This is a genomic window from Blautia sp. BCRC 81119, assembly GCF_003184505.1.
GTDB lineage: Bacteria > Bacillota > Clostridia > Lachnospirales > Lachnospiraceae > Blautia_A > Blautia_A fusiformis.
In genome coordinates this window covers 57672-173014 of record NZ_QJHD01000006.1, presented here as the reverse complement: position 1 = coordinate 173014, position 115343 = coordinate 57672, and the positions used below count along the sequence as shown (strand labels likewise).

Below are 115343 nucleotides of genomic sequence, written 5' to 3'. Positions count from 1 at the left end.
ATTCCGATAAAAGCCCACTCCAGCCACAAGAACTGCCAATGCCAGACACACCGTAGCCGCATAAGAAAAAACAGAAGTTTTCTCTTCTCCCTGTTCCTCCGGATTTTTACTATCTATGATCTTTCTGAAATTTCTGACAGCCCTGTCCTCCACTTTCTCGGATGCTTTTCCGCCCTCTTTCTGGCTGCGTTCAATCATATACGTCTGCATCTGAGAATTTTTCTCATAATAAATATAATACCCGCTCAGTTTTGCCATCATGCCGCCATCATAACGGAAAAAGGCATCCTCCCGTTCTCCAGGATCCATCAGCATCAGGATCTTTTCCCCTCCGAAATGTCTGAGATGTACTTTCACAAAAAGCTCCGTGATCTCCATTGCTATCTGAGGCTGTGCAAAAAACCATCCCACGATCTCCTGCTCCGGAAAATACTGATCCTTATCCTCCTGCAGTTTCTGCCAGAGTTTTTCCGAAAAGTCAATATGTTCTGCCGCAGCCTCCATGCCGTCTGCTGCAATGGCACCTTTTATAAAAATACAGGTCATATCTGCAGTCCATTGAATTTCACCTGTAAGTACCGCCACACTTCCCTGGCCTTCCGGCTTTTCATCTTCTGCCAGGCTGCAGAGAAATGTGTATACATAATCTTCTATATAAATCCTGTAATCTCCGTTCGCCAGCCCGATCTGCCTTACATTTCTAGGCATGGAAAACGATTCCTGTGCGGCTTCCTGTTCTGTTGTGTCCTCCTTATAAATGACTTCTATCATCTCATATCACTCCTTCTGTCCAAGCATAGCACAGTAAAAATGCGGATTTTAGCAGAATGTAAGAGTCTGTCCACAGAATTTAGCGACAGATTCCGCACCATGCATATTTTTCCTTTTTTCAGGATATGATAGAGTGAAAAAAGAATCGAGGTTTCTCATGGCTTTTTACATTGATGCCGGAAAAAACGGTTCATCCGGCGAGATTGCTTATCTTCTGAAAAAATGCATTCTTCACTGTCCTAAAAAATGGACTGAGATCGTGTTTTTATGCATTGGCAGTGATCGTGTTACCGGAGATTGTTTAGGCCCATATATCGGACACCTTCTTCATCCTCATGAAACCGGACATATTTTTGTCTACGGCACTCTTTCCTGCCCGGTCCATGCCCTGAACCTGGAAAAAACTTCATCGCTTATCACAAGGCTTCATCCACACGCCCTCGTGATCGCCATAGACGCTTCTCTTGGACAAAAAAAACACCTGGGCTATGTGACCATTGGAAATGGTGCACTTTACCCAGGTGCTGGTGTTCAGAAAGATCTTCCACCTGTAGGGGACATCCATATCACCGGCATTGTAAATACTGCCGGAATCATGGAGCAGCTTACCCTGCAGACTACCCGGCTCTCCACCGTGGTAGCACTTGCAGATGTGATCGCCTGCGGGATCCTTAAGATACTTCCTGCAGAAACAGACTTATCCCCTGTTGATCTTGATTATGCGAACTCCTTGATCTGCTTATAGATACCCTCTGCATCGAGACCGTATTTATGAAGAAGCTCTAATGCCGGACCGGACTCACCGAATACATCATGGATTCCGATACGTTTAACCGGTACCGGTGCCTTCTCAGCCAGGCACTCGCATACAGCTCCGCCAAGACCGCCGATGATGGAATGCTCCTCAACAGTTACAACCTTGCCGGTTTCTTTGGCAGCTGCAACAACAAGGTCCTCATCCAGAGGCTTGATGGTATGGATATTGATCACTTTTGCATCGATTCCGTCTGCTGCAAGCTTCTCAGCTGCTTCAAGAGCCGGTGCAACGCAAAGTCCGTTTGCGATGATGGTAAGATCTTTTCCCTCGCGGAGAACGATGCCCTTACCAAGCTCAAATTTATAATCCGGTCTGTCATTGATAACCGGAACAGCAAGACGTCCGAATCTCATGTATACCGGTCCCTGATGCTCGTAAGCAGCAGCAACCATAGCTTTTGCTTCGATATCATCAGAAGGACTTGCAACGACCATGCCCGGAATCACTCTCATCAGGGCAAAATCCTCCAGGCACTGATGTGTGGCGCCATCTTCACCTACAGAAATACCGCCGTGAGTTGCTCCGATCTTTACATTCAGCTTCGGATATCCGATGGAGTTACGAACCTGCTCATAAGCACGTCCCGCTGCAAACATTGCAAAAGTACTTGCAAAGGGAACCTTACCTGTGGAAGCGATTCCTGCTGCAATACCCATCATGTTGCACTCTGCGATACCGCAGTCAATGTGACGCTCCGGGAATTCTTTTTTAAACATACCTGTCTGTGTAGCTGCAGCAAGGTCAGCGTCAAGAACGATAAGATCCTCGTGTTTTTTTCCTAATTCTATGAGGGCACTGCCGTAGCTTGCTCTCGTTGCGATTTTCTTTACTTCTGACATAATGCTTCACCTACCTTCTCCAGATCTTCCATTGCCTGTGCATACTGCTCAGCATTCGGAGCTTTTCCGTGCCAGCCTACTGCGTTCTCCATGTAGGAAACGCCTTTACCTTTTACTGTTTTCATGATGATAGCTGTCGGCATACCCTTTGTAGCTCTTGCCTCATCAAAAGCAGCCTTCAGCTGATCCATATCGTTGCCGTCCGCAACATTGATCACATGGAAATTGAAAGCTTCAAATTTCTTGTCGATCGGATACGGGGAGCATACATCTGCAATGTCACCATCGATCTGAAGTCCATTGTTATCTACGATCACAACCAGGTTGTCCAGTTTACGGAAGCCTGCGAACATAGCTGCCTCCCACACCTGGCCTTCCTCGATCTCACCATCACCCAGCAGTGTATATACTCGATAGTCATCATTACTGAGTTTGGCAGAAAGAGCCATACCTGCTGCTGCAGAGATTCCCTGACCAAGAGAACCACTGGACATATCAACGCCCGGAATATGCTTCATATCCGGATGTCCCTGAAGATAGGAGCCCAGATGACGAAGTGTTTTCAGATCCTCTTTTGGAAAATATCCTCTCTCTGCAAGTACAGAATAGAGTCCCGGTGCTGTATGTCCTTTGGAAAGGACAAAACGGTCACGGTCTGCCTTCTTAGGATCCTTCGGATCGATGTTCATCTCTTCAAAATATAAATAGGTGAACACGTCTGCTGCAGAAAGGGATCCGCCCGGATGGCCGGCCTTTGCTGCATGGACTGCTGTTACGATATCCTTGCGGACTTCGTTGGCAACTTTCTGAAGTTCTAACTTATCCATGTTATAAATGTCTCCTTTTTAGTGCCCTGCTGTTCACAGGGAATTTGTATATAAAAGAGGTTTCGATCACTCACCGAATACTGCCTTGTAATCAGCCTGAAATTTAGCGATACCTGCATCTGTCAGCGGATGATGTGTCATCTGCTCAATTACCTTGAACGGTACCGTAGCGATATCTGCGCCTGCAAGTGCACATGCAGTTACATGCATTGGATGACGAACGCTTGCTGCGATGATCTCTGTCGGGATATCTGCAACTGCAAACATCTCAGCGATCTGCTGGATCAGCTCAACGCCATCTGTGGAGATGTCATCCAGTCTTCCAAGGAACGGAGATACATATGTAGCACCTGCTCTTGCTGCAAGAAGTGCCTGGTTAGCAGAAAAGATCAGAGTAACGTTTGTCTTGATCCCATCAGAGGAAAGAACCTTAACTGCCTTCAGTCCCTCTGTTGTCATAGGAATCTTAACAACCATGTTCGGATGGATCGCTGCGATCTCACGTCCCTCACGGATCATTCCCTCAGCATCTGTTGTGGTAGCTTTAACCTCACCGCTGATCGGTCCGTCAACGATCGTTGTGATCTCTTTGATCACCTCGTTGAAGTCTCTTCCTTCTTTGGCGATCAGAGACGGGTTTGTTGTAACTCCACAGATAACTCCCATGTCATTTGCTTCTCTGATATCCTCTACTTTAGCTGTGTCGATAAAAAATTTCATTGTTTTTTCCTCCTGTTTACGTTCGTTCTTTTTCTTGATGATTCCATTATAACAAACTCATTGCGGGGGTCAAGGCACCTGCTTTTTATTAATAAATCTTTTATTAATAAAATAACATTTTATTAATAGTGCCTGTCAATTTTTTCACCCAAAACAGCTTCTTTCCATTTTCCTCAATTCGAATATCGCCGTAATTATCGTAGCTAACAAGGTTTCTATTCAAATGTGTCATGGAAACTCTCTCTATATATTATTATTAATAATTTTTGCGCCATTATTTATTTTTCTGTTCATCAGACTGGTTTCTGTCCAGTCTTACATACCCCGTCGTGCGGCGCGTGATCAGCTTCGGGGTATATTCGATATTATACAGGCTGGCAGGTCTTTCATCCAGGTAAAATTTATCATTCATGTCGATCTTACGGATGATGATGTCACAGGCATCTCTTCCCTTCAGCGCAACAAAATGATCAATGGTTGTCAGGGAGATCCTGCGGATGCCGGAATAAAAAATATTGTCGCACCCTATGACAGAAACATCCTTCGGAACGTGTATCCTCATTTCATGCAGCGCATCAATGGCGCCTATGGCCATCATGTCATTCTGTCCTGCGATAGCCGTAAATTTCTGTCCTTCCTGGAGAAGCTCCATAGTCAGCTCGTAGCCCATGGCATACTCGGAATCCATCCGCGGGATTTTTCTGTCATTGGACTCATCTGCCGCCTTGATGAGCACATGATCCTTTTTTCCCTCTTTTTCAAACTCGCGAACAAAGCCCTCCACACGCTTGGAGCGCTGCCACTGCCGTCTGGTAAGTGGCGGCGTGATAAATGCCACATCCGTGTGCCCCAGATCAAGAAGATGTCTGGCCATCAGCCTTCCTACCACTGTGTTGTCCTGATTGATAGCATCTACCGTGGTTGTTTTTTCCTTGTTGCTGATGATGACCAGCGGTGTTTCTTTTGCGATCTTTTCTACCTGATGCTGGAAATCCGGATGAGGATTGCAGGTATAGATGATCCCTGCCGGCCGCATGGTCTGCATCATACGGAGATATTTTTCTTCCAACCCCGCATCGCGCTGGGTGTTGCAGATAAATACCCCATATCCCTGCTCATTGGCCACAGTCTCGATCCCTTGAAGCAGCAGTACATAATAGGGACTGGTGAGTGTGGGGCAGAAAACAACGATCAGCTTTTCTTTTCTGTCAGCTTTGTGTTTCCGACGTCCGGGAAGCTCATAGCCAAGCTCTCTGGCCGCCTGCTCCACCCGCTCCACAGTTTCTCTCGAAAAAGAAACATTATATTTCCGGTTCAGCACCATGGATACCGTTGCCTGGGAAACTCCTGCGCGTGCTGCCACATCCGATGAGGTTGCTTTCTTTTTTGCCACCAGTCTCACCTCCTTTATAATCTGGGGAAATTTCCTGGCTGCTTATCACTTTTTGCAATCCCTCAGGGAATTTTTCACCTGATCCGGTTATAGTTCCACTCTTCCTTCCAGTGCCCGGAGAAGTGTCACCTCATCAATATACTCCAGATCACCGCCCACCGGAACTCCGCTGGCGATACGGCTTACTTTGATCCCGGTCGGTTTGATCAGCTTACTGATGTACATAGCTGTCGTTTCGCCTTCAAGACTGGAATTGGTTGCCACAATAACTTCCTTTACATCCCCCTGAAGGCGCTTCATCAGTTCCTTCAGTTTGATATCATCCGGCCCGATCCCAAGCATCGGGGAGATTGCACCATGAAGTACATGATATACACCGTCAAATTTACCTGTTTTCTCATATGCTGCCAGATCCCTGGTATTCTCAACCACCATGATCGTGCTGTGATCCCTTTTGGGATTGGCGCAGATCGGACAAAGCTCCTGATCTGTCAGCGTGTAACAGCACTTACAGTACTGAACATTCTGCCTTGCATCGGTAATGGAGGCGGTCAGCTGCTCCACCTGGTCCTTCGGCATATTCATGATATGAAATGCAAGACGCTGGGCAGATTTGGCTCCGATCCCCGGAAGATGGGAAAGCTGCTCAATAAGTTTATTGATATGGCTGCTGTAATATTCCATCAGAAAGGAAGACCTCCGCCAAGACCGCCAAGGCCGCCTGTGAGTTTGGACATCACTGCTGCTGACTCGGACTCAACCTGACGGAGCGCCTCATTTGTTGCTGCCGCGATCATGTCCTCAAGCATCTCGATATCATCCGGATCTACCGCTTCCTCGGAAAGTGTGACCTTTGTTATTTCACGTTTACCGGAAACTGTAACGGAAACAGCTCCGCCGCCTACTGTTGCTGTAAACTCTTTTTCCTCAAGAGCTTTCTGGTTTTCTTCCATCTGACGCTGCATTTTCTGCGCCTGTTTCATAAGATTATTCATGTTTCCCGGCATACCCATGCCAGGAAATCCACCTCTTTTTGCCATAATACTTTCCTCCTGTTTTTTGTTTACGGATTTATGACTCCTCATCCGGGTCTTCTTCCACTACGATATCCATGTGGATATTCTCCCGAAGTGCATCGTCTACTGTGATCTGCGCGAGATTGGTGTGCTGATGTTTGTTGGCTACCAGCATATGTATCTCCACGCTCTTGCCTGTCCGGGCAACAATAATGTCCTGAAGCTCTTTCTTCGCCTCCGGATTGTCTACATAATTCATCCCCAGAAAATCCTGGAATTCCACATAAAGGATGGGATCTCCTGTTTCTCCGTTATACTTGGGGACTGCACGCTGCAGGGACTGCTTGAAAAGTCCGGTAGTCTGACCCACGATGGCACGCCAGCCTGCCACGATCTTCTGAAGATCCTCAGGAGCTGCCTTCTGTGGTTTCTGCTGCTGTACCGTTGCTGTACCGGTCACTGCCGCCCCCGGTTCCCCGGCTCCACCGGCCTCGCTCTCCCGAACGATCACCTGCTGCACAGGCCGTTCCTCCATCTGTTTTTCCAGGACACGAAGCCTGTCAAGAACAGAGTCCAGATTTGTCTCCATGGCCGGTCTGCACAGCTTGATCAGTGCGATTTCCACCAATACACGCTTCTGGCTTGCAAAACGGATCTGATTGGACAGATCGGAAAAAATACGAATGTAACGCATCAGCGTCTCCACATCTGTCATCCCGCTCTCTTCCTTCAGAAGCTTCAGATTCTCAGAAGAAACATCAATGGCTTCCTCCGGATTTTCGGAAGTCTTCACAAGCAGAAGATTTCGCATATACCAGGTAAAATCTGATACAAACTGTCCCAGCTCCCGGCCGCCTGTGATCAGGTCCTCCAGCACATGGATGGAACCTGTCACATCGCCGGAAAGAACCTTTCGGAGAAGTCTGCTGAATACCTCTGTATCCACAGCTCCCAGAACATCCAGGACTTTATCATAAGTAAGCACCTGTCCCAGATAAAAGGAAATACACTGATCCAGAAGACTCAGGGCATCTCGCATGGACCCGTCGCCTTTTTTTGCCACATAGCGTACAGCCTTCTCCTCTGCTTCCACCCCTTCTGCTGTCAGAAGCTCGGAAAGTCTGGCAGCAATGGTATCAATGGATATCCGGTGAAAGTCATAGCGCTGACATCTGGACAGTATTGTGATCGGTATCTTGTGGGCCTCTGTAGTCGCCAAGATAAAAATAACATAAGAAGGCGGCTCCTCCAATGTTTTCAGAAGAGCATTAAATGCACCTGTTGAGAGCATATGCACCTCATCGATGATATAAACCTTGTATTTGCCCTCTGTTGGACGATAAGCCACTTCCTCACGGATCTCACGGATGTTATCAACACCGTTGTTGGAGGCTGCATCGATCTCGATCACATTCATGGCAGTTCCCGCCTGAATGGCCTTGCACATGGCACATTCATTGCAGGGGCTGCCATTTACAGGATGTTCACAGTTTACTGCCTTCGCCAGGATCTTTGCAACCGTAGTTTTTCCGGTACCACGCGTTCCGCAGAACAGGTATGCGTGTCCGATACGGTTCGCCTTGATCTGGTTGGTCAGTGTTGTCACAATATGGTCCTGTCCTTTTACATCGTCAAAATTGTCGGGACGAAATTTACGGTAAAGAGCAGTATAACTCATAAAACTCTCCTTCTCTTCGCCACAGTCGCCGCGGAAAGACTCCCGCGGCGGCCAGATGACTCATAATTCATTAATCGCCAAAACTGATTCCGATCTGTTTGGCTGCTTTTACAAGCTGATCCTTTGGAGATACCATCTTCAGCTTGCCTGCGCATTCAGCAAGAGGAACCCTCTTGATCTTGCCGTTGATGACACCGATCATAACACCGTATTCCTCATCCATGATCGCCTGCGCTGCACCGGCACCGATCCTTGTGGAAAGAACGCGGTCATATGCACATGGCTCTCCGCCTCGCTGCATATGTCCCGGAACTGTGATACGTACCTCACTTCCGGTCACCTGCTGGATCTGGTCTGCGATCTCATAGGATACAGACGGATATTTCTTCGCTCTTTCCGCAAGCTTTTCTTTGTATTTTTTCTTCGGAAGCTCTGCATCTTCTTTTGAGATAGCTCCCTCAGCTACTGCAAGAATGGTAAAACGCTTGCCTGCCTTGTTACGCTTCTGGATGGCTTCTACAACCTTATTGATATCGTATGGGATCTCCGGGATCAGGATCACATCTGCTCCGCCTGCAACACCGGCATTCAGTGTAAGGCTTCCGACCTTATGTCCCATGATCTCAACAATAAATACACGTCCATGAGATGCAGCTGTTGTATGGATGCAGTCAATGGCATTTGTTGCGATCTCCAGAGCGCTCTGGAAGCCAAAGGTCATATCTGTACCCCAGATATCATTATCAATGGTCTTCGGAAGATGGATGATATTCAGGCCTTCCTCGCGGAGAAGATTGGCGGTTTTCTGCGTTCCGTTTCCGCCGAGGATCACAAGACAGTCAAGACAGAGCTTATAGTAAGTCTGTTTCATGGCCTCAACCTTGTCCAGTCCCTTCTCATCCGGAACCCGCATCAGTTTGAATGGCTGTCTGGATGTTCCGAGAATAGTTCCGCCCTGAGTCAGGATTCCGGAAAAGTCCCTGGCTGTAAGCATACGGTATTTCCCGTAGATCAGTCCCTTATATCCGTCATCAAATCCATAAACCTCAAGGTTCTCAACGCTGTTGCTCAGACCCTTTACAACGCCTCTCATGGTTGCGTTCAGTGCCTGACAGTCACCACCGCTTGTCAGCAGACCGATTCTTTTAATCATAGCGTCCTCCATTCTGTGCCCTCTTATGTGCACATTTTATTTGTTGCTGTCTGCATATAAGACAGATATTCCACCTGACGTATTTCTGCAGAACAACTACTGTATCCTCTCTTTTCACAGAGTTTTACACAATATAATATTATAAAGCATTTTCAGGCAGTGTACAATAGCCAAAAAAGCACGAAAACAGCGAGTGTATTGATTGACTTTACCTGTATCTCATCGTAAAATAAAATTATCAGTAACTTTCGTATGTTTACAGAAAATTTTCATCTAGAAAGGAGAGTCCTATGAAAAAAGTCCTCAAAAAACTATCCTGCGCTTTATTAGCCGCAGCCATGGTATGCGCCATGACTCCTCTCGCCGCCAGTGCAGCGATCAATTATTCCAAAACCCGGATCGTTTATATGCCCACATCCGGAAAGGACCTGGGATACGATGAGATCTCGATCAGCAATATTCCTGCTAAACAGAACATTCTCAAATCCAATGTTAAAGTGGTCAGCGGCGGTTCTGTGATCGCACTGGACTCCTTCGGTTCCAGTGGCTTCAAAAGTACCACGGAGGCTTTCCGCAAGGGTGCAAAACCGTACACTCACTCCGATCATTTCTACAATATCGGTTTTGCCGTTAAAAAGCCCGGAACCGGAAAGATTTCCTTCAAGGTCGGAAACAAAACCTATACTTCCACCATCAAGGTGCTTCGTTATGTCAACCCGTTGAAATCCGTCTCCATCACAGGTGTAAAAGGCAATCTTGCCGGAAAATTCAAAAGCTCCGGCCATAACGCCTTTCGTTACGCCAACAAGACACAGAAGAATGCTGTCATGAAATGCACCGCTGCAAATGGCTGGAAGATCACAGGCGTTTCTTTCAACAACAACCGGACCCATACACAGTATAGTACCAATTACAACGCTCCTAACAGCGGGGCTTCTTCTTCCACGCTCCGTATCGGAAACCTTTCCGCGAAGCAGTCCGCCTATATCAGCTTCACCCTTCGCAACACCAAAAACGGAGCGGTACAGTACTGTACACTTAATATGAACTGATTTATTTCGGTCTGTACCTTGACAAATCTGGTTTCAGAGTCTATAATTAAATTCCGCGCAGCCGGGGAGATAGCGGTGCCCTGTACCTGCAATCCGCTACAGCAGGGGTGATGCCAATCTGAGGCTTGTATCTTGCAGAGCAGCCCTTTATAAGTGGCGTTGACGTCTGGGTCTTACGCAACAGGAATCTGTGAACCGTGTCAGGGCAGGAATGCAGCAGCACTAAGCAGAAGCTCTTGTGTGCCGTGAGGGTGCCTGGGCTGAGTTAACTGTAAAGGTAACGTCTGTGAGACCATTCCGAGGTGCGGCGCGCGTAAAAAAGGTTATAATATATGATCTCTATATAAACAGCATTCCCGCCGGGTCCGTCATTTATGACTGATCCGGCGGGATTTTTTGTACTATTATTTTATTTACAATATCCGGCAACTACCTGATTGATCAGCTTGCCGTCTGCCTTTCCCTTCAGATCTCCCATAACTGCCTTCATGATCTGGCCTTTATTTCCTGTTGCCAGAACATCTGCAAATTTCTCCTCGATATAAGCCTTGATCTCTGCTTCATCCATCTGCTTCGGAGCATATTTCGCAATGATATCATATCTTGCCTGATACTCCTCTTTCAGATCTGTACGTTCTGCAGGGCAGGTGTCGATCTGCTCTTTTGCTGTTTTCAGCTCTTTCAGGATAACTTTGTCTACAAGCTCTCCTTTGATGTCATCACGGCATCCCTCATCAATGGCAGCTTTTTTTACTGCTGCGATCAGTGCGGAAACTGCTTCCTTTGTTACCTTATCTTTGGCCTTCATTGCTGCTACCATGTCTTTTCTTAAAGCTTCAAGTTCCATTTTTTGTTCCTCCATTTTCTGTCGTTCCTGTATCAACAACTTTCGCTTGGTCTGAATGGATTTTCTGTCTGTAATAGTGAAATCCATTTATGATTTTATTTTGATATTTTCACAGGATTCTGTCAAGAGTAAATCTCCCGGGACTTTTCGTTCTGTTCCGCTCTCTCTGACTGTGTCTGCCCGGCAAGGCGCTCTGCTTCCTGCTTCTTCAGGATTTTTGCCTGCTTCTTTTTCTCCCGCAGTTCCCTGAAAAATGTGGAAAGCATTTCGGAGCATTCCTCTTCCAATACCCCTTCTGTGATCTTTACCTGATGATTAAAGCCTTCGATCTGAAGAAGATTCATCACAGATCCGGCACAGCCTGCTTTCGGGTTCATACAGCCGATCACCACCTCATCGATCCTGGACTGTACCAGTGCACCGGAACACATCTGACAAGGCTCCAGCGTTACATACATGGTGCATCCCTCCAGACGCCAGTCTCCCAGCTTTTTACTAGCCTTTCGGATAGCATTAAGCTCTGCATGAGATAAGGTATTTTTATCTGTATTGCGACGATTGTAGCCTCTGGCTATGATCTTTCCCTCATGCACGATCACGCAGCCGATCGGCACTTCCTCCAATGCACGGGCCTTTTTTGCCTGGCGGATCGCCTCTTTCATAAAACGTTCCTGATCTGTCACGTTTTTACTCCTCCTGTAACTTCACATTCCGGAAAAAGCTCCGGGATTCTATCTGTTCATACTAAGACTGCTCTCAGCCTTCTGTCCGTTCGATTATAACTTTTCAAATATTCCATGTCAATCTGCTGCAAAACAGATATTCGCACACAGCCAAAAACGCCACAGAAATTTCCACACTAATTTCTGCAGCGTTTTTTTTATTGTATAACAGAAAAACGCAGACAACGGAAGCTCTCGCGAACTCCATTGTCTGCGTCAATGAATGCATTATATCTGCTTTTTTCCGGAAAGTCAAGCAGCCAGATTATTTGTGAAGTGACTCACCATTGGTAGCGATCACATCTTTATACCAATAGAAGGATTTTTTCTTATAACGGTTCAGTGTACCTGTTCCATCGTCGTTGCGGTCCACGTAGATGTAGCCGTAGCGTTTTTTCAGCTCTGCTGTAGATGCACTGACAAGGTCAATGCAGCCCCAGGAGGTGTAGCCCATAAATTATATGTTTTTTTTCTTCCATGAGCAAGTCCCCATCTCTGCTTACTGCTTTTCGCAACTCCGCAGGAAACTTACTTGATTCAGTCAAAAAGGCTTGCAGCTTTTCTCGGGGGAGAGTATGCTTGTAGTATCATAAATAAGAGAAACAAGGGGATTTTCCTATGAAAATATGTGGATTTAACAAAACAACCCTGCTGGATTATCCGGGAAGGGTAGCCTGTACCATATTCTTAGGCGGCTGCAACTTCCGCTGCCCATTCTGCCAGAATGGAACTCTTGTCGTGGAGCCTGACACCCAGCCTGAATATTCCCAGGAGGAAATCCTGGCTTTTCTAAAAAAAAGAAAGGGGATTCTCGATGGCGTCTGTATTTCCGGCGGTGAACCCACACTTGCACCGGAGCTGCCGGAATTTCTCAGCAGGATCAGGGAGCTGGGCTATGATGTGAAGCTCGATACCAACGGTTCCCGCCCCTCCGTGGTAAAAAATCTCGCAGCAGCTGACCTGATCAACAAGGTTGCCATGGATATCAAGGCCTGTCCTTCCAACTATCCTGTGCTTACCGGTGTACATGCTGATCTGGATGGGATCCGGGAAACTGCCGGATGGCTGCTGGACGGACACCTTGATTATGAATTTCGTACAACAGTTGTGAGGGAACTTCATTCCGAAAAAGATTTTCAGGAGATCAGCCGGTGGTTAAGCGGTGCAAAAGCTTATTATCTCCAGGCTTACCGGGATTCCGACGGAGTTCTGATACCGGGATTCTCTGCCTGCTCCGAGGAAGAAATGAAAAACTACCGGGATATCCTGTCTCAGACGATCCCGGTAGTAGAAATTCGTGGTATGGAGCTGTGATCTGCGGATTTGCAAAACTGTTTGCTTATCTGCATGGATGCCGAAATTTTTCTGATCAGATGTTAATAAAACAGTACCAGTATCCTCCCTTTCCGCCTGGGATATGAATATCCGGACATTCCTTAAAGTAGGGAAAGCCAAACATATTGGCCATAAACCGTTCCTGCTGGCTGTATCCACCGGGTACTCCCAGTATGTACTGTCCCCGGGGATTTCTGCACAGCAGAAGATGGCCGAAATTCTGATATCCGTACATGACAAAACGGTTGCTGCAGAAGCAGCCGTTTTTTCTGCATAAGGCACTGCAGTCCGATGGTCTGATCTTGCGGCAGTCTGTGAAATAGCCGTCGTTAAAGGGATCATCACAGGGTATTCCCGGAAGTGGACGAGATGGCTCCGGTCGCGATGGTTTCGGCGGATGCGGTGACGGCTGGCCTGGCCGTGGTAGTTCCGGCGGATGCGGTGACGGCTGGCCTGGTCGTGGTGGTTCCGGCGGATGCGGTGGCTCCGGCGGATGCGGACTGGGAGCCTGATATGAATTTCCGGTTTCCGATGTCTTTAATACATCCTCCTGAATCTCCTCCACCGTCATGATCCTGTCTGACTCCTTCTGATTTTCCTGCACTTCTGGCAAGGTTCCATCTTTTTGATTTTCTTCTTCCTTTTCTTCCCGCTCTCTGCCTGTTTTCTCCGCCGCCTTCTGATATTCCGTTCCTGTTTTCTCCGTTTCCTTCCGAAATTCCGTTTCTTTTTTCTTCCACTCGCGGAAATTCTCCGGCCGGATCGGCTGATCATCCCATTCCGTTCCCCAGAATCCGCCGGCATCGGAGATCAGAAGCAATCCTCCAAGCTCCTGAAGACTTTTTCCCATGCCTCCAATATCCCCTGTATCCGTCTCCAGTGCGCACTCGATCCGTTCCCGCCCGGTAACACAGTTTCCGATCAAAATACCATCCATCAGCCCTTCCTGCCGCACAAACCCATACACTCTGCACCGACTTCCAGGCTCCAGTCCAACGCAGCGCAGATGAACCTCCACACGGCATTTCCTATCTCTGGCCTCCACCCTCACATAACCGCTGCTGCTATCTTTTTTTCCTTTCCGATACTCGTACACATACGCAACAAAACGCTGATATCCAGCCAACGCACGTCCCTCCGGTATTTCGGTTTCGTTAATATATATGAAGATCGAGAGAAATCATTCCATCAACTGAAAAAAGCTCCAGGATGTACAAACATAAAAAAGAACCCCTCAACCAAGGGATTCTCAAGCTGTTAGTCGAAGCGACAGGATTTGAACCTGCGACCTCTGCGTCCCGAACGCAGCGCTCTACCAAACTGAGCCACGCTTCGTTATTCTGTTTCAGTTGTTTGTGTGTTGCTCAACTGCAAGAGCTATTATATTAGAGTTTCTGTACTTTGTCAATAGAAAAAATTAAAATTTTTCAAAAAAATCGAATTTTTTCTTTTTTCCTGCTTCGGGCATGCATTTTCGCAGACCCGAAGCAGTTTTGGGAAAGGTTCTTTATAACATATCAAATATATTCAGGTGAAATATATGCTTATTTCACTGTAACTGTTACCTTTTTTGTGATTCCGTTGCTGCTTACATAGATAACAGCTTTTCCTTTTTTCACACCTTTAACAACACCTTTGCTGCTTACAGTAGCAACTTTTGTATTGCTGCTTCTGTAGGTGATCTTTGCCTTTGAAGTAGCAACTGCCTTGATGGCTGTTGTTTTCTTTGCTTTTACACTTACAGCTGTTTTGGATGTGATCTTCAGGCTACCTTTTTTTACTGTGATCCTGCAGGTTGCTTTGTAGCTTCCGCATTTTACTGTAATTGTAGCTGTTCCTGCTTTTTTTGCTGTTACTTTTCCGCCTGCGCTTACCACTGCAACGGATTTATTACTGCTTGTATAAGTAACTTTTCCGCTAACGCCTGTTTTTTCCACTTTGATCTGGCTTGTTCCACCCACAAATACAGTTTTCGCTGAAGCCGAAGCTTTTACAGCCGGCTTCTTGACTGTGATCTTGCAGGTTGCTTTATAATTTCCGCATTTCGCTGTGATCACAGCTGTACCTGCCGCCTTTGCAGTTACCTTTCCATTTGCGGCTACAGCTGCAACAGATGGTTTACTGCTTGTATAGGTTACTTTTCCGGTAACACCTGCGGTCGTTGCTTTCAGCGTCACTGTAGCTGGAGATCCTTTTACATAAAGCGTCTTCGCTGATGCATTCAGTTTTACAGATGGCGTTTTTACAGTAAGCTTGTACTGTGCAGTTTTTCCTGCTGCAGATGTTGCTGTGATCACGGCTGTTCCTGCTGCTTTCGCAGTTACTTTTCCGTTCTCGTCCACAGATGCAACCGTTTCATTATCGGAAGCGTATGTTACATCCTTGCAATTCTCGCCTGTTGCTTCAAGCTGTCTGGAGCTTCCGATATAAAGAACTCCTGAATTTTCTTTAAAAGCAATCGTTCCATACACCAGCTGAACAGAAACATCTGCATGACCATCACTGGAAACTCTTACTGTATAGGTTTCATTTTCCGGTCTCGCTACAGTGGAATCCAGAGCAACCACTCCATCTGTAGTTACTGCATCCTGTACAAGATATGTTGTCTCTGAAGCATGTCCGACACCTGTTGTATAGAAAACAGATACCTTCGGATTTTTGTATTTATCAAGATTTGCAAGCTTAACATGGGTGCTGTCCGTAAATTCCGGAGAAACAGCCATCTCTTCTGTTGCCTGCGGTTTAACATAAATACCATCTGCAAATTCATATACATACGCGCCGTCTGCCATAATGTACGTGATCTTGTTTACGGTTTTTCCCTCAAGACCTGTATCTTTTGCAAAGGCAACCTTATACACCTTCAGCCACATCTCGTTCATATGACGCATGCCATATTTTCCGCCGTCTGTTGTTTCCAGGATCATTCCCTGAATCCCGGAGTTAACTGCAAAATCGGAATCACTCTTTGTATTGCGGAGATATTTTGTGCTGGTTTCTTTTACATCAATCTCATAATCTCCCCAGCGAGAAGATGTTTTGAGTGTTGCCTCCGCATCTGTCACAGTTGCTTTTACATTAAATTTTGTAGCACTGTATGTTCCATCTGTATTCAGTGTTTTATACTGCCCAGGCTCTACCGTCGGAGTACGTCCCAGGGTGATCCCTGCTGCTTCTGTATATACTCCGCTTTCCGGAAGTTCTCCCGCTTCTGAAAGGATCTGCGCCTCTACATACGTTTTTGCATCTGTAGCTACATTAACCTTTTTTACTCCTGCGATCTCATAGCCATTTTCTGTCAGATTCTGAACATCTGCATTTCCGAAAACAGTACTTTTTCTGGTTGTGGCAGATGTAACGGAATCATACTTGCGGCTCGTTGCATCTCCCGCATAAAATTCCTCGTATGACAGAGATGCCGTACCGTAAAGTGTTCCTGTCAGTGCCTGATGTCCATTTGCCACCTTATAATAAATATCTGTTCCCGGAATCTGTGTATATCCATCCAACGCTCCCTTTACCCAGTAATAGGAAACATTGGAAACCGTGATCGGCTGGCCTGTCAGTGTGATATTTTTTGTCATATCCACATAATTGTCGCTTGAGATCATAACCGTATAGATCTCATCCCCGGCCCTGGCTACACTGCTGTCAAAGGTTACCACCCCGTTCTCTGCCACTGCATGATCTACAACATATGTTGTTTTTTTACCATGACCACTTCCTGTTGTATAGTATACGGAAACCTTAGGGTTTTCATATTTGTCAAGGTCATCAACTTTAACCTGGGTTGTATTTTCTTTTACAAAAGCCGCCTGTACTTTCATTCCTGCTTCAGGCTGTTTTTTCACAAGAGGAGCTTTGTCTCCGAACTCATATACATAGGAACCGTCCGGAGTAATATAAGTCACCTTTGATATTTTTTCCCCGATAAGCCCGGATCCTGCTGAAAACGCAAGTTCGTAAGGCTGTACCCAGATTTCATAGGTATGACGAAGTCCTACCTTCTTACCACTGGCAGTTTCAAGGATTACTCCCAGTGTATTTCCACCTACGGCAAAATCACCCTGCCTGGAATTGCGGAGATATTTTGTGCTGGCTTCTTTTACCACCAGCATGTAATCGCCCCAGATCGATGGTGCCTGGATCTGGGCAGATGCATCTGTGACTGTTGCTTTTACATCGAATTTTGTTGCACTGTATGTTCCGTCTGTATTCAGTGTTTTATACTGTCCTGTTTCCTGTGACGGCGCTTCATTCAATGTAATATCTGCTGCCTCTGTATAGACACCCTCTCTCGGAAGCTTGGAAGCAGCTTTCAGCGCCTGTGCATCTACATAGGTTTCCGCGTCCACTGCAACACTTACATTCTTCACACCTTGGATCTGATATCCGGAAGAGGTCCCCTCTGTGCTGTCCTCATTAACAAAAATCTGATTTTTACTCGTTGTTGCCGAAGTGATAGCGTCATAGCTCTCCTGAGTGGTATCCCCGGCATAAAATTCCGAATAACTTAAAGTTGTCGTTCCGTACAGTTTTCCGTTCAGAGCGGTCTGTCCATCTGCCACTTTTACATAAACGCCTGTTGTTCCTATCTGTGTATATCCCTCTGCCGGCTGCATGGACCAGAGATATTTCACTCCTGCAACAGTGATCTCAGAAGCATCCTGAAGAACCTCGCCTGCTTCTGCCATAAATGCTTCTCCATCACCGAATACCTCTTCTGTATCATCCTGGATCTGCGACTCCTCTTCCTGTTGAATCTCTTCTGCTGAAATTTCTGCTGCTTCTTCCTGAATAGCTTCTGCATCACTTTCTTCCGGCTCTTCCGACTGGATATCAGCTTCACCAACTTCCGGCTGGTCCTGGGAAACAGACTCCCGATCCTCGCTCTCTCCTTCTTCCTGTGCTGTATCTCCTTGTGTTTCTTCTGACACGTCACTAAAAACTTCCGCCTCAGACGCCATTGCCGTTACCGGCACTCCTGACGCGATCACCGCTGAGCTCAGAACGAGTGCAGCTGACTTCTTAAAAAGCTTCCACTTATGCATACCTGTCCTCCTCTTTGTCTTTTATATTACACGACTTTATACCAGATCATGACCTTACAGCTGCTCTGGTTAATTGAAATTTCTTCTGCAGAATATTCAACATATGTCAGTTTCTGCAGAAGTGCTCTGTCAAGCACGCTTTAGTTTGTCTAAACTAACATATCGTCATTTTATCAATGCTTAAATTATTTGTCTATACATATCTGGCAAAAAAGCCTCGCGGTTATTGTTGTTTTTTTCTCAACTAAAAATTGTTTTCAAAATATTTATATTATTATCTAATATTTCAAACAAAAAAAGTATATATTCCAAGACATCATTTCAGGAAATGCAACAGCCATTGCCATTTCCTCCGGCATTCTCAGATCATATACTTTTTTATATTTCTATATTTTTGCTTTCTTTTATGCCCAGCGGCTCTTCTGTTCTTCGCAGATGCTGTTCCACTGGCAGTTTCCACAGATTTCCTTACGTTTATCCGTCGCAAGGATTTTTTCCTGGACTTTTTTTGTAAATTCGCTGAAGTGCAATGTCTGTCCGGCCTTCAGTCCACATTTTTCCAGCACGGCATTGTCATACTCTGCCACTTTATCTCCGGCTTCGCAATGTCCGCCCAGATTATTCGGACAGGCAGAGCAGATCTCATCCGTATCCACATGAAGCCTTATTTTCTTTCCCTCCAGAAAAATCTTCAGCATCTCGGCCATATGTGCAGTAAAACCGTTACTGTAGCCTTCCCCCTTAAAATACGCCAGGCACATACCATGATGAGGGCGCAGAGGAATGACTATTTCCTCTGTGCCCTCATCAGAAGCATATGCCGTAGCACTGCTTTTATCTTGCATATTTACGTACCTTTCCTGATAAAACATAAGCCAGTGCAATCTTGATAAGATCCGGAATGATAAACGGGAACACACACCAACCAAGAACTGCCATAAGGCCTACCGGACCTGTGCTTCTTGTGTAGGCAAACATAAACCATGCGGTTCCAAAGGCATAGCATACGATCAGTCCAACGATCATGGAAATGATCTGAACAACCGGCTTTCTGCCAAAAACGTGCTCAATTGCCCACATAACAAGTGCGGAAAAGATAAATCCAATGATATATCCACCTGCATTTCCGAGAAGAGCTCCAATGCCTCCGGAAAATCCTGCAAAAACCGGAACTCCTACTGCTCCAAGAAGAACGTAAACCAGAACTGCCAGAGTTCCTCTTTTTCCTCCAAGCACACCAACTGCCATAAATACTCCAAATGTCTGCAGAGTAAACGGTACCTGTGCCGGAATGGAAATCCATGAGCAAACTGCCATCACTACTGCAAAAACTGCAATGTAAACAAGATCATACGTCTTGCTTCTGCCTGCTGCCACTGTTGTCATAATAATCTGTATCCTTTCTTTCCTTTTCTGCTTTTCCTGTCGGAAGATCATTCCTGTCCTTTATAAATGATATCCGCTCTTTCGCTGTTAACAATTTAACACAGCAGGATTTGAATGTCAACTTAATTTTATTTTTTAAGTTTACATTTTACAATGCCGTTTACTACTATGTAAACCTGCCATTTACAAATGATATTGTCAATTTTCACTTTCAAATTCCCATCTCTGATGCTATACTGAAACCAATGAGTTTTCAGCAAAAAGGGGGATTTTTCCACATGGATATACACGATATTCATAACATCAGCACCAACTGCACACGGACTGAATTTGTAGGGACCGCAGTCCTTGACACAATCGGACTCGTGATCTCCGGAGTTGATGATTCTCTGCTTAAAAAGATGAACGTAGGTACCCAATACCACTGTCTGGGGCTTTTCAGTTCCCGAACAGGCGCTGCCGGCCAGATCACAGCTATTGACGATGCAGTAAAAGCCACAAATACAGAAGTCCTTTCCATTGAACTTCCAAGAGACACCAAGGGCTGGGGCGGTCATGGAAACTATATCGTCCTTGGCGGAAATGATGTATCCGACGTGCGTCACGCCATTTCTCTGGCTCTGGAACTGACTAACAAATATGCAGGTGAGGTCTACATCAGCGAATCCGGCCACCTGGAGTTTGCTTTTTCCGCAAGTGCAGGTCCTGCTATCCATAAAGCCTTCGGCACACCTCTGGGTGAAGCATTTGGTTTCATGGCAGGTTCTCCGGCTGCTATCGGTCTTGTGATGGCAGATAATGCCGTGAAATCCGCAGCAGTATCCATTACACAATATATGACTCCGAATATCGGTACCAGTCATTCCAATGAAGTGATCATCGCCATCTCCGGTGATGCCAGTGCTGTAAAAGCTGCTGTACTGGAAGGCCGTCAGACAGGCCTTGAGCTTCTCATCGGTATGGGAACCTATCCGGAGATCCCGGGTACGCCGTATCTGTAAAATTTCCGGATTGCAGGAAATTTGTGAATTTCCACACACTACACTTCACGAAACACATATCTGCGTCATGCATACAAAAACAGCGCTGCAAGGATCAGCATACGATCCTGCAGCGCTGTATTTCTCTTAAATATTCTCCTCTGGATTTTCCCGGATCAGCCCACCTGATATACATCTGCAGACTGAAGTCCGAAGCTTAATGCCTCAGAATGGCTTCCACAATAGATATCCACATGTCCGTAAGGAGTTCCCAGATCCTCTACCGTATAAACAGTGCCGTTGATCAGAAGCTTGGTCCCAAACGGAACACCTGCCATAGCAACGGTACGTCCTGCTGTCGGAACTGTTCCGCTGGCTGTAAGATTGCCGGCTGTACCGCAGCACTGTGCACAGTTGCAGTATGCGGTCAGTGTAAAGTTTCCAAGATATGTTCCCTGACTGGAAGAACCGGAATCGGACGTATCCGCAGAGGCATCTTCCGTCTCCTCGGAAGCTGTCTCATCATTGGAAACCTCCTCAGAAACCTCCTCCTGGGAGCTGTCCTCGGAAACATCTTCGGAACTTCCGGACTGTACATCATCCGCTTCCTCTTCCTCCTCTACAACAATGTCTGTACTTGTAGAGCTACTGGAAGACTCGGTTGTATCCTCCTCCGGATCATAGCCATAATCATCGTCAGAATCAGCCTCTTCACTGTCCTCGTTATCCTGATCGGCTTCTTCCTGGGCTGCCGCTTCTGCTGCCTGTCTCTCAGCCTCTGCTGCCGCTTCAGCCTTAGCTTTCTCTTCTGCAGCCTTCTCCGCCTCTGCCTGCTGTACCAGAGCGGTAATACTGCTGTCTGCATTACTGATATCTGCCATCAGCTGCTGAGCCTCTTCCTGGCTGGCGCTGATCTGGTTTACATAAGAGTTAATATCATCGCTTGTGCTGGAAGCCATGGACTGCACTTCCTGTTGTTTGGCTGCACGCTCCGTCATCAGATCATCGATCTCTGCGGACTCCGTCTCAACCTTTTTCTCATTCTCCTGGATATTCTTCTGAAGACTCACATATTTATCCAGCATGTCTCTGTCGTATGTAGAAATCTGTATCGCATTCTCCGCGCGATTGAGGAATTCTGCAAGGCTTTCGGAAGAAAGCAGTGTCTCTAGTGCGGAAGTTCCGGCATTTTCATACATATATGCGATTCGAAGCTTCATGGATTCATACTGATCTGCAGAAGCTTTCTTTGCTTTTTTCAGTTCTTTTTTTACTTTATTTAATTCATCTTCCTTCTCAGCAGCCTGGATACTAAGCTCAGAAATGCTGTTGGTAAGATCCTCATACTGTGCGTTTAAATCAGCCAGATAGCTCTCCAGCTCCTGCTTCTTGCTCTCCAGTGTGCCGATGCTGCTCTGTACCTGCGCAAGACCCTCCTCAGCGGCCTGTTTCTCCGCCTGTGCCTCTGCGATCGCAGCGTCTGTACCTGATGCATATACGGTGCTTCCCATGGAAAGGGTCAGCATACCTGTAAGCAGTAATGTGAAAACTTTTCTATTCTTCATATAAACACCTTTCGTCCTTTCATGGATTCTAGTATAACACATTTTTCATAAAAAGCAATAATTTTATTTTATTTCTGTAACAAATACGTAATAATTTAAATTTTTATGAACTGAAAAGCGTTTTTTGTTTTCCGGAGCATAAAAAAACTGCCCTCTCACAGATTTATCTGTAAAACGGCAGTTTTTATTCTATGCTGTTTCAATCCAAAGATCATCAGCTACGAGAATACTTCTCTGATGTAATCCCCCCTGAAGCTGCTTCTCTTACTCCGCAGCCTCCATAAGAACCTCATTCTCAGCTTCCTCAGCCATTACTTCCTGATACTTGTCCAGGATGATCGTCTGGATCTGCTCTCTTGTTGCTGAATTGATCGGATGTGCGATGTCACGATATTCACCGTCGCTTGCCTTACGGCTTGGCATTGCGATGAACAGTCCCTTCTCGCCTTCGATCACCTTGATGTCATGTACCACAAACTCATCATCTATTGTGACAGACACAACGGCCTTCATTTTCCCTTCTTTTGCTACCTTCCTCACACGTACATCTGTAATATTCATTGCTACTTGCCCCTTTCATTTCGCTAACCGTATCTGCGGAAAACTGATCTTCCGCATTTATAATACGTAGCGTTCGTTTTTCTCTACGACGATCTTCACTTCTCCTTCTTCGCCGCAGTAATATGAATTCGCCCGGATGGTATCCCGGCTCTCAACAATGCAATTCTCAATATGCGTATTATCTCCAAGATATACGTCATTAAGGATCACAGAGTTTTTGATCACACAGTTATTTCCTACAAATACATCACGGAACAGAACAGAATTCTCCACGGTTCCGTTGATGATACATCCGCTGGACACCAGACTGTTCTTCACAGTTGCACCCGGATTGTACTTAGCAGGAGGTACATCTGCGATCTTGGTTTTGATCGCCGGCTCCTGTTTGAAGAAATAGTTCCGGATCTCCGGTTTCAGGAAATCCATATTTGTCTGATAATAAGCCTCTGCAGTAGAGATATTATTCCAGTAGTTATCGATCTTATATCCGTAAATCCTCTTCAGATTTTTGTAACGGATAAGAATATCATTTACAAAATCATGCCTTCCTTCCTGGGCAGCACGCTCGATCAGTTCGATCAGCTGCCTTCTTCGGATGACATAGATACCAGTAGATACCGTATTATAGGAGGAAACGATCGGTTTCTCCTCAAATTCCTCGATCCGACAGTCCTCATTCATGCGAAGAACACCAAATCTCTCAACCTGGCTCTGATCCTTGCATGTAGTACATACAACGGTAACATCTGCCCGCTTTGCGATATGATACTCCAGGACTTTATTGTAATCCAGCTTGTAGATTCCATCGCCGGAAGCGATCACCGCATAGGGTTCATGACTGTTCTTTAAAAAGCTCAGGTTCTGATAGATCGCATCTGCAGTACCCTGATACCATAAGCTGTTATCTCTGGTAATGGTTGGAGTAAAGACATAAAGTCCTCCCTGTTTTCTTCCGAAATCCCACCATTTGGATGAACTTAAATGCTCATTAAGGGAACGGGCATTATACTGTGTCAGCACAGCAACCTTCTGGATATGTGAATTTGCCATGTTGCTGAGGGCAAAGTCGATCGCGCGGTAACTTCCTGCAATAGGCATTGCCGCGATTGCTCTTTTGTTTGATAATTCTCTCATGCGGTTATTATTACCGCCTGCCAAAATAATACCTATCGCTCTCATTCTTTCCCACCGTCCTTTGCTGCAATTACCTGGCCGGCTGCCAGTTCTCCGTCAGGGTAGTCTTCTTTTGTTGTAACACCGGCGATAGCGGTATTCTTACCGATTTTGACACCGTCCGGAATCACGCTGTTTTCGCCGATAGCCACAAGTCCAAAGGAATATACAGCCGGTTTCAGAACATTTGGTACCTCCTCGCCGCATCCGATCACAACATTATTTCCGATGACAACATCTTCTGCCACGATGGCTTTATCCATAACAACGTTCTCACCAACTGCTGTATTCTTCATGATAATAGAATCACGGATCACACTGCCCTTGCCGATGATAACATTCGGACCGATCACTGAATTATGTACTTCACCATAGATTTCTGTTCCCTCACCGATGATACACTTGTCCACAACTGCATCTGCGGAAATATACTGTGGCGGGATCACATCTCCCTTGGTGTAGATCCTCCAGAATTCCTCATAAAGATTAAACTCCGGAATGATATCGATCAGCTCCATATTTGCTTCCCAGTAAGAACCAAGAGTTCCTACATCTTTCCAGTAGCCGTTGTACTCATAAGCAAAAAGGCGCTGCCCCTTCTCTTTACAGTACGGAAGGATATGTTTACCGAAGTCACAGCCATTCTGATCCTTCAGGGCGATCAGTGCTTCCTTCAGAACCGGCCATGAGAAAATATAGATACCCATGGATGCAAGATTGCTGCTTGGATGCTCCGGCTTCTCCTCAAACTCAGTAATACGGCTGCTCTCATCAGTAACCATAATACCAAAACGGCTGGCTTCCTCAATGGGAACCGGCATACACGCGATCGTAATATCTGCCTTGTTCGCCTTGTGGAAATCCAGCATCACTTCGTAATCCATCTTATAGATATGGTCACCGGAAAGGATCAGTACATAATCCGGGTTATACTGCTCCATATAAGCCAGATTCTGATAGATCGCATTGGCAGTTCCTGTGTACCATTCACTGCTTGTGCTCTTCTCATACGGAGGAAGGACTGTGACACCGCCTTCATTGCGGTCAAGATCCCACGGAATACCGATACCGATATGTGTATTCAGGCGGAGAGGCTGGTACTGTGTCAGCACACCCACCGTGTCAATTCCCGAGTTAATACAATTGCTCAGTGGAAAATCGATGATACGATATTTACCACCAAAAGCGACTGCCGGCTTTGCAACCTTTTCTGTCAAAACTCCTAACCTGCTGCCTTGCCCACCGGCCAAGAGCATGGCAATCATCTCTTTCTTAATCATGCGATCACCTCTTGTATGTTATGATTATTCCATTATAGCATACTTTACTGTATTAGTGAACATTTTTTACAATTATTTTAGCTGTATTTTACTTTTTTTATCGCTATTGTATATTATAAATTGGTAAGACTCATCATTTTTTTCATTCCTCTGGTAATTTTCAACATTTTTCGATGTTATTTTCTGGTTACTTTTATATTCCGGAAAAAACCGCTTTTTTAGCCAAAAGAACCACTTTTCAATTGTTTCTGTTGGCGTTATAATAAAACAGACAAAAGAGCTACGAAAATAACATATATATAAGGAGATTATTATGTATCAGATAGACTTTCATAAACCGCTCCATATTCATTTCATCGGGATCGGAGGCATCAGCATGAGCGGCCTTGCCGAGATCCTTCTGGAAGAAAATTTCCGGATTTCCGGTTCCGATGCCAAATCCAGCCCGCTGACCCGCACACTGGAAGAACGTGGCGCTGTGATCTATTACGGACAGCGCGCTTCCAACATCAAGGATGATGTAGATGTGGTTGTCTATACAGCAGCGATCCACCCGGACAACCCGGAATTTGCCTGTGCGAAAGAAAAAGGGCTTCCAATGCTCACCCGCGCAGAGCTTCTGGGACAGATCATGCGGAACTACGATACACCGATCGCAATTTCCGGAACCCACGGAAAAACCACTACTACTTCCATGGTTTCCCATATCCTTCTTGAGGGTGACTGTGATCCTACCATCAGTGTTGGCGGAATCCTTCCTGCTATCCACGGAAACATCCGCGTTGGAAATTCTGAGACCTTTATCACAGAGGCATGCGAATACACCAACAGCTTTTTAAGCTTCTTCCCTAAGATCAGTGTGATCCTGAATATGGATGCCGATCATCTGGATTTCTTCAAGGACATCGATGACATCCGCCATTCCTTCCGGAAATTTGCAGAGCTTCTCCCTGCTGACGGTACTCTGATCATCAACGCCGACACACCGGAGTATGAGACGATCACCCGGGAGCTTCCATGCAATGTTCTTACCTATGGTCTGGAGCACGATGCCGATTACACCGCAGCAGACATTACCTGGGATAAATACGGACATCCTTCCTTCTCCGTTCTCTTCCGGGGCAAAAAGATCGGTAGCTATTATCTGCGTGTACCGGGTATCCACAACGTATCCAATGCACTGGCCGCCATTGCCGTAGGACGCCTTCTGTACCTTCCGGATGATGTGATCGTCAAAGGTCTCGGAAGCTTTACCGGTACAGACCGTCGTTTCCAGCATAAAGGTGAGATCGGCGGTATCACCATCATTGATGATTACGCGCATCATCCAACCGAGATCGAGGCAACCCTTCATGCTGCAAAGAATTATCCGCATCAGAAGGTATGGTGTGTATTCCAGCCTCATACCTACACACGTACCAAAGCTCTTCTTCCGGAATTTGCAAAAGCGCTGACTCTGGCCGATCATGTTGTACTGGCTGATATTTATGCCGCACGTGAAACAGACAATCTTGGTATTTCTTCCCAGGATCTCCAGAAACAGATCCAGGAACTTGGAACCCCCTGCGAATATTTCCCGACTTTTGATGAGATCGAGAGCTTCCTCTTAAAAAGTTGTGCACATGGTGATTTGTTGATAACTATGGGCGCCGGAGACGTTGTAAATATTGGAGAACACCTTCTCGGAAAATAATTATCCACATTATCCACATGCTTATGCACATTTCAGACGTGCCTGGCATGTGGATTTTTTTGTGTATAACCTACTTGACATAATTCAACAGCCAAATCCAACAAATACCGCATTTTTCTTACAAAATTAAGGTTTTTGTTAGTTGCTGATAATGTTATCCTCAAAGTTTTCCACACTATCCACATTTTCCACATGGAAATTGGTGCACAACTTCTGTGAAAATAGACTATTCTCAAGTAAAAGCGGTTGTGCTATAATCCTTTTTAGCATGGCGGACTTTGGGATATCGCCTGAAATATCTGCTGTATTTTAGAAAGGGAGCTGCTGATCATGAGCCTGATTTCACTTCAGAATTCCTCTGAACTGGGGGTAACGATTCTTTCCAATCGCTTTATTGACAATTTCATGCCTCGTGCCAACGGGGAGTTCGTAAAGGTATATATCTACCTTCTCCGGATGGTATCTGCCACTCCTTCTTCTTTCAGCCTGGAGCATATGGCAGACAGCCTTTTCTGCACGGAAAGAGATATTTCCCGTGCACTGAAATACTGGGAAGGTGAGAAACTGATCGCATTAGCCTATACTGCAGATCAGAAGCTTTCCGGGATCACTTTGCTGGAACCTTTTGCTGATACCGGTCATAGAGAGAGTAGCGCTTCCATGGATACTTTCACCGGTTCCGGCAATTCTGCTTCCGCTTCCGGAAACACGGATCCGGGAGTCCCGAGCTCCGCTGATTACATTCTCAGTCTCACTCCTGACCGGATCAGAGAACTTAAGCAAAACGAAGAGATCAGTCAGCTTCTCTATATCACAGAGCAGTATCTGACCAAAACACTGACGCCTACAGAAATGCAGAAGATCCTTTTTTTCTATGATGAGCTCCATATGTCTGCGGATCTCATCGAATATCTGGTGGAATACTGTGTTTCCAGAGGCCACAAGAGTATGCGTTATATTGAAACTGTTGCACTCGCCTGGGCAAAAGACGGCATCACCACCGTCGAGATGGCACGGGATGCCAGCTCCCGTTTTTCCAAGGATTATTACACGATCCTGAAGGCTATGGGGATCAGCGGCCGCAACCCTGTTGATAACGAGATCACTTACATTGATACCTGGCGCAAGACCTACGGTTTTGATCTGGAGCTGATCCAGGAAGCCTGCAGCCGTACTGTCCTTTCCACCGGACAGCCCAGTTTCCAGTATGCGGATAAGATCCTCTCCGGCTGGAAAAAGAAAAACGTACATACGCTGGAGGATATCCGGCTTCTGGATGCCGCACACAAAAAACGCCAGCTTGAGAAATCTGTTTCCAGGAAGAAGCAGCCCCAGACCCAGCCTCAGAATAGCAACCGCTTCAATAATTTCCACCAGCGTGATTATGATTTTGCGGAATATGAGAAACGTCTTTTAAATAATCAGTAACAGAAACTGGAAGGAGCGCTTTATGCCTTTACAGAATTTTCAATATGATACTATAATGAGAGAATACAGCCGTCGGCAGGCACAGAATCACCGCATTCTGGAAGAACACACAGCCGAAGCCTACGGAAAGATTCCCCGTCTGAAAGAGATCGATGACGAGGTGGCAACTTTAAGTGCCGACAAAGTACGACGTCTTTTAAACGGCGAAGAAAAGGGAACTTCAGATCTGAAGGCAGCCATTCAGGAGCTTTCCGATGAACGGATCACCCTTCTTGTTGCAAACGGCTTTCCCGGAGACTATCTGGAGATGCCTTACACCTGCCCTGACTGCCAGGATACCGGCTATATCGGCAGCCGGAAATGCACCTGTTTTAAAAAAGCTGAGATCGAGCTGCTTTATGCACAGTCCAATCTGAATGAAATTCTCGAAAAAGAGAATTTTGACAGCTTTTCATTTGACTATTATTCTGCTACAATAAAAAACGAAGCCACGGGACTGTCTGCCCTGGAAACAGCCAGACGGGCCTATGACACTGCACAGCGCTTTGTGCAGAACTTCGACCATAAATTTGAAAACTTGTTTTTATATGGTGATACCGGTGTGGGAAAAACCTTTCTTTCACACTGCATCGCCCGAGAGCTTCTCAGATCCACCCACTGTGTCCTGTACTTTTCCGCCTACGATCTTTTTGATATGATGGCTGCGAATTCTTTTTCCCGAAAAGATACCGGCACAGACGAGGAACTGATCTATGACTGTGATCTTCTGATCATTGATGACCTGGGAACGGAGCTTACCAACAGTTTCGTATCTTCACAGCTTTTTCTCTGTCTCAATGAGCGGATCATGCGCAGGAAATCCACGATCATTTCCACGAATCTGACGCTCAAAAATTTCTCGGATACCTATTCCGAGAGAACATTTTCCCGAATTGCCAGCAACTATCAGATGATATCGTTGATCGGGAAGGACATCCGTATACAGAAAATATTTTTAGGAGGAAATTAAAATGGCACAGGTAAATACAAAAGATTTTTCCACACTCCCGGTAGGAAGACTTGGACTGATTCCCCTTCAGAGCTGCAGCTCATTAGGCGCGAAGGTGAATGACTGGCTGGTCAAATGGCGTGCCGAAAGACAGTATCCTGGAATGGACTCCTTTGCATTCGAGGGATACAAGCGCGATTCTTACATTATTGACGCCAAGACTCCACGTTTCGGCTCCGGTGAGGGTAAATGCACCATCAACGAATCTGTCCGCGGTGATGATATCTACGTAATGGTAGATGTGACAAATTACAGCTTATCCTATCCGATCGGACCTTACACGAATCTTATGTCCCCGGATGATCATTTCCAGGATATGAAGCGTGTTATCGCCGCTGTAGGCGGAAAAGCCCGCAGAGTCAACGTGATCATGCCATATCTCTATGAGAGTCGCCAGGACAAACGTGTCGGAAGAGAGTCTCTTGACTGTGCCAATGCACTTCATGAGCTGATCGATATGGGTGTTGAGAATATCATCACCTTTGATGCACATGATTCCCGTGTACAGAATGCGACTCCTCTTCATGGTTTTGAGACTGTACAGCCATCCTACCAGTTCATCAAGGCTCTTCTTAATAATGAAAAGGGACTTCATATCGACAAGGATCATTTCATGACGATCAGCCCGGACGAAGGAAGCATGAACCGTGCGATCTATCTCGCCAATGTCCTCGGTGTTGATATGGGTATGTACTATAAACGTCTGGATTACTCAAGATATGTAAACGGCCGTCATCCGATTGCAGCATATGAATTCCTCGGACCAAAGATCGAGGGCAAGGATATGATCCTGATCGATGATATGATCTCCTCCGGTGATACGATCATTAAGATCGCGTCTCTCCTGAAAGAGAAAGGAGCAGGCAGAGTTTACATCTGCTCTACCTTCGGATTCTTTACCGATGGTCTTGATAAATTTGACGATGCTTACAAGAAGGGCTACTTCGACAAGCTTCTTACTACTAACCTGGTTTATCAGTCACCGGAGCTTCTTGAGAAGCCATACTACATCAGCTGCGATATGAGCAAATATATTGCTCTGATCATTGATACGCTGAACCATGATACCTCTGTCAGCCACCTTCTGAATCCGGTAGACAGAATCAAACGCTGCGTAACAAATTACATGAGCCAGCATGAGAAATAAATAAATCATAACGCACGCAAAGCGGCTGCACCTTCTGAGAACGATATAACAGTTTCTCAGAAAGCGCAGCCGCTTTATATTTCTGTAACAGACGGATATCCATGATCCGCATCTGCTGTCTGCTTTGCTTTTGATCTTTATGCTGAAATCTTCCTGCAAAAGCTCACATAGGAAGCTTCTGATAGGGAATCCTCTCTTTATCCAGGATCTCCATTTCTCTTTTATGGCAGGTACTTATGATCACCTGTCTGTTTTCTTTATGCAGCCACCTGAGAGCCGCTGCAAGACGTTCTTCATCATACATGCCAAATACATCATCCAGGATCACAGGGAACGGTTCCTCTTTGCAGAAAAGCTCTCCTGCTGCCATACGAAGGGCAAAATAAATCTGCTCCAGTGTCCCGCGACTCAGTCTCTCAATGGATACGATACGCTCCCCTGTGTTCACAGACATATGCAGTGCCTCATCCATCAGAACCTCCTGGTATCTGCCACCGGTGATCTCACTTAATATCTCAGATGTACGTTTTTTCAGACGGACCCCTACCTGATCCGTAATGTTTCCGGAAAGTGCCTCAATCGTCTCCATAGCCATATTCAGCGCCTGGATCTCCGTTTCCTCCGGAGTGATCACTTCTGTGTTTTCTTCACATTCCGTCAACTCTGCCTGCAGGTTCTCCAGCGCTGTATGCTTCTCTTCGTAGTCACTGTCCAGACTGTTCCGGTTCCAGGTCAGCTCCTCATGTCTGGAATGCCAGCGCTCTCTCTGACGTTCTCTCTTATTCAGCTCCCTGCTGAGCCGTATGCGAAAAAACAATGCCGCTACAGAAATCGCCGCAGTTGCCACGCCTGCCAGAACACTGAAAATGACCTGCCCGGAAAAAGCTGCCAGGCAGCCGGTACCGACAATCCCACCAAGCAGCACAACTGCCAGAACTGCATCTGTCAGCTCCCGTCTTCTTTTTACACGATCGATCCGAAGCTCAAGAAGATCCTCTGTACTCCGTTCTCTGGTCCCTATGTTCATCCCGTCCTGCTGCTGCATGATCCGATCACGCTTCTCATCCAGTTCACGGATCTCTCTGCGGATATATTCCATGTTTGCGGAAATCTTTTCTTTTTCCTTTTCCAGCTCCTTTTTTCGCCGGGCCGCTTCTGTCAGATATCCTTTTCTGGACATTTTCAGCATCTGCATGGCTCGTCCCATGTCAATGGAACTGTCACCGGTTCCCTGATAGCTGGCCATGTAATTCTGCAGTTCACGTACGAGATCTTTTCCTGTAACGCTTTTCAGCTGTGCCACAGACACCGTATTATCATAAACTGCCTCACTTACATTTCCCAGAATAGTCCCAAGAGCTCCCTGTTCCGCATCCACAAGACTGCCATCATCTTCACAGAGAAGCTCTCCCAACTTCTTTTCTTTATAAAAATTCCTGGTAAGACGATACTTCTTCCCCTTGCTTGTGAACCACATGATCCCACCATATTCTGCCGGATTTTCCCATGGTTCATATTTTGTATATGTATCGTTCAGAGCAGCCTTTCCCCGCAGTCTGCGAACGCCGTAAAACATGGAGCGGATAAATGTATGTGTGGTAGTTTTTCCACTCTCATTTTCACCGTAAAGTACGTTGATCCCAGGTGAAAGCTCCATATCCTTGTCCCGGATCTTCCCGAAATTTTTTATTTTTAAACGTCTGATAACCATCTTATGCTATCCTCCTGTGCTGCCCCTTTATCGCCGGCTGCCTGTCTCAAGCAATGCCTGAAGCCCATAATACAGCGCCTTTTTTTCCACGGTATCCATACCCTCTTTGGCCAGAAAATAGCCGATATAATCACCGATCAGAGTACCGCTGTAGCGTTTGTAGAGCTCACCAAGATCATACGCCGGCCAGGATTCATCCACAACATCGGTAACATTTCCGAGACTTTTCAGTTTCTCAGGGATCAGAAGAAGATCCGGCGAACGCATTCCCTGAAGAACGATCCTGTAGATATTCCTTCCTCCTCTGCGGAAAATCTGGGATTTTACCGCTTCTTCCAGAGATATCTGTGTAGTTTCCTCGTGAAGTGTCATTACCAGCTGCTGATAGGAACGACAGGCAAAGGGAACGAACTCTGTACGGATCCTTCCGTTGATCAGTCGTCCCTCCATATATCCATGTTCCCCTGTATCATTCCTGTCAATGGGCTCCAGAGCCCCGGAAAAGGCCGCCTGGTCACGGATCAGGATCTGCGGCTTGTGGATATGCCCTAACGCTACATAATCGAAGCCTGACGCCGCCAGAGCTGCTGCACTGAGAGGAATATGCTTCTCATCGCCGCCATGAGCCAGCAGAATATGGATTCCTTCTTTCTGGACAGGGACAGCCTGATCATAAAGTCCGTCTTTTATTTCCCGGTCATAGTAACTCAGTCCATATACATAGACATCAAGCCTGGGATCTTTAACGCAGGTCAGTTCCCTGCTCCTGAAAAATATAACATTGGAATTCCACTCAAACGTATTATAAAAAGAATCTCTGCTTATAAAATCATGATTTCCTGCCATCAGATACACTCTGGTATCCGGGATGGTGGAAAACAGATAATTTACTTCCTTAAGCTCTCTCATAAGAGGCTGGCGGTGGAACAGATCTCCGGATATAAATAGCAAATCCACCGGATCTTCGCGGATGCCCGCAATAACCCGGCGGAAAGTGCTCCAGATTTCTTCCTCCCGCTCTTTGCTCCACGGGCAGCCCCTGTCGGGAACTGCGCCCAGATGCACGTCTGCAAGATGAATAAATCTCATAATGTTCTCCCTTGTGTGTCAGTCACACATATCAATACCTGTTGCCAATTTCTCCCTGCTGTTCTCTGATCTCAGGAGCACAGAACGTCCTGCTGTGCAAAAGTGTTCTGATCAAAGATCGCAGTTCTTTACAGTTCTCGGGAATGGGATCACGTCACGGATGTTGCCCATACCTGTAAGGTACATGACACATCTCTCAAATCCAAGACCAAAGCCGGAATGACGTGTGGAACCATATTTACGAAGATCCAGATAGAAATCGTAATCCTCCGGTTTCAGACCCAGCTCATCCATACGTGTTCTCAGCTTGTCGTAGTCATCCTCTCTCTGGCTTCCTCCGATGATCTCTCCGATTCCCGGCACCAGACAGTCCATAGCCGCAACTGTCTTTCCATCCTCGTTGAGTTTCATGTAGAATGCCTTGATCTCCTTCGGATAATCTGTAACAAATACCGGTCTCTTGTAGACCTGCTCTGTCAGATAGCGCTCATGCTCTGTCTGAAGATCACATCCCCAGAATACCTTGTAATCAAATTTGTCATTGTTCTTCTCAAGGATCTCAACAGCCTCTGTATAGGTCACATGCGCAAATTCAGAATTAAGCACATGGTTCAGTCTGTCAAGAAGCCCCTTGTCAATGAAGGAATTGAAGAAGTTCATTTCCTCCGGTGCATTCTCAAAGACATAACGGATCACGTATTTCAGCATAGCCTCTGCAAGCTCCATAGCGTCCTGAAGGTCTGCAAACGCACACTCAGGCTCGATCATCCAGAACTCAGCTGCATGACGGGTAGTGTTGGAATTCTCAGCACGGAAGGTCGGTCCGAATGTGTAGATATTGCGGAATGCCTGTGCATAAGTCTCTCCGTTCAGCTGTCCGCTTACGGTAAGGTTTGTCTCCTTTCCGAAGAAATCCTGTGAATAATCAACACTTCCATCCTCTGTCAGTGGAATATTCTTCGGATCCAGTGTTGTTACCTGAAACATCTCTCCTGCACCTTCACAGTCACTTCCTGTGATCAGCGGTGTATGCACATAGACAAAGCCTCTCTCCTGGAAAAATTTATGGATCGCATATGCACAGAGAGAACGTACACGGAATACAGCCTGAAAAGTATTTGTTCTCGGTCTTAAATGTGTCATGGTCCTTAAGTATTCAAGACTGTGTCTCTTCTTCTGAAGTGGATAATCCGGTGCGGAAGCTCCCTCTACAGATATCTCTGTTGCCTGGATCTCAAATGGCTGCTTCGCCTGAGGGGTAGCTACCAGCGTTCCCTTAACAATGATGGCTGCTCCAACGTTCAGCTTGGAAACCTCTGCGAAATTCTCCATGTTATCATGATATACGATCTGAAGAGTTTCAAAAAAGCTTCCATCATGAAGTACGATGAATCCAAACGCCTTGGAATCACGAACACTTCGTACCCATCCACCTACGGTGATCTCTTTGTCGAGATACTGTTCACGGTTTCTGTAAATCTCTTTCACTGTTGTCAGTTTCATAATCTATACCTCATTCCTCATATTCAGGATCACACGTCCCTGCGGACCTCCAAACGTCCGTATCGAATTAAGTATAGACTATTCTCATGGTTCGTGCAAGGAGTAATTGCCCTGTCGGACAGAAAAATAGCGGGCCGCCGGACAGAAAAATCCCGCCTGGCGGAATGTCTCCGGCAGACGGGATTTTTCTGTCTGTTATACCATTAATAATAAGATGCGTTGATACTTCCTGTGTTGAGATAAGTAATGCAGTAATAGTAGATCCTCTTGAATGTCTTTGTTGTGTAGTGAAGTCCATCATCACTGTCAGCGTCTGTGCCATTGTAGGAAGCATTGGTCCCGTAGCCTTTTTTCATAAGTACGCTGTACATATCGATGTACTTGTAATCCAGAGAAAGACCGGAACGGATCTTGCTGTTGAATTCTCTTACCTGTGCCTCTGTACGGGCGCCTCTTCCTGCTTTTGTGATCATGGTACTGTTGATCGGGTTTACAGACATATAAAAGAGTTTACAGTTCTTACTTTTCAATGTGGATGCGATACTGGTCATATAGCTGACATAATTGCCTGCATTTCCCAGGTCATTGACACCCAGATTAAAGATAACGGCGATCGGTTTGGAACCTTCTGTTTTGTCGATCTCTTCTATAAGCTGTGCATATCCTGTATCTCGGAACCAGCTCAAGCCCTTTCCTGGGTTTGCAACAAAAGAAACCCCATTTGTTACAGAACTGCTCATCTGTTTTTTCAGTGTCGCCTGTATTCCTGCAGTACGGGAATCTCCCACAAAAATAACCTTACTGTACATCATACCGATCGCCGGATGAGCCATCTCATCGGAGCTGATATCCTTCTCCAGTGCACGGTTAAATACTGTCGCATACAGATTGGTGTTTTTGTTGATCCGCAGAAGTTCGCCGGCTTCATAATCCGGATCTGTGGAAGAACCGGTCCGTCTGGTCTTAGACCAGCCCATAAACGTATAACCTGTCGCATTGGATACAGATGGGAGCTTAAGGTAACCGCCCTTTCCAAGTGTTACTGTCTTCCATACGGTTCCGTTTGCCTTGCGGAGATTTACTTTTACTGACTGCATCTGTACGGAATAGTATCTGATATTACCGGAGATTTTAATCTTCGTTCCTACTTTTTTTGCAGTAGATGCCTTGCCGTTCTTTGCTATTGACCAGCCAAGATTTACATATCCCGATCTGGATGGAACTGCAGGCAATGTGTAATATGTACCCTCTTCTACTTTTTTCTGCAGCTTCTTATATGCGGAATTGGTGCTTCCATTTCCAAGATAGAAGTTTACGGTATAGTATCTGCTCTTTCTGCGGACCGCATACAGAGTCATATCTTTTCTGACCTTTACGCGGGCACCTGCTTTATATACTACCTTACTGCTCCCCTTCCGTGTAGTCCATCCGAGATTCTGATATCCCACAGCCTTGGGTACTGCCGGAAGCCGGATCGTAGTATTTAATGTCACGTTCTGTGTCAGTGCGGTATACGTCTTACTTTTGCTGGTACCTGAATTATTATTGAACTTAACGGTATAAACAAGCTTCGCCGCCGACACCTTATGCGATGCAGCCGGCACAAAGATCAGTGCAGCTGCCACAAGTGCCAGCAAAAGCCATTTTATCCGAAAGGCCTTTCCGGTTTTTTCTCTGTTTTTCATATAAACAAACTCCTCCTGAAATACATATCCATCCCCGGGTGCCTCCGTACTTTTTTACAGAGTATTGATAAATCTCATAAATGCATCCCTGCCCTCTGGTGTGCATTTATAAACACCGGCATCCTCCAGTACATGAACAAATACATTGCCCACTTCCCTGCGAAGGACTTCCTGGATATTATCTTTATCAAGTTTCTCATATTTTGGCAGAAATTCTGCAACCCATGCAGCATGTTTCTCGATTTTCTCATTGGAAGCAATGTCCCTGCCGCTTAAAATGTATTCTTCAAGAAGCTCCAGCTCTTCTTTCAGACGTGCCGGAAGAACAGCGAGTCCCATAACTTCGATAAGACCGATATTCTCTTTCTTGATATGATGATAGCATGCATGCGGATGATAAACCCCCAGCGGATGCTCCTCTGTTGTGATATTGTTACGTAATGTCAGATCCAGTTCAAAGGTATCTCCCACTTTACGTGCGATCGGTGTGATGGTGTTATGCGGCTCTCCGTCTGTTTCTGAAAAGATAAATGCAGCCTCATCCGTATATCCTCTCCAGCCTGCCAGTACATGTGTTGCCAGATCGATCAGTCTCGTCTCGTCTTTGCTGCGGATACGCAGTACGGAAAGAGGCCATTTTACAATGCCGGCTTCCACATCTTCGTATCCCGGGATCGTCACATGCTTTTCAATCTCTGCCTTCGCCATGGCAAAGGTGTAATGCCCGCCCTGGAAATGATCGTGGCTGAGGATAGAACCTCCTACGATTGGAAGATCCGCATTGGAGCCAAGGAAATAATGTGGGAACAGCTTTACAAAATCAAACAGCTTGATAAATGTATTTCTCTCGATCTTCATCGGAGTATGCTGACTGTTAAATACGATACAATGTTCATTGTAGTAAACATATGGAGAGTACTGGAAGCCCCATGGACTGTCATTGACGGTGATCGGGATGATCCTGTGGTTCTCCCTTGCCGGATGATTGACTCTTCCTGCATAGCCTTCATTTTCCGGACAAAGCAGACATTTTGGATAGCTGCTGGATTTTACCAGCTTGGCAGCTGCGATAGCCTTTGGGTCTTTTTCCGGCTTGGACAGGTTGATCGTGATATCGATCTTGCCATATTCGCTGTCTACTGTCCATTTCTGATCTTTTTTTACGCGATAACGTCTGATATAGTTACTGTCCTGACTCAGCTTATAAAAATAATCTGTAGCTTTTTCCGGATCTTCTTTATAAGCATCCCAGAATTCTCTCTGTACCTGGGCAGGACGCGGCATCAGACAGTTCATCAGTTTTGTATCAAAGAGATCTCTGTACACAATACTGTCCTCGATGATGCCCCTCTTTACAGCCTCATCAAGAAGTTCGTTCAAAGTCTCCTCAAGATTGATTTTAGCATACTCTGTCTCCGGTTCTGTATATTCGCTTTCCCCAAAGGCATCCAGAAGGAGATTGGTTGCATAAATTCTTTCGCATTCCGGAGTAATACCACTCTCCACCCCATACTGTACCAGTTTTTTAATACTTTCACTTAACATTGATTTTTCCCCTTTCCTGTCGCGCTTTCCCCGGAAAACAGGAACTTTTTTCCTGTTTTCCGATTTATGCCAAACGGGAACTCCCGTCTTGCCATCCTGCTGTAACCCCATGGCCTTCATCCGGCCTGCTCTGTAAGCATCATTCTATGACGTTTTCTATATAGGTGAGAAATACATTTCCGGCACTCTCAAACAGCGCTGTACTGTCATTCATTCCATACGGGCTGATCTGCCCTGTTGCCGGATCATAAAGATAGGTATTATATTCATCATAGCCTACGATCACCACACTGGAATTTTCTCCTGTCTTGGCGATCACCGGTCTCTGGGCACTGACCTCATAAAGAACATTGTCAAGAGTGCAGCCGGTCAGATCGATCACCGTTCCCATATCACCAAGGCTATCCTGAAGTTCTTTTTTCTTCCAGTTGGCTGTACGTATACTTTCCGGTACATCCTCTATATTCATCTGGAGCTTTGTTTTTTTGTTTCCACGTTCCCAGACATACTGCTGCGCACGGTTAAGTACCACTCCAGTCTGCGCATCCGCGCGTTTCACAGCTGCAGCCGGATCGGTATAGATACGGTCAAGAGAACCATATGCATAAACATAATAAAGTTCTCCCTGTGGAACGGTAGTATCCAATGTTACCGATGAGTCTTCAGTACTCTCGATCTTGGAACAAACAAGCAGCGGACTGTCTGTCTCCGGTTTCTGGGTCATGGTCAGGCGGATCAGCGTTCCTGCACGGTTTGTAGTGATCAATGCTACATCTATCTGGCTTCCGGATGCTTTTTTGTTATTCATGATATTGTCCTTTTTCTGGACTGTATAAGCATTCCCGGATTTTGCAGAAAGTTCAAACTCCATCATGGTACTGCCAACCGTTACGTTGGTGATATAAAGGCCATCCTGACGATACTCTTTTTTCACCTTTCCTTTAAAGCTTTCAATGCGGAATGTACTGATTCCCTCTGTTTCATGTCCGTTGGCATCCGTAAGAATGTCTTCATCGGAAAGGATCCCATATACCAGATCTTCATTCATAAATCCCAGAGCTCTCAGATTTTTTCCGCTTTCCGGCGAAATATCTCTTGTTTTCAGAGAATCAAATTCAATTTCCCGGATCTTCCCTGCATCATCTCCGGATTCGATCAGCCATGCTGCATGTGCCTTGGTATCTGACACAACAAAATGGTTCTGTTTGATTCCTTCTTCCAGAACCTGTGAGGTTCCTGTCTCAATATCTACCTGATACAGCTTCTGTGCAAACAGCAGAAACAGCTGATTGTTTTTGTTTACATAAGTGAGTGTTCCAAGATCTTCCTTCAGGAACTCGTAGGATTCTGTACTTGGTATGAATACTTTTTCTTCCACCACATTACGGTCGCTGTTGTAGTGATAAACACAGACACCGCTGTATCCCTCGTGAACACCACGGTTCATGTAACCGTACAATACAAAGTCTACATCCCCGTTATCTGCCACTCGGATGATCTTGATATCATGTTCGTTGCGCACATATCTGGAATCGTTATCTTCCTCTTTGCGGAAGCTGAAGATCCTTGTGATCTTTCCGCTGGACGGTGCATAAGACCAGAGATCCCCATCCTGCTCAAAAGCAACGATCTTTCCACTGCTGTCTGAAGCATAGGTGACATTCTTGTCACGGACACCCAGAAGCAGGCCTGCATCGGAAACTACCTTCTGAGACGGATCAAATACCTTCGTTGCAGAACGTTTAAAATCCAGCAGCATGATCCTTGTTTCTGTATAACGCATACGGTAAAATTCCGTAACATCATAAATTTCGGTTTTACCCTCATCATCCTGTGCGGAAACCTGATAATCCAGCGTGATACTTGCAGTCGTTTCATTGATATCATCGATCAGCGGAACTCCTTCCATGTAGAGCTTCGGAGAAAGGGATCCCCAGCTGATATTGGAAAGTCCAGAACTGATGGAAATATTATTGTAATTCGTTCCGCCGGAAATATCCTCCGCTTCCAGATATCCGGTCAGCGTATCTGCCTGTTCCTTGTCCAGACACTTTGTGGAAAAATCCTTGACAAACTGAAGATACGCTTCTGTATTCAACTGGGTTCTGGAAACCACTCTTGTATAGTAGTAGACTTCCCCCTCACTGGTATCCAGCGTGATCTGCATGGAATACTCCTGGTTCATGCGAAGGTCACTGCCGATCTCAATCTCTGTACTTAAACAGCCGTTGTCCTCTTTCGTGAGATTCTTGATCTTACGGTTCTCCATAACCTTGCTTCCGTCTGAAGTCCGTACCTCATAAGCAAGCCCTGTTACTGTATCAGCATATGGGTTGATCTCAAAAGACACTTTTTTGGTCGTATCCAGCGGAGTAATACTTCCTCTCATGAAATCGGTCTGCATCTGCTGTCTGTATCCATACATCTTATTTGCCTGGGTACTTCCGATCTTTACCATAACCTCTGGAAGTGTGGCATCGTTCATATCTGAGCGGTTATCTGTAGACTGACTGTTCATCAGAAATGAGGTCCCGGCTACTACTGCCACAAAGATCACCAGCAGTATCGCTCCCTTACGTAGGATCTTCATCATGTCATTCTCCCTTCTGTGAGGCTGACTCTTCCGGATAAAGAAGCCTATCCAGGGTAGGAGCCACATGAAGAGCCTTCATGGTATCCGAAAAACTGTCCCTGCTCTTTTTCTTTCCGGTTTTTACTGCGCGGATCAGAATATTCTTTGGTGTATGTTCCATATCGATAAATTCAAGAAGCTGGGTTTCATATCCTTTGCTTTCCAGAAGCTCAGCACGAAGACCATCTGTGATCAGAGCTGCCATTCTTTCCTTCAGGATCCCATAACGCATAACAGGCTGGAGCATTTCGTTTCGGATCTGACGATTCAGTTCATGCTGACAGCATGGAACAGACAGGATCACCTGAGCCCCCCATTCCACTGCCTTGGCCAGAGCGAAATCTGTTGCTGTATCGCAGGCATGAAGTGTCACCACCATGTCCACAGAAGAAACGCCTTCGTACCCTGCAATATCTCCCTGGTAAAAATGCAGCTTGTCATAACCATAAGATCTGGCCAATTCACTGCAATGCCGTATCACATCTTCCTTAAGATCCAGCCCTATGATGTTTACATCAAAACCCTCCAGTTCTCTGAGATAATAATACATAGCAAAAGTAAGATAGGATTTTCCGCAGCCAAAATCCAGGATCGTGATCTCTCTGTCTTTAGGAAGCTTCGGAAGGATATCCCTGATAAACTCCAGAAAGCGATTGATCTGTCTGAACTTGTCATATCTGGAAGCAACGATCTTTCCATCCTTTGTCATAACTCCCAGATCCACCAGAAACGGAGCTGCCGTTCCCTCTCTGAGAATGTACTGTTTCACCCGGTTATGAGGAGCGATCTTTATCTTCTCATTCTGTGCAGGCCCGTGTTGTTTTGTTTTGATGGTTGCTTTCCCTTTCTTGCTGATAAGGATACTTCCATCCTGACTGCGTCCGGTTGCCTGAAGCTGACGAAATTCCTCCATGGCATGCTCCAGATAAGCGATCATCTCTTCCCTGGTAAAATTCTTATGATAAACCTTCGTCCCTTCTGTCATGGACGCCTGGTAAAAAATCTGACCCTTCAGCTCCACAGGACGAAGCTTCACCTTGGAAGGTCCCTCGCCAGTCCTGCGGCCACTGACAACAGCCTGTATCAGCTGTTCATTAATCTGTTCTTCTAAAAATTCCCTTATTGTTTTCATCATACTTCCATTATATTCACTTTTTGTTTTATTGTATATGGACAGATGTTGTGCGAACCAGTTTTGGTCGCTTCTGCCAGTATCACTGTATCGTTCATGGGTAAACCGCCATTTTAATACTCAGTGCGGAAACATTTTCTGCACCTTTTCCTCCTGCATCTTCGTCTGGAAATCTCCTGATACACCAGCACTTCGATCAGATCATCCAGGAACCCTCCTGGAATCTCCTGTACACTGGTATCTCCTTCCATCTGTCCTTTCACCTGGTGACAGATGTGATAGAGCATGAAACGATCCGGATATTCATCATACAGCCGGCTTCCCTCATAATCCAAAAGCTGACACTGTGCTTCCGCTTTTTCCTGGATCCTTCGGGCTGTATCCGGATAGTATGATCTCATCAGATCAAATTCCTTTTCCTGTTCTCTCTCTTCATTATAAAAACCAGGACTTCCCTGTGTAGCATAAAACGGATAAAAATCTGGATAGATCATAACTCTTCTGCTGTCCTCTCTCTGCTATCTCTTACAGTATATGCAGAAGAAAAATGACGGTTCCCTCCAAAGTTCCGATCAGGCCATCCGTTTCAGCATTCCCTGGGTCAGACGTACGCTGTGCTCAATTGCAAGCTTTTCAAAAGCCGGATAATCCATGTTTGCACTATTATCTGCTTTATCTGAGATAGCACGGATGATCAGGAATGGAATCCCGTTAAGAGCTGCTGCCTGTCCGATCGCTGCGCCCTCCATCTCAACAGCATAGGCGCTGAATTCCTTTACAATATTATCTTTTACACCCTGATCACATACAAACTGATCTCCGGAAGCAATTCTTCCTTCAAAAACCCTGATCTCCGGATTTACTTCCTCGCATACATCATGTGCGATCTTACGAAGGCACTCATCTGCCTGGAAGGAAAACTCTTTCATCTGCGGGATCTGTCCCTTCGGATATCCGAATCCGGTTGCATCCATATCATGATGAAGAACATCTGTGGAAAGTACGATATCTCCAATATTGATATCATTGTTAAGGCTTCCTGCGATACCGGTATTGATCACCGCTTCCACCTGAAAGAGATCTGCCAGGATCTGGGTGCACATGCCGGCATTTACCTTACCGATCCCGGACTGTACCACAACTACCTTCTTTCCTTCCAGAACACCCTCATAAAAATCCATTCCGGCTCTGGTAGTAATGGATACATTCTCCATAACCTCTTTCAGTCTTGCTACTTCCTGTTCCATTGCTCCTATGATTCCAACACATTTCATGATCTGTAAATCCTCTCTTTCAATATGATATCCCGCTGAATTTCACAGTTTTTTTTCGTTCAGCAGTATCTTTTTCTTTTTCTACATTGTTCATTATAACAAATTTTATTTTTTATGGAAACTTTTTTTGAGAGATGCTATAATCGATAAATAAACAGAACAGGAGGTAACCAGAATGGTTTATAAGACAAAAGGCGTCTGTGCTCAAGGAATTGAGTTCGAGATCGACGATAATAAAAAAGTTCACAATATCAAGTTTACAGGCGGATGTTCCGGAAACACACAGGGTGTTGCACAGCTTGCAGAGGGAATGGATGCAAATGAAGTGATCTCCCGTCTGGAAGGCATCCGCTGCGGATTCAAACCAACTTCATGTCCGGATCAGCTTGCAAAAGCCATCCGCCAGGCATTGAACGAAGGCTGATCTCACATAATCTTATTTTGTATATCGTATTTATCATCACCCTGCGAAAAATTTCCGCAGGGTGATTTTAGAATGATCTGACAAAATAATTGTTTCAATGTTATCTTTGTTATCCGGTTAAATGTCCGTTCTATCCCACTTGTCACACAGTGACTGGATATCTCTTGCAAAACGATCCAGATCTTTATTGGGGCAACCTTCATTCTTCCGGATCACGGACATCAGGCGACGTCCCATAGCCAGCAGCTTCTCATATGCACGGGCAGCCTTGGTTGTTTTCGGCGAAGCAGTTGCCTTTACGATCCGAACACCGACAGCCTCATGGATACACCGGTTCTCCAGAAGATCATATTCAGTTCCACTAAAGGGTGCTGTTGCATCATACCCAAGCTCTTCTTTAAGCCTCTGGGCAAAAATCTCCGTCACCGTATCATCACCATGCGTAACAAATACGTGTTTTGGTCTCGTCTCAAAGGCTTTCGCCCATTCTATAAGTCCGTTTACATCAGCATGACCGCTGATTCCCGGCATTTTGCATATTTCAGCAGCTACCTGCACAGTCTCACCAAACAACTTCATCTCCACAGCACCTTCCAATAATGCCCGTCCCGGAGTTCCGATAGCCTGGTATCCAACAAAAAGAATGGTATTTCTGGGATTCCACAGATTGTGTTTCAGATGATGTTTGATACGACCAGCATCACACATACCGCTGGCGGAAATGATCACCTTGCAGTCCTCATCAAAATTGATAGCTCTGGAATCATCGGTAGTAACGGAGGTCTTCAATCCCTGGAAGGATAACGGATTGATACCTTTATTCAAAAGATCCATTGCTTCCTCATCATAGCAGGTATATGCATTTTCACTGAAGATCGTAGTTGCCTCATTGGCAAGGGGACTGTCTACATATACCGTAAAACCATCATGGCCGTGAACCAGTCCCTGTTCTTTGATCTGTCGGATAAAATACAGCATTTCCTGAGTACGGCCTACTGCAAAGGACGGGATTACCAAACTGCCGCCTCTGTCAAAGGTCCTCTGGATGATCTCTGCCAGTATTGCCGGATAATCCGGACGTTCTCCATGACTGCGGTCTCCGTAGGTAGATTCCATCACAACATAATCTGCCTCTCGGATATATACCGGATCCCTGATCAGCGGCTGATTGATATTTCCGATATCGCCGGAAAAAACGATCTTTTCTGTTTTGTCCTCTTCCGTCATCCAGACTTCAATACTGCTGGAGCCAAGAAGATGTCCTGCATCCACAAATCTTACTTCGATTCCCTCTGCCGGTTTGATGATCTTATCATATGGGCATCTGACGAAGTTCCGGAGCACACCCATGGCATCTTCCATCGTGTATGCAGGAATAAATTCCGGTTTTCCTTCTCTCCGCCCCTTTCGGTTTCTCCACTCAGCCTCGAACATCTGGATATGTGCGCTGTCACGAAGCATGATATCGCAGAGATTACAAGTTGCCTCTGTCGCATAGATCGGCCCCTGATAGCCTTTTGCATACAAGGCCGGAAGATTTCCGGAATGATCCATGTGTGCATGTGTCAGAAGCACAAAATCCAGATCACCCGGAGCCACCGGAAGCTCCTTATTTTCATAATAATCCGGTCCCTGCTCCATTCCATAATCCACCAGAAACTTCCGTCCTGCCGCTTCCAGATAATAACAGCTTCCAGTCACCTCATGCGTAGCACCGATAAATGTTATCTTCATGCACAAGCCCCCTTTTCCGTCCCACGTTCTGAAATTTCCATATCAAAAAAGCCTGAAGGATCTCTCTGTGATATCCGATCGTCCAGAAACGCTGTGATATACAATTCCAAGAAGAAATAATCGACTTTTTGTTTATTAACGGTTTGTTATTGTATTTATTATACACGAAATATATGTTTTTTGACAGTCTTTTTGTGAAAAATGTTTCTTTTTTTAAGGGGATTTTTTTAGATTTTTTGATATTATTCAGAATTTTTAGACATTCCCCAGCGAAGGTAATGTAAAGTTTACTGGATTTTTTATTTTTTTTGGGGGAGTGGCATCGCTGGGGGGTGTGTTATTTTGTTGATTTATTATTTTACAAGAATACCATTGGTTAAGGTTGTGGTTGATTCTTTACTGCCATCTTTAGCTGCGTGATAGCCTCGTACACGGTAGTAATAACCCTTTGGTACGATTACCGTAAGATCTTTAACTAAATTACTTGCGTTTGATGCTGTAAAACTCCAGCTTTTATATGTAGAATATGTTCCATTTACCTTTCTTTCCAAGTAAACATCCAAATAAACTTTACTGCATACATGATGGCACTGAGTTATTCCAGAGATTCCAACTTTATTACTTGCCATCTTTTTTATCGTTGTTGTTCCAAAACTTAAGTTATTGCCTCTAAGAACACTGTAAGTCGTATCCTCTGCATAATCTCCATCCGTATCTGTTTCCACTGAAAAATCATCTGATAAGCCTTCTGCCATTGCAGGAACTACAAATAATATACTGCAGCAACATGCCAAAAACAACATGCTTATTATTCTTTTCATTTTCTCTTTCATATAATGCCTTTCTCCTTTAAACTTTCATTACATTATATATACGATGAAAAAAAAACATTATCTCGTCAAAATTTTATATTTTTGATTAATTTTATAAACTCCTTTTCTTCCATTTGGGATTCTATTTGATAAAATTCTGTGGAATTATTCCAATATGCAACATAACTGGCTTTCTTATCTCCTTTAGCCATTATTCTTTTCACCTGAATGCTCGCTTCTCCCTCCGGTAATTTGATTGTTTCTATTTCTTTTCCATCTAAACTCGCACCAGTACTTTTGGTTTCCTTATCATATTTATTAATATATAATGTCATAATTGTGTCATTATAATCATACTGCAATAAAGCATATTCAAAATCTTTACTTATATTGTAATCTTTGAATTCAAGTCCCTCAGGCCGATATAAAAAGCGTGGAATATCAACACTTAACTCTTTTTCTATATCATCAATTGCCTTTTGCTCATCTTCACATTCTTTCTCATTCGTTCTATCATTATCTACCACAATCTTCGTATCATGTCCAACCCAATACCTCACAGAATCAATAAAATACCTCCTGTTCGCCTGGCTGGTCATGCTTGCGGCGAAGATACCGGCTGAGCATACAAGTACTGCTGCCGCTACGCGAGCTGCTTTATGACTTTTCTTTTCGGGCAGATAAACGATTTTTACATTCTCTTTATGATCATCAGTTTTAATACTGTCAGTTTCGTCTTCTTTGTAAACACCATCTGCTTTCAGTTTTTCTACAAGCCTCTGATAAGCAGCCTTTGCCTCCTCTTCTGTTTCTCCATCATCAGGAATCACTCCATCTGGAAACAGGATTTTTTCCATCTCTTCGGTTTCTTTTTCATATTCTTCTGCCAACCATTTTTTCAGTTCGGCATCCCTGAAATTTTCCATTATTTTTCTCCTGTAATCCTATCTTTCCTTGACAATTCCTCCGTTAGAGTTCATATTTAATGATAGTATATGACTATTCAGGAGGAATCCAAATGAAACACATCGTACTTACCGGCGGTGGTACTGCCGGACATGTAACTCCAAATATTGCCCTGATTCCAAAGCTCAGGGAGCTTGGTTATAAGATTTCCTACATCGGTTCCTACGAAGGAATCGAAAAAAAACTGATCGAAGAACTTGGAATCCCATATTATGGAATCTCATCCGGAAAGCTGAGACGTTACTTCGATCTCAAAAACTTCTCTGACCCGTTTCGTGTACTGAAGGGATTCAGCCAGGCCAGAAAGATTCTGAAAGAGCTGAAACCGGACGTTGTTTTTTCTAAAGGCGGTTTCGTTACGGTTCCCGTTGTGATCGCGGCCAAACGTTTAAAAATCCCCGCATTAATCCACGAGTCCGACATGACTCCAGGTCTTGCCAATAAACTCTGTCTCTCTTCTGCATCCAGAATCTGCTGTAATTTTCCTGAGACAGTCGCCAATCTTCCAGCTGACAAAGCAGTTCTTACAGGAACTCCGATCCGCCAGGAACTTCTTTCCGGAAATGCGGAAAACGGTCGTAAATTCTGTGGTTTCACTGCTGACAAACCGGTACTTATGGTTATCGGTGGTAGTCTGGGAGCTGCTTCTGTCAATGATAATGTCCGCAAGATCCTCCCTGAACTTCTGAAGGAATTCCAGGTTGTTCATCTCTGCGGAAAGGGAAAAACCGATGAATCTCTCAACGGTACTGCCGGATACGTCCAGTATGAATATATCCAGGACGAGCTTCCGGATCTGTTTGCCATGGCTGATATCGTGATCTCCCGCGCAGGCGCTAACGCAATCTGTGAGATCCGCGAACTTCATAAGCCAAATCTTCTGATCCCGCTTTCTGCCAAAGCCAGTCGTGGTGACCAGATCCTTAACGCTCGATCCTTCGAACGCCAGGGCTTCAGTAAAGTGCTGGAAGAAGAGGAGATTACAGAAGAAAAGCTTCTGGAAACCATCCGCCAGCTCTATACCGATCGTCAGAAATATACAGATGCTATGGCAGGAAACGGCCAGGTAGATTCCATCAGTAAGATCACTGATCTTATTGAAGAATGCGCCAGAGCCTGACTATATTTCCACAACAGCCATATGAAAACTCTGCCACTCCCTTCCGGGCTGGCAGGGTTTTCTTTTATTCGTATACTTTGCGAAATTCTTCCTGCAGCCAGCGCTTCGCTTTATATATCCTGTTATTGACACCACTTTTCGTCAGACCATATTCTTCTGCAACTGTTTCAACGGAAATCTCCAGATATTTGACCTGAATTAAGATCTCATAATTTATCGGCTGTTTCTTTCGAAATCTTCTCAGCACCATATACATAAATTCTTTCTTCTCTTTACGCAGAAATACCTCTTCCGCATCGACCGAATTCTATTCTTCCAGAAATGCCGCAACTTCTTCCTGACAGACAAACTCATGCTTGGAGCTTGATTTCTTTATATAATCCAAAGCCTTATTCATAGATGCCCTCTTGATCAGAGAAAACATCATCTTTTCATTATCAATATTCAGGCCATCCTTTATAGTATACATTTTGTAAAGTACATCCTGACTGACATCATCAGCAATGCTCCAGTCATGGAGAACCCCATACGCATACCCTCTGGATATTTTTCGGTATTTAAGATAAAACTCTTCAAATGTCTGATTATTCATTTTTCCTCTTTAGTGGCTATTTGTCATTCTTTAATTTTCTTTAAGATTTCATCTCTCACCTCATCGCTGAGTTCTCCGGGTTTCCAGGTTAAACCAACACCATCTCCCTCATATCTCGGAATCAGATGCATGTGAAAATGAAACACAGTCTGTCCTGCGATCTCTCCATTGTTCTGCACAACATTAAATCCATCACAGTTCAGTGCATCTCTCAGCTTTCCTGCCATTTTTTTAGCCAGGATCATTGCTTTTCCGGCAGTCTCATCCGGAAGTTCATAAATATTCGCTGCATGCTTTTTCGGCAGGATCAATGAGTGTCCTTTGCTTGCCGGTCCCAGATCCAAAATCACGCGAAATTCCTCATCCTCATAAAGTGTTGCTGATGGAATCTCTCCATTTGCGATTTTACAAAATATGCAATCTCCCATTATTTTGTCCTCCTTGTTTGCAAAATTATTTTATCTATATTCTTATTTTGTCGTATTTTCTCGAATTTTTCAATACTGTTCTTGTTGATATTTGAAATTTCTGATGTTAATATTTTTTCGAGGTGATAATATGTGCAACGATACTACAGTCAGTAAATTTAAAAACGATTTTCATTATACACTTTCAAAATTTTCACATGAACTCCGGAATCCTCTGACTCTTATTAACAGCGGACTCCAGATGATCGCATCTGCACATCCTGAGGTCAAAGAATATGAGCACTGGGATGATGTTATGGATAATCTTGATTATGTAAAAGAACTTCTTGATGAACTTTCTGCATTTAATAATGCAGGCCATGTCAAAAGAGAAAACATTGACACCTGCAGCTACCTCCGAACGATCCTTTCCTCCATAAAACCTACTCTGGATTATCTGGAGATCACACTTGAAACAGATATTCCGGATTCATTGCCATCGATGGCTCTTGACCGGATCCGTGTCCGGCAGATGCTTCTGAATCTTCTGAAAAACGCATGGGAAGCCGTTCCTATTCCCGGAGGAAAGATTTCTTTTTCTGTCATTCCGGAAAATTCCGGCATCCGCATTGATATCCGGGATAACGGATGTGGAATCTCAAAGGAACAGCAGGCTACGATATTTCAGCCATTTTTTACAACCAAAGAATCCGGGACCGGCCTTGGCCTTGCTGTTTCAAAACAGATCGCTCAGGCACACAGTGGAGACATCACGCTTGAGAGCGCTCCCGGTCAGGGAACTGTTTTCCATATTTTTCTGGGATGATAAAGAATTACAGCGATCAGGAAACCACTCAACAAACCGCCTATATGCGCTACGTTATCCACGCCTTCACTTGCAAATCCAAAATACAGTGAAAATGCGGCCATGATCAGCATCTGTCTGACAGTCAGATCCGCCACTCTTCCTCTGTGCCGTATGATCACATAGATCATACCGCCCATGACTGCAAAAACAGCTCCGGAAGCTCCTGCAGATAAAGAAGCGTTTCCTGCATACATATCAAAAAACAAAGAGAGCATATTTCCGCCCAGACCACCAAATATATAGATCAGAAAAAATTTTATCTTTCCTGTTACCGGTTCCAGCCTCTGGCCAAGCACAAACAGAACCAACATATTATTGATCAGATGCGGCGCACCAAAATGCAGAAACATACTGCTAAACATCCGATACCACTGTCCCTGTTCCAGGATCAGCGGTGCATAAGCAGCACCGCATTCCAGCATATGCTGCCCGTTCTCCGAGCCGCCGGTAAATTCCACCACAAGAAAGATCAGCGTATTTATGAGGATCAGTAAAACTGTCACAGGTTCTTTTTTTATTTCTTCCAATTCCGGCCTCTTTCCACAGCGGTTCCGGAAATATTTCCCATAACTCGCTGTTATAATCTGAAAATTTGAATTTATTTCATTATTTTAACAGATTTTCATCAGGCGGACAACCTACGGTCCCATATTAATACGATACAAAACTGGATTTTTCGCTCTGTTATTTCAAAAAAATATAACGGGCCTGTGCAAAATCGACTTCATCCTCATCCTCCAGCAAATAATCTTCTCCTGTTTTCAGAAGCTGTCCATTTACAGAAGTCCCATTTCTGGAGTTCAGATCTGCCAGATAATATGCCCCCTCCCTTTTTCGGATCTTGGCATGGATCCTGCTGACAGTTGGTATATTGATCACTGCATCCGCCGCAGTTTCCAGTTTTCCGATCACTGTGATATCTTTTTCCAAATAAATGGTAGCCAATTCCCCCGGTTCCCGGCTCACTAATGTAGCAGGACCTTTGGATGCACCTGCCGAAAGAACTACTGTTTCACCAAATCCATCTAAAAAATCTTCCGCTTTTGTCGGGATATTTTTTTTGATCTTTTCCAGTTCTTTTCTGCTGTCACCGGCATTGCTCCCTGACAGCGTACCAGATTCTTTCTGATCTTCAGAATATACAGCTGCCTCTTTTTCCGCCGCACCATATTTCTGCTCAGGCACCGGCGTATCCAGTTTTTTCTTTTTTCCACAGACTTTTTTGATCAGAATATAGCTCAGCATCCCCAGTATCATTGCTGCAAGAATTCCCAGAAGAAAAATTTCTTTGCTTATTCTTGGAATATATCCGCCGGCCATTCCTGCCGTAATTCCTAGAAGAAGCACCAATGCTGCACCAAATCCAGCCACTGGCTTCCATATTTTGTTTGTTTTTCGCTTCTGTGAGTCCGCTGAAGATTTTTTCTGTTTTTCATTTCCGGACACACTGGCTCTTTCCCAGCCTTCCACCTGCCACAGATCCTCTGCTTTTTCCTCCTCTGTCATCCTGTTTTCTTCCTGGACCACTGTTTTCTTTTTTTCATATGAAGAAAAATCTTCCTCGTCGCTGTTACATATTTTATATAACTCTTCCTTGATGTATTCCAGATGAAAGCTGTCCTCCAGTGCACGTCTGTATACATTATATCCCAACATGACCGCTTTTCCGTCTTCATGATCCAGCTTTGGAAGGATATACTCCGCAAGACTCTGAAACTGTTTCTGTATTTCCCCATGAAATCCCGGAAGATAACAAAATCGGACACTTTTTCTTTCCGCATCCAGATAGATATATTCCGGTTCCAGGATCAGCTGACAGGGATTCAAAAGATACTCGGACATTTCTTCCATGATCTGTATAAATCCTCCCAGTATCACCTGAAGCGACTCCAGATCCATCTTTTTTTCCTCAAAAAGCGCAGTCATGGAATGCCTGGAAGTTATATCATAATACACCATGAATTTTCCGTCGATTCCCTGTATCCGACACTGAAGAAGATCAGGCACAGCATTGGCCACGATCATCCTTACCTGGTAAGAATCTGTATCGATTCTCTCATCTCCTGTCAGGATCAGATAATTATGATTCATATCTCTTTTATATTCCGTTCTCATTTTATGGCGTCACCTCTCCCAGCATATCCACAGTTCCTTTTACCTTGCGAATCCATCCCACAGGCCGCAGAGGCTTTGCCTTACCACTGACTTCCAGCTTCCATTTCTGCCCCAGGAACCCGGCAGGTACTTCCAGTCTGTAAGTTACTTTCACAGTTTTTCCTGCATTTGTCTGCATGCTCAGATTCTCTCCTCCCGGAAGCCCGATATCTCCCAGCATTCTTCCCTGTATATCCGCCTTTTCATATATGTTCCCTTTCTTTTTATATCCTTCCATACTGCCGCTGACTGCTGCCTCATAAGCTGCCGCAGTGAGATATGCTCTGTCATGTACAAAAAAATCCAGATACAGCACTCCGATCAGTATCATAAGCACCAGAGGCATGAGCAATGCAGCTTCTATTGTAAAGCTCCCCTTTTTTATTTTTCTCACAAAAATATCCCTCCCAAATATCCGATCAGCAGAAACGGTACAAAAGGAATTTCCTCACTTCGACTCTTTTTTAGCATAAGATACTCAATGCCTGAGTAGATTCCGCACAACAATAATGCACCACAGAGGATCCCTGCCAGTTCTCCGGCTCCCAGCACAGAGCCCATTGTCAGTATCAACAATCCGTCTCCAAATCCGACCATTCCTCCGCTGATCAAAGCGGTCAAAATTATAAATACTCCGATTCCCATGGAAATAATCCCTGCCGGCCAGAGAAGCCCCTGCCTGATCCGCCACAGGATCCCGCCTGTCAGGAATATAAAGAGCACCGGTAAACAGATTTCTTTTTTTCGGATATCTGTCCAGGTATTAATTACAAGAAGTACAGTCATGCAAATTTTTACACTGCTCATGATCTCTCCCTTCAGCCACATCGTCCGCAGGCACTCATTTCACCGGAAACCTCAGTTTCTTTCACCATCCGTACAGATCGTTTCAATGCGCTGCAGCTTTCCCTGTTATGAAAACGGTTACTCTTTTTTGTGATATATACCACTCCGGCCGGTTCCTGCCCACGACTGCACAGCTCACAGGCCTGATACTTTTCTCCATATGCATTTTTTAAAGCTTTAACCGAAGAGCCTGATATCTGCTGAACAGACAGATTCAGATAACTGCACCCCAGTTTTCTGTGATACACACTTCCTGATTCTGTCACATACACCATAGGCTGGCTTTCCACTGTATCCTTTCCATTTTCGTATATCACACCATTCCACGTATGAACCTTTACCGTATTATGGAACCATATTTTAGGAAGCGGGATCAGACCGCCTATGGGCTGATAGGAATATACGTCCGGCAATGTGATCGTTTCTGTACCTGAACCGCCGGCACCATACGCATACATACCTGCTTCCTTTGCTTTCTGGCACAAGCCAGTCAGATGCTCCGTCTGTACCTTGTAAATATCCATAAAAGAAAGCAGCGTGAGCACTCCGAAAAAAAACAGCGGCAAAGCCATCGCAGTCTCCAGAGTGAGACTTGCTTTTTTCAGAAAGGTGCACAGGGATACTTTTCCAGAAAGCGTTTTCCGGCTTATCGGGGAAAGCAGGAAAAAAGCTCTTCGAGAGCGCCTTTCTCTTTTTTGATCCAGTCTGTTTATCTGATTTTTATCTTCTTTTTCTTTCTGAAAAAGCATCCCTGTACACCTCTCTTTCTATTCATACGCATACTGACGTGTAACTGTAAATATTTTCCGTCTGTTTGCTTTTACATCTGCAGACGCTTCCATGGCAGTGATGCAGTGATCCATCTGAAAACCCGGTCTTTTTCCCTTTTCACGTACAGAGCACTCGATCATGTCCATTCCTCTCAGAATTTTATCCTGTTTTCCTTTCGCCATAAGCAGAACCTGAAGATAATCCTCATAAGACATTCCATTCCCTGCATCCTTTCTTGAAGAATCCAGTTTGTCCAGGATATTGGGCAGATTACTCAAAGACAGCTGCCAGTCTGAGGAGTTTTTTATAAGAGGTACATGTCCTCCTGCAAAAAGTTCCCGGACATCCAGAATACTCTCCGCAAATGCCCAGCAAAAGATCAGTGCCGCTTCGATCACTGCTGCCGCCGGTGGGATCAGAAAACCTGATGCAATCGCCAGCGCCAGTGTTTCGACCTGTATCCGTTTTCCACTATCTGAAAGCAGATACGCCATGTTAACCCCCTGACGGATCACCAGAAGTTTTCCTGCCACGGACTTCAGATTTTCCCGATCACTGTTCTTCCCTCCAAGAATATATTCCACCTGATAATTCAACCCCGCCGCTGCCGGTCTTCGATAATTTCCCAGTTTCTTTAGCAGATACTGTCCAAACAATATTCCGGACGTATACGAATTATCGGATCGTATATCCGTATCCAACATTAGTCCTGTCTGGAGCTTTCTTCCGGATGTAAGGCTTTTTCTGTCTGTAAACGCATCCGATATTCCCCGTTCGGATGGTACTACCAGATCAAGAAGTCCCATTTTACGGACTCTTCTGATGATCGGAATAGGATTTTCCACGCTTTCATCAACACCGCCGGTAAAATCATCCCCATTTCCTGCATCCGAAAAATCTCCCTGGTTTTTTTGTTGTTCCTGTTCTTTTTTTGCTTCTTCGCTCTTCTGCGCGGCGTCCGTAATAGCAGAATCATAGGAATCCAACGTTCCTTTATTTTCTGCCTGTTCTCCTTTTTTCTCTGCGTCCTCTGTCTTCTTTTCCTGATCCTTCAGTTTTCCGAGAAGAGTCTGTACCCCCTGGCTTCCCAGAGTTTCACGCATATACTGAACAGCCTGCTGGTAAAAAATCTCGCCTTTTCCGTCGCTCAGAAGCTGATAACCATTGAATCCGCCCTGGAGAAGCTCCAGTTTCTGACTGTTCTGTTTCAATACAGGTTTCATATAAGTCTGAAAATCATCATATACAGAAGCCATATCCAGTTCTTCTTTTCCACCTGCATACAGTGCAAACAGCTCATAATCTTCCAAAAGCGTTCGGTCATACTGTCCAAATAAGGAATATAAGCCAATATCCATACTGTTAAGTATCTGTGTCCTGGCAGCTGCCATGCGTACAGATTCAATGCTGGCACACACAAGAGAAAGAACCAGGCTCAAGATCAGAGCCAGAAAGATCGTAATGCTGCCTTTTTTCACATTTCCTGCCAAGGGGTACCTCTCCTTTCCAAAACGGAAATATCAGCAGATATCACCGTTTTTTCTCATTTTCAGATCGTGTTGCTTTGTTTTGTGATTTTTGTAAGGATTTTTTTAACAAGTGCTGTAAGCTGTTCCTTAAAGATGATGACCAGACTGATCAGAACCACCAGAATCAGGATGATCTCCACAACACCCACCGCATCCTCTTCCATCGCAAATTCTTTTACATACTTCCACATATTTTCATTTGTCACCTCACATTTCCTTTCTCTGTTCTCCAGTCCTACCCTCCGTAAAAGGAAAGGCATGCCGGAAGCATGATCACCGCCATCACCACCAGGAGCATCAAGACCATCGGAAGAAGCAGTTTTGTTGCTGCTGTATCTCCCAGCACTCTTGCTTTTCTTTTTCGCTCCTCCCAGGCTTCCACGGATTCCTTTTCCAGCAGATCGGCCAGATACCTGCTTCCTTTCTGGAGGTTCTGGATCAGTAGTGTTGACAGAGTTTTATACTTTACCTGTCCGCACCGTTCTCCAAATCTCCGGTAAGCCTCTGCTTCGGAAATCCCACTGTCCATCTCATAACAGGCTACTCGGATTTCTTCGTAAGCCTCACGTTTTTTACCATCTTCTCTCTTTCCGTAATCCAGTGCTATTTTCTGGAACGCTTTTCTGGCAGTTAAGCCTGCCTGCACCAAAAGGGTAAATTTCATGATCAGTCCTGGATAATCCATCAGCATCTGTTCTCTTCTTTTTATCTGAGCATTCTGTGCTTCCCGTTTTTTTGCAATGACAGCTGCTGCCGCTGCTGCCAGACCAAGAGCTGAAAGCAGGTTTCCTGTTTTGTCTTTTGGCTGCTCCCATTCAAGATGTTTTCCATTCCATTCATCTGGAAGATAATAGTACTGTGGATCGTTTTTTTTCTGATTATATTGTACGATCATGTCCTGCAACTCTTTCTCGCGCTGCTGTTCTTCGCTAAGTTCTGTTTCCGGTTCTTCTTCGGATCCTTCTGTTTCTTTTTCCGGCACCTGCACATACAGGGAACCGGCTTCTTCTCCGTCTACAGATACTTTGAATTTCTCTTCATAAGCACCTGTCTCCTCTTTTTCCATACGGTATCCGGATGAATAAACCTTATCTCCGCCACTTTGAAATGTCAGGAGCATACCGATGATATTTCCGGTAAGCGCTATCCGTATAAACAGTTTCTTTTCTTCCGGATTTCCGGCTTCCGGAGGCAGCCGCCCCATTTTTCCTGCCAGAAACACCCCAAGGATCACCATAAATATCAAAATATGTATCCACATTATCCTCACCTACACTTCTATGTCTACAATCTTCACACCCAGCCAGTAAGACAAGCCATAGATCACCATGCAAACTGTCATGGCACAGATTCCGAAAGGATTCCCATAAAGTACATCCAAAAATCCCGGCGAAGTCAGTTTCAGATAGCAGATGATACCGGCCGGCATGATACTCATAACCATCTGTTCCGATTTCTTTGCGGCCAGCGTTGCCTCGATCTCTTTTTTTACCTCGATCTTATCACTAAGCATTCTGGCTACTTTCTGGATCACCTGCGTCATATCCCCGCCTGTTCTTTTTGCTGTATAAAATACTGCTGCGAAATTTTCAATATCTTCCACTCCGCTGCGTTTTCCCAGATCCAGGAACAGCTCTTCCACCGGAACACTCAGACGCAGCTGGCTTTCGATATACCGAAATTCATCCAGGATATCACTTCCCTTTTCATAAAGTCTCCCCAGATCCTTTACACTGGCACGCACCGCATTCTCCGCGGAATAGCCGGCCTGTACCGCCACATTCATGGCCGTCAGAGCATCCCGGAACTGGTAATTCAGCTCCCTCTGCTGCCGTGCAGTGCATTTTTTCCTCTGCATTTTCAGAAAAAGCACTGGTATTGGAAGCATAAACAGCAACACAGGAAGGCTCTGATAAAACAGATAGTCGGCTGCAGCGCATACGGCAGCTCCCTCCAGAAGATACTTTGCAGTCTCCTTCCCCGTAAAATGATACATCCTGTAATCTTTCCTCGTAGATCTCCATTTCTGATTCTTTCCTTTCCGCTCTTTCATAGTCTGATTCCTGCCCGTTTCATTTTTTCACAATGCAAAAGTTCTCCGGTTTTTACAAGTCCCTTTCCTTCTTCCCAGCGATACAGCGGCCTGGTCTGGATCTCTCCGTTTTCAAATCCACATACTTCTGTGATTTCCAGCAGCTTTCTGCTTTTATCCCGCATACGCCCGAGATGTACCAGAATGTCTACCCCGGAAGCGATCTGCCTTCGGATCGCTTCCAGGGGAAGATCGATCCCCATCAATGTCATCGTTTCAATTCTGGAAAGCATATCCTGACTGCTGTTTGCATGAAGTGTTGAAAGGCTTCCATCATGTCCCGTATTCAGGCTCTGCAGCATATCCACTGCCTCTCCTCCACGAACTTCCCCTACAATTATCCTATCCGGCCTCATTCGAAGGGCTGACCGGATCAGATCTCGGATCGTTACTGACACCGCGCCCGCCATATTGGCCATTTTTGCCTCCAGACATACCAGGTTATCAATTCCCCGGATCTTAAGCTCCGCATTATCTTCAATGGTGATCAGGCGCTCATCTTTTGGAATATATTCTGTAACAGCTCCAAGGAATGTTGTTTTTCCACTGCCTGTACCTCCACCGATCACAATAGAATATCTTGCCTGAACAAGTTTTTTTAAAAACTGTGCACATTCTTCGGTGATGCTTCCAAAAGCGATCAGTTTTTCCATTGTGATAGGATCATCCGGAAAACGACGGATCGTCAGGATCGGACCATTCAGAGCAACCGGATAAACCACTGCATTCACACGTGCTCCGTTTTCCAGCCTTGCATCTACAATGGGCATGGACTCGTTGACAACCCGGTTACAGCGCCCTACGATCTGCTGGATCACATCCTCCAGCTTCTCTTCTGACGTGAAGACCTTATTCCATCTGGTCAGTTTTCCTCCACGTTCCACAAAAATATGATCCGGACCATTTACCATGATCTCCGTAACACTTTCATCATCGATCAGTTCCTGCAGAACATCCAGCTTGCGCACAGAACAGAACAGCTCCTGTCTGAGCTCTACTTTCTCCTTCAGTGAAAGAAACAGTTCCCTTGCCTGAGTTAATATCAGTTCATCGATCACCCCCAGGATCTCATCATCGGACAGCTCTCTGGAAACATCCAGCTGTTCCATGAGCAGATCATACATTTTCCGGAATTTTTCTCTGTTCATGACCGCTCCTTTCTCAAAAGTTCACGGATATAATCTCCCAGTTCACTCCAGACCAGCTGTTCTACGTAAGCGTCAGAAGAGATCCTATCCATATGAAAGGGCAGATGCACCTTTTCTGTTTTTTCCAGGATCTTTTCTTTATTCCAGATACGCAGAAGATTTTCGAATTGTGTCACCTTACAGACAGAAAGTGTGTCATTCAAAACCGGCATATAGATTTTTCTGCACATTTCCAGAAGCCGGAAATCCTCATCTCCATTTTCTCCCATATCCAGGATCAGCACTTCATAGGAACTGTGAAGTACGATCTCCTGCAACAGCCGCTCCCAGTCTTCCCAGTCCACGGTCCGGATATCTGAAGGTGTTCTTACAGGCGGTATAAAATCCAGATTGTTTACTGTCTGGATCATTCCGTTCATTCTATGGATCAGGTTTTCATTTCCCTGGCGAACATAATAAAACAGATCACTCAGATTAGCCGGAAATTTTTTCCCAAGAAGTTCTTCAAAACCAGAATAGGATTCCAGATTCAGATAAAGAACGGCACGTTCTTTCGCCAGTATCTGTCCCAGCGCAAGTGCAAAGGATGTCTTCAGACACCTGCCAAGAGGAGAAAAAACACCGATGATCTCCATTGTCTTTTTCAACACAGGAAAAGTTACCGGATCAAGAGACTTCTCTTCTCCATAGCAGGCCATCACCTCCCTTATCACATCTGAGGAAGATTGATATTTATACACACTTGAATACTGATCCAGTTCCGGAGGATGCACACCCTCTGAAAGAATGATGATCTTTCCGATACCAAGGTCACGGACTTCTTTTCGCATTGCTTTATCGGAAATCAGCAGCAACTCAATATGATTTTCTTTTCCGTAGGCAATGAGACTTTCCGCCGTGGTAAATGCCTGGATCTCAAACGGAAGATTCTTTTTCTGGTTCAGATAATCCATAAAATTGAAAGCATAATCCACCTCCAGATCACAGACCGCAAATATGTTTTTCTTCAATACACACCTCCTGCATAAAGCACCGCACTCAAAAATATGGGTACCGTAAAATGAAAGTTCTCCGGAAAGCTCATCCCCTTTCTGTAATAAGGACGTATCTCACCGGTACAGTAAAACTCATTCATATACTGATATAAATAAAGGAATCGTCGGCGGATACCGCCTGTAGAAATAAGAATTGCCAGAGAAATGCCTGCACCTGCAAGCAAAGAATAAACAATACATTCCATAACTGTCCGCGGCCCCATGATCCCGCCAAGTGCGCACAGAAGCTTGATATCTCCGGCGCCGATCATATGGAATATAAAAAGGATTCCCAAAAGAAGCACCGGCACGGCCACTCCTGCCAGAAAGATCACTCCACCTTTCGGCCCGTTTTCTGTGATCTGGATCAGGAAACCGATCATAAAAGAAAAAAGGATCCATCCATTGTCTACAGATGCATCTTTAAGATCCATCCAGACCGCCATCGCAGATATCACCACGGATAATTCTCCATAAAGAAACATACACGCCCCCTTTCCTTCTTAAAATATATGTTTATTCAGTTATGATAAAAATGGGATTTCCCGCCTGACCTGGCGGTGATCGATACCAGAAGATCTCTGGTGAAATTAATTATAGAATTTCAGGAGCATTTTGTCCAGCATTTTCGTTCGACAAATTCTGACACGAATTTTGCTGTCATCTGCTCCTGAAATTCTTTTTATTTTTTATCGTTTTATCTTCTATGATCCTATCGAATCTTTACTCCGTCCTTGATCACTGCTTTCAGTTCCAGATCCTGATCCAGCAGTACCACATGAGCTTTTTTACCTGCTTCCAGAGATCCGTACTGTTCTTCCACACCAAGGCTTCTGGCCGGATTTATGGTCGCGCAGGCCACGGCTGTTTCCAGCGGAAGCTCCATCTTTTTAACAACTGTACGCATACAGTCCATCAGATTTGTGGCAGATCCTGCGATCGCACCGTCAGATACCAGCGTGGCAAGTCTTCCCACAACCTTAACATCCAGTCCGCCCAGTGTATACTGACCGTCCGGCATACCGGTAGCTCTCATACTGTCGCTGATCAGGATCATCCTGTCAGCTCCCATCATCTGAAAGGTAGCTCGAACAACAGACGGATGGATATGGATCCCGTCACAGATGATCTCTGCCATAACATCCTTACTATCAAAAACAGCACCTACGACACCTGGTGCACGATGCGTAAACGTAGGCATTGCGTTATACAGATGGACTGCATGGTTTGCCCCTGCTCTGCATGCTTCCATTGCTGTATCGTAATCTGCATTGGTATGTGCCAGAGAAACATTGACCCTTTCATGAACTTCTCGGATAAATTCTGCTGCATGCTCACTTTCTTCAGGTGCAATCCCTATAAATTTTACCAGACCTTCCGAGGCCTTTAAAAAACGGTCACAGATTTCCACATTACATGGCAGGATATTCCTCGCGTCCTGTGCCCCTTTTTTCGCCGGGCTGATAAAAGGCCCTTCCATATTGATCCCCAGAAAATCCGCCTTACGGCAGTCCTTTGTTTCTTTTTTATATTCTGCTGCTGTATGGAGGATCTGCTCCAGTTCCTCTACCGGTAAAGTCATAGTAGCCGGCGCGATCGCTGTAACTCCTACCGATGCCTCATATTCCGCGATCCTTCCGATCGCAGCCTTGTCTCCGTCGCAGAAATCATCTCCCTTGCATCCATGAAAATGCAGATCGATCAGTCCCGGAATGGCGTAGCAGCCTTTTCCGTCCAGAACATCCCCGTTAAGCTGCGGCGCATCCTTTTCTTCATAAACCTGTCGGATCTTATCCCCATCCAGGATAATCCCGCCTTTTACAAATGCTTTGTCCGGTGTAAAAACATACACATTATCAATGATCATAGTAAAACCTCCCAAAATCCCCATTTGTGATCATAAACAAAAAAGCAACCAGAAACATGTTCTGATTGCTTTCAGTTAATAGCCAGTACGGGAATCGAACCCGTGTTTCCGCCGTGAGAGGGCGGCGTCTTAGCCCCTTGACCAACTGGCCATATTCTTTTGTTTCTGCCGTTTGATTTCGTTTTTTGTTGTTTCCCTCAACCGACTTCGTTAGTATATAACACTTTCTTTCAAAATGCAAGTACTTTTTTTAATTTTTTTAAAAAATTTTCATGTTTTTCACGTTTATTCGTTTTTTACCCATTTTCCGGTATTTCGTACGCTTGACCACTGCTGGTGTAAGTGCTACTATCAAAGCACCAATACGAAAATAATCGACTGCGGATAATTATCCGCCCGGTATAACAGAAAGAAGGAATTGGATGACTCGCATTTTGTGTCTCGGAGACAGTATCACAGATTGCGGACGGCTTTTCTCCGCAGATCCTCTTGGAAAAGGATATGTGAAGCAGCTCTCCTGTCTGCTTCATAACACAGATCACCGATTTTCCATTGAAAACAGAGGTATTGATGGTTTCACCCTGGAACGGCTTCTTCAGAACACAGATTTCTGGCTGGAAAGCTCTGATCCGGATATTGTTACCGTCCTGATAGGGATCAATGATGTGGGGATCATGATGAACACCCGCCGTTCATCTGCACAACAGCAGGATCTGATGAACAAATTTGTCACCCGTTATGAGCTCCTTGCAAAAAAGCTATCCTGCACAAACTCCCGGAAACGAAAGCTCTATTTCCTGGAACCCTTTGTTTTTCCATGGCCACGCTGCTACGCTTCCTGGGCTCCCCTTCTTTCACAGATGTCCGTGCATATTAAAAAGATCAGTCAGGATCATGGAGCCGTTTTTCTCCCGCTGCAGAACGATCTGGATCAGGAAGCTGCACGGTCCGGGCCTGCATCAATAACTTCTGACGGTATCCATCTCACACCACAGGGGCATCAGATCCTGGCAGATAAACTTTATAAATTGATCATATCAGAAAGGTAATACTATGGAAACAACGATCAAAAAAATCGAAGATATGTCACTGAACGCATGGCCTTCCCATAAAATGGAACTTTATGACGGATGGATCTTACGTTTTTCTTATTTCTATACGCACAGGACCAACAGTGTGGAACAGTTCGGAACCTCCACACTTCCATGGCGCGAAAAAATCCCCTACTGCGAACAGGTCTATAAGCGTCTGGGAACTCCTGCAATCTTTAAGATCAGCCCCCTTGTATCCCCGGATTTTGACTATATGCTGGAAAACAGGGGCTATTCCGTTCAGCACATAACAAATGTTATGACTGTAGACCTAGACAATGCCGTTCTGGATGCGTCTGTCACCGATGTGCTTTTTTCCAATGAAATTCCTGATTTCTGGATCCACAGCCTTTTTGACTTGAAAAGAACTACAAATCCGATCCATCGAAGCGTCGTTCCTTCCATGTACCGTGCCATTCTTAAGGAAACTGTCTGCGCTTCCATAACAAAAAACGGCGAGATCATTGCCACAGGTCTTGGAATCCTGGATCGCGACTACATCGGTATCTATGCCATTCATGTGCGTGAAGATTATCGCCGCAGAGGATATGCCCGTCAGATCTGTACCGGTCTTCTCAATGAGGGCAAAAAAAGAGGCGCCAGCCACGCTTATCTTCAGGTGGTAAAAAACAATACTTCCGCAGAAAAGCTTTACAGCTCTCTTGGATTTCAGTATTTTTATACCTACTGGTTCCGTGTTCAGCCTGTAGGAACACGTTTTCAGTAAATGCATGGATTTTCCGTAAATCCCTGTAGAAATCAAAAAATCTTTTTGCTATAATACCCTTAATATGTATAAAATCTTTCCTGCCTTCATATACTGATCCTTATCAATCAATAAGGAGACTGATCCGATGAACGATCCGCAGGAAAAAAACACCCAAAATCCCTATCATATTTATTACGATAATTATCTGGATACCAATGCCTGTACTGAATGCACGGGTCTGATCAACCATGGAATCGACAGCCGTGAGCAATGGGATTCTTTCCGCCAGATCTTTGACTTTATACCGGCGTCGGAAACCCATGATCTTACAGATAAACAGGACTGACCGTTATCCCGGGTCGGAGGACACAAATGAAAAAACTGTCTGCTGCATGTATGATTCTCGGCCTTTCCCTTTTTGCGGGAGGCTGCAGCAATGATCAGATCGATGATCATATTATTTCTCTTCAGGATAAAATTTCAGACGTTACTGCTTCAGATTCCACAGAACAGGAAGATCAGGAGCCTTCCACGGAAGAACGTGTTTATATAGATGAGCTTACCGGCACACTGCTGGATTTTGACGGTACACACCTGACGATTTCCAGCAATGGAGAAACCTATGTATTTGATGTTTCCCAGACAAGGCTTGAATGCAAATACGGCGTTGTATCCAGTGATCAGGTCAGTGTGATCTACCAGGGACAGCTTTCCGGAACGGATATCAGCACCATTTCCCCCATCAAAATAACCGACAAATATCATAATGAAACTCCTCTGGAGGACCGCACTTTAAAGGGCAAAGTGAAATCACTCACATCCAATGCCCTTGTGATAGTTACAGAAAAGGGAAATACCGTAACCTTCCCTGTCACCGGTGTCAGACAATACTACAAAAAAGGCATCAAGGCCGGCAAGTGGGTCTATGTCCATTTTCGCGGTAAATTCATCAACGAAACACTCGTGGATGACAAACAGTATGACGGCAGTTTCACAAAAGTGATCAGTGTCTCCGATACGGATCCACTGAAAGTACCTGCAGCAACTCCTACGCCTTCCCCTGAACCGAAGAAAAAAGAACAGCATCTCCGTGCAAAGATCGTAAATGTCAGCACCGGCACAATGACTGTCATTCCGCAGACCACAGGATCGGAACTGACTGTTTCACTTTCCTCGGTTCCTGTATATTTCAAAGGAGGAATGGCTCCGGGATCTTATGTAAACATTATCTATACCGGTAAATTTAATGGTGAATCCACCAGCGGCATGAAGATCCGTGGAATCACCGGGGAGGATCCGGACATACTTTCAGTACGCAACATTACTTCTACTGTAACCGGCACGATCCTGGGCACAACCGCCAATACCGTGCTGCTCCAGACATACGACGGCGTAAAGATCCTCTGCAGCCGTGAAAACGTTCCGGACCTTTCCTCAAGCGGAATGGAAGAAGGTGCCGATCTCCGGGTTACTTTCAACCCTGCGAAATCACGCACCTCCAATATTTATACCTGTATTAAATTCGAAGACCCGTGACGGAAGATGGTACGGATCCTTTTTTCTCCATCTTCCATCCAGCTTCGTACTGCCTGCGTATCACCCAGTATATCAAAAAAAGCTCTGCTTTCATCCTGTACACCCTGGCCGTGAAGAACCTGATATGCACCGGCATCGCTTCCTACTGCCACATGAACCTTCTTTTCAAAAGCTTTCTTCAGATTCTGCTCGCCTGTCTTTATAATAGATGCAAGAATCGTATCTTCAAATCTGCCGCAGCCTTTAAGATTCCGCACAGTTACAAGTGTCGGAACCCACACGCTTTCGCTGTCTGCCAGCATGGAAATCGTCTCATCATCCATATAGTTCCCATGCTCAATACTGTCAACACCAGCCTCCACTGCTGCTTGTACGCCATAGCATCCATTTGTATGGCTCATCACGGCAAATCCCTCTTCATGAGCAATATGTACCATTTCTTTCACATCCGTTGCTGAAAGCGGCGTTCCCGTAATTTTCCCGTGATCTGCAAAATCCAGAAGCCCTGTAGTCATGATCTTGATAAAATCCGCACCTTCAGCGGCAGCTTCCAGAACTCTTCTGTGATATTCCTTCATGTCTGAAAAGCTTTTTCCAACGATCTTCCCGTAATGCCCCTCTTTATAAATGGCAAAAACCGGTGTGCGATAGTCAATTTCATATTCAGGGGCCAGTCTGGCAGCCCGTTTTGACACACCGTAATGATCTCCTCCGTCTCTCACAAAACGGATTCCTCTTTTCCGGTATTCCTCAAAATGAGCACGGATCAGTGCATCCCGGGGCCCGTTTTTCTGTGTCTCAACGGCTTTCCGGTAATCATAGCCATTGAGAAATATATGTGCATGACATTCCCCAAACATTTTCATCACTGCTCAAAAAAGTTTCGGATCTCTTTCTCAGATGCCTGCACCGACCCCTGTACAAAGAACGGCTTTCCACCTCCGCGTCCGTTTAATTTCGCATTCATCTCTTTTGTAAACTGACGGAGATCGCCGTCTTTTTCGCCCATTGCATACTTGTAGCTTCCGTCTGCATTTCCGGAAAATACCGCACAGCAGCCCTGGCAGGTCTGTGTCACGGCGTCTGCAAGCTTCCGCACACTGTCTGCATCCATTCCATCCATAAAGATGAGAACGCTTCCGCTTCCTGCATAACGCTCTGCCTCTTTCCGGCACATGTCGTCTACCAGCTGCCCAACCTGTCCTTTCAGTCGGAAATTCTCTTCCTGAAGGCGTTCCACTGCCTGCGCAGTCTTATCCATTTTTGCGGAAAGCTTTACAGAAATCTGGTGGTTCTGGTCATTGACCATGTTCAGATAATCCAGCACACGTTTTCCGCAGATCATCTCAATACGGACACCTTCACGAAATTTTTCCACGGAAAGAAGTTTCACCATTCCGATCTCTCCGGTATGTGTCACATGAGTTCCGCAGCATGCACAGATATCCACCCCTGGAAATTCTACGATCCGCACCTGACCGGTGAGCTCTTTTTTGCTTCGGTAGTCGATTTTTTCCAGTTCCTCCGCTGTAGGATATATGATCTTTATCTGCGTATCTTCCCATATCTTTTGGTTTGTTTTCCGCTCGATCTCAGCAAGCTGCGCCTCATCCAACGGGCCATTCAGATCTATGGTAATGGTATCGCTTCCCATATGAAAGCCTACATTATCGTATCCGTAAGCCTCGTGGATCAGTCCGCTCACCATATGCTCACCGGAATGCTGCTGCATCAGATCAAATCTTCTTGCCCAATCGATGCGTCCCTGTACTTCTGTTCCGACTTCCATCGGCTGATCTGTATAATGAAGAAGTTCTCCCTCCTTTTCATGCACTTCCTTTACTTTCACATCGTTGAGATATCCGGTATCGCTTGGCTGTCCACCGCCCTCCGGGTAAAAAGCGCTCTCATCCAGAATGATATGAAAACCTTTTTTTGCTTCTCTGCACTCCAGGACTTTGGCTGTAAATTCTTTTTTATATACATCTTCATAATATAAACGTTTCGTCTCTGTCATTTGTCTCATCCTTTCTGCATCTCTGCTTTGACGACTTATAGTATAGACCAAATTTTCTCTCCCCGCTATATAAAAGCGGCATTTATCCAATGATTTACATATTTTTCTATAAAAGCTGAAGGCTTTCCTTCAGGTTCCGCGTTATAATAAATGAAGCGGGAAGAGAAGGGAGCTGATTGCATTACACGGGAAGAATATCTGGAATATCTGATACATACATATCAAAACTTAATATTTTCCATTTGTCTGAAATCGGTGGGCAATCCCTTTGACGCCGAGGATCTGACACAGGATGTTTTTCTTTCCGCCTACAAAAATCTCTCCCGTTTTGATGGCACCTACGAAAAAGCCTGGCTCAGCAAGATCGCAGTCAGAAAATGTCTGGATCATCTGAAAGCAGCCGGCAGACGTACCATTCCCACAGAGGACACCTATTTTGAACAGCTCCATGATAAAGAGTTTTCCCCGGAGGAGGCATTTCTGGACAAAGATTTCAAGGATCGGATCCGGCATTTATGTTCAGCGCTGAAAAGCCCCTACAGGGAGGTTGCCCTTGAACATTTCTGCGAAGAAAAAACCGCCGCAGAAATTGCAAAAGCGCAGAATAAAAATATCAAAACAGTCCAGACGCAGATCTACCGGTCCAGATCTATGCTGAAAGCACTGCTGGAAAGGAGTGATTAGATGCACATACCACAAGATGAATTACAGAAATTCCAGGACGGAACCATGAATACGGATGAAATGATCCATTTTCTGGAGCATATGGAGCAATGTGACTTCTGTCTGGATGAACTTCTTCAGAATGAGGATGCCGCTTCTGAGTATGCTCCATCCTATCTGCAGGATGAAATTCTGAAAAAAGCAGCTTCTCCGGAAGTTCAGGCTTCCAGAAAAATACATGAAACTGCTTATTGGATGAAGCTTCTCTGTGCAGGCTTACGGACTGCCGTAGGCATGGGTGTTGCGCTGATCATGCTTTTTTCTGTATCTCAGACAGATTTTACGGCTCTTCATCCTTCACCGGAAACAAAAGTTAAGATTTCTTCATCCCTTGGCATTGGTTCCGGCCTAAACCAGCTTTCCATGCAGGTAGGTTCCCAGCTCAGTGAACATTCTCAGAAGATCAGTAATAATCTGAACGATCTTACGAATAAAATTATAAACGGAGGCAAGTAAATTTATGAAAAAACAAAAACATGGTTTCTGGGTATTTATCTTTTCCCTGATCCCCGGTGCCGGGGAAATGTACATGGGATTTAAAAAACAGGGACTTAGCATTATGCTGCTGTTCTGGGGATCGATCGCACTGGCATCCATAACCGGTCTTGGATGGCTGGCCATGTTTCTCCCGGTGATATGGTTCTATAGTTTTTTTAATGTCCATAATCTGAAATCCCTGTCAGAAGAAGAATTCTACTCTGTAGAGGATAATTACATTCTTCACATGGATCAGTTTTCCGGTGATATGGGAAAATTCTTACAAAAGCATCAGAGTGCAGCTGCATGGGTTCTGATCCTGTTTGGTATCTGTATCCTGTGGAGTCGTTTCACAAGTCTTCTGTACTTCATTGTACCGAATAATATGGCCGACTATGTATACAATATCTGCAACAGCCTTCCGCAGATCGTCATTGCTGCAGGTATCATTGCTGCAGGTATTTATCTTCTTACTCAGCAGAAAAAGAAACTGAAACAAGAAACCGAAACAAAAGATGAACATTACTGGGAACCCTATCGTCCATATCAGCAGCTGACAGAAAAGCCTGTTCATACTTCTGATAACTCAGACAAAGATACAGCTTCTGAAGCTTCTTCCATTACTGATCCGGAAAATACCGAATCTGATCCTGCTTCATCCACAAAATAACAGAGAAAAAAAGATCCACTGCCAGTTTCCTGACAATGGATCTTTTTATATGATTTAAATTTACTGCTTATGTGTTACTTTAAGACGTGTCATCGCTCTCGCAAGTGCCATCTGGTTCATATGATACTCCTGGATGCTCTGTTTCTGACGAAGCTGCTCTTCTGCACGTTCCTTTGCTTCCTGAGCACGGCGGATATCAATCTCGTCCGGACTCTCTACGCTGAGGCAGAACAGCTTGGCACGGTTATTGATCATCTCAACAAATCCGCTGCTCACAGCAAACACATACTCATTACCGTCAGCATCCTCAAAACGCATCTCACCGGGAATGATGGCAGCTACAACATTCGCATGATGGGCAAGAAATCCCTGCTCACCATCCACTGCCGGGATAATAAGCTTCTGAGCACGTCCTGCATAAGCCAGTTTATTGCTGGCATATATTTCCAGGCCAAATGTCTCACTCATAGCTGCTCCTTACTGCCGGTTCTCCTCGGCTTTTGCTTTTGCAATTACATCATCAATGGTTCCAACATTAAAGAATGCGTTCTCCGGATAATCATCCATCTCACCGTCAATGATCGCCTTAAATCCGCGGATCGTCTCTTTCAGAGGTACATATTTACCTTTGATACCGGTGAAGTTCTCAGCTACATGGAACGGCTGGGAAAGGAACTTCTGGATCTTTCTTGCACGGAATACTGTCTGCTTATCTTCCTCTGAGAGCTCCTCCATACCAAGAATAGCAATGATGTCCTGAAGTTCTTTATATTTCTGAAGGATCTCCTGTACTCTACGTGCAACCTCGTAATGTTCCTCACCAACAATATCTGCCTCCAGGATACGGGAAGTAGACTCAAGCGGATCTACGGCCGGATAAATACCCTGCTCAACGATCTTACGGGAAAGAACGGTTGTTGCATCCAGATGGGCAAATGTTGTTGCCGGAGCCGGGTCTGTTAAGTCATCGGCCGGTACATATACTGCCTGTACAGATGTAACAGAACCTTCCTTGGTAGATGCGATCCTCTCCTGAAGCTCACCCATCTCAGTTGCCAGTGTAGGCTGATATCCTACTGCGGACGGCATACGTCCAAGCAGAGCGGAAACCTCAGATCCTGCCTGTACAAAACGGAAGATATTATCAATGAAAAGAAGTACATCTCTGTGCTCCTGATCACGGAAATACTCTGCCATGGTAAGTCCTGTCTCAGCAACACGCATACGTGCTCCAGGTGGCTCGTTCATCTGTCCGAACACTAAGGCTGTCTTTTCAAGAACACCGGATTCCTTCATCTCTGTCCAAAGGTCATTACCCTCACGGGAACGCTCACCGACACCGGTGAAAATAGAATATCCACCATGCTCGGTAGCGATATTCTGGATCAGCTCCTGGATAAGGACTGTCTTACCAACACCGGCACCACCGAACAGACCGATCTTACCACCTTTTGCATATGGAGCAAGAAGGTCGATAACCTTGATACCTGTTTCCAGGATCTCAACTGCCGGTTTCTGCTCTTCAAATGAAGGCGGATCACGATGGATGACCCAATGCTCTTCACCGTCCAGGGAATCACCGCCATCTACGGTATCTCCAAGAACGTTGAACAGACGACCAAGTGTTTTATCTCCAACCGGAACCTTGATACCGCTTCCGGTAGCTGTTACTTCTCTGTCTCGCTGCAGGCCCTCGCTGGCTCCCAGCATGATGCAGCGTACGATATTATTTCCAAGGTGCTGGGACACCTCCATAACGCATCTTTTACCGTTGTTCTCGACTTCAAGGGCATCCTTGATATCCGGAAGCTGTCCGTCTTCAAAAACAACGTCTACAACAGGTCCCATAACCTGTACGATCTTACCTTTATTCATAGTCATCACTTCCTTTTTTGTGCTTTAGCACCGCTGATAACCTCTGTGATCTCCTGGGTGATCGCAGCCTGACGTGCACGATTATACTGAATGGAAAGATCCTTCAGCATCGCCTTCGCACTATCTGTAGAGGACTGCATTGCTGTCATTCTCGCACTGTTCTCACTGGCATATGCCTCTACAAGACATCCATAGATCACACCTGTAAGGTAGTTGGGGATCATAGTATCCAGAAGCACATCTGCAGACGGAGATAATACGATCTCCTCCTGATAAATATCTGCCGGGATCTGACCCACCTTAAAATCAGCCTTTTTCAGCGGTAAAAGCTGCATATTCACATTTTCCATTGCCATCGCATTCAGCATCTGTGTATAGACAATGTGAATTTCATCCAGCTCTCTTTCAAGAAATGCCCGTACGATCTCTTCCGTGATAAGGCGTGCTCTGTGCATAGTCGGCTTCTGCACGGTATAATGAAAACCGCCGTCCATATCCACATCTCTCTTGCCGAAATACTGACGCCCTACCATACCAAGGACATACAGCTTGTGATGTCCCGGTACCTCTTCCATGAAATCTTCTGTCATTTTCTGTACATTATGATTGTATGCACCAGCCATACCTTTATCACCTGTAATGACAATGGTACCTACCTTTCTTTCATCCTTCGGAACAAGATGACGCTCACTGAAGAAAGGATGCTGAATGTCCGGCATATGACGGAGGATCCTGGCAATGGCAGCCTGCATATTATAGAAATATGGTTCCGTATCCTGCAGGATCTTCTTGGCCTTCTGCATCTTGGAAGAAGAAATCATGTACATCGCATTGGTGATCTTCATGGTGTCCTGAATGCTTTTCATACGAGTCTGTATTTCTTTTGCATTTGCCATATCAACACCTACCTGCTCTTATCTCTGAATTCTTCTGCCGCCTTTACGATTTTCTCTACAAGCTCATCAGAGAGCTGCTTTGTAGTCTCGATCTCTTTGCCGATCTCAGGATATACATTATCAAAGTACTCCAGAAGATCCTTCTGATATTTCTTGATCTCTTTCTTTTCTACATCTACCATCAGCTTGTGAGTCGCAACGCAGAGAGTAATTACCTGCTGATGAAGACTTAACGGGCTGCAGAGCGGCTGTTTCAGAAGCTCCATCAGACAGCTTCCGTATTTCAGCTGTGCAGTTGTAGCCTCATCCAGATCTGAACTGAACTGGGTGAACACTTCCATCTCTCTGTACTGTGCCAGGTCGATACGTACACTACCGGAAGCTTTCTTCATAGCCTTGGTCTGTGCAGCACCACCAACACGGGATACGGAAAGACCAACATTGACTGCCGGACGCATACCTGAGAAGAACAGATCACTTTCCAGGAAGATCTGACCATCTGTGATGGAAATTACGTTTGTAGGAATGTATGCAGATACATCACCGGCCTGTGTCTCGATGATCGGAAGTGCCGTAATGGATCCGCCGCCTGCCTCTTCACTCAGACGGCTGGAACGCTCCAGAAGTCTGGAATGAAGATAGAATACATCACCAGGATATGCCTCACGTCCCGGAGAACGCTCAAGCAGAAGTGACAATGCACGATATGCCACTGCATGCTTGGAAAGATCATCATATACGATCAGTACGTCTTTACCCTGATACATGAAATACTCTGCAAGAGCAGTACCAGCATAAGGAGCAATATACTGAAGCGGTGCACAGTCGCTGGCTGTTGCGGAGAATACGGTTGTATACTCCATTGCACCGTATTTTTCAAGATTGGAAACTACCTTTGCAACGGTAGAAGCTTTCTGTCCGATGGCAACATAGATACAGATCACATCCTTACCTTTCTGGTTGATGATCGTATCGGTTGCGATGGATGTTTTACCTGTCTGTCTGTCACCGATGATCAGCTCTCGCTGTCCACGGCCGATCGGGAACATGGAATCAATGGAAAGGATTCCTGTTTCCAGAGGTACAGTTACAGACTTACGGTCGATGATTCCAGGAGCCGGGTTCTCGATCGGGCGATATTCCTCTGCCTGGATCTCTCCCTTTCCATCAATAGGCTCACCAAGTGCGTTCACGATTCTTCCGATAAATTTATCCCCTACCGGAATACCTGCCTGCTTGCCAGTTCTGGCAACCTTGGTGCCTTCCTTGATTCCTGTATCCTTTCCGAAAAGAATACATCCCATGCTGTTGGCACGGACATCCTGTACCATACCTTTCAGACCATTCTCGAAGGTCACGACCTCACCGTACATGGCATGATCGATGCCATAAACAGTTGCGATACCATCTCCCACGGAGATGACAGTGCCTACTTCCTGGTCCTTGCTGATTTCGTCATAGTTCTTTATTTCTTCCTTGAGAATCGAAATGATTTCATCTGGATTTATTGCACCCAATTCAATTTCACCTCCGGGTTAATTTCTGTTTCAGTTTCTTATAACGTCCGATGAGGCTCCAGTCGTACTCACGATCTCCTGCCCTGAGAACAAATCCACCTACAAGGCTTTTATCCTCTGTAAGGGTAAGTTCCACTTCTCTGGCAGAAAACTGGCTACGGAGAAACTCCTTCATCTTATTTTCCTGCTCTTCGGCAGGACGTGTTACATAAAGAAGCTCTGCCTTGAGAATTCCTTTCTGTTCCCGGCTGTAAGCATCATAAGCTTCAAGGATCTCTCCGATTCTGTCAATCTTCTGATACTTACACGTTACTTTAAGAAAACTCTTCATTTCCTGCGGAAAAACCCGCTCTATTACCTGTTCTTTTTCTTTGAGGGAAACAAGTGGATTTTCAAGCATCTTACCTATCTCAGGTGTATTCTTAAAAATCCTTCCTGTTTCGCAGATTGCCTCCCCCGGGACAGAAAGACCGTATAATGCTTTTGCATAATTAATGGACGTCTCTGTCATGAGGATCACCTGCTCCTTCTAAAAACTGGTCATATAGGGACATATCCTGTGCTTCGTCGTTCTTTTTTCCCATGATTCTGGATGCTGCATCCATTGCCAGCTCAGCCACTTTGCCTTCCATCGCTTTCATAGCAGCTTCCTGCTCAGTGCTGATATCTCTTCTTGCTTTCTCAAGAATCTGACCAGCCTGATCATTAGCTCTCTTCACGATGCTGTCTGCCTGTACTTTTGCCTCGTCCTTAGCCTGCTCTACAATACTGAAGGATTCCTCCTTCGCAGATTTCAGTGCATCCTCATACTGTCCTTTCAGCTGGTTTGCTTCAGTAGTTGTCTTCTCTGCTGAAGCAAACTGCTCATCGATCATAGCTTTTCTCTTCTCCATAACACCAATGATCGGGCCGAAAAGGAACTTCTTCATTAAAAGATAAAGAACGATCAGGTTTATAATAGTAAAGACAAGGTTGATATCAATTTTAATCACCTGGTCCACCTGCCTCTCTTAATCCTGAATTAGTATCTCGTCTTTACCTATTAGCCAAGCATGATGATGATCAGAAGACCGATTACGAAACCGTAAATAGCTGTTGCCTCTGCAAGAGCACATCCAAGAAGAAGTGCTTTACTGATCTTGCTCTCTGCCTCTGGCTGTCTTGCGATAGCTTCTACTGCTTTAGATGTTGCAAGACCGATACCAATACCTGCTCCAATACCTGTAAGAACTGCGATAGCTGCACCAATTGCGATTAACATAGTTTTTTCCTCCTGTAAAATACAATTTTTTTCATTTTTAGATCAAGCGGATCTTCCGCTTCACTACTCAATTGCTTCCTTAATGAACAAGGATGTTAAGAATACAAATACATACGCCTGTATGAATCCGTCGAAGAAATCAAAATACAGGCTGAATGGTATGGGAAGAATGGCCGGACAAACAAACTCCAGCAGCTTCATAACTACGAAGCTTCCCAGAACATTACCGAACAACCGCATGCAGAGAGATGTAGGTCTGATCGCTATTTCCAGAATGTTGATCGGAAGCATGATCGGAACCGGCTCCGCAAAGCTTTTCAGGAAACCCTTCAGTCCCCTTTTATGAAAGCCTGCATACTCGATCAGAATAATGCTCATCAGCGCCAGCGCAATGGTAACATTCATGTCCTTCGTTGGTGGTGTAAAACCAAATACGCCTGCGATATTGGCTATTCCGATGTAAATTACGGTTGACATCAAATAAGGCACATACTGTTTGCCTTCTTCTCCAAGGATACCCATGAAGAAATCCTGAAGAAAACTTACCCCGGTCTCCAGAAGCAGCTGCTTCTTACCCGGATTTTCCACACTGAGATTCCGAACTAAGATCAGAGACAGAATCACAAGAACCGCCATGATGACCCATGTGACTACCACGCATTCTGCAATTGGTATTCCACCAAACGCCGGAATGGTAAAGGCTGTCTTACTGTTTAGTTCTTCTGCCAGTGTACTTGATAAATCTCCCGTTTTTCTCCCTCCTTTTCTCTTGGCGCTGATCGTATCTTTTTATAATTGGTATGACCACGCCTTGTAGTTGACTTTATTTTACTCCGCATTTCCAGAATGTCAATATTATTTTTGCCTGTTTTGCACAAAAAAGAATCTGTTTTTTATACAAAATATACAATTCATTTCAATTAACCTTGATCCGACTTCCTGCGTACAGATACTTCTCCATAAGAAAGCAGGGTTTCTGAACCATCCTGTTCTCTCACAAGAAGCCTTCCATCTGGTGCTATGGATTCTGCATAAGCTTCCCTTGTACACTGTCCGTCTGTGATCACGATCATGTTTCCAGGAATGATATTATTTTCTGTATATTCTCTGGAAAGTCCCGGAGTCTCCACTTCCATGAGAAGCTGATTGACGATCTCCGCCACAAGAATACTGCAGTTTATATGCTCTGCGTCATTCCTGTTTTCAAATAATGCTCCAGCCGTTTCCTGTATATCTTCAGGAAACCCATCTTCCGGCATATACAGATTCAAACCAATTCCTACAACTGCAAACTCAATGTTCCCGCTTTCAAAGTCTGTAACAGCCTCTGTCAGTATCCCACACACTTTCTTATTATGAAAATACAGATCATTGACCCATTTGATCCCAAGGTCGATCCCGCAGATTTTCTTCACTGCACGGCACACTGCAGTTGCCGCCGCTGTAGTGATCAGGAGTCCTTCCTTCAGAGTTCGGTCAGGTCTTAGAACGATACTCATATAAAGTCCTGCATTTTCAGGAGAATAAAAACTTCGGCCTCTTCGGCCTCTTCCGCTTTTCTGTCTGCGCGCCAGTATCAGTGCACCATGACCTGCTTCTCCGGAAAATGCAGCCTCCTTGGCTGCCCGGTTTGTAGAATCCAGTTCTCTGTATATTTTTACAGGGACATCCGGATGATCGAGGTAAAGCCGTATTCCTTCTTCCGATAAACGGCTGCCTCCTCGAAGCACATAGCCTTTGTTTGGTCCAGCTTCTATGGTATATCCCTCTTCACGAAGGGATTTCACAGCTTTCCAGATGGCTGCCCGTGTGCAGTTTAGTTCTGCTGCTGCCGCCTCTCCGGATATCAGTTCATTCTCGTGCTGCTCCAGAAGCTTTAGCATTCTTGCTTTTACAGTCATATCTTCACCGTCCGTAATCTGCCTGAAATGGCAAAATTTATTCCCTCCTAAGAGTCGAAAGCATTATAGCACTTAAGCATCGCGATGTCTATTATCTTTTTTATATATGCTATCTATATTATTTTTATATTTCAGATGCAGCTATTATATGATTTTTCTCATTTTTGTCTGTTTTCATTTATTTTTTTATATATTATTTCTGTTGAAAACCTGCAGACTCAGGAGTGAATTTTCCTGAATCTTTATTATATACAGATTTTCTTTATCATATATTTATCATTTGTAATTAGAAAGACTTTTCTCAAGAAATTCCCGGTACTTATCGCGAACCTCATCCGGTGACGCGATCACCGCATCCGGGCCAAGACTGGCTATCCAGCCAAAGAACTGGTCACTGATATTTACACGAACCAGTGTTTTGAAATGTTCAGGATCCTTCCTGTGTATCATAATATCTCTGCCAAACCGATCCAGCACCACCCCGACCAAGCGGTTATGTGCTTCCAGACATATGGTTACTTCTCTGCCGCCAAACATCCCGAAGGTCCTGGATGTCAGCTCCCCTATATCATAATTCTCAAAAAATTCTCTGCCGCGTCGCACCTCCTTCTCTATACGGATCTGCTGGAGCTTATCTACCTGATACTGCTTAACCCTTCCACACTTCTCATCGTAAGTGATCAGATAATACTCCTCATTCTGCCATACAAGTCCCCAGGGACTGACCGAATATCGTTCTCCCTCATTCTCCGGACGCAGCTTCTTCTCCACAGTCCATTCACAATATTGAAAAGAAATCTGCCTGTCCTCAGTTAATGCACGCTGGATCATATCAATACTGTAATACACATTCTCGTTTATAGTCCGGATACGGTTCTCTGCAAATCCCTGTCGCCGCAGCTGTCTGGACTCATAAACACTGGCAAGGCTCTCCAGTTTCCTGATCAGCTGTCGGGATTTCCCATTGGTGATACATCTGGAGGACTGTACTGCATCCACCAGAAGTCTCAGCTCCGGAAGCTCAAATTCCCGACTGGCAAGATAAAAACCAGCCGGGTGCTCCCGCCGGTTCAGGATATCCATTCCAAAATTCCGCAGGGTTTCAATATCATCATAGACAGTTTTACGCTCTGCACTGATCCCCAGACTATTCAGATAGGCGATCAGCTCCTTCACAGACATCGGATGCTCTTCGTCCGTCTGCTCCAGAAAAATGCGCATCAGATATAAAATTTTAATCTTCTGGTTAAAGACCCTTGGCATCCTTTCTCCTCCGTTCTGCTACTTGTCTGTCAGTGATGCTACCACTGCAAAATATAATACCATGAATGACAATACAACAGCAACGATATCTGCTCCGCGGAAATCAAAATTAAACAGCATCGCCCCGCCAAGCATGATCTCCATTGTAAGAAGTGCACCCAGTACCATTGCCATTCCTGAGGAAAGCTTCTGTCTGCCGCAATGTCCGTTCTCAGCTTCCACATATCTTCCTTCTGCCAATACTGCCTTCCTGCTGCTCTCTGTATTCCACATAAGATCCATCCTCCCTGTCCTATGTTCGTCTCACGATTTATCGAACATATTTTCCAAACATATTTTCTATATGTTTGCATTATAGCTCATTTTTAGTCCAATAAAACGGTACAAATATGGTTTTTCCGAACATTTGTTTATTTTATACAAAAATATGTTCGTCTTTAAGATCCACAAAAAAAGCCTGCCGTAAACGACAGACTTGTAAAATGTGACACTTTGAAAGGGCATTTGAAATCCTATGATATCTGCTTTTACATCATTCCAGCAAACACAGACGCACCTATAACCGTAAGCAATCCGGCTACGGCAATGGCAAGGCTGCTCATGGCTCCTTCTACCGGGCCAAGCTCCATGGCTTTGGCTGTTCCGATAGCATGGGCAGATGTTCCAAGTCCAAGACCTCTTGCAATCGGCTCCTCGATCTTTGCGATCTTGTAGACAACCTCTGCGATCATATTTCCCAGAACTCCTGTGATGATGATCACAGCAACGGTGATGGTCACGATACCGCCAAGCTCCTCGGAAACACCCATTCCGATAGCAGTTGTGATAGACTTCGGAAGCATGGTGACATATTCCTGATGATCAAAGCCAAACAATTTCGCCATAAGCAGAATGCTGCAAAGCCCGGCCAGCGTTCCGGAAAAGATCCCGGCAGCCACTGCCTTGAGATTTTTTTTCAGCAGATGGATCTGCTCATAAAGGGGCACTGCCAGACAGACTGTTGCCGGGGTCAGCAGATAGCTGATATATTTTCCACCTTCATTATAATCATCATAATCAATATGGAAGATCAAAAGAACACCAATAACACAGATGATCGAGATCAAAAGCGGATTAAAGATCGCCATTTTAAACTTCTTTTTCAGGATCAGACCGATCTCATAGGCGATCAGACTTATCATTGCTCCGAAAAATGCGGAGTTTTTTATGAATTCCATCATTTTTCAGTTCCTCTCTTTCCCATACGGATCACTCCCTGTGTTACTTTTCCTGTTACGACCATTACGATCACCGTGCTGATAAACGTCATGATGAGAACCGGTACACAGATCGGTTTCAGAGTACTCCAGGCTGTGATCAGTCCCGCACCAGCCGGCACAAACATCACCGGCATGATCTCAACCAGAAAATCTGCCGCACCTTTGACCTGATCCAGCTTCAGAATACCTGTGAGCAAAGCCACCAGCATAATGATCAATCCATAGACACTGGCCGGTACCGGAAGTGGAAGAAAGGTTTTCAGTAATTCTCCAATGACGGAAATCAACAGGATGATGCTGAACTGTTGCACATGCTTCATGTTGCATCCCTCCTGATTCATGTAAAGCGCATATTCACATTTTGCTTTACTGCATACTCATGAACGCAGCTGCGTTCAAAGTCTGCGCTCAAACGAATTTTTCAAAAGTGGTAAGACCACTTTTGTTTTAAACGTTTTTTTATTATACGCTACAAATCCAAAATTACAAGGATTGTATCCAATAAAATACAAAAAATCCTTTTATGCATCAGCGTATTCCAGTAATCTACAGAAACAGCTCTGCATAAAAGGATCTATAAACAGGGTTATGATCATTTCCTGGAATTTTCCGCCAAAATGATTTTTTCCACCTGATATTTGCCATCCTCCACAGTCATCACCGCCATGGTAACCTCTCCGCCAAAGCGGCTTCTTCCACAGCTTCCCGGATTCAGCCACAGTCTGCCATCGATCATCTTCTCAAAATATTTGTGAGTATGCCCGAAGATGACCACCTGTGTGTCCCCCAGCTCCCACGCAACGTCTTTTTTGTTATGAACCATAAAAAATTTTACGCCGCCAATGGTAAAGCTTAGACTGGTGCGGAGATTTTCCGCCCAGTCTTTATCATTATTTCCACGGACCACATAGAGATTCCCCATGGAACGCAGTACATCCAGGATCTCATCTTTATTGACATCTCCGGCATGAAGAATGTATTTGCAGTCTTTTAAGATTTCCAGTACCTCCGGCCGCAAAAGACCGTGAGTGTCTGATATAATGCCGATTTTTTCTTTCATGATCTCTATCCTGCTCCAATCCTTTATCATTATCGCCTTTTACCTTTTGCAGCTCACGCTATGACCGGCAATACTCTTCACAATACATAAATATTTAACAGCTGCTTCTTTTCACACCATTTCAGAAATTTTCTTAATTGGATCAAGCCGATATTCGCAATCCCGCAGAGGACTTACCTGATTCGCTTAAAACAATTCTATTTTTCCATATTCTCCGTCAGATCCCGGTTTCCGCAACACTTCTCCTGCACGGAGCCGCCGGATGCCTTCCGCCAGAACTTCTCCGCCGGCTTTTCGGATATCTTCCGGCGGAACCTCTCTCAATATGGTAAATTCTGCACCTAGTTTCTCAAGCAGAGCCTCGTACTGTCCCTGAACTTTTTTGCTTGCCGTGGAAAATCCCACGCAGGCGGAGATCACCTCTGGCAGCGGCATCAGGCTTTCATATGGGCGGCCGCTTTCCGGCATGGCCGCTGAACTCTCGTCACGGTCAGATAACTGCAGGATCCGGTGATCCACACCCATGGTCAGTTTCTTTCCGCACACCGGACAGATACCATTATACTTTTCTGCCTCTCTCGGGCTCAGGCAGACGCCGCATTTCCGGTGTCCGTCATAATGATACTTTCCCTCTTCCGGAAAAAATTCGATGGTGCCCGTAAGTCCTTCTCCCTTCTGCACCGCATTCCACAAGCCCCGGTAGGAAAGCTCAATATCCAGAAGATCTGCTTCCCGTCCAAGTTTTGACGGGGAATGTGCATCAGAGTGTGATACCAGCTGATATCCATCCAGCGCCGAAATCTGCCAGTTCATCACTGGATCTGAGGACAGTCCGGTTTCCAGTGCATGAATGTACGGAGTCAGATCCTCAAAGCACTCTTCTATGGTATCAAAACCGGACTTTGCCCCAAACAGGGAAAAATGTGGCGTCCAGATATGCGCCGGAATATACATGCCTTCCTCACTGACTTCCAGCATGATCTCCAGAAGATCATGACAGGGCAGGCCAAGGATAGGACGTCCGTCTGAATGGATATTTCCGATCTTTTCCAGCCTTGCGGCAAAAGCATCTGCCTCATTGAATCCCGGAAGCAGGATCAAGCTGTGCACCTTCCTGGTTTTTCCGCCTTTTTTATAGATGGAACTGATCTCACCGGACAATACAAATCTGGGTGCTTTTTCAGGATAGCGTGCCGCCTCCGGCAAAACATATTCATCTTTCAGCCGGAACAGTCCCTGTTCCGCAGGGATCAGCTTCGTCTTCAACTCCTGCCGCCAGATGGGATGTGTCATATCTCCGGTTCCAAGGAGTGTGATACCTTTTTTCCGCGCCCAGAGATCCAGCATCTCAGGCGTGCCATCTTTGCTGGTTGCCATGGAATATCTGGAATGTATGTGCAAGTCTGCGATCTGTTTCAAAATTTTTCCTCCTGTATCTCTTTTCCTCTGTCCACATGTACATCCTGTCTTTTTAACAAAAACGCAGACAAAGAAATTACCGTCTTCTTTGTCTGCCTGAATGACCGGATCGTATATAACTCACCAGAAATCCATCTGTAACATGATCAGATATCTTTATAATACGATGGTGATATCACATCATACTCCCTACAGGAGCATCCGTTCTCATAGCTGTCACAGCAGTCACAGTTGGAACAATACATATGCGCGTCATTAATATAAAATAAACCGCCGTACTGCATGGAAGTGCGCTGATTCTTAGATTTCTTTTTGCTGTTGTCGTAGTAGGCTCCGTTGGGGATCATCATATTCTCCGGGGAGAAACTGCTGAAATCAAAGAAATGAGATTCCGTACCATGATGTGGTACCTTGATACACCAGTAATGCTCATGAAGCGGAATCCTGCCATCATAGTTTTCTGCGATCATCCTCATGTACTGTGGCTGTACATCTCCGGTAAACAGAAGGTTCAGCTCTCCATCTCCGGTATTCTGAAATGCCAGACTGATCTTGTGACGGAACTGACGCAGAAAATGCCCCTGTTTTTCCGCACTTTCCAGAAGTGCCTGAAATTCTTCGGTTGCCTGTAATTCACGGAATTTCTTTTCCAGCTTTTCCGGTTTGAGGCGACGTGCTCTCTCTTTTTCGGCCTCTTCCGGAGTCTCTGCTGTATCCTCATCTGCTGCGCCTGTGTCTTCCATTATAAGCTCCAGCTTCTCCTGCGTATATCCTTCGTTTTCCCCACCAGGCTCTGTCTGTCCTGTCAAAGAGCGCTCGGATTCCTCTGTATCCTCTTTCACCAAAGATGCCTCAGACAGTGAAGCCGATTTCGGCTCTGCTTCCGGCGTCTCCTCTGTCATGGACAGAAACAGCTGACGTACCTCCTCCGCAATGTTCACAAGCTCGGTCATTGCGTTTTCATGATTCTCGATCAGGGAATTAAATACATCCTCCGTTTCCCGGCTGACTTCACTGAGATCCGGCCAGAGTGCCGTATATTTTCCCTCAAACTCTGAGCCTCTGGATAAAAGGTCGATCTTTACCCTTCTGGCGCAAAGAGCTTCTGCAAGGGCAAAAAGGCTGACACGTCTTCCGGGAAGGCTGGCCTTTTTTGTCACATCCGCAAGGAGCAGAAGCGCCAGTGTGTATTTCATTTCCGGACCGGAAAATACATCCGGAAGATAGATCTTTTCAAATTCGTAAGCATCTCTTCGGTAACGCATCATATAAAGCAATCCGGAAACATGGTCCGGATGAAAATGTGTCAGAAGCAGATTTTTTTTGCGGATAGTAGTAAGGTCTGAGATGATCACATCAAAGACCTCTCTCCGTGGCCGCCCTTCGATCTTGCTGTTGGCTGCCCCGAAATCCACAAGCAGGCTGCTTTTTCTGTCACGGATACAGAAACAGTCCCCGAACCCCACATTGTACATTCGTATTCTCATTTATTTTTCCTCTGGTTTCTTATTCAGCTGACCTTTGTTTCTGCAGCTGACTCTTCTTTTTTCTTCTGTTGCTGTCTTCATTTCTCAGAACCAGATCTGCATATCATACCAGGTTGCTCCGCCATGACAGGAATTTGCCACACCCAGCTTCTTCAGTCCGTGGCTCTCATAGAATGGGATCATATGCTCCTTGCAGGTAAGGATCAGGGCTTTTTTTCCACGCTCTTTCGCAAGCTCCTTGAAATATTCCACAAGCTCTCCGGCGATCCCCTGATGACGGTATTCCGGGATCACATTCAGTCCGAATACAGTCTGGATCTCCCCGTCCTTTCTGTGAAGAGTGATATCATGATAAAATTCATCCGGGAGTACTGGTTTATCTGTGGTTCCTCCGTTGATAAAACCTACGATCTGCTCATCCTTTACTGCTACAACGAAATTTTCCGGGAATGCTCCCATACGCTTCACAACTTCCTCATGACTTGCTGCCTCCGCAGGTGGAAAACAGATTGCCTCGATCTCTGCCAGACGATCCGCCTCACCGGGATCTGACAGTCTGATCTGTAAATTTTCTGCCATTTTTTGTGGTCTCCTCTATATTTATTCCGTTTTCATCCGGTTTCGATTCTTTTTTAATTATATCGGGTGAGAGAAAATGCGTCAACGTATAACCTGCAAAAAAGCCCTCAGTATCCGCACTACTGAGGGCTTCGCTCTTTTGTTTTTATCTGTTGTTATTACAGTACCGACCGGATCAGCCGCTCCGTATACTCTGTCTTCGGATGCTCAATGATCTCTTCCGGTGTCCCTTCCTCTTCCACATGTCCGTCATGCATCACGATCACCCGGTCGCAGAACAGCTGGACAAGGGCCAGGTCATGGCAGATAAAAAGAAAGGACAGCTGGTTTTCTTTTTTTAACTTCTGAAGCAGTTCCATGATCTGTTTCTGCACAGTCACATCCAGGGCGCTGGTTGCTTCATCACAGATCAGGATCTTCGGTTCCACAGCCAGGGCTCTGGCAATAGCCGCTCTCTGGCACTCCCCTCCGCTGACCTGATGGGGATACCGATCTGCATATTCCGGAGTCAGTCCGCAGGTAAGCAGAAGCTTTTCCACACGGTTCCTGGTTTCCGCCTTACTTATCCCCATATTCCGGAGACTTTCCCCGATTCCGTCCCCAAGAGTGCATCTGGGGTCAAAGGATTCTGCCGGTGTCTGAAAAACCATCTGCATTTCCCGGTAGATTTCCCGGAGATTTTTTCCCCTTGCATGTGTGATATTCTTTTCCATGAGAAAAATTTCTCCGGCTGTGGGTTCTGTCAGATGTGTGATCATCTTCGCCACAGTGCTTTTTCCTGAGCCGGATTCACCTACGATCCCTAATACTTCCCCAGTTTTCAGAGAAAAGCTTATGTCTTCTACAGCCGTGAAGGATTTTTTACCGGTGGTGAAGCTTTTTTTCAAATGATGCACTTCCAGAATGTTTTTGTTTTCTGTCATCATCTGCCTCCGTTTCCGGTACCTGTACGTTTCAAACGAAGTACCGAACTCATAAGTTCTTTTGTATAAGGATCCTCCGGAGCTGTCAAAACCTGAGCTGTTTTTCCGTATTCCCTCACCTTTCCGTTTTTCAGTACCAGAACCTTATCTGCCATTTTTTCCACCACACCGATGTTGTGTGTGACAATGATCATGGCTGTTCCGTATTCCTTACGCATCAGCAGCATTTCCTCAACCACCTGTTTCTGTATGGTTACATCCAGAGCACTGGTAGGCTCATCTGCCAGAAGAAGCGCCGGATTCTGCAACATGGAAATACAGATTCCCACACGCTGATTCATGCCGCCGGACAATTCAAATGGGTAGCTTTGCAAAACACGTTCCCCATCCTTAAGGCCGATCTTAGCCATCATCCGAACGGCGCGCTCTGCACACTCTTTACGGCTGATCCTTTCATGCTCCCGCATACTCTCATAGATCTGATCGCCTACGGTGCGGATGGGACAAAGGGCTGATCCTGAATTCTGAAAAACCATGGCGATCTCAGGGCCCAGAAGTCTGCGTAATTCTTTTTCCTGCATATCCACTATATTTTTTCCCTTGTACCAGATATCGCCTTCTGTCACCATGCCTTCATTTCCCAGAAGTCCCATGATTGCCTTGATAATGGTACTTTTTCCGCTTCCGGATTCGCCTACCACACCCAGGATCTCCCCTTTATTCAGTTCCAGATCCACATCATGTACAACCGGCTCTCCATTGTAGCAGATCGTCACATGCTCAAGCTTCAACAATGATTCCATCTTATTTCACTTCCAGATCCGCTGTGATCTCGTAATAATCACATGGATGAGCAGTCAGCCCTGATACATTTGACTTTGACACAAGTCCCATATTCAGATGAGAAACAAAGAAATACGCATCATCATCCAGAATGGTCTGCTGTGCTTCCACAGCAAGCTTGCTTCTCTCATCTGTATCAAAGGTCTCATGCAGCTTCGCTATGATATCATCAACATCCGAATTGCTGTATTTGCCATAATTTTTGGCAGCATCAGATACAACTGTACTTGTGAAGAAATATTCCGGATCGCCGGTAGGTGCAGTTGTAAGCGAACTTACATATACATCAAATTCTCCGTTCTTCGCATATGTCGCATGGTCTGCTGTATTGTTAACATTGACCTCAATTCCAATGTCCTTTAAAGTGGACTGTGCATATTCTGCAAGCTTAGGCTGTTCCAGACGGGTTGGATAGGTCAGCCATGTGATGGACAGCTTCTTTCCGTCCTTATCTGCATAGCCATCTCCATCCGTATCTGTCCATCCGGATTCTTCCAGAAGCTTTTTCGCCTCTTCCGGATCGTAGGACGGTGCTTTCACCGCATCGTTTCCATAGGAAAAGCTGCTTGGGAAGGCTCCCACTGCCGGAACACCTCGTCCCTCCATGATCACACTGCAGAAGCCATCCTTATCGATTCCCATCTCAATGGCTTTTCTCACATTCTGATCCTGCATCAGTTCAGATTTCATATTAAACTGTCCGAAGAAACAGCGGCTTGTTGCTACAGAGCTGATCTGATAGTCCGGATTTCCGTCAAAAAGTGCATAGTTATCATACTGAAGTCCATAGGTTCCCTGTATATCGCCTGTCTGCAATGCTGCTGTCAGGGCACTTCCATCTGAGAAGGATTTTACGATAACGTTGTCTGCCTTTACATCTCCGCCCCAGTAATCCTCGTTTTTTACCAGCTTGATCTCTGTTGGGGATACCTCTGTTGCAACATAGGGGCCTGTTCCTGCCACATTTGCAGAGCCACCCTCTCCCTGTACGCCATAATCCATATCAATGATGGCACCATACGGATCACCGAGATAATTGATCAGTGCCGGACATGGTTCGGAAGTATGGATCGTTACTGTCATTCCATCTGCTTCGATCTTATCGATCTTCATATCGTAAGGTGCACGGTCATGGTTTGCGATCAGATCCTCCAGGCACTCCTTCACCGCTTCTCCGTCCATGGTTCTTCCGCTGGAAAATTTCACACCGTCACGAAGAGTGATCTTTACTGTATTGTCGTCTGTAAATTCATAGTCTGTAGCAAGCCATGGCTCTAACTCCATGTTGTCATTGTACTTAAACAGTGTTTCTCCTACGCCATAACGAAGACAGCTCCATCCGGAATAATTGTCGTGAGGGTTTAATCCTGCATCTCCCATTTCTTCACTGTATCCGGTAGTTCCGTAAACAAAGGTAGTTCCTTCACTCTTTTCTTTGCTTTTTGCTGCTGCCGGAACTCCTGTCATGCTCATGACCATTGCCGCTGCAAGCACTGCTGCCAGAATCTTTTTCTTCATAATCTCTGCTCTCACTTTCTGTGTTATGTTTATTTATAAGTGCCTGTTATCCTCTTCTCCTGTTTCGTTCTTTCGGATCCATATAATCCCGGATCGTATCTCCCAGAAGATTAAAGATCATTACCGTAATAAAAATCGCCATTCCCGGCGCAAGTACCATCCACGGTGAAATCTGCAGCATACTTCTTCCATCGTTGATCATACTTCCCCATTCTGCCATTGGAGGCTTTACCCCAAGCCCGAGAAAGGAAAGTCCTGCCAGCTCCATCATCATGGTTCCGATGTCAAGAACTGACGTAACAAGTATGGGGCCTGCAATATTTGGAAGGATATGTTTGAGCAGAAGCTTTCCTGTACTGCTTCCGGAAAGCTTTGCCGCCATAAGATATGCAGAGTCCTTCTGAGTCAGCGTAAGCCCTCTGGCAAGTCTTGCAAACTTCGGCCAGCTGATCACCGCCAGGGCAATGATCGCATTTTGGATACCGCCTCCCAGAACACCTGCTACTGCCAGGGCAAATACCAGTCCCGGGAAAGCCAGGAACAGATCGGAGATACGCATCAGAACGGTATCGGCTTTGCCGCCCTTCCAGCCACAGAAAATACCAATAGCCGTTCCCACCACAGTGATCACCGCAACCAGGAGCAGCGTTGCATAAATACTGGTCGTGCTTCCTATGATCACACGGGAAAGCATATCTCTCCCATAACGGTCTGTCCCGAGCAGATGCTCCGGTCCCGGCGGTTTCTGGGCAAGTGCCAGATCCTGGGCATAAGGATCATAAGGACAGAGATATTTTGCAAATGCCGCTACAAACAGAAGCAATGCTGTGAGCACAAGAAAAAAGACAAGCTTTGCTTTTGTATGATTTTTCCGGATCTTCTGTTTCCGGACTGTGATATTATTTTTTCCACTCATGCTCTGTCACCTCCAAGTCGTACTCTCGGATCCAGATAGTGGTAAATAATATCTGTCACCAGATTTACCAGAACATAAATGACCGCCATCCATGCCACATAGGCCTGGATGATCGGATAGTCACGCATGGTGATCGCATCTACCGCCAGTTTTCCGACACCATCCCACATAAAGATATTTTCCACAATGGCAGTTCCTCCCAGAAGATTACCGATGGACAGCGCCAGCAGTGTGATGATCGTCAGCATGGAAGCCTTCATTACACTCTTCCAGATGATCACACGACTGCGGATTCCTCTTGCCCGGGCTCCGGTCACATAATCCTTATTCAGTTCTTCCAGAACCGTGGCACGCACCTGTCTGGTATATTTTGCAGCCATGGAGATCGCCAGTGTCAGTGTCGGCAGAATAATACTCTGTCCGAAATCTGCATTTGTGACTACCGGCAAAACGCCCAGCCTGATGGACAGAAAATACATCAGCACCATGGCAGCAAAAAAATTCGGCATGGAATTGCCGATAAAGCTTAAAAGTCTTATCAGATAATCTACCCATTTGTTGTGCTTTACTGCTGACAGGATTCCCAACGGGATCGCAAGAACAATTGTAAGAAGGACCGATGACAGAGTCAGCATCATCGTTGCCGGAAGCTTTGAAATAAAGGTTTCATAGACATCTCTGTGAGACACATAGCTCTCTCCCATATCTCCGGTTACCATTCCCGCAAACCAGGTAGCATATTGTACAAGGAATGGTTTATCAAGGCCATATTCCGCCTTTGCATTGTCAATGACCTCCTGGGATACTGCAGAGCCTGCATTTTCATACATATAGGTTACTGCATCTCCGCCGGCAAGCCGCATCATGGCAAAAGAAAGAAATGTGATCCCGATCAGGACCGGGATCAGCTGCAGCAACCGTTTTATTATATATTTTCTCATATTTTCCTCTCCGCACTTTGTTTCTCAGTATTTCGAATAACAAAAGTTTAACAACACGGCTGTTCTGCCACAACCCCGGCGGGGGGATTTTTCACATTCCATTTTGTCATACATATGTATTCCATTATGCTCTTATATTCTCACACAGTGACATGCGGATAATTCTTTCCAGCCCTCTCCAAGCGACTGTAGCTCTTCATACTCGATCAGCCTTCGTTTTCTCTCTTCCAGCGGATCCGGGATATGGATCGCAGAAAGCAGGGACTGTGTATAAGGATGCTGCGGATTCTCAAAAAGCTCTTTTGTAGGTGCCATTTCTACCAGCTTTCCGTTTTTCATCACACCTGTTGTATCGCTTAAAAAACGTACCATTGACAGATCATGGGCAATAAAAAGAAAAGAAAATCTTTTTTCCTGCTGAAGCTTTTTAAAAAGCATGACGATCTGTGCCTGGATAGAAATATCCAACGATGCGATCGGTTCATCCGCAATGATAAGACGTGGTTCCATGAGAAGGCTTCTTCCTATGGCAACTCTCTGTCTCTGTCCGCCGGAAAGCTCTCCCGGCTTTTTCGACAGAATGCTTTCATCCAGTCCTGTCTCCTTCAGGATTTCCCGAAGCCTGTTTTCCAGCATTTCTCTGTCACGGATCCTGCGGCTGATCTTTACAGGCTCCAGCATGATCTGCCGTATGCTCATTCGGGGATTCAGTGCAGCGCCCGAATCCTGAAAGATCATCTGGATCTCAGTCTGCATTTTCTTCCGCATTCCGAAAGGATCCTTTTTATCCGGCACTCTTTCTCCCTGATAAAAGATCTCCCCGCCTGTAGGCCGGTAGATTCCTGCAAGCGTTCTGGCTGTCGTGGATTTCCCGCAGCCGGTCTCACCCACCAGCGCCATGATCTCACCTTCCCGGATACTGAAGGAAACATCATCCACTGCATGGATCGTATAATCGGAACGGATACGGAAATGCTGCTTCAGATTTCTGGCTTCGATCAGTACAGGCGCCTGTTTCTGTTCTGTTTTCTGTAAAAATGACGCTTCCTTTTTATCCGGTTTCTGTTTACGACCGCTGTTTTCCTGTAATCTGTCCTTCAAAATGGAGGGCATTTCTATTTTTGGAGCTCTTTCATCCAGAAGCCATGTGGCTGCATAATGCGTATCACTGACTTTAAACATCGGAGGAGTCTGTTCATAATCGATTGCCAGCGCCTGGGGATTTCGAACGGCAAACGCATCTCCCGGCGGAGGATCCAAAAGAGAGGGCGGCATTCCGGGGATCGGATTCAGCTCCCCTTTTTCACCTGCAAATACAGGCAGAGAAGACAGAAGTCCCCAGGTATAAGGATGCCGGGGATCATAATAAACCTCTTCCGCTGTCCCGATCTCAATGATCTTTCCTGCATACATAACTGCAACTCTGTCTGCGATCCTTGCAACAGCTCCAAGATCATGAGATATGAACACAATACTGATCCCTGTTTTTTCTCTCAGCTCAAGAAGCAGATCCAGAATCTTTGCTTCCACGGTTGCATCCAGTGCTGTAGTCGCCTCATCGGCAAATAATATTTCCGGATCACAGGCCAGTGCAATAGCCAGAACACAACGCTGACGCATTCCACCGGAAAAAAAATGAGGCTGCAGGCCATAGCGCTGTTCTGCATCCGGAATTCCTACCAGCTTCAGCATTTCCACAGCTTTTTTTCTGGCCTCATCCCTGGATACTTTCTGATTTTTGATGATAGCCTCTGTGATCTGTTTGCCAACAGGGATCGTTGGATTCAGCGTCAGCATAGGGTCCTGGAACACCATGCTTACCTTACTTCCGCACAGCTTTTCCATTTTTTTTCTCTTATAAGCTGTGATATTCTCTCCGCAGAGACTGATCTCTCCGCTTTTTACATGTGCATTCGGTGGCAGAAGCTTCATCACACTACGGCACATAACGGTTTTTCCACATCCGGACTCACCTACGATACAAAGTATCTCTCCTTTTTTTACCGTGAGGTCAACATTCCGGACGGCCTGTACCTCGCCGTCCGGTGTGTCAAAGCTTACCGAATAGTTTTTTAATTCCAAAACGGTTTCCTGCATGATCTTTTCCTTATTTTGTAATGGTCCAGTCTTCAATATTCCACATAACACCTACGGAATGATGTCCCAGAACACGTGTGGTATCCAGTCCGTCAAGTCCGGAAACGCCTACATAATCTCCCTGGAGATAAGCAACCAGAAGGATACCAGGTGCCTCGGCGTATGCCTTTTCGAATTCACTGTAAGCCTCTTTTCTGGCTTCCTCAGTCTCACCGTGACGGCCTTCCTCAAGATATTTGTCCACATCTGCATTGGAATAATGCATGTTATTTCCACTTGCGTCGGTTACAAAGTTTACATATGCCATATCCGGGTCAAACTGTGTTGAATAACCTGCAAGGAATCCATTGTATCCTGCATCCCAGTCAAATTTGGTAACAAGCTTTACTTCCATTTCCACGCCAGCCTGCTTCAGCATATCAGACATGACATTGGCAATATCCACACGCTCTTCTTCGTAATCACGCACCTGGATGGTAAAGTGGAATTTCTGTCCGTTCCTCTCATAGATCCCATCATCACCTTTTTTCCATCCCAGCTCTTCCATCTTCTTTGCAAAGGTATCCAGATCATAGGAGTAGATATTAGCTTCCTTATCTGTTCCGAGAGGATTTCTCTGGATCGGGCTGTATGCCGCCTCTCCCTGTCCTGCAAGAACACCTGCAATAATGGAATCCTTATCCAGCGCATAATTCAGAACGCCGATGGAATCTCCGTTTTCCTTCCAGAAATCTGTGCTCATATCCATGGCAGCTCCACGGTAATCTGCTGTGGTGAACTCCCAGTAATTATATCCGTCCTTATCCTTGAACTGAGAAGCATAGTTGGAATTCAGCCATGCAAGATCCGCCTCGCCGGACTGGAGCATGGTTGCCTTTGTAGTCTCATCCGATACTGTACGGTATACAACGGTTTCAATATTCGGAACCTTTCCGTAATAATCTTCATTTCGTTTCAGTGTGATCATTCCGCCGGTAGCATCCCAGTCTTCAAATTTATAACGACCTGTTCCCACCGGATTCTGATTAAAGGATGTAGTATTCACATCCTCTCCTTCCAGAAGATGCTCAGGAAGGATTCCCATGGTAAAGTAATCCAGCATGGCAGCATCATACTGATCCAGTGTAAAGATCACAGTCTGATCATCCGGTGCCTCAATACTTGTAATGTCCTGGTAATTGCTGGTGATACTGGCTCCCAGAGTTTCATCCTCTGTAAGCTCCTTATAGGTGTATACAACATCCTCTGCATTGAAATCTTCTCCATCATGCCACTTAACACCATCTCGAAGCTTAAAAGTATAGGTATTGGTATCCTTGTCAAAGGTATAGCTCTCTGCAAGATCCTCTACCGGCTTTCCATTGGCATCATATTTCATCAGTCCTGAAAAAATAAGATCCGGAAGCTCATCATGGTTATTCAGAAGGGGATTGATCGTACTTTCTGACTCACCTGCATATACCAGAGTTTTGTTTTCTTCTGCCGCAGCTACGGTTACCACACTGCCTGCAGTTGCTCCTGTACATGCTGCGGTCACTGCTGCCAGTGTTATCGCCGCATATTTTCTTCCATAGTTGTTTCCTGTTCTCTTTTTCATTCTGTTTTCCTCATCTTTCCTTATTTTCAAACCGGTTATCCACACTTCGGAATGTTTTATCACGGTTTGCGTCCAAATATTTTTTCTGACTGCATCAGAGATTGCTGTAATGATTATTTACCTCACTTCTCACAAAGCTTCCCATACTGGTAATGCACATTAAAGTAATGACCAGAAAAACTCCCGGGATCACGATCACCCACCAGGTATTCATGATCAGTGCTTTATTTGCCAGCGAGAGCATACTTCCCCAGGAAACTACATCTGCCGGAAGCCCAAGGCCAAGAAAGCTTAAAGTAGATTCCATGGTAATACAGCTGCTTATCGAAGAGATCACCACAAACATGATCGCCGAAACAAAATTCGGTATCAGATGGTGATACATCACATATCCAAAACTTCCTCCACAAAGTCTTGCATACATCACATAATCACTGTTCCTTATCTGCCGCACTTCACTTCTTACAATACGTGCCAGTGCAAACCACCCGGTAATGCCGATGATCACAGATATGCTGATCACATCATCGGCCTGAATAACCGCAGACAGGATCAGGATCAGCAGAAGGGTCGGAATACTTCCGCACATTTCCGTAAACCGCATCATAACCGAATCCACCTTTGGACCTGCTGTTCCGCTGATGCATCCGTAGGTAACACCGACCAGGGTAATGATCGCCGCACCCAGAAGTCCGATCACCAGAGAAACCCTTCCGCCATACCAGATCAGTGAATAAATATCTCTTCCAAGCGAATCCGTTCCAAAGATAAATTCCTTTCCTGGTGGTGTATTCAGATTCTGGAGATAAAAACCTGAGGGATCATGATTTGCCACAACATTTGCAAATATACAGCCCAAAACGATCAGAAAAAGCAGGAACAGGGAAAATACCGGTTTCCCTTTCAGCTTTTCCCGAAATGTTTTTTTCCGTTTTTCAGATTCATACTGCTTCCACCCGGCACCGACTACCTGAAAAAGCTCAGCTTCTGAAAGTTTCCGGTCAGCTACCATACCCTCACCTCCGAATCCTTCATTCTTGGATCGATCTCTTCATTGACAGTCTGTGCAACAAAGCTGCTTAAAAATACGATAAATCCTGTGATCAGCACATCGATCATCAGCAGATTATAATCATGATATTTTGCAGATTCCACTGCAAGGTTTCCAATTCCCGCATAATTGAAAACAGCTTCCACAGTTACAGTTCCACCGGTTACATGGGGTACCGAAACTGCCATGATACTCACGATCGTCGGCATTACATTTCGAAGACAATGCTTCCACAGGATCTTTCTTTTGGAAAGTCCCTTGGATCTGGCAAGAAGTACATAATCCTTCCGCACCTCATCCAGGAATTTGTTACGTATCATATATGCGTAATACCAGAGATGGCTGAAGATCATTACTACCAGCGGAAGGATCATATGCTTCATACGATTGCCGATACTATCTGCCATTCCCACATCATAGGCACCGCTGCTTGGGAACCATCCAAGATTTACACTGAAGATCAGGATCAGTACCACACCAAGCCAGAAAGCCGGCACATAATAGGCTGCTGTTCCGATCTTGCAGATCAGCCGGTCGATCCACTGATCCTCATGGAGCGTACAGAATATGGCGATCAGAACTGCCAGTATAAAGATCACAATATAAGCAATTCCTCCCAGCACCAGAGTATTTCCGATCAGCGGTCTGATCACATTCATAACCGGCTGCCTGTATTTCAGCGACAATCCGAAATCACCATGGACCACGTTGGTAAACCACCTTACATACTGTACCCCGATCCCCTGATCCAGTCCCAGTCTCGTTCTGGCCGCAGCCACTTCCTCACTGGTCATCATTTCCAGGGAATCTCCGTAAAAGGACTGCAGGGGATCTCCCGGTGCCAGTCTCGCCAGCCAAAACACCACCACAGACAGCAGAAACATAACCACAGCAAGCAGAAGGATCCGTTTCAGGATCCGGATGACGAGTTTATTTTCTTTGTTCATAATTTTCCTTTCCCACTGCCCTTTACAGTTCAGACAGACATTCATATTTCAAAAGCAGTTATGGTATTCAAAACCATAACTGCTTTTGAAAGGGTCGTGTTATTATTCGACAAAACATTCGTATGCACAAATAGGAGTGCGCGGAGGTTATGTGCATCACAGTGTTTTTATATTCAGCACGCGGAGTGTGCTGCTGATATTATTTTATCATTTAACAGATTTCGGACAACCCCGGTACGGGGATATTGGACAGTCGGGTTTTGCATGGATATGTATTCCATATAAAAAACGGGACTTTTCTGTATCAGGAGCCTGTGTCCTGTGCAGAAAAATCCCGTCTGGTCTTTTGCTTTATTCTTTTATCACTTCCCGGAAATCTGAAGTCTTTCCTTCACGAATCCCAGAAAATCCTTTCCCTGTTCACTGAGCTCTTCACCTCTCCGGCAGATGCACCCGTAAACAAGTTTCTGGCCTTCTCCCGGAAATGTATATTTCACGGAGGAATATCCCGGATCACGGCCGGAAAGATCCGCACCACTGATATTACACAGCTCTCCGGAACCAAGAAGACGTTCCACGATATAATCACTGTTTGTTACGACTACAGTCTCTGCCTCCACTGCGGAATGACCGTTTTCCTCTACAAGATTCCGGTAATTATCCGGGGAAAATTCATCGGGAAATCTCTGGATCAGCCTGAGCTGGGACATATTAAAATCTTCCTCATCTGCCGTATCTGCTTTCCCTTTCCCGGTATAAATATTTACCTCGGTTTCCGTCAGCAGCTCAAATTCCAGGTAATTCCGGGAAAGAAAATACTGGAACGCTGCCAGCTGATTCTGCATCACATAGGCGAATCCCATATCGTCCTGTCTGGCTTTTACACGTTTTATGATCTCATGAGTATCTGCTGCGTAAACCTGATAATGAAGATCATCGCACTTATGTGCTTCATAATACGTTACGAAGGTATCCGCAAACCAGGAGCTGGGATGAAAGCATACACACAGGCTGCTTTTTGCAAGTGGCTGTGCCTGCATTTCCAGTTCATCTATATTTTCCAGGATCCTCTGCACATGGATATATGCACGTTCTCCTTCCGGTGTCAGCTCTATGCCCTTTGTATGACGGACAAACAGCTGAGTACGCATATCGTCTTCCATGGAACGGATCACCTTGCTTACATTTGACTGCGTGGTAAAAAGCAGCTCTGCAGCCTGGCTGAAGGAGCCTGTTTTGACACAGGCCGCAAAATACTGGATCTGTTTGATATTCAGCATGCTCCTACCTCGTTTTCTTCGCAAAGATCAAAAACATCGGGGTCGGATTATAAAACTTGTCTTTTTCTGTATAAATACGTTTGCTGATACCAAGATCAAAGGAAAATTCTTCCACACCTGTACGGCTCAGCGTTTCCAGATCCCAGGCCGGACGCAGAAAAGAGCTGATAGGCAACTGCCGCTTAATATCCTCACATTCCTGCATCAGTTCATCCTGGATCTGATGATGGGCATGATTCTCCGGAAGATCCGCAGTGTCCGCAAAGTCTGCTGCCCCGTAATTTGCATCCAGATTTATCATCACTCCGCCCGGTTTCAGTACGCGGAACCATTCCTGATAAGCATGCTCCGCGTCCGGAAGTGTCCAGGTAAGATTCCGGGATACGATCACGTCAAATTCCTCATCCGGAAAATCCGGAGCTTCTGCATCCATCACCATAAACCGGCAGTCTGCTTTTTCTTCCTCAGCCAGCTCCTTTGCATGAGTGATCATATCCGGCGTCAGATCGATCCCGGTTACCTGATGGCCTTCCTTTGCAAGAAGAATGGTAAAAAATCCGGTTCCGCAGCCTACATCCAGGATCCTGAGATTCTTTTTCTCCGGCAGATACTTCTTAAGCTCAGCCATCCAGCGGCCTGCAAGTGCACTGTGAAGCTCTGCTCTTCTCTGTTCCAGAAAGCTGTCGCTGCGCCTGGTCCAGTACTGAGCGATCCTTGTTTTCCGCTCGTCTTTTTCTCTTACGATATTTCCGTAAGTGATCACAGGGCCGCCTTCCACAACCTGAAGGCTTGATACCTGATAAAGGATCACACCATCCATGTCTGCGCGACAGATTTCCTGGACATTTCCCTCATAATCACGGATTTCTCCGAGATACTCATCCTGATGAACGATATCGCCTGGTTTCTTGACCGGGTACCAGAGACCGTTGACACTGGCACACTGGTAACGTACGTCATCCATCTTCAGAGGATAATAGGTGCTGTGGGAGCGGATTCCTCTGTAGGCCCCAATGCTGCAGAGAATATTCCGCACATCCCGGCGCATGGAATCCACTTCCTCCCGCTGCCAGGTTCCCATACATCCCCTTTCCAGAAGCACAGCCGGAATATCGCAGGTACTTGCCGCATAATTATAGGCGCCGCCTGTACTCACATTTGACTGTACCATATATGGGACATCAACCTGCTCTGCCATTTTTCGGGAGGCTTCCACGATCTCCGGCTTTGCCACGCCTGCAAAATATACATACGGAGTCAGCTCCTCATAATCGTCACCACCGTGAAGATCGATATAATAATCCGCCTTCCGGATCAGGGATTCTGTGATAGCTGCCGCCAGACGTTCCATTTTTGTTCCGTCCTTTTTGCCCGGGAAAACACGGTTCAGATTTTTTCCGTCTTCCCAACTGATGCTGCCTGCACGCTTCTCAAAGTCTTCCCGGTTCAGCACCTTTACCAGAACCAGCTGGCCCTTTACCTTTTCCGGCTTCAGCCGCTTCGACAGCTCGATCAGAGTCTGGATTCCCACATACTCTCCTGCATGAAGACCTGCTGTGACGAGAACGGTTTTTCCCGGATCTTTTCCACGGATGATGGTTGCCGGAAGGACAAATTCTCCATCTCCGAGCTCAAGAAAGCCTTCTGTTTTTTCTCCTGCCGCAACCGGAAGATTCAGGAAATGATCCGGTTTCACACCGGTTACCATAAACATCGGTGTGGACTGATAATTCAGTCTTTCTTCCTCACTCCAGACCGTTTTCCATATTTCTGTGTCTGTGCGGATTCCAAGAAGTCCTGCTTCTCTGAGAGTTTTTACATCCCAACGGGGACGGCTGATCTTTGACAGCGGTACCTGGAGGGCAATCCGTTCCATGCGCTCAATATCCGTACAGAGATAGTGATCATCCAGGCTGTTGTTTTCCACATTTTTCCGGTCGTTTTCGTAGGCCTTACGCTGCTCTTCCTCATAAAGATAGCCGTACCAGTTGGCATCAAAATTCAGAAGCCTTCCTCCTGCCTTCAGTACACGGACCCACTCTCTGTAAGCAACATCAGGATGCTCCAGATTCCAGGTAAGATTTCGTGAAATGACTACGTCAAAGGTATTATCCTCAAAATCCAGCTTCTGTGCATCCATCCTCCAAAAACGGATGTTCCGGCAAAGATCTCCCGCATTTTCCTTTGCCTTTTCCAGCATTCCTTCCGTATAATCTACTGCATCTACATGATATCCGGCTTCTGCCAGGATCACAGGAAAAAATCCGGGGCCTGTTCCGATATCCAGGATACGGATCTCTTCCTTGGGCTTGTCCGGAAACTGACTGGTCAGCACCTTAAGCCATGCGTTTTTCTGCGTTCCTGCAAGCTCTTTATGATTCACTTCGGAGTACCCTTCTGTACGGGTGCTCCAGTAAGATTCGATTTCATCGAGAAGTTTTTCCACGTTGATTCCTCCGCACTTTTCTATTCACGTGAGGGAAATCAGGTCCCCCCACAGGTCACGTTTAATGTACCAAATTGTCAGGGTATTAACAAGCCCCTGGGGGGGATTCCCCACATTGCTCTGCCGATAAAATTTCCGAATGCCAAACACTGCTTCCGTACTCCTGTCCACCTTGTAATTCTCCGAATGCTGTGGTATCATCCTGGCTGTAGTAGTTCAGTAATATAACCGAAATTGAAAGGATGGTTCATATACAAATGACAACACAGGAACTGGCCTATGAAGTTATCAGCCGTTTAAAAAAGGAATATCCTGATGCAGACTGTACACTGGATTATGATGATGCCTGGAAGCTTCTTGTAAGTGTCCGTCTGGCAGCTCAGTGCACCGATGCCCGGGTCAATGTAGTAGTTCAGGATCTCTATGCAAAATACCCGGATGTGGCAGCCCTGGCAGCTGCAGAGCCGGAAGCGATCGAAGCCATTGTACGTCCCTGCGGCCTTGGAAAAAGCAAAGCCCGGGATATCAGCGCCTGTATGCGCATTCTCCACGAACAGTATCACGACAAGGTACCGGAAGACTTTAACGCACTTCTGAAGCTTCCCGGTGTGGGCCGAAAAAGCGCAAACCTGATCATGGGTGACGTATTCGGCAAGCCTGCCATTGTAACAGATACTCACTGTATCCGCCTTTCCAACCGCATCGGCCTTGTCCATGACATGAAGGATCCGAAAAAGGTGGAAATGGCTCTCTGGAAGATCATCCCTCCGGAAGAAGGCAATGATCTCTGCCACCGTCTTGTCAATCATGGAAGAGAAGTCTGTACAGCGCGGACAAAACCTTACTGTGACCGCTGCTGTCTCAATGATATCTGCGAAAAAAATGGGATTTGAATGTATGCAGTTCAATAAACCTTCAGACCCCGGAAAGGAAAAACATAATGAATTTCAAAAAACTGGAAAATAATCTCCTGGATATGATCCAGGAACAACAGGTAAAGATCGGATACATGAGCGGAGTTACCCGTTTTTATTATCCGCTGCAGTCTCTGAACCGCCTTCTTGGCACAGAGCTTACGGAAGAAGAAATGCAGCATGCAATGGAAAAATTCTCAGATTATGCCTGTGACCGTCTTGGAAAAGTAACGGCTTCTTCCAAAAACGGACGTTTCTGCATCACCCTGCCGCCTCAGGCCTCGGACTACGTTCACGAAAACCGAAAGCCAAGTGAATTTCTGGTACGCTTTATAGGCACAGTTGCCCGTCATGGCTGTACTCTGGATGAAGTGATGGACGTTTTTCATGCTTATTCTGACCATGTACACGTAGAAAAAACAACCGGAACCGGATTTGATTATCTTGTATATTTCGAAGACGGGATCCCAGATGACTACCGGTATTGTCTGTCCCTGGAGGGTGAGCATATGATCTATCATAAGTTTACACCGGAGGACTATGAAGATTTCGGATTCTGATCTTAGAACACCGGACAAGTTTCCACCCACTGCTTATTGCTTTTCGCAACCCTGCAGGAGATTTCCTGGATTTGATTAAAAAACCGCCGGTCTGCAGACAGATCGTAAAGCGGACATTCGCAATCCGCTTCGCTACTTGCTCATGAACGCAGTCGCTTCGCGATCTGCGTTCAAAAAATCCTCTGCAGATCGACGGTTGTTTTTATTTTCTATGCCCGGAACTTCTTCTGCATCTCCCGCACCATATCTTTCCTCTTAAACAGAAACAGCCATACCAGCATCAGGAAACTGACGCATATGCAGATCAGCGACGGATACAGCACCGTCACCACACCGGCAACCAACAGGATCACAGGAATCACTCCTCCGAAAGCTCCTGCTTCCAGAAGATAGATCATATACTCCGCCACCTCCAGCTTCTGTACCGCAGTGATCACCCACATGGAGCAGATCACAGCAAGCGCAGCCAGAGGAAGCAGATAATCCACAGACCAGCCACGCCAGCCAGTAAACACATCCCAAAGCACTCCTGCAACAGCTGCGATCACCAGCTGCCACATCTCATTCTTTAGGAGATTCCTCCGCTTCACATAAGCCACTGAAACCATCAGCCAGGTGCAGAACGCCCCTGCAGTCACAAACCAGGCCCAGCCTATATGACCATCCAGCAGATAATTGATCAGATTACATACCACAGCCAGCACAATACACAGAAATGTAAAGCTTTCAAAAATCTTCATCTGCTGCTTCTGCTCCTCTTTCTGTCCCGGAAGATCATTCTCCCGAATTGTACAGGACACCTGCTCATTTTTCAGTCTCTCCACAAAATTCCGCTCAATATTTCCATTGGGGATCTTGGACGTAAAACTTAAAACCATCTCATCTCCAAAAGAACAGGAACACAGCTGCAGACTATCCGTGCTTGCAAAAAGTCCGAATCTCTGAATATATTTCCGATATTCCTCCGGCATCCGGATGATCCCCACATTGGAATAGATCGCCGTGATTGACCTTCCTCCCAGAGTTGTCCCGGCAAGAAGAAACGGGGTTTTGATCTCCAGTGGTACCAGACGCAGGATCGGATTCTTCTCCAGGCTTACCAGATCATTCAGCTTTGCTTCGATCACGTCCTTACTCAGTTCCTTTGCAAACTGCTCCTTTACGGATTTCAAAATATCCTCAAAGGCTGTATCAGACTGAAAATAACAGCTGATCTCAATCCATCCGAAAAAATTTGCCATAGACCGGGATGGAAAATAATTTCTCAAATTTACCGGGATCATCAGACCAATGGGCTTTTTCGCCTGATTCTGAGGCACTTCTTCATGGATCGCCCAGATAAGTGTTGCCGTAAGAAAAACCGTGATCGACACACCGGCCGCTTTTGCACGGGCGTGGATCTCTTTTACCGGAATACAGACTTCCGTGATACTCATATCCTCCTGCCTGAGCTTCTCACCTTTTAGCTGGAAGGCAGGCTTCTTGGACTCTCTCTTTCTTGGCGCATCGGAGGAATAATACTGAGAAAAACTGTCCTCCTCCATATCCCTGCCCGTAATGTTCTCATCCGGAAAAAGCTCCGGGAGCTCTGCGGATGGGTGCGTCTCCTGAAGATAATTTTTCACCAGTTCCATCAGAAAATGCATGGCTCCCGTTCCATCCGTCAGCGCATGAAACACCTCGAAATTGATCCTGTTCTTATAATAGCTCACCCGAAAAAGAAGCGTTTTTTTGTCCGGAATATAAAGTCCGCTGCAGGGTGCCCCTGCTTCTTTCTTTACCACTGCCGGAATATCACGTCTCTCCAGATAAAACCAGAACAGTCCCTTTCTTAAAACTGCACGGAAAAGAGGATATTTTTCCAGTGTCCTCTCCAGGGCTTCCTGCAGTGTTTCTTCTTTTATCTCTTCTTTCAGTTCACAGTAAAAACGAAATACCCTGGTGTCATTCTTTCCTGTCACCGCCGGGAACGCCAGCGCCGCATTGTCAAGTTTTCTCCACTGTGCATATTCGTTCTTCATGATGCTTTCCTTCTTCCTGTTCCTCTGTTTCCAGAAAACAATTTACATATGCAAAGCTCTCCTGCACATGCAGAAATTTGATTCCCAGTGCAAAATACCCATGAAACGCACCTGCGATCCTGTGCACTTCCACACGATTTCCCGCTTCCTTCAGCTTTTCACCAAATGCCTCTCCTTCATCTCGAAGAGGATCGAACTCAGCGGTAAGTATCAGTGTATCCGGCATATTTCGAAGATCCTTCTCCAGGATCGGCGCAAAATATGGATTCCTCCTGTCTTCCGGACAACTCTCATAGAGTTTCAGATAATCTTCCATCTTCTCTGCTGTGAGAAGATAGCCGGTTCCGTTTGTTTTTACGGATTCAAAGGGAGAGTCTTCCGTATAACAGTTGTTCAGTGCCGGATAAATAAGGATCTGTTTTTTCGGAAAAAATTCTCCGCGGTCTCTGGCCATCATACATACAGCCGCTGCCAGATTTCCGCCTGCACTATCTCCCATAATGGTGATACGATCCGGATCCGTATTCAGAAGAAAACGATTGGTGTAAAAAATCTTCGCAGCTGCATAACAATCCATCAGTCCCACCGGGAAACGGTATTCCGGTGCCAGCCTGTATTCAACAGACGCCACGATCTGACCGGTAGACTGTGCCATTCTGGCACAAACCCGCTGATAATTCTCTACACTTTCCGTAACCCAGCCACCACCATGGAAAAACAGGATCACCGGTGGTTTTTTTCCGGAGGCGGCACCGTTTTCCATGTCCTCTTCTGTTGGAAAAAACAGACGGATCGGCACTTTATAGTCTCCGTTATAAACTTCCGCATCCAGTGTCCTGTAAAAGATCCTCATAGGATCCATCTTCTTAAGATCTGCCAGCTTTCTGGAAGCCTCCACTTCGATCCCGCCATAGGAAAGAGCATGGAGCACTGTCCGCACGGCACGTGGCATAGCAGTTTCTCTCCCGGTCGGAATGCCCGGAACTATGACCGGGCGGCTTCTTCTGTTTTCTTTTCTTGTATAGATATATTTTGTTTCTGTTCCATATCTTCCAGGAATGCAGACTTGTTTCACGCAGGTACGTCTGTAGGCAATCCTCTTCAGAATCTCATGATCTGTACGGATGATCACTTCCGTTCCCTTATAGCCCCGGATATAATATCTGTTTTCTTTCTTTTTTATACGTGGTTGTCTCAATCGCAGTAAATATTTTCTGATTACTTTTTCCTCCGTGGATTTTTCCTTTATTTTCACCTATGATAGCATCCGCAGTCTATGAGTACAAGTCATAGTAAAAAATATACTGCTGCATGATCCCACGCATTCCTCTGTATCTGCGGTTGGGAAATCCTCTTTTGTAATGCACGTCCATGACCTGACGGATGTGGGTATCTATGGGAAATGCATCCATATGATGCAGTGCAAACAGGCAGATACACTCAGCTACCTTTTCTCCCACACCACAGAGCTTCATCAGCTCCTTCTTTGCCTGATGGTAACGCATATTATAGATTTTTTCCAGAGAGATCTGGCCGGATGCAATGGTCCTGGCCGTTACTGCGATATATTTTGCCCGGTATCCCAGGCCGCATCCTCTTAACTCCTCTTCCGTTGCCTGACTCAGCGCCTCTACAGTCGGAAAAGCGTAGTATTCCACACCTGCAGATGAAATTTTTCGCTCTCCGTATTTCCGGCAGATGGTTTCGATACATTTGCGGATACGCTTGATATTGTTCTGCTGAGATATCAGAAACGTAACGATCATTTCCCAGAGATCCTGTCTTAATATCCGTATCCCGTCTCCTGCCTTTATTGCGGCACCCAGATATTTATCCCGTGAATTAGCCGCATTCATGTAAGCTTCATAATCCGTATCCAGATCAAAATAAAGCACCCAGTAACAGATAAACTCCTCCTGAGAGCAGCAAAAATCCACCACTCCGTCTTTCTGATGCATTTCCAGATACTGGTCTCCCGCCATCATGGAAAAATGTCCGTCTCCAAGCTTTTTCATCCGGAAACACTGTCCGGAATCGCATATTTTATCAAGGCTGAAATGTTCCAGTTCTACTGTGATCATGTCTGTTCCTCTCGTAAATATTTTTCCTTATATAATGTCCTGTATTCTCTTGGTGTCATCCGGTACCGTTCCCGGAATACCCGGTTAAAAGTCCTCTGACTTTCAAATCCCGCATTCATACAGATATCCGTAATACTTTCATCACTACATTCCAGATGGATCGTCACATAATTCAGTCGCTGCTCATTGAGAAACTGATTGAAATTCCGGTGAAAGGTTCCGGAAAAAACTCTGGACAATGCGAACCTGCTGATGCCCAGATCTCTGGCCATCCGATCCAGAGACATCTCCCTCTTCCATATGAGAAAGCTCCTGTCCCATACCAAGCTCCAGAGTTCCCTCTGTGATATAGATAAACTCTATGGAGTTATGAAGATGGGGTGAAGCATGGGCTGAGGTCCGCAGATGAATATGGAGATTCTTCTTTTTTTCTTCGTATACTGGAAACATAGATTTTTCTCTCCGCAATATTTGACTACTTTTTCTGTGTTTTTGGCACGTAATATTTCCGAGAGTTTATTATAATGCATTTGTAAGTTAAAGAAAAGAGGAGGAAAACAAAATGAAAAAAATCATAGAATTTATCAAATATGCGATCAAATGCTACATGGAGATCAATGCAAGAAATCCATACTTCCGCTAAGAAGATCCACAATAATATCTGAGGTCACGGATATTTTGTGTGGACCATGCGCATGAAAAAACTGAATAAGGATCAATAAATGACTTGTGCGAAAATAATATCACCTGGCATCATGAAGTATCTCCAAAGCCCGTTTATATCTTCCATGCAGCCGTGATATCTGTTCAGCAGACATATTTTCGCAGTCAGAAAGACGTGTTACATCAGAATTGTGGAGCAGATCAGCCTGCTTCACTTTTTTTGCGATCGGATTTTTCCGAAGATTCCGGATATAATCAAAATAATTCATATTCTTATCTCTTGTAAGACAACGTAACGCCTCCACAACCTCTTCCGGAAATTCTCCGGTAAGATCCTCAAATGTGATCTCTGTATCTTCTATCACATCGTGCAGAAGTGCCGTACATACACTGAGTTCATCATCCATTTGCTCCGCTACATGAAATGGATGAAAGATATAAGGTGTCCCGCTTCGATCTGTCTGTCCATGATGTGCCTCGTATGCCACCTTCATAGCTTTTTTCGTCAAAGCTGTATAAATCATAGCTGTGCCCCCCGTCAGGTCTTTCGAACCCCCGTTCATACTCTGTATTACACAGTATAGCATCTATATTTCCTACATACAAGGATAAAAAGTTTTATATATCTATCATTTTTACTTATATACGACAATTTTCTGATTATAATATCCTCAAAACTCTGCTGTTCTTGTTACTTTTCACTGGTAATGTTCCGCGAGGTGTTTTTTGTGAGCGAAGGTCACAGAAAACCCGAGACATACCGCGCGAATTTATGCGATCAGCATAAATTCTGTGCATCGCGAAGCGTGTTACTGAGAACGGAGTGAACAGTGACCTTATTTGGATCTTTCGTTCGGTCATGAACTCGCTTGCCCTCATTCTGAAATTGGTATATACTTATTTTGGTCAGGTAAAACTATTCATATTCGTGGTATTACACGGGTCACTTCATTTTAAAAAAGAAAGGAATCTTACCTATGAAATTTATATATCCCGCAGTTTTCCGTCCCACAGAGGACAAAAAATACAATGCTTTTTTCCCGGATCTTGCCTGCTGTGAAGCCAACGGTGACACGCTGGATGATGCCATCGAAAATGCCAATGCAGCTGCATACGACTGGATCTACACAGAGCTTATGGAATTTGAGGGAAAGCTTCCTCCGGTTTCCGATGAGAGCGATCTGGAGCTTCAGGAGGGAGACGTTGTCCGCAATATCTCTGTAAATATCCGCTTCCAGGATGGCTGGGACGAATAAACTCTCATATCACAAAAACAAAGGCGACATTTAATATTATTTTCAATAAATGTCCGTGTTGAAAATGCCTGTTATGCAAAAAGCATCCGGATCGGTAATTGTCCTTTATTACCGATCCGGATGCTTTTATTATACGTTTCTTTATTGTTCATGATACTGTCTGAAAAATTTACGCAGTCCGTCCAGTGCTTTTACCAGCACTTCTGTCTCATTCTCATTCAGCTCTGCGATCACCGCTTCTGTCATCTGCCTGTGAAACTCCGCATGATGATGATATGCCATACGTCCCTTATTTGTAAGCTGGATAAATACCACACGCCGGTCCTTCTCACTTCGTTCTCTCTTCACATAGCCTTTTTTTACAAGACTGTTCATAGATGTTGTGAGGGAGCCTACAGTGATCTTAAGCTTAGCTGCAATGGAGGACATGTTCCCTCCTCCAAGACCTACAGCCTCGATAATGTGCATATCATTGTTGGAAATATCTTTATATTTATCTGTGATGATGGCTTCCTCCTCCAGTCGGAGGATCTCATTGAACAGATTCACCAGCACGTCATTTATAACTTCCCGATTGTCCACTCTACCCGCTCCTGTTTCTCCGGAGTAAAAAGGCTTCTCCGGTTCTCTGTTTATGAAGCCATCGTAACATAAATATGGCATTTTTTCCACTGGATTTTTACTTTGCGGGATACAAAATCACTGCACTTATTGCTTCTACATTTTCCGGAAACGTTCATAGCGATGTTCCAGAAGCTTCTCCGACTCTTCTTCGCCATATTTCTCAAGAAAATCCGCAATTCCGTTTTCCAGATAACCTGCAATATCATTTATGTTCTCACGGCTTACAGGCTCTGCTTCCGGGATCACATGCTCGATCATCCCCATCTGGTAAAGGTCTGCAGCTGTGAGCTTCATCACTGCTGCTGCTTCCTTCGCCTTTTTGCTGTCTTTCCAGAGAATGGAGGCAAAGCCCTCCGGGGACAGGATGGAATAAACGGAATGCTCCAGCATCCATACCTCATCTGCCACAGCCAGGGCAAGGGCACCTCCGCTTCCACCTTCACCGATCACAACGGAAAGCACCGGCACTGTGAGACCTGCCAGTGTATAGAGATTTTTAGCAATGGCTTCACCCTGTCCACGTTCCTCTGCTTCTAACCCGCAGAATGCACCTGGTGTATCTACAAGACAGATCACCGGACGGTGAAATTTCTCTGCCTGCTGCATCAGACGCAGGGATTTCCAGTACCCCTCCGGAGAAACCATTCCGAAATTCCGGACAATGTTTTCCTTTGTACCCTCTCCTTTTTCCTGTGCAAGAACAGTTACCGGCTGTCCGTGGAAAAGTGCCACACCACCGATCACTGCCGGATCATCACCACAGTGACGGTCTCCGTGAAATTCCATGAAATCGTCAAAAAGTGCTTCGATGTAATCCTTTCCTGTAGGGCGTGTTTTGGCTCTGGCAAGCTGGACATGTTCCCAGGGAGTGAAATCTCCGGATGGGGCGAAGTCCGGCCAGATCGTATTATCTTCCTCAACAGTTTCCATTGATTCCTTATTGTCAGGATTGAGCCTGTTTTTAATGTCTGTATTATCGGACTGTACATTATTCAGGACTTTATTTTGATGCAATCTCAGAATATCTGCCAATACGATCCTCTGCTCCTCACGCTTTACGATCTTGTCCACAAAGCCGTGTTCCAGAAGAAATTCAGCTCTCTGGAAGCCTTTGGGAAGCTTTTGCCCGATGGTCTGTTCGATCACTCTGGGACCAGCAAAACCGATCAGCGCTTTCGGCTCTGCCAGGATAATATCTCCCAGCATGGCAAAGCTTGCAGTCACACCGCCTGTTGTCGGATCTGTGAGGACCGGCACATAGAGAAGTCCGGCATCGCTGTGCTTCCGAATTGCCATACTGGTTTTTGCCATCTGCATCAGAGATACCAGGCCCTCCTGCATTCTGGCACCGCCGGAACAGATATAGAGGATTACCGGCAGTTTCTCCTCTGTGGCACGTTCAAAAGCCCGGGTGATCTTTTCTCCCACGACTTCTCCCATACTGGACATCATGAAACGGCAGTCACAGACACCAAGTGCCACAGGTATCCCTTTTATAGTACACTTTCCGGTAACTACAGCCTCATCAAGCCCTGTCTTTTCACGAAGCCCCTGAAGCTTTTCTTCATAGCCTCTGTACTGAAGGGGATTCTGTTCTTCCATGTGAGCATCCCACTCCACAAAGCTCTTTCTGTCTGCGATCATTTTGATTCGACGGTAAGCGGGTACATGGAAATAATTTCCGCAGTGGGGACAGATGTATTGATTCTGCTTTACCTCGTCTACAAAAACCGCCGCTTTGCAGGCGTTGCATTTACGCATCAGGTTATTCGGCACCTCCGGAGTGTTTTCCTGTTCCTCACCCCGGATATCCCTGACTGTTTTTTTGAACATGTGCTTAATTCTCATTGATCTTCACTCCCGCAATGATATGGCTGGCAAGAAAGCCAGTGTCAAAGTTTCCGGACTGATAATCCTCATCTTTCAGGATTTCGTACTGATAGTCAATATTTGTATCGATTCCGTCAATGATCACCTCACCAAGAGCGCTCTGCATTTTTGCAATGGCTTCTTTCCGGTTACCTGCATGAACGATCAGCTTCGCAAGCATGGAATCATAATAAGGCGGGATCTTACAGCCGTTATACACACAGGTATCCACACGGATCCCGTTTCCTCCCGGAAAATGCGCTCCCTGGATAGTTCCCGGCGAAGGACGAAAATTTTTCTGAGGATTTTCAGCATTGATCCTGCACTCAATGGCGTGTCCCTGGATCCGGACATCCTCCTGAGCAATCTCAAGAGGCATTCCGGAAGCGATCTTCAGCTGCTCCTTTACAAGATCGATCCCTGTCACCCACTCTGTCACCGGATGCTCCACCTGGATCCTTGTATTCATTTCCATAAACCAGAATTTTCCATCCGGTTCCAGAAGGAATTCGATCGTTCCCGCATTTACATAACCGGCTGCTTTCGCCGCCGTCACCGCCGCATGACCCATTTTTTCTCTTAATTCCGAAGAAACTGCAGCACTTGGAGATTCCTCGATCATCTTCTGATGATTCCTCTGGATGGAGCAGTCACGCTCTCCCAGATGGATCACATTTCCGAAGCTGTCTGCAAGGATCTGAAACTCAATATGTCTCGGATTTACCACGAAATGTTCAATATACATAGTACCGTCGCCAAAAGCGATCTCAGACTCTTTTCTGGCAGTTGCATAGGCTTCCGGAAATTCCTCCGGTGTATTTGCCACACGCATGCCTTTTCCGCCGCCGCCAAGAGCTGCCTTGATGATCACCGGATAACCGATTCTCTCGGCTTCCTTAAGACCGGTTTCAATATCCTCCACATCCCCTTCGCTGCCCGGAACTACCGGAACACCAGCTGCGATCATAGTGCTTCTTGCAATTTTTTTGTTGCCAAGCATGCGGATGACCTTTGATGGCGGACCCACAAATGTGATCCCGCATTTTTCACAGAGCTCCGCAAATCTGGCATTTTCAGAAAGAAAGCCAAATCCCGGATGAATGGCATCCGCACCGGAAACCATGGTTGCGCTGATGATCTGTTCCATATTCAGATAACTCTGTGCAGATGGCCCCGGTCCGATACAGATTGCTTCGTCCGCCAGCTGTGTGTGAAGGCTTTCCTCATCTGCCTCAGAATAAACCGCCACTGTGGCAATTCCCATTTCTCTGCAGGCACGGATAATACGCACCGCGATCTCGCCTCTGTTGGCGATCAGTAACTTTCGAATCATACAATCACCTTACCCGATCATAAATGTAAGCTCTGCCTCTACGGCAACCTCTCCATCCACAGATGCCACTGCAGAACCAATGCCTACAGGACCCTTTCTGCGGATGATCTTTGTTTCAAGACGGAGCTTGTCTCCCGGAGCTACCTTTCTGCGGAATTTACACTTATTGATGCCTCCGAAATAAGCGGTTTTTCCCTTCATATCCTCCAGGGAAAGAATGGCTACCGCCCCCACCTGTGCCAGCGCTTCTACCATCAGAACACCCGGCATTACCGGCTCCTGGGGAAAATGTCCCCGGAAAAAATCCTCGCGGAAGGTCACACATTTATATCCGACAGCAAATTCACCCGGCTCATAATCTTCAATATAGTCCACAAGCAGAAACGGATGTCTGTGTGGAATGATCTCCTCGATCTGTTTTACATCAAGATGCTTCATTCTCTGTCCTCCTGTAAAATCCCGGAGAAAACCACCGATCACATGATCTGCATTCTTTTTCCCCGGAATACTCTCTCTTATTCTCTGATTCTGATCTGAAGGTACTTATCGGATACGGAAAAGCTTCTGACCGTATTCTACCGGCTGTCCGTTCTCCACATAGATCTCTGCGATCTCGCCGTCAAAATCACTTTCGATCTCATTCATCAGCTTCATAGCTTCCACGATTGCAAGAACCTGGCCTTTTTTTACCTTGTCTCCCACCTGAACGTAAGGCGGAAGATCCTGGGACGGTGCAGCATAGAAGGTTCCTACCAGCGGAGATGTTACCAGGCTGCCTGTCTGATCTTCCTCACTCTGTGGTACGGTTTCCGACTGCTCAGTACCTTTCACTCCCTGTGCTTCTGCCACAGTTTTTCCTGTCACTGTCACTGCCATTTCATCTGTTGAAGCCGGTACCACAGGATCTTTGCCTGCCACCGGTGCTGTATTCACTGCCCTGCGGACTTTTCCACCGGTCATTCCTACTGCCGGAATGTTTTCCACAGTTTCTCCCATAACCCCCTGGATGATCTGTGGCTTTCCATGCTCCATACTTAAGGTCAGATCTGCTGTCTCATATGTAAAGGCAGTAAGCTCTGATGCAGATACGTGATCGATCAGTTCAAGAATCTGGTTAAATTCCATAGCTTCAGTCCTCCTCATACTTCTTTACAAGCAATGTTCCGTTGTGTCCTCCAAATCCAAGGGAATTGCTCATTGCATAACGAACTTCCTGTTTTGCCGGAGCGCCGATCATATAGTTCAGATCAAGCTCCTCCTCTGTTTCTGTTGTTCCCACTGTCTGATGGATAAATCCGTCCAGAATGGATTTTACGCATACGATAAACTCAACAGCTCCTGCTGCGCCAAGAAGATGGCCCACCATGGATTTTGTGGAATTGATCTTTACATCCTTGGCAGCGTCCTTAAACGCAAGCTTGATAGCTCTTGTTTCAAACAGATCATTGTGATGTGTTCCGGTTCCGTGTGCATTGATATAATCTACCTGCGCCGGTACAACACCTGCTTCCTTCATGGCATTTTCCATAGCACGTGCGGCGCCGCTTCCGTCCTCGGCCGGAGATGTGATATGGAAAGCATCTGCAGTTGCACCGTATCCCACAACCTCTGCCAGGATATTGGCATTTCTCTTTTTGGCATGCTCAAGCTCTTCCAGAACAACCACACCTGCACCCTCGCCCATAACAAAACCGCCTCTGTCTTTATCAAACGGAATGGATGCACGCAGCGGATCCTCACTTGTGCTCAGTGCAGTAAGGCTTGCAAAGCCTGCGATACCGATAGGGCAGACAGCTCCCTCTGTACCACCGGCAAGCATTACATCTGCATCACCATACTGAATGGCACGAAAAGCATCTCCGATGCAATGTGTTCCTGTCGCACATGCTGTTACCACGTTGGTACATTTTCCCTTTGCACCGGTAGCGATAGAAACATTTCCGGCTGCCATGTTTGTGATCATCTTCGGAACAAGAAGCGGATCCACTCTTGAAGGACCTTTTTCCATAAGCTTCTTCTCATTGGTCTCGGTAGCCTGAAGGCTTCCCACACCGGAGCCGATGATAACGCCTACCATGTAAGGATCTTCCTCTTCCATCTTAAGCCCGGAATTTTCCATGGCTTCCAGTGCAGCTGCTACAGCATACTGGGAAAAAGGCTCCATTCTTCTTGCAGTTCTCGGGTCCATGCGATCCTTTGCCACAAAATCTTTAAGCTCTGCTGCCAGCGTTGCCTTGTATCCTGTCGTATCAAAACGGGTGATCGGTCCGATCCCCACCTTTCCTTCTTTTACTCCGTTCCAGAAGCTTTCCACATCATTTCCGATCGGTGTTACTGCTCCAAGTCCTGTTACTACTACTCGTCTTTTCATCAATCTATCCTCCTGACTCCGGGGAGCCTCCTTTACATTGCCATTCCGCCGTCTACGCGAAGTACCTGTCCTGTGATGTAACGTGCACCGTCTGATGCCAGAAATGCGGCTGCCTTTGCCACGTCTTCTGCTGTTCCCATGCTTCCCATGGGGATAGATGCCGCAATATTTTCTTTTACTTTGTCAGAAAGCACGTCCGTCATGTCTGTTTTGATAAATCCCGGTGCAATGGCGTTGACCGTGATTCCTCTGGATGCCAGCTCCTTTGCAGCGGATTTTGTAAGACCGATGATCCCGGCTTTGGATGCCGCATAATTGGCCTGTCCTGCATTTCCACGAAGGCCTACCACCGATGAAAGGCTGATGATCCGGCCGCTTCTCTGCTTCAGCATCATTCTGGACACATGACGGATGCAGTTGAAGGTTCCTTTCAGATTGATGTCAACAACTCTGGAAAAATCTTCCTCACTCATTTTCATGAGAAGTCCGTCCTTCGTAACTCCGGCATTATTTACCAGGATATCAACACGTCCGTATTTCTCTGCAACAGCTTTGAAAAAAGCTTCACATGCATCAAAATCTGCCACATTGCACTGCAGGATATCTGCCTGGCCGCCGGCTGCCTCGATCTCTGCTTTTGTTTCCCGGGCTTTTTCTTCTGAGCCGTTATAATTGATCACTACAAGGTTTCCTGCTTTTGCAAGCTCCAGGGCGATGGCTTTCCCGATCCCACGTGCACCGCCTGTTACGACTGCGATTTTTTTCTCTGACATATGAATTCCTTTCTGATGTTATGCGGTCGTCCGTGATCCGCATTTGTTACCTGGCATTTCTGTCTGCTGCCCTATGCCAACTTTACTTTTGATTCTTTATCTGTTTTTTCCAATATTTATACCAGTTCCCGGCAGACCTTCTCTGCGTCTTCTGCGGTCTGGATGTTATATACTTTTACATTTCTGTCGATCTTTCTCATAAATCCGGCAAGGGTTCTTCCCGGTCCGATCTCAATAAATGTGTCCACTCCCTGACGGATCATATTTTCCACACTCTGCTGCCAGCGCACGGAAGAAGAAATCTGTTTTTCCAGAAGTGCTTTTGTTTCCTCCGGATCTTCCACATACTCTGCGGTCACGTTTGTCACATACGGGATTTTAAGTTCATGAAGTGTGACACTCTCCAGAACCTTTCCCAGTTCTTTTCCTGCAGTGGCAAGCATTGCGGAGTGGAACGGTCCGCTGACATTTAACGGGATCACTCTTCTTCCTCCGGCTGCCTTCAGCTTTTCAGAGGCTTCCGCAACTGCTTCCGCAAGGCCTGTGATCACGATCTGGCCGGGACAGTTGTAGTTTGCAATACTTACATCTGCAATGTCTGCAAGCACTTCCTCGATCTTCTCTGTCTCCATTCCCATAACTGCTGCCATGCTTCCCTTACCTGCCGGAACTGCCTGCTCCATAAGGATTCCTCTTTTTCTCACGGTAGTAACAGCATCCTTCAGTTCCATGCCGCCGGCTGCTTCAATAGCGCAGTACTCGCCAAGGCTTAATCCTGCAGTTACGTCCGGGTGAAGTCCCATCTCCTCTACCACCTTCTCCATGGCAAGACAGGTGGTGACCAGTGCAGCCTGTGTATATTCAGTCAGGTCAAGCCTGTCATTTTCTTCAAAACAAAGTGCTTTCATATCCAAATCCAGCCACTCACCGGCAGAGTCGAAAACATCCTTTGCTGTATCATATTTCTCATAAAAATCTTTTCCCATTCCGGCCTTCTGTGCACCCTGGCCCGGAAAGATGAATGCTGTTTTTCCCATTTATTATTCCTCCACAAGAAAGCTGTTTTTCTTTACAGTCTCTTTTGTCTCTCTGATCAGTCTTGCCATCAGCTCCTTACAGGTCGGTACATCCTTTACCATACCTGCGATCTGTCCGGACATAACGCTTCCGGTTTTTACATCGCCGTCAACAACAGCCTTCCTGAGACCACCAAGTGTCAGCATTTCCAGTTCTTCAAAGGATGCGCCTGCTGCTTCTTTCTCCAGATATTCCTTTGTCATAGGGTTTCTTAAGGTACGGACCGGATGACCTGTGGTACGGCCGGTTACTCTTGTGTCGATATCTCTGGCTTTCAGAAGGAACTGTTTGTAGTTCTCATGTACGTGACATTCCTCTGTTGCCACAAATCGGGTTCCCATCTGTACGGCTTCTGCACCCAGCATAAAGGCTGCCGCGATCCCACGACCGTCTGCAATTCCACCTGCTGCAATTACCGGGATCTTTACTGCATCCACCACCTGCGGTACCAGCGCCATGGTGGTTGTCTCACCGATATGTCCGCCGGACTCGGTTCCCTCTGCTACCACTGCATCTGCGCCACAGCGCTCCATTCTTCTTGCAAGAGCTACAGATGCAACGACCGGGATCACCTTTACTCCGGCAGCTTTCCATGCTTCCATGTATTTTTCCGGGCTTCCGGCACCGGTTGTTACTACCTTGATTCCTTCTTCTACTACGATCTTCGCAACCTCATCGGCACTTGGACTCATCAGCATGATGTTTACACCAAAAGGCTTATCTGTCAGTTTTTTCGCCTCACGGATCTGCTCACGTACCCACTCTGCCGGTGCATTTGCAGCTGCGATCAGTCCCAGGCCGCCTGCCTCGGATACTGCTGCCGCAATGTGATGATCTGCCACCCAGGCCATACCGCCCTGGATGATAGGATATTCAATACCAAGTAATTCTGTAACTCTTGTTTTCATCTTTTACCTCCGGAAAATTAAATCAAGCGGATAAAAGCATCCGCGGTTTATTTGGTTCCACTCTTATTTTCAACATTCCATTAACAGGGGCTTTAATACTCGATCAGGCTTGCTCCATACGTCAGTCCGCCGCCGAAGCCTGCAAGGACCAGTCTGTCACCCCGCTGCAGTTTTCCGCTTTTTTTCATCTCATCCAGGAGGATAAGAAGACTTGCGGAAGAAGTATTGCCGTATCTGTCCATATTCATAGGGAACTTGGAAATGTCTTCGCCCAGCCGCCTTGCTGCGGAACGGATGATCCGCTCATTTGCCTGATGGAGAAGATAATAACTGATATCTTCACAGGAAACCTGCTCTCGGGAAAGAAGCTCCTTCACAGCCTCCGGTACCTTGCTCACGGCAAAGCTGAACACTTCCTTTCCGTTCATCTGTATGTAGGTTTCCTTTGCCTTCGGATCATTTTCATAGCGGATCTGATTTCTGCTCTGTAAGGTAAGTGCACCGCCTTTTTTTCCGATGGAATGGGTTACCTGTGCATAGCTTCCACCCTCTTCTGCTCTCAGTACGACTGCTCCTGCACCATCTCCGAAAAGAATGCAGGTGCCGCGATCTGTCCAGTCCGTTAAACCGGACAGTTTTTCCGCACCGATCACAAGGACATTCCTGTATATCCCCTGGGCCAGATATGCCTGCGCAGTGTTCAGTGCCAGAAGAGATCCTGTGCAGGCGCCGTTCAGATCAAAGCAGGTAGCATTTTCCGCTCCGAGCCGCTCCTGCACCCCACATGCCACACAGGGCATGATCTCTGTTGGAGAAATGGTTGCCACAAGGATCAGATCGATCTCTTCTGCCTTCATTTCTGCGTCTTCCAGAGCTCTTAATGCTGCCCCCGCTGCCATCGTCACAGTATCTTCGTCCTCTTTTGCAATATGTCTCTGTACCACACCGGTTCTTTCCCGGATCCACTGATCACTGGTTTCCACCCTCTTTGCCAGATCGTTGTTATCCCACACTCTGTCCGGTGCCCAGGAACCGGTTCCGCATATTTTACCTGTCATATTTTTCTCCATGATATCTGTCTTAAATCAGTCTGTATAAATCTGTACTGCTGTTCTCTGAATTATCTTTTATCTTAAAATATTTTGATTATCAAATTATATCATCATAAAAGTATTTG

Annotated in this window: 111 protein-coding genes, 2 tRNA genes, 1 other RNA gene and 3 pseudogenes (1 of these 117 only partly in view); 22 read left to right on the top strand and 95 right to left on the bottom strand. The window is 45.7% G+C overall.

The window, feature by feature from the left end:
* A protein-coding gene (locus tag DMI82_RS05720; RefSeq protein ID WP_110102774.1) for a LysM peptidoglycan-binding domain-containing protein crosses the window boundary here: on the bottom strand, positions 1–771 show its 5' portion. The gene continues 492 nt to the left of window position 1, outside the view; the window shows 771 of its 1263 coding nt (coding positions 1–771); its start codon is at positions 769–771; its stop codon lies off the left edge, out of view.
* A 157-nt stretch (positions 772–928) separates the two neighbouring features.
* Between DMI82_RS05720 and yyaC the strand changes: the two genes are divergently transcribed.
* A complete protein-coding gene (gene yyaC / locus DMI82_RS05715) occupies positions 929–1516 on the top strand; it encodes a spore protease YyaC (protein ID WP_022426512.1) in 588 nt (195 codons plus the stop codon).
* Here the strand turns inward: yyaC and DMI82_RS05710 are convergent.
* From DMI82_RS05710 to DMI82_RS05675, 8 genes are all read right to left on the bottom strand, one after another.
* Complete coding sequence (locus tag DMI82_RS05710) at positions 1489–2427, bottom strand: transketolase family protein (RefSeq protein WP_015525670.1); 939 nt, start codon at positions 2425–2427, stop codon at positions 1489–1491. The genes yyaC and DMI82_RS05710 overlap by 28 nt on opposite strands.
* On the bottom strand, positions 2415–3254 hold the full coding sequence (locus DMI82_RS05705; protein WP_110102773.1) for a transketolase: 840 nt from the start codon (positions 3252–3254) through the stop codon (positions 2415–2417). Before DMI82_RS05705 ends, DMI82_RS05710 begins: the two co-directional genes overlap by 13 nt.
* A 66-nt stretch (positions 3255–3320) precedes the next feature.
* Complete coding sequence (gene fsa / locus DMI82_RS05700) at positions 3321–3974, bottom strand: fructose-6-phosphate aldolase (protein WP_110102772.1); 654 nt, start codon at positions 3972–3974, stop codon at positions 3321–3323.
* Positions 3975–4248: 274 nt separating this feature from the next.
* Positions 4249–5367 (bottom strand): LacI family DNA-binding transcriptional regulator, encoded by a 1119-nt coding sequence (locus DMI82_RS05695; RefSeq protein WP_110102771.1) that lies wholly within the window; start codon positions 5365–5367, stop codon positions 4249–4251.
* Between the two features lie 87 nt (positions 5368–5454).
* Positions 5455–6051, bottom strand: coding sequence for a recombination mediator RecR (gene recR, locus DMI82_RS05690; protein ID WP_015525667.1), 597 nt, complete (start codon positions 6049–6051; stop codon positions 5455–5457).
* Positions 6051–6407 carry a YbaB/EbfC family nucleoid-associated protein gene (locus DMI82_RS05685; protein WP_015525666.1) on the bottom strand — a complete coding sequence of 119 codons (357 nt, stop codon included), beginning with the start codon at positions 6405–6407 and terminating at the stop codon, positions 6051–6053. The genes recR and DMI82_RS05685 overlap by 1 nt, the downstream gene beginning before the upstream one ends.
* 31 nt (positions 6408–6438) lie before the next feature.
* On the bottom strand, positions 6439–8061 hold the full coding sequence (gene dnaX / locus DMI82_RS05680) for a DNA polymerase III subunit gamma/tau (protein ID WP_110102770.1): 1623 nt from the start codon (positions 8059–8061) through the stop codon (positions 6439–6441).
* A 70-nt stretch (positions 8062–8131) separates the two neighbouring features.
* Positions 8132–9214 (bottom strand): 6-phosphofructokinase, encoded by a 1083-nt coding sequence (locus DMI82_RS05675; protein ID WP_021977972.1) that lies wholly within the window; start codon positions 9212–9214, stop codon positions 8132–8134.
* A gap of 290 nt (positions 9215–9504) precedes the next feature.
* Here DMI82_RS05675 and DMI82_RS05670 point away from each other — a divergent pair, with 290 nt between their 5' ends.
* On the top strand, positions 9505–10266 hold the full coding sequence (locus DMI82_RS05670) for a hypothetical protein (RefSeq protein WP_110102769.1): 762 nt from the start codon (positions 9505–9507) through the stop codon (positions 10264–10266).
* A 53-nt stretch (positions 10267–10319) separates the two neighbouring features.
* An RNA gene (ffs, locus tag DMI82_RS05665) (signal recognition particle sRNA large type) lies at positions 10320–10581 on the top strand.
* A gap of 94 nt (positions 10582–10675) precedes the next feature.
* Here the strand turns inward: ffs and DMI82_RS05660 are convergent.
* The 3 genes and pseudogenes from DMI82_RS05660 to DMI82_RS05650 form a co-directional block, all read right to left on the bottom strand.
* Positions 10676–11113, bottom strand: a complete 438-nt coding sequence (locus DMI82_RS05660; RefSeq protein WP_022426683.1) for a GatB/YqeY domain-containing protein — start codon at positions 11111–11113, stop codon at positions 10676–10678.
* A 122-nt stretch (positions 11114–11235) separates the two neighbouring features.
* Entirely contained in the window at positions 11236–11796 is a 561-nt protein-coding gene (gene tadA, locus DMI82_RS05655; RefSeq protein ID WP_227574179.1) for a tRNA adenosine(34) deaminase TadA, read from the bottom strand.
* 304 nt (positions 11797–12100) lie between these two features.
* A pseudogene (locus DMI82_RS05650) lies at positions 12101–12289 on the bottom strand (family 1 glycosylhydrolase); the annotation flags it as partial.
* A gap of 164 nt (positions 12290–12453) precedes the next feature.
* Here DMI82_RS05650 and DMI82_RS05645 point away from each other — a divergent pair.
* A complete protein-coding gene (locus DMI82_RS05645; protein WP_110102768.1) occupies positions 12454–13149 on the top strand; it encodes an anaerobic ribonucleoside-triphosphate reductase activating protein in 696 nt (231 codons plus the stop codon).
* A gap of 55 nt (positions 13150–13204) precedes the next feature.
* On the opposite strand, the gene DMI82_RS05640 is transcribed toward DMI82_RS05645, so the two are convergent.
* From DMI82_RS05640 to DMI82_RS05620, 5 genes are all read right to left on the bottom strand, one after another.
* Complete coding sequence (locus DMI82_RS05640) at positions 13205–14296, bottom strand: DUF6128 domain-containing protein (RefSeq protein ID WP_110102767.1); 1092 nt, start codon at positions 14294–14296, stop codon at positions 13205–13207.
* A gap of 135 nt (positions 14297–14431) precedes the next feature.
* A tRNA-Pro gene (locus DMI82_RS05635) sits at positions 14432–14505 on the bottom strand.
* A 209-nt stretch (positions 14506–14714) separates the two neighbouring features.
* Positions 14715–18221, bottom strand: a complete 3507-nt coding sequence (locus tag DMI82_RS05630; RefSeq protein WP_110102766.1) for an Ig-like domain-containing protein — start codon at positions 18219–18221, stop codon at positions 14715–14717.
* Positions 18222–18625: 404 nt separating this feature from the next.
* A complete protein-coding gene (locus DMI82_RS05625; protein WP_092072233.1) occupies positions 18626–19066 on the bottom strand; it encodes a DUF1284 domain-containing protein in 441 nt (146 codons plus the stop codon).
* Positions 19056–19607 carry a biotin transporter BioY gene (locus DMI82_RS05620; protein WP_015525656.1) on the bottom strand — a complete coding sequence of 184 codons (552 nt, stop codon included), beginning with the start codon at positions 19605–19607 and terminating at the stop codon, positions 19056–19058. Before DMI82_RS05620 ends, DMI82_RS05625 begins: the two co-directional genes overlap by 11 nt.
* 278 nt (positions 19608–19885) lie before the next feature.
* Between DMI82_RS05620 and pduB the strand changes: the two genes are divergently transcribed.
* Complete coding sequence (gene pduB / locus DMI82_RS05615) at positions 19886–20608, top strand: microcompartment protein PduB (RefSeq protein WP_015525654.1); 723 nt, start codon at positions 19886–19888, stop codon at positions 20606–20608.
* 155 nt (positions 20609–20763) lie between these two features.
* On the opposite strand, the gene DMI82_RS05610 is transcribed toward pduB, so the two are convergent.
* The 4 genes from DMI82_RS05610 to DMI82_RS05595 form a co-directional block, all read right to left on the bottom strand.
* Positions 20764–22152: a PcsB-like coiled-coil domain-containing protein gene (locus tag DMI82_RS05610; RefSeq protein ID WP_021652858.1), complete on the bottom strand. Its 1389-nt coding sequence runs from the start codon at positions 22150–22152 to the stop codon at positions 20764–20766.
* A gap of 264 nt (positions 22153–22416) precedes the next feature.
* Complete coding sequence (gene spoVG, locus DMI82_RS05605) at positions 22417–22713, bottom strand: septation regulator SpoVG (RefSeq protein WP_015525652.1); 297 nt, start codon at positions 22711–22713, stop codon at positions 22417–22419.
* Positions 22714–22770: 57 nt separating this feature from the next.
* The gene (glgD, locus tag DMI82_RS05600) at positions 22771–23892 is read right to left on the bottom strand and encodes a glucose-1-phosphate adenylyltransferase subunit GlgD (RefSeq protein ID WP_021652857.1); all 1122 of its coding nucleotides are present in this window, start codon (positions 23890–23892) and stop codon (positions 22771–22773) included.
* Positions 23889–25166, bottom strand: a complete 1278-nt coding sequence (locus DMI82_RS05595; RefSeq protein WP_110102765.1) for a glucose-1-phosphate adenylyltransferase — start codon at positions 25164–25166, stop codon at positions 23889–23891. The genes glgD and DMI82_RS05595 overlap by 4 nt, the downstream gene beginning before the upstream one ends.
* 313 nt (positions 25167–25479) lie before the next feature.
* Here DMI82_RS05595 and murC point away from each other — a divergent pair, with 313 nt between their 5' ends.
* The 4 genes from murC (at position 25480) to DMI82_RS05575 (ending at position 30482) form a co-directional block, all read left to right on the top strand.
* Positions 25480–26859: a UDP-N-acetylmuramate--L-alanine ligase gene (gene murC / locus DMI82_RS05590; RefSeq protein WP_110102764.1), complete on the top strand. Its 1380-nt coding sequence runs from the start codon at positions 25480–25482 to the stop codon at positions 26857–26859.
* 330 nt (positions 26860–27189) lie between these two features.
* On the top strand, positions 27190–28287 hold the full coding sequence (locus DMI82_RS05585; protein WP_110102763.1) for a DnaD domain protein: 1098 nt from the start codon (positions 27190–27192) through the stop codon (positions 28285–28287).
* Between the two features lie 22 nt (positions 28288–28309).
* Positions 28310–29296, top strand: a complete 987-nt coding sequence (locus DMI82_RS05580) for an ATP-binding protein (RefSeq protein ID WP_015525647.1) — start codon at positions 28310–28312, stop codon at positions 29294–29296.
* Between the two features lies 1 nt (position 29297).
* Positions 29298–30482 carry a ribose-phosphate pyrophosphokinase gene (locus DMI82_RS05575; protein ID WP_015525646.1) on the top strand — a complete coding sequence of 395 codons (1185 nt, stop codon included), beginning with the start codon at positions 29298–29300 and terminating at the stop codon, positions 30480–30482.
* 163 nt (positions 30483–30645) lie between these two features.
* Here the strand turns inward: DMI82_RS05575 and DMI82_RS05570 are convergent, their stop codons facing one another.
* The 9 genes from DMI82_RS05570 to DMI82_RS05530 all read right to left on the bottom strand — a co-directional run bounded on the left by DMI82_RS05570 (position 30646) and on the right by DMI82_RS05530 (position 43053).
* Positions 30646–32193, bottom strand: coding sequence for an ATP-binding protein (locus tag DMI82_RS05570; RefSeq protein WP_110102762.1), 1548 nt, complete (start codon positions 32191–32193; stop codon positions 30646–30648).
* A gap of 27 nt (positions 32194–32220) precedes the next feature.
* Positions 32221–33282 (bottom strand): metallophosphoesterase family protein, encoded by a 1062-nt coding sequence (locus DMI82_RS05565; protein WP_110102761.1) that lies wholly within the window; start codon positions 33280–33282, stop codon positions 32221–32223.
* Positions 33283–33393: 111 nt separating this feature from the next.
* Positions 33394–34785, bottom strand: coding sequence for an asparagine--tRNA ligase (asnS, locus tag DMI82_RS05560; RefSeq protein WP_022426258.1), 1392 nt, complete (start codon positions 34783–34785; stop codon positions 33394–33396).
* Between the two features lie 203 nt (positions 34786–34988).
* Positions 34989–36470, bottom strand: coding sequence for an InlB B-repeat-containing protein (locus DMI82_RS05555; RefSeq protein WP_110102760.1), 1482 nt, complete (start codon positions 36468–36470; stop codon positions 34989–34991).
* 54 nt (positions 36471–36524) lie between these two features.
* Positions 36525–38015 (bottom strand): UDP-glucose--hexose-1-phosphate uridylyltransferase, encoded by a 1491-nt coding sequence (gene galT / locus DMI82_RS05550; protein WP_110102781.1) that lies wholly within the window; start codon positions 38013–38015, stop codon positions 36525–36527.
* Between the two features lie 139 nt (positions 38016–38154).
* A complete protein-coding gene (locus DMI82_RS05545) occupies positions 38155–40608 on the bottom strand; it encodes a hypothetical protein (RefSeq protein WP_110102759.1) in 2454 nt (817 codons plus the stop codon).
* Position 40609: 1 nt separating this feature from the next.
* Entirely contained in the window at positions 40610–41779 is a 1170-nt protein-coding gene (locus tag DMI82_RS05540; protein WP_015525637.1) for a class I SAM-dependent methyltransferase, read from the bottom strand.
* Between the two features lie 113 nt (positions 41780–41892).
* Positions 41893–42273 carry a hypothetical protein gene (locus DMI82_RS05535; protein WP_015525636.1) on the bottom strand — a complete coding sequence of 127 codons (381 nt, stop codon included), beginning with the start codon at positions 42271–42273 and terminating at the stop codon, positions 41893–41895.
* A gap of 78 nt (positions 42274–42351) precedes the next feature.
* Positions 42352–43053, bottom strand: coding sequence for a 5'-methylthioadenosine/adenosylhomocysteine nucleosidase (locus DMI82_RS05530; protein ID WP_015525635.1), 702 nt, complete (start codon positions 43051–43053; stop codon positions 42352–42354).
* A 175-nt stretch (positions 43054–43228) separates the two neighbouring features.
* Here DMI82_RS05530 and DMI82_RS05525 point away from each other — a divergent pair, with 175 nt between their 5' ends.
* Positions 43229–43477, top strand: coding sequence for a TIGR03905 family TSCPD domain-containing protein (locus tag DMI82_RS05525; protein WP_110102758.1), 249 nt, complete (start codon positions 43229–43231; stop codon positions 43475–43477).
* A 117-nt stretch (positions 43478–43594) separates the two neighbouring features.
* Here DMI82_RS05525 and DMI82_RS05520 read toward each other — a convergent pair whose 3' ends face one another.
* The 3 genes from DMI82_RS05520 to DMI82_RS05510 all read right to left on the bottom strand — a co-directional run bounded on the left by DMI82_RS05520 (position 43595) and on the right by DMI82_RS05510 (position 46949).
* On the bottom strand, positions 43595–45211 hold the full coding sequence (locus DMI82_RS05520; protein ID WP_059086203.1) for an MBL fold metallo-hydrolase RNA specificity domain-containing protein: 1617 nt from the start codon (positions 45209–45211) through the stop codon (positions 43595–43597).
* A gap of 353 nt (positions 45212–45564) precedes the next feature.
* Positions 45565–46044 carry a DUF6147 family protein gene (locus DMI82_RS05515; RefSeq protein WP_015525632.1) on the bottom strand — a complete coding sequence of 160 codons (480 nt, stop codon included), beginning with the start codon at positions 46042–46044 and terminating at the stop codon, positions 45565–45567.
* 65 nt (positions 46045–46109) lie between these two features.
* On the bottom strand, positions 46110–46949 hold the full coding sequence (locus DMI82_RS05510; RefSeq protein WP_015525631.1) for a DUF4367 domain-containing protein: 840 nt from the start codon (positions 46947–46949) through the stop codon (positions 46110–46112).
* Between the two features lie 92 nt (positions 46950–47041).
* Here DMI82_RS05510 and DMI82_RS05505 point away from each other — a divergent pair, with 92 nt between their 5' ends.
* Positions 47042–48109, top strand: coding sequence for an undecaprenyldiphospho-muramoylpentapeptide beta-N-acetylglucosaminyltransferase (locus DMI82_RS05505; protein ID WP_092072263.1), 1068 nt, complete (start codon positions 47042–47044; stop codon positions 48107–48109).
* Between the two features lie 64 nt (positions 48110–48173).
* Here DMI82_RS05505 and DMI82_RS05500 read toward each other — a convergent pair whose 3' ends face one another.
* From DMI82_RS05500 to DMI82_RS05490, 3 genes are read right to left on the bottom strand one after another with little or no spacing between them, the layout of a single operon-like run.
* Positions 48174–48365 carry a hypothetical protein gene (locus DMI82_RS05500; RefSeq protein ID WP_092072266.1) on the bottom strand — a complete coding sequence of 64 codons (192 nt, stop codon included), beginning with the start codon at positions 48363–48365 and terminating at the stop codon, positions 48174–48176.
* Between the two features lie 51 nt (positions 48366–48416).
* Positions 48417–48701, bottom strand: a complete 285-nt coding sequence (locus DMI82_RS05495) for an RNA polymerase sigma factor (protein ID WP_110102757.1) — start codon at positions 48699–48701, stop codon at positions 48417–48419.
* A 23-nt stretch (positions 48702–48724) separates the two neighbouring features.
* Positions 48725–49129 carry an HIT family protein gene (locus tag DMI82_RS05490; RefSeq protein ID WP_015525628.1) on the bottom strand — a complete coding sequence of 135 codons (405 nt, stop codon included), beginning with the start codon at positions 49127–49129 and terminating at the stop codon, positions 48725–48727.
* Between the two features lie 130 nt (positions 49130–49259).
* On the opposite strand from DMI82_RS05490, the gene DMI82_RS05485 reads away from it, so the two are divergent.
* Positions 49260–49934 (top strand): two-component system sensor histidine kinase NtrB, encoded by a 675-nt coding sequence (locus DMI82_RS05485; protein ID WP_110102756.1) that lies wholly within the window; start codon positions 49260–49262, stop codon positions 49932–49934.
* Here the strand turns inward: DMI82_RS05485 and DMI82_RS05480 are convergent.
* From DMI82_RS05480 to DMI82_RS05415, 14 genes are all read right to left on the bottom strand, one after another.
* Entirely contained in the window at positions 49901–50503 is a 603-nt protein-coding gene (locus DMI82_RS05480; protein WP_021652840.1) for a rhomboid family intramembrane serine protease, read from the bottom strand. The two genes, DMI82_RS05485 and DMI82_RS05480, sit on opposite strands and share 34 nt — an antisense overlap.
* Before the next feature lie 157 nt (positions 50504–50660).
* Positions 50661–52091 carry a DUF6382 domain-containing protein gene (locus DMI82_RS05475; RefSeq protein ID WP_110102755.1) on the bottom strand — a complete coding sequence of 477 codons (1431 nt, stop codon included), beginning with the start codon at positions 52089–52091 and terminating at the stop codon, positions 50661–50663.
* Between the two features lies 1 nt (position 52092).
* A complete protein-coding gene (locus DMI82_RS05470) occupies positions 52093–52524 on the bottom strand; it encodes a TadE family protein (RefSeq protein ID WP_021652838.1) in 432 nt (143 codons plus the stop codon).
* On the bottom strand, positions 52521–52937 hold the full coding sequence (locus DMI82_RS05465; RefSeq protein ID WP_146207138.1) for a prepilin peptidase: 417 nt from the start codon (positions 52935–52937) through the stop codon (positions 52521–52523). The genes DMI82_RS05470 and DMI82_RS05465 overlap by 4 nt, the downstream gene beginning before the upstream one ends.
* An 11-nt stretch (positions 52938–52948) precedes the next feature.
* Positions 52949–53548 carry a hypothetical protein gene (locus DMI82_RS05460; protein ID WP_242981814.1) on the bottom strand — a complete coding sequence of 200 codons (600 nt, stop codon included), beginning with the start codon at positions 53546–53548 and terminating at the stop codon, positions 52949–52951.
* 195 nt (positions 53549–53743) lie between these two features.
* Positions 53744–55237 carry a DUF5702 domain-containing protein gene (locus DMI82_RS05455; RefSeq protein WP_202031280.1) on the bottom strand — a complete coding sequence of 498 codons (1494 nt, stop codon included), beginning with the start codon at positions 55235–55237 and terminating at the stop codon, positions 53744–53746.
* Between the two features lie 59 nt (positions 55238–55296).
* Positions 55297–55467, bottom strand: a complete 171-nt coding sequence (locus tag DMI82_RS05450; RefSeq protein WP_044962312.1) for a Flp1 family type IVb pilin — start codon at positions 55465–55467, stop codon at positions 55297–55299.
* 44 nt (positions 55468–55511) lie between these two features.
* On the bottom strand, positions 55512–56537 hold the full coding sequence (locus tag DMI82_RS05445; protein ID WP_059086209.1) for a type II secretion system F family protein: 1026 nt from the start codon (positions 56535–56537) through the stop codon (positions 55512–55514).
* Between the two features lie 9 nt (positions 56538–56546).
* Positions 56547–57329 (bottom strand): type II secretion system F family protein, encoded by a 783-nt coding sequence (locus DMI82_RS05440; RefSeq protein WP_021652832.1) that lies wholly within the window; start codon positions 57327–57329, stop codon positions 56547–56549.
* Positions 57326–58516, bottom strand: a complete 1191-nt coding sequence (locus tag DMI82_RS05435; protein WP_059086210.1) for a CpaF family protein — start codon at positions 58514–58516, stop codon at positions 57326–57328. The genes DMI82_RS05440 and DMI82_RS05435 overlap by 4 nt, the downstream gene beginning before the upstream one ends.
* Positions 58513–59526: a hypothetical protein gene (locus tag DMI82_RS05430; protein ID WP_021652830.1), complete on the bottom strand. Its 1014-nt coding sequence runs from the start codon at positions 59524–59526 to the stop codon at positions 58513–58515. The genes DMI82_RS05435 and DMI82_RS05430 overlap by 4 nt, the downstream gene beginning before the upstream one ends.
* The gene (locus DMI82_RS05425) at positions 59523–60035 is read right to left on the bottom strand and encodes a prepilin peptidase (RefSeq protein ID WP_021652829.1); all 513 of its coding nucleotides are present in this window, start codon (positions 60033–60035) and stop codon (positions 59523–59525) included. Before DMI82_RS05425 ends, DMI82_RS05430 begins: the two co-directional genes overlap by 4 nt.
* Positions 60036–60262: 227 nt before the next feature.
* Positions 60263–61417: an N-acetylglucosamine-6-phosphate deacetylase gene (gene nagA / locus DMI82_RS05420; RefSeq protein WP_015525592.1), complete on the bottom strand. Its 1155-nt coding sequence runs from the start codon at positions 61415–61417 to the stop codon at positions 60263–60265.
* A 79-nt stretch (positions 61418–61496) separates the two neighbouring features.
* Positions 61497–61568 (bottom strand) — tRNA-Glu (locus DMI82_RS05415).
* A 271-nt stretch (positions 61569–61839) separates the two neighbouring features.
* On the opposite strand from DMI82_RS05415, the gene DMI82_RS05410 reads away from it, so the two are divergent.
* The 4 genes from DMI82_RS05410 to DMI82_RS05395 all read left to right on the top strand — a co-directional run bounded on the left by DMI82_RS05410 (position 61840) and on the right by DMI82_RS05395 (position 64753).
* The gene (locus DMI82_RS05410) at positions 61840–62466 is read left to right on the top strand and encodes an SGNH/GDSL hydrolase family protein (RefSeq protein WP_021652827.1); all 627 of its coding nucleotides are present in this window, start codon (positions 61840–61842) and stop codon (positions 62464–62466) included.
* A 4-nt stretch (positions 62467–62470) separates the two neighbouring features.
* The gene (locus tag DMI82_RS05405; RefSeq protein WP_110102751.1) at positions 62471–63235 is read left to right on the top strand and encodes a GNAT family N-acetyltransferase; all 765 of its coding nucleotides are present in this window, start codon (positions 62471–62473) and stop codon (positions 63233–63235) included.
* A 127-nt stretch (positions 63236–63362) separates the two neighbouring features.
* Positions 63363–63563: a hypothetical protein gene (locus DMI82_RS05400; protein WP_021652824.1), complete on the top strand. Its 201-nt coding sequence runs from the start codon at positions 63363–63365 to the stop codon at positions 63561–63563.
* Between the two features lie 26 nt (positions 63564–63589).
* On the top strand, positions 63590–64753 hold the full coding sequence (locus tag DMI82_RS05395) for a hypothetical protein (protein ID WP_015525588.1): 1164 nt from the start codon (positions 63590–63592) through the stop codon (positions 64751–64753).
* Here the strand turns inward: DMI82_RS05395 and DMI82_RS05390 are convergent.
* Positions 64723–65613 (bottom strand): amidohydrolase family protein, encoded by an 891-nt coding sequence (locus DMI82_RS05390; RefSeq protein ID WP_015525587.1) that lies wholly within the window; start codon positions 65611–65613, stop codon positions 64723–64725. The genes DMI82_RS05395 and DMI82_RS05390 overlap by 31 nt on opposite strands.
* A gap of 5 nt (positions 65614–65618) precedes the next feature.
* Entirely contained in the window at positions 65619–66779 is a 1161-nt protein-coding gene (locus DMI82_RS05385) for an alanyl-tRNA editing protein (RefSeq protein ID WP_110102750.1), read from the bottom strand.
* Between the two features lie 141 nt (positions 66780–66920).
* On the opposite strand from DMI82_RS05385, the gene DMI82_RS05380 reads away from it, so the two are divergent.
* The 3 genes from DMI82_RS05380 to DMI82_RS05370 are packed head-to-tail and all read left to right on the top strand — an operon-like array spanning position 66921 to position 68640.
* Positions 66921–67454 carry an RNA polymerase sigma factor gene (locus DMI82_RS05380; protein WP_110102749.1) on the top strand — a complete coding sequence of 178 codons (534 nt, stop codon included), beginning with the start codon at positions 66921–66923 and terminating at the stop codon, positions 67452–67454.
* The gene (locus DMI82_RS05375; protein ID WP_110102748.1) at positions 67455–67949 is read left to right on the top strand and encodes a hypothetical protein; all 495 of its coding nucleotides are present in this window, start codon (positions 67455–67457) and stop codon (positions 67947–67949) included.
* A gap of 4 nt (positions 67950–67953) precedes the next feature.
* Positions 67954–68640 carry a hypothetical protein gene (locus DMI82_RS05370; protein WP_110102747.1) on the top strand — a complete coding sequence of 229 codons (687 nt, stop codon included), beginning with the start codon at positions 67954–67956 and terminating at the stop codon, positions 68638–68640.
* Positions 68641–68700: 60 nt separating this feature from the next.
* Here the strand turns inward: DMI82_RS05370 and atpC are convergent, their stop codons facing one another.
* The 28 genes and pseudogenes from atpC to DMI82_RS05230 form a co-directional block, all read right to left on the bottom strand.
* Positions 68701–69108: an ATP synthase F1 subunit epsilon gene (atpC, locus tag DMI82_RS05365; RefSeq protein WP_015525582.1), complete on the bottom strand. Its 408-nt coding sequence runs from the start codon at positions 69106–69108 to the stop codon at positions 68701–68703.
* A gap of 9 nt (positions 69109–69117) precedes the next feature.
* Positions 69118–70515 carry a F0F1 ATP synthase subunit beta gene (atpD, locus tag DMI82_RS05360; RefSeq protein WP_015525581.1) on the bottom strand — a complete coding sequence of 466 codons (1398 nt, stop codon included), beginning with the start codon at positions 70513–70515 and terminating at the stop codon, positions 69118–69120.
* 5 nt (positions 70516–70520) lie between these two features.
* The gene (gene atpG / locus DMI82_RS05355; protein ID WP_022427144.1) at positions 70521–71411 is read right to left on the bottom strand and encodes an ATP synthase F1 subunit gamma; all 891 of its coding nucleotides are present in this window, start codon (positions 71409–71411) and stop codon (positions 70521–70523) included.
* An 8-nt stretch (positions 71412–71419) separates the two neighbouring features.
* Positions 71420–72928, bottom strand: coding sequence for a F0F1 ATP synthase subunit alpha (gene atpA / locus DMI82_RS05350; protein ID WP_021652816.1), 1509 nt, complete (start codon positions 72926–72928; stop codon positions 71420–71422).
* A 7-nt stretch (positions 72929–72935) separates the two neighbouring features.
* Positions 72936–73439, bottom strand: coding sequence for an ATP synthase F1 subunit delta (gene atpH / locus DMI82_RS05345; RefSeq protein WP_015525579.1), 504 nt, complete (start codon positions 73437–73439; stop codon positions 72936–72938).
* The gene (gene atpF, locus DMI82_RS05340) at positions 73420–73920 is read right to left on the bottom strand and encodes a F0F1 ATP synthase subunit B (RefSeq protein ID WP_022427145.1); all 501 of its coding nucleotides are present in this window, start codon (positions 73918–73920) and stop codon (positions 73420–73422) included. The genes atpH and atpF overlap by 20 nt, the downstream gene beginning before the upstream one ends.
* 50 nt (positions 73921–73970) lie before the next feature.
* Positions 73971–74189 carry an ATP synthase F0 subunit C gene (gene atpE, locus DMI82_RS05335; protein WP_021652814.1) on the bottom strand — a complete coding sequence of 73 codons (219 nt, stop codon included), beginning with the start codon at positions 74187–74189 and terminating at the stop codon, positions 73971–73973.
* A 63-nt stretch (positions 74190–74252) separates the two neighbouring features.
* Complete coding sequence (locus DMI82_RS05330) at positions 74253–74918, bottom strand: F0F1 ATP synthase subunit A (RefSeq protein WP_084449196.1); 666 nt, start codon at positions 74916–74918, stop codon at positions 74253–74255.
* A 191-nt stretch (positions 74919–75109) separates the two neighbouring features.
* Complete coding sequence (locus DMI82_RS05325) at positions 75110–76090, bottom strand: biotin--[acetyl-CoA-carboxylase] ligase (RefSeq protein WP_015525577.1); 981 nt, start codon at positions 76088–76090, stop codon at positions 75110–75112.
* Between the two features lie 276 nt (positions 76091–76366).
* On the bottom strand, positions 76367–77353 hold the full coding sequence (locus DMI82_RS05320; RefSeq protein ID WP_015525576.1) for a helix-turn-helix transcriptional regulator: 987 nt from the start codon (positions 77351–77353) through the stop codon (positions 76367–76369).
* An 18-nt stretch (positions 77354–77371) separates the two neighbouring features.
* Positions 77372–77626 carry a hypothetical protein gene (locus DMI82_RS05315; protein WP_059086214.1) on the bottom strand — a complete coding sequence of 85 codons (255 nt, stop codon included), beginning with the start codon at positions 77624–77626 and terminating at the stop codon, positions 77372–77374.
* A gap of 254 nt (positions 77627–77880) precedes the next feature.
* Positions 77881–78573: an LrgB family protein gene (locus DMI82_RS05310; protein ID WP_110102746.1), complete on the bottom strand. Its 693-nt coding sequence runs from the start codon at positions 78571–78573 to the stop codon at positions 77881–77883.
* Complete coding sequence (locus DMI82_RS05305) at positions 78570–78932, bottom strand: CidA/LrgA family protein (protein ID WP_015525571.1); 363 nt, start codon at positions 78930–78932, stop codon at positions 78570–78572. The genes DMI82_RS05310 and DMI82_RS05305 overlap by 4 nt, the downstream gene beginning before the upstream one ends.
* A 272-nt stretch (positions 78933–79204) precedes the next feature.
* Entirely contained in the window at positions 79205–79672 is a 468-nt protein-coding gene (locus DMI82_RS05300) for a metallophosphoesterase family protein (protein ID WP_022427149.1), read from the bottom strand.
* 189 nt (positions 79673–79861) lie between these two features.
* Positions 79862–81049 (bottom strand): annotated as a pseudogene (locus DMI82_RS05295) (endonuclease Q family protein); the annotation flags it as partial.
* Between the two features lie 188 nt (positions 81050–81237).
* Positions 81238–82578, bottom strand: a complete 1341-nt coding sequence (locus DMI82_RS05290) for an MBL fold metallo-hydrolase (RefSeq protein WP_242981813.1) — start codon at positions 82576–82578, stop codon at positions 81238–81240.
* 84 nt (positions 82579–82662) lie between these two features.
* Positions 82663–83157, bottom strand: a complete 495-nt coding sequence (locus tag DMI82_RS05285) for a GNAT family N-acetyltransferase (RefSeq protein ID WP_110102745.1) — start codon at positions 83155–83157, stop codon at positions 82663–82665.
* A gap of 158 nt (positions 83158–83315) precedes the next feature.
* Complete coding sequence (locus tag DMI82_RS05280; RefSeq protein ID WP_330409203.1) at positions 83316–84083, bottom strand: dipeptide/oligopeptide/nickel ABC transporter ATP-binding protein; 768 nt, start codon at positions 84081–84083, stop codon at positions 83316–83318.
* Positions 84080–84883, bottom strand: coding sequence for an ABC transporter ATP-binding protein (locus DMI82_RS05275; RefSeq protein ID WP_110102743.1), 804 nt, complete (start codon positions 84881–84883; stop codon positions 84080–84082). The genes DMI82_RS05280 and DMI82_RS05275 overlap by 4 nt, the downstream gene beginning before the upstream one ends.
* 1 nt (position 84884) lies before the next feature.
* A complete protein-coding gene (locus DMI82_RS05270) occupies positions 84885–86441 on the bottom strand; it encodes an ABC transporter substrate-binding protein (protein WP_110102742.1) in 1557 nt (518 codons plus the stop codon).
* 46 nt (positions 86442–86487) lie between these two features.
* A complete protein-coding gene (gene nikC, locus DMI82_RS05265) occupies positions 86488–87357 on the bottom strand; it encodes a nickel transporter permease (protein ID WP_110102741.1) in 870 nt (289 codons plus the stop codon).
* The gene (nikB, locus tag DMI82_RS05260) at positions 87354–88298 is read right to left on the bottom strand and encodes a nickel ABC transporter permease (protein ID WP_110102740.1); all 945 of its coding nucleotides are present in this window, start codon (positions 88296–88298) and stop codon (positions 87354–87356) included. The genes nikC and nikB overlap by 4 nt, the downstream gene beginning before the upstream one ends.
* Before the next feature lie 132 nt (positions 88299–88430).
* Positions 88431–90380, bottom strand: a complete 1950-nt coding sequence (locus DMI82_RS20440) for a dipeptide ABC transporter ATP-binding protein (RefSeq protein ID WP_270485909.1) — start codon at positions 90378–90380, stop codon at positions 88431–88433.
* A gap of 25 nt (positions 90381–90405) precedes the next feature.
* Entirely contained in the window at positions 90406–91992 is a 1587-nt protein-coding gene (locus tag DMI82_RS05250; protein WP_110102738.1) for an ABC transporter substrate-binding protein, read from the bottom strand.
* A gap of 94 nt (positions 91993–92086) precedes the next feature.
* On the bottom strand, positions 92087–93004 hold the full coding sequence (locus DMI82_RS05245; RefSeq protein WP_110102737.1) for an ABC transporter permease: 918 nt from the start codon (positions 93002–93004) through the stop codon (positions 92087–92089).
* Entirely contained in the window at positions 92998–93990 is a 993-nt protein-coding gene (locus DMI82_RS05240) for an ABC transporter permease (RefSeq protein WP_110102736.1), read from the bottom strand. The genes DMI82_RS05245 and DMI82_RS05240 overlap by 7 nt, the downstream gene beginning before the upstream one ends.
* Positions 93991–94352: 362 nt before the next feature.
* The gene (locus DMI82_RS05235) at positions 94353–95270 is read right to left on the bottom strand and encodes a LysR family transcriptional regulator (RefSeq protein ID WP_110102735.1); all 918 of its coding nucleotides are present in this window, start codon (positions 95268–95270) and stop codon (positions 94353–94355) included.
* A gap of 4 nt (positions 95271–95274) precedes the next feature.
* Positions 95275–97716 carry a methyltransferase domain-containing protein gene (locus DMI82_RS05230; RefSeq protein ID WP_110102734.1) on the bottom strand — a complete coding sequence of 814 codons (2442 nt, stop codon included), beginning with the start codon at positions 97714–97716 and terminating at the stop codon, positions 95275–95277.
* 257 nt (positions 97717–97973) lie between these two features.
* Between DMI82_RS05230 and DMI82_RS05225 the strand changes: the two genes are divergently transcribed.
* Together DMI82_RS05225 and DMI82_RS05220 are read left to right on the top strand one after the other, a co-directional pair.
* Positions 97974–98609: an endonuclease III domain-containing protein gene (locus DMI82_RS05225; protein WP_022427162.1), complete on the top strand. Its 636-nt coding sequence runs from the start codon at positions 97974–97976 to the stop codon at positions 98607–98609.
* 47 nt (positions 98610–98656) lie between these two features.
* Positions 98657–99190: a DUF3877 family protein gene (locus tag DMI82_RS05220; protein WP_110102733.1), complete on the top strand. Its 534-nt coding sequence runs from the start codon at positions 98657–98659 to the stop codon at positions 99188–99190.
* 209 nt (positions 99191–99399) lie between these two features.
* Here DMI82_RS05220 and DMI82_RS05215 read toward each other — a convergent pair whose 3' ends face one another.
* From DMI82_RS05215 to DMI82_RS05195, 5 genes and pseudogenes are all read right to left on the bottom strand, one after another.
* Positions 99400–101211: a DUF6320 domain-containing protein gene (locus tag DMI82_RS05215; RefSeq protein WP_110102732.1), complete on the bottom strand. Its 1812-nt coding sequence runs from the start codon at positions 101209–101211 to the stop codon at positions 99400–99402.
* Entirely contained in the window at positions 101177–102466 is a 1290-nt protein-coding gene (locus tag DMI82_RS05210; RefSeq protein WP_330409202.1) for an alpha/beta hydrolase, read from the bottom strand. The genes DMI82_RS05215 and DMI82_RS05210 overlap by 35 nt, the downstream gene beginning before the upstream one ends.
* A 19-nt stretch (positions 102467–102485) precedes the next feature.
* A complete protein-coding gene (locus tag DMI82_RS05205; RefSeq protein WP_110102731.1) occupies positions 102486–103292 on the bottom strand; it encodes a DNA-3-methyladenine glycosylase family protein in 807 nt (268 codons plus the stop codon).
* Positions 103289–103591 (bottom strand): annotated as a pseudogene (locus DMI82_RS20645) (helix-turn-helix transcriptional regulator); the annotation flags it as partial. The pseudogene DMI82_RS20645 and the gene DMI82_RS05205, both read right to left, overlap by 4 nt.
* A gap of 444 nt (positions 103592–104035) precedes the next feature.
* Entirely contained in the window at positions 104036–104479 is a 444-nt protein-coding gene (locus tag DMI82_RS05195; protein ID WP_110102730.1) for an HD domain-containing protein, read from the bottom strand.
* Between the two features lie 453 nt (positions 104480–104932).
* Between DMI82_RS05195 and DMI82_RS05190 the strand changes: the two genes are divergently transcribed.
* Entirely contained in the window at positions 104933–105211 is a 279-nt protein-coding gene (locus DMI82_RS05190) for a type II toxin-antitoxin system HicB family antitoxin (RefSeq protein WP_015525547.1), read from the top strand.
* 141 nt (positions 105212–105352) lie between these two features.
* On the opposite strand, the gene DMI82_RS05185 is transcribed toward DMI82_RS05190, so the two are convergent.
* The 10 genes from DMI82_RS05185 to DMI82_RS05140 form a co-directional block, all read right to left on the bottom strand.
* Entirely contained in the window at positions 105353–105793 is a 441-nt protein-coding gene (locus tag DMI82_RS05185; RefSeq protein WP_022427168.1) for a MarR family winged helix-turn-helix transcriptional regulator, read from the bottom strand.
* Positions 105794–105928: 135 nt separating this feature from the next.
* Positions 105929–107683: an acetyl-CoA carboxylase carboxyltransferase subunit alpha gene (locus tag DMI82_RS05180; RefSeq protein ID WP_110102728.1), complete on the bottom strand. Its 1755-nt coding sequence runs from the start codon at positions 107681–107683 to the stop codon at positions 105929–105931.
* A complete protein-coding gene (locus tag DMI82_RS05175) occupies positions 107673–109037 on the bottom strand; it encodes an acetyl-CoA carboxylase biotin carboxylase subunit (protein ID WP_021652778.1) in 1365 nt (454 codons plus the stop codon). Before DMI82_RS05175 ends, DMI82_RS05180 begins: the two co-directional genes overlap by 11 nt.
* Before the next feature lie 9 nt (positions 109038–109046).
* Positions 109047–109475, bottom strand: coding sequence for a 3-hydroxyacyl-ACP dehydratase FabZ (gene fabZ, locus DMI82_RS05170; protein WP_015525544.1), 429 nt, complete (start codon positions 109473–109475; stop codon positions 109047–109049).
* Positions 109476–109580: 105 nt separating this feature from the next.
* On the bottom strand, positions 109581–110162 hold the full coding sequence (gene accB / locus DMI82_RS05165) for an acetyl-CoA carboxylase biotin carboxyl carrier protein (protein WP_110102727.1): 582 nt from the start codon (positions 110160–110162) through the stop codon (positions 109581–109583).
* A 4-nt stretch (positions 110163–110166) separates the two neighbouring features.
* Positions 110167–111408, bottom strand: a complete 1242-nt coding sequence (gene fabF, locus DMI82_RS05160; protein WP_110102726.1) for a beta-ketoacyl-ACP synthase II — start codon at positions 111406–111408, stop codon at positions 110167–110169.
* A gap of 32 nt (positions 111409–111440) precedes the next feature.
* Positions 111441–112181, bottom strand: coding sequence for a 3-oxoacyl-[acyl-carrier-protein] reductase (gene fabG / locus DMI82_RS05155; RefSeq protein WP_110102725.1), 741 nt, complete (start codon positions 112179–112181; stop codon positions 111441–111443).
* A 116-nt stretch (positions 112182–112297) separates the two neighbouring features.
* Positions 112298–113218 (bottom strand): ACP S-malonyltransferase, encoded by a 921-nt coding sequence (fabD, locus tag DMI82_RS05150; protein WP_110102724.1) that lies wholly within the window; start codon positions 113216–113218, stop codon positions 112298–112300.
* 3 nt (positions 113219–113221) lie between these two features.
* On the bottom strand, positions 113222–114166 hold the full coding sequence (gene fabK, locus DMI82_RS05145) for an enoyl-[acyl-carrier-protein] reductase FabK (RefSeq protein WP_110102723.1): 945 nt from the start codon (positions 114164–114166) through the stop codon (positions 113222–113224).
* Positions 114167–114258: 92 nt separating this feature from the next.
* Positions 114259–115224 carry a beta-ketoacyl-ACP synthase III gene (locus tag DMI82_RS05140; RefSeq protein ID WP_110102722.1) on the bottom strand — a complete coding sequence of 322 codons (966 nt, stop codon included), beginning with the start codon at positions 115222–115224 and terminating at the stop codon, positions 114259–114261.
* Positions 115225–115343: the final 119 nt, after the last annotated feature.

Excerpts from the sequence above, each read along its gene's own strand:
- yyaC (WP_022426512.1), top strand. The coding sequence starts at position 929 with ATGGCTTTTTACATTGATGCCGGAAAAAACGGTTCATCCGGCGAGATT.
- DMI82_RS05710 (WP_015525670.1), bottom strand. The coding sequence starts at position 2,427 with ATGTCAGAAGTAAAGAAAATCGCAACGAGAGCAAGCTACGGCAGTGCC.
- DMI82_RS05705 (WP_110102773.1), bottom strand. The coding sequence starts at position 3,254 with ATGGATAAGTTAGAACTTCAGAAAGTTGCCAACGAAGTCCGCAAGGAT.
- fsa (WP_110102772.1), bottom strand. The coding sequence starts at position 3,974 with ATGAAATTTTTTATCGACACAGCTAAAGTAGAGGATATCAGAGAAGCA.
- recR (WP_015525667.1), bottom strand. The coding sequence starts at position 6,051 with ATGGAATATTACAGCAGCCATATCAATAAACTTATTGAGCAGCTTTCC.
- DMI82_RS05685 (WP_015525666.1), bottom strand. The coding sequence starts at position 6,407 with ATGGCAAAAAGAGGTGGATTTCCTGGCATGGGTATGCCGGGAAACATG.
- dnaX (WP_110102770.1), bottom strand. The coding sequence starts at position 8,061 with ATGAGTTATACTGCTCTTTACCGTAAATTTCGTCCCGACAATTTTGAC.
- DMI82_RS05675 (WP_021977972.1), bottom strand. The coding sequence starts at position 9,214 with ATGATTAAAAGAATCGGTCTGCTGACAAGCGGTGGTGACTGTCAGGCA.
- DMI82_RS05670 (WP_110102769.1), top strand. The coding sequence starts at position 9,505 with ATGAAAAAAGTCCTCAAAAAACTATCCTGCGCTTTATTAGCCGCAGCC.
- DMI82_RS05660 (WP_022426683.1), bottom strand. The coding sequence starts at position 11,113 with ATGGAACTTGAAGCTTTAAGAAAAGACATGGTAGCAGCAATGAAGGCC.
- DMI82_RS05645 (WP_110102768.1), top strand. The coding sequence starts at position 12,454 with ATGAAAATATGTGGATTTAACAAAACAACCCTGCTGGATTATCCGGGA.
- DMI82_RS05630 (WP_110102766.1), bottom strand. The coding sequence starts at position 18,221 with ATGCATAAGTGGAAGCTTTTTAAGAAGTCAGCTGCACTCGTTCTGAGC.
- DMI82_RS05625 (WP_092072233.1), bottom strand. The coding sequence starts at position 19,066 with ATGCAAGATAAAAGCAGTGCTACGGCATATGCTTCTGATGAGGGCACA.
- DMI82_RS05620 (WP_015525656.1), bottom strand. The coding sequence starts at position 19,607 with ATGACAACAGTGGCAGCAGGCAGAAGCAAGACGTATGATCTTGTTTAC.
- pduB (WP_015525654.1), top strand. The coding sequence starts at position 19,886 with ATGGATATACACGATATTCATAACATCAGCACCAACTGCACACGGACT.
- DMI82_RS05610 (WP_021652858.1), bottom strand. The coding sequence starts at position 22,152 with ATGAAGAATAGAAAAGTTTTCACATTACTGCTTACAGGTATGCTGACC.
- spoVG (WP_015525652.1), bottom strand. The coding sequence starts at position 22,713 with ATGAATATTACAGATGTACGTGTGAGGAAGGTAGCAAAAGAAGGGAAA.
- glgD (WP_021652857.1), bottom strand. The coding sequence starts at position 23,892 with ATGAGAGCGATAGGTATTATTTTGGCAGGCGGTAATAATAACCGCATG.
- DMI82_RS05595 (WP_110102765.1), bottom strand. The coding sequence starts at position 25,166 with ATGATTAAGAAAGAGATGATTGCCATGCTCTTGGCCGGTGGGCAAGGC.
- murC (WP_110102764.1), top strand. The coding sequence starts at position 25,480 with ATGTATCAGATAGACTTTCATAAACCGCTCCATATTCATTTCATCGGG.
- DMI82_RS05585 (WP_110102763.1), top strand. The coding sequence starts at position 27,190 with ATGAGCCTGATTTCACTTCAGAATTCCTCTGAACTGGGGGTAACGATT.
- DMI82_RS05580 (WP_015525647.1), top strand. The coding sequence starts at position 28,310 with ATGCCTTTACAGAATTTTCAATATGATACTATAATGAGAGAATACAGC.
- DMI82_RS05575 (WP_015525646.1), top strand. The coding sequence starts at position 29,298 with ATGGCACAGGTAAATACAAAAGATTTTTCCACACTCCCGGTAGGAAGA.
- DMI82_RS05570 (WP_110102762.1), bottom strand. The coding sequence starts at position 32,193 with ATGGTTATCAGACGTTTAAAAATAAAAAATTTCGGGAAGATCCGGGAC.
- DMI82_RS05565 (WP_110102761.1), bottom strand. The coding sequence starts at position 33,282 with ATGAGATTTATTCATCTTGCAGACGTGCATCTGGGCGCAGTTCCCGAC.
- asnS (WP_022426258.1), bottom strand. The coding sequence starts at position 34,785 with ATGAAACTGACAACAGTGAAAGAGATTTACAGAAACCGTGAACAGTAT.
- DMI82_RS05555 (WP_110102760.1), bottom strand. The coding sequence starts at position 36,470 with ATGAAAAACAGAGAAAAAACCGGAAAGGCCTTTCGGATAAAATGGCTT.
- galT (WP_110102781.1), bottom strand. The coding sequence starts at position 38,015 with ATGTTAAGTGAAAGTATTAAAAAACTGGTACAGTATGGGGTGGAGAGT.
- DMI82_RS05545 (WP_110102759.1), bottom strand. The coding sequence starts at position 40,608 with ATGATGAAGATCCTACGTAAGGGAGCGATACTGCTGGTGATCTTTGTG.
- DMI82_RS05540 (WP_015525637.1), bottom strand. The coding sequence starts at position 41,779 with ATGAAAACAATAAGGGAATTTTTAGAAGAACAGATTAATGAACAGCTG.
- DMI82_RS05535 (WP_015525636.1), bottom strand. The coding sequence starts at position 42,273 with ATGATCTATCCAGATTTTTATCCGTTTTATGCTACACAGGGAAGTCCT.
- DMI82_RS05530 (WP_015525635.1), bottom strand. The coding sequence starts at position 43,053 with ATGAAATGTGTTGGAATCATAGGAGCAATGGAACAGGAAGTAGCAAGA.
- DMI82_RS05525 (WP_110102758.1), top strand. The coding sequence starts at position 43,229 with ATGGTTTATAAGACAAAAGGCGTCTGTGCTCAAGGAATTGAGTTCGAG.
- DMI82_RS05520 (WP_059086203.1), bottom strand. The coding sequence starts at position 45,211 with ATGAAGATAACATTTATCGGTGCTACGCATGAGGTGACTGGAAGCTGT.
- DMI82_RS05515 (WP_015525632.1), bottom strand. The coding sequence starts at position 46,044 with ATGAAAGAGAAAATGAAAAGAATAATAAGCATGTTGTTTTTGGCATGT.
- DMI82_RS05510 (WP_015525631.1), bottom strand. The coding sequence starts at position 46,949 with ATGGAAAATTTCAGGGATGCCGAACTGAAAAAATGGTTGGCAGAAGAA.
- DMI82_RS05505 (WP_092072263.1), top strand. The coding sequence starts at position 47,042 with ATGAAACACATCGTACTTACCGGCGGTGGTACTGCCGGACATGTAACT.
- DMI82_RS05500 (WP_092072266.1), bottom strand. The coding sequence starts at position 48,365 with ATGTATATGGTGCTGAGAAGATTTCGAAAGAAACAGCCGATAAATTAT.
- DMI82_RS05495 (WP_110102757.1), bottom strand. The coding sequence starts at position 48,701 with ATGAATAATCAGACATTTGAAGAGTTTTATCTTAAATACCGAAAAATA.
- DMI82_RS05490 (WP_015525628.1), bottom strand. The coding sequence starts at position 49,129 with ATGGGAGATTGCATATTTTGTAAAATCGCAAATGGAGAGATTCCATCA.
- DMI82_RS05485 (WP_110102756.1), top strand. The coding sequence starts at position 49,260 with ATGTGCAACGATACTACAGTCAGTAAATTTAAAAACGATTTTCATTAT.
- DMI82_RS05475 (WP_110102755.1), bottom strand. The coding sequence starts at position 52,091 with ATGAGAACGGAATATAAAAGAGATATGAATCATAATTATCTGATCCTG.
- DMI82_RS05465 (WP_146207138.1), bottom strand. The coding sequence starts at position 52,937 with ATGAGCAGTGTAAAAATTTGCATGACTGTACTTCTTGTAATTAATACC.
- DMI82_RS05460 (WP_242981814.1), bottom strand. The coding sequence starts at position 53,548 with ATGGCTTTGCCGCTGTTTTTTTTCGGAGTGCTCACGCTGCTTTCTTTT.
- DMI82_RS05450 (WP_044962312.1), bottom strand. The coding sequence starts at position 55,467 with ATGTGGAAGTATGTAAAAGAATTTGCGATGGAAGAGGATGCGGTGGGT.
- DMI82_RS05445 (WP_059086209.1), bottom strand. The coding sequence starts at position 56,537 with ATGTGGATACATATTTTGATATTTATGGTGATCCTTGGGGTGTTTCTG.
- DMI82_RS05440 (WP_021652832.1), bottom strand. The coding sequence starts at position 57,329 with ATGAAAGAGCGGAAAGGAAAGAATCAGAAATGGAGATCTACGAGGAAA.
- DMI82_RS05435 (WP_059086210.1), bottom strand. The coding sequence starts at position 58,516 with ATGAACAGAGAAAAATTCCGGAAAATGTATGATCTGCTCATGGAACAG.
- DMI82_RS05425 (WP_021652829.1), bottom strand. The coding sequence starts at position 60,035 with ATGTTTCTTTATGGAGAATTATCCGTGGTGATATCTGCGATGGCGGTC.
- nagA (WP_015525592.1), bottom strand. The coding sequence starts at position 61,417 with ATGATCATTGATAATGTGTATGTTTTTACACCGGACAAAGCATTTGTA.
- DMI82_RS05410 (WP_021652827.1), top strand. The coding sequence starts at position 61,840 with ATGACTCGCATTTTGTGTCTCGGAGACAGTATCACAGATTGCGGACGG.
- DMI82_RS05405 (WP_110102751.1), top strand. The coding sequence starts at position 62,471 with ATGGAAACAACGATCAAAAAAATCGAAGATATGTCACTGAACGCATGG.
- DMI82_RS05400 (WP_021652824.1), top strand. The coding sequence starts at position 63,363 with ATGAACGATCCGCAGGAAAAAAACACCCAAAATCCCTATCATATTTAT.
- DMI82_RS05395 (WP_015525588.1), top strand. The coding sequence starts at position 63,590 with ATGAAAAAACTGTCTGCTGCATGTATGATTCTCGGCCTTTCCCTTTTT.
- DMI82_RS05390 (WP_015525587.1), bottom strand. The coding sequence starts at position 65,613 with ATGTTTGGGGAATGTCATGCACATATATTTCTCAATGGCTATGATTAC.
- DMI82_RS05385 (WP_110102750.1), bottom strand. The coding sequence starts at position 66,779 with ATGAGACAAATGACAGAGACGAAACGTTTATATTATGAAGATGTATAT.
- DMI82_RS05380 (WP_110102749.1), top strand. The coding sequence starts at position 66,921 with ATGAAGCGGGAAGAGAAGGGAGCTGATTGCATTACACGGGAAGAATAT.
- DMI82_RS05375 (WP_110102748.1), top strand. The coding sequence starts at position 67,455 with ATGCACATACCACAAGATGAATTACAGAAATTCCAGGACGGAACCATG.
- DMI82_RS05370 (WP_110102747.1), top strand. The coding sequence starts at position 67,954 with ATGAAAAAACAAAAACATGGTTTCTGGGTATTTATCTTTTCCCTGATC.
- atpC (WP_015525582.1), bottom strand. The coding sequence starts at position 69,108 with ATGAGTGAGACATTTGGCCTGGAAATATATGCCAGCAATAAACTGGCT.
- atpD (WP_015525581.1), bottom strand. The coding sequence starts at position 70,515 with ATGAATAAAGGTAAGATCGTACAGGTTATGGGACCTGTTGTAGACGTT.
- atpG (WP_022427144.1), bottom strand. The coding sequence starts at position 71,411 with ATGGCAAATGCAAAAGAAATACAGACTCGTATGAAAAGCATTCAGGAC.
- atpH (WP_015525579.1), bottom strand. The coding sequence starts at position 73,439 with ATGACAGAGACGTCCATTAATTATGCAAAAGCATTATACGGTCTTTCT.
- atpE (WP_021652814.1), bottom strand. The coding sequence starts at position 74,189 with ATGTTAATCGCAATTGGTGCAGCTATCGCAGTTCTTACAGGTATTGGA.
- DMI82_RS05325 (WP_015525577.1), bottom strand. The coding sequence starts at position 76,090 with ATGACTGTAAAAGCAAGAATGCTAAAGCTTCTGGAGCAGCACGAGAAT.
- DMI82_RS05320 (WP_015525576.1), bottom strand. The coding sequence starts at position 77,353 with ATGCCAAGGGTCTTTAACCAGAAGATTAAAATTTTATATCTGATGCGC.
- DMI82_RS05315 (WP_059086214.1), bottom strand. The coding sequence starts at position 77,626 with ATGTGGAATACAGAGAGCAGCAGGAAGGCAGTATTGGCAGAAGGAAGA.
- DMI82_RS05310 (WP_110102746.1), bottom strand. The coding sequence starts at position 78,573 with ATGATGGAATTCATAAAAAACTCCGCATTTTTCGGAGCAATGATAAGT.
- DMI82_RS05305 (WP_015525571.1), bottom strand. The coding sequence starts at position 78,932 with ATGAAGCATGTGCAACAGTTCAGCATCATCCTGTTGATTTCCGTCATT.
- DMI82_RS05300 (WP_022427149.1), bottom strand. The coding sequence starts at position 79,672 with ATGAAAGAAAAAATCGGCATTATATCAGACACTCACGGTCTTTTGCGG.
- DMI82_RS05290 (WP_242981813.1), bottom strand. The coding sequence starts at position 82,578 with ATGAGAATACGAATGTACAATGTGGGGTTCGGGGACTGTTTCTGTATC.
- DMI82_RS05285 (WP_110102745.1), bottom strand. The coding sequence starts at position 83,157 with ATGGCAGAAAATTTACAGATCAGACTGTCAGATCCCGGTGAGGCGGAT.
- DMI82_RS05280 (WP_330409203.1), bottom strand. The coding sequence starts at position 84,083 with ATGATGACAGAAAACAAAAACATTCTGGAAGTGCATCATTTGAAAAAA.
- DMI82_RS05275 (WP_110102743.1), bottom strand. The coding sequence starts at position 84,883 with ATGGAATCATTGTTGAAGCTTGAGCATGTGACGATCTGCTACAATGGA.
- DMI82_RS05270 (WP_110102742.1), bottom strand. The coding sequence starts at position 86,441 with ATGAAGAAAAAGATTCTGGCAGCAGTGCTTGCAGCGGCAATGGTCATG.
- nikC (WP_110102741.1), bottom strand. The coding sequence starts at position 87,357 with ATGAGTGGAAAAAATAATATCACAGTCCGGAAACAGAAGATCCGGAAA.
- nikB (WP_110102740.1), bottom strand. The coding sequence starts at position 88,298 with ATGAGAAAATATATAATAAAACGGTTGCTGCAGCTGATCCCGGTCCTG.
- DMI82_RS05250 (WP_110102738.1), bottom strand. The coding sequence starts at position 91,992 with ATGAAAAAGAGAACAGGAAACAACTATGGAAGAAAATATGCGGCGATA.
- DMI82_RS05245 (WP_110102737.1), bottom strand. The coding sequence starts at position 93,004 with ATGGTAGCTGACCGGAAACTTTCAGAAGCTGAGCTTTTTCAGGTAGTC.
- DMI82_RS05240 (WP_110102736.1), bottom strand. The coding sequence starts at position 93,990 with ATGAACAAAGAAAATAAACTCGTCATCCGGATCCTGAAACGGATCCTT.
- DMI82_RS05235 (WP_110102735.1), bottom strand. The coding sequence starts at position 95,270 with ATGCTGAATATCAAACAGATCCAGTATTTTGCGGCCTGTGTCAAAACA.
- DMI82_RS05225 (WP_022427162.1), top strand. The coding sequence starts at position 97,974 with ATGACAACACAGGAACTGGCCTATGAAGTTATCAGCCGTTTAAAAAAG.
- DMI82_RS05220 (WP_110102733.1), top strand. The coding sequence starts at position 98,657 with ATGAATTTCAAAAAACTGGAAAATAATCTCCTGGATATGATCCAGGAA.
- DMI82_RS05215 (WP_110102732.1), bottom strand. The coding sequence starts at position 101,211 with ATGAAGAACGAATATGCACAGTGGAGAAAACTTGACAATGCGGCGCTG.
- DMI82_RS05205 (WP_110102731.1), bottom strand. The coding sequence starts at position 103,292 with ATGATCACAGTAGAACTGGAACATTTCAGCCTTGATAAAATATGCGAT.
- DMI82_RS05195 (WP_110102730.1), bottom strand. The coding sequence starts at position 104,479 with ATGATTTATACAGCTTTGACGAAAAAAGCTATGAAGGTGGCATACGAG.
- DMI82_RS05190 (WP_015525547.1), top strand. The coding sequence starts at position 104,933 with ATGAAATTTATATATCCCGCAGTTTTCCGTCCCACAGAGGACAAAAAA.
- DMI82_RS05180 (WP_110102728.1), bottom strand. The coding sequence starts at position 107,683 with ATGAGAATTAAGCACATGTTCAAAAAAACAGTCAGGGATATCCGGGGT.
- DMI82_RS05175 (WP_021652778.1), bottom strand. The coding sequence starts at position 109,037 with ATGATTCGAAAGTTACTGATCGCCAACAGAGGCGAGATCGCGGTGCGT.
- fabZ (WP_015525544.1), bottom strand. The coding sequence starts at position 109,475 with ATGAAGCATCTTGATGTAAAACAGATCGAGGAGATCATTCCACACAGA.
- accB (WP_110102727.1), bottom strand. The coding sequence starts at position 110,162 with ATGGAATTTAACCAGATTCTTGAACTGATCGATCACGTATCTGCATCA.
- fabF (WP_110102726.1), bottom strand. The coding sequence starts at position 111,408 with ATGAAAAGACGAGTAGTAGTAACAGGACTTGGAGCAGTAACACCGATC.
- fabG (WP_110102725.1), bottom strand. The coding sequence starts at position 112,181 with ATGTCAGAGAAAAAAATCGCAGTCGTAACAGGCGGTGCACGTGGGATC.
- fabD (WP_110102724.1), bottom strand. The coding sequence starts at position 113,218 with ATGGGAAAAACAGCATTCATCTTTCCGGGCCAGGGTGCACAGAAGGCC.
- fabK (WP_110102723.1), bottom strand. The coding sequence starts at position 114,166 with ATGAAAACAAGAGTTACAGAATTACTTGGTATTGAATATCCTATCATC.
- DMI82_RS05140 (WP_110102722.1), bottom strand. The coding sequence starts at position 115,224 with ATGACAGGTAAAATATGCGGAACCGGTTCCTGGGCACCGGACAGAGTG.